This is a genomic window from Acinetobacter sp. TY2 (genome assembly GCF_046269225.1).
Lineage (GTDB): Bacteria > Pseudomonadota > Gammaproteobacteria > Pseudomonadales > Moraxellaceae > Acinetobacter.
Window position 1 is genome coordinate 1 of record NZ_JBJZOR010000014.1, and the last position, 90,204, is coordinate 90,204.

The following is a 90,204-nucleotide window of genomic DNA, read 5'->3' on the forward strand; positions in this document are numbered from 1 at the left end:
CCTTCATTCGTGGTAACACGACCACCTAATGTATTAATCGCATTACTATTGGTGGTAATTTTTCCATCTAATGTGCCGACTTCAGATGTCATTCTTGTATTTAACGTGCCGACTTCTGTTCCTATACGCGTATTCAGCGTTCCCACTTCGGTTGTCACTCGACCATCTAAAGTGCTAATGGCCGTATTCGTTGTATATAACTGTCCGCCTGTTACCGCATCTTTTGAGCTTACTGTTGAAATATCACCATTTTGTAAATTGGTAATTTTCGTACCACTTGTACCTTTCAGCGTAATGACATCTTGTGTCGTAGTATCATATTGCACTGCCAATTGGTTAAGTGTGCCTTGACCCGATTTTAAATTGGCAATATCGCCTTCATTCGTGGTAACACGACCACCTAATGTATTAATCGCATTACTATTGGTGGTAATTTTTCCATCTAATGTGCCAACTTCAGATGTCATTCTTGTATTTAACGTACCGACTTCTGTACCTATACGCGTATTCAGCGTTCCAACTTCTGTCGTTACTCGATTATTGATGATTCCAACCGAATCATCCATTTGCTTTTTATTGACAGCATCTGTGGCTTGTGTTCCTTCTGCAACACTCGTAATTTGACGTAAATTCGTTTCACTCCCGACAGCAAAAGTATTGGCACGGTCTGTAACTGAATTTGCGCCTAAAGCAACACTATTTTTGCCTCTTGCTTTTGCTTGAGAACCCATTGCCACATTATATTCATCATAAGCTAAAGCACCGGTTCCTATTGCAACTCCAGAAATAGATGCAGCTGCACCACCTATAGCAACAGCATTACTTAATGCCCAATTTAAATTACTACAATCACTCCCAATAGATACGGCGTTATCTGCAAAGTCAGCAATTGCACTACTTGGATAACTACCACCTATATATTGCGCACTAGCATTACTGCCATTAATTCGATAAGTAAGTTGTATACCCGGCATAGTATTATTTGAACAAGCAAGACTCTGCACAATATTTCCTGCAAAAACATACGGGCTTAAAAATAGACTACTTATTACAATAAGCGGTTTAATGACTTTTATTTTAGATGCTACTGACTGATTTTTTGTATTTTGCGTTGATTTTGCCTTTCCGTGACTTTTTGCATTTTCAGATACAATCACCATACGTCCAAGTGATTTATTAAAAATAACTTTAAATACTTTATTCATAACATTCCCTACAATGAAAAACTAAAGATATTTTCAATTTGAGCATGTTATAAAGAAATAACTCATCCCTTTGATTGGGTATTTTTCGCCTATATAGTTAAAAAAAATAAAAAGAAATATTAGATAAATTAACAAAAAATAGGACTTTGTTCTTGTTTATCCTAGAATATAATGAAAACTTACCCACTAAAATAGTGTAAAAATAGTCTTGTTTAAATTTCAAATACCCAATATTAGGGATAGTAATTATTTTGGTCACATGCCACAGTATAAAACAATATATTAGAAGTTTTTAATATGCCTAACAATGATTTAAGTTTACCCGTACCCGTCATTATTGTGGAAGATGAACCACTCATACAAATACGTTTAAAAGAAATACTTTATAATTTAGGATATCAATCAGAAGACCTTTATTTTGCTCAAAATATTGCAATTGCACGAGCACTGTTAGAGAAGCATTCTGTATCTTTTGCATTGGTTGATTTAAACTTACCAGATGGTAATGGTATAGAGTTTATAAGTACTTTAAACAAATATGATCCTACCATTCCCATTTTGGTGATCTCTGCATGGAGTACTGAGGATGCTATCTTCAATGCACTAAGTTCTGGTGCAACGGGCTACGTTTTAAAAGAGCGTGATGATTTAGAAATTACATTTTCTATTCGTAGTATTTTGCGTGGCGGAGCTCCAATTGATCCATTTATTGCTCAAAAAATATTAAAACAATTACAATTCAATGAAAATAATATCACCAGTACAGTAGAAAAAAATGCCCTCGCATTAGAAAATGAAGGAATGCTGTCAAAACGTGAGCTGGAAATTCTTGAATTGGTCTCACAAGGTTTAAGCAATAAAGAAATTGCCAACCATTTAAACTTATCACGCTATACAGTTGAGTCCCACATTAAACATATTTATCGAAAACTTGCTGTACGGAATCGCTCCAAAGCTGTGGATACAGCGCGAAATTTAGGATTACTCGATTGATTTCAAGACTCTTTAAATTGTTCTTCATTCTTGTTTGTTTAATTCATAACATTGCGCTTGCTCAGCCTTTAGAAACACATCAACCTTATGATTCAAATAAGCTTTGCGAATTTAAAATCATAAGTACGCAAGTTGCCCAAGCTCCCAATAACTCCATGAAAATTCCACAGCAAGGTTGGGAGAACGTAAAATTACCTGATAATTGGGAGACTCGCTGGAAAAACTACACGGGTACAGCTTGGTATAAAATTATTTGGCAACACCAATGCCAAGATCAGAATCAAGCAATTGCATTTTTAATTGAACGTATTACTTTAGCAGGTGCTGTTTACAGTAATAATCAGCTTTTATGGCAAGATAAATCATTACAAGAACCACTTTCTCGTAGCTGGAATATGCCACGCTATTGGATTTTACCTTCAGCTTTCTTACAACATGAGCAAAATGAAATTTTAGTTCGTGTCACTGGGATAAACTCACAACAATCTGGTTTAGGTCAACTCAAATTTGGTCTCGCTCAAAACATTATCAATGAAACAGAACAATTAATATTTGAACGTAGAACATTAATTTTTATCAATATTATTATCACATTTGTTGTTGGAACTATTAGTTTTATTATTTGGGCATTTCGCCGTCAAGAAAAAGCTTATGGTTGGTTTGCATTAACATCATTATTTTGGGGATGTTTTGCTTATAATTTTATTGCCCTTGAGCCATTTCCTTTTTCTAATAGTCTGCTTACTGCCCGGGTAAATCTTATCTTTTTACTTGCTTATACTGGTTGCCTATGCTTATTTTCATGGCGCTTTGCACATCAGCACTTTAAAAAACTTGAATTTTTACTTTTTTCGATCACTTTTATTCTGACAGTAATTTTACTTATAACACCCACTACCTATTTACAACCAGTATTTGCTTTTAGTTTCTATTTTTCGAGCTTCATATTTATTTTAAATTGTATATTTTTTCAATGGATTGCCTACAAAAACCGCCAAAAGGATGTTTTATGGCTTACGGTGATTTTTATAAGTTTTTTAGTCATCATCCTCCATGACTTAATCATTCTAATTAATCATTCTAATCAGTTACCTTGGACACCCTTCGCGGCACCTATTACCAGTATCGCTTTTTCTTTCATTTTAGCTTATCGAATTTCTCAAGATGTTGTTCGCATAGAAAAATTTAACCAAATACTTGAAGAAACAGTAGAAAAAGTCAGTTTTGATTTAGAACAATCTTTAGATAAAAAATATCAACTTGAAATCGAAAATATGCGTCTACAAGAACGTTTAAATCTTTCACATGAATTACACGACGGTTTAGGCGGATCATTAGTACGTTCAATGATTTTACTCGATCACTCTGAAACCATAGAAAAAAATCAAGTACTTTCTATGTTTAAATTATTGCGAAATGACTTAAGACAAGTTATTGACTCAGGTTCAAGTTTAGGTGTTAAAGTTCCTGAGAGTCCAATAATGTGGATCGCACCTTTAAGGCATCGTTTTGTACAATTATTTGAAGAAATGAATATTGAATCTACTTGGATTTTCTCTAGTTATTGGGTTACTAAACCGCAAGCTTTAAATTGTTTAACGCTATTACGTGTTGCTGAGGAGGCTTTAACCAACATTGTAAAACATAGTCAAGCAACCGATGTTGAAGTCTCTTTAATTGAAGATCAGCAAAAGAAGATTATTTTAGAAATTAAAGATAATGGGCAGGGATTTATCGTTGACCTTGTACAAGAAGGTCTGCATGTGGGACTTCAAAGTATGCAGGTTAGAATCAAACGTCTAGGTGGCGATTTTCAAATCAGTTCAGTAAAAGGACTCACGGTAATAAGAGCAATTCTACCATTAAAGCAGAATAATACTTAAGTACAATATCTTTACATATTATGCATTTAAGATTACGCTCTTAAAAATACTCACACAATAGATCGTAGAAATTTTAGTCAATAATTTAAATGCAACAGTGTTCTAAATTATATACAGATGCTAACTTGCCAATAAAAATTACCATTGCCTTAAATACTTCGACATATTTTATCTGCATATAAAAATCAGCATACCTTTTAAGATACTGATCAATATAATTTATACGTTTAAATAAGGGGAATTTCTTGCGACCTAATCGGCAGAACGATATAAAATTGAGTCTTTTTTATCGTCTCAGTTTTATTTCTTTGTTGTTTCTAGCATTACTCCCAATAAAATCATTTGCACAAGCTGAAACATGCCAAACCAATATTCAATCGATCCAAGCTATAAAATCAAATGCAAAAAACTTAGATCAACTTCCTGCCAATGGTTGGAGTTCTATCAAAACATTGCCCGATTTATGGCGTAAACGCTGGCCTGAATACAGTGGCAGTACATGGTATCAAGTGCAATGGTCATATCAATGCCCAACGGATAAAAAATTACCGATCACACTTGTCATTTCGAATATCAATATGGCTGGCGCTCTTTACAGTAATGGTGATTTTGTCTGGCAAGACCAATCTATACATGAGCCTCTATCGCGAAGTTGGCATCAACCTCGTTATTGGATTTTAAACTCTTCAGGACTACAGCAAGGAAAAAATATATTACTGATTCAAGTCATTGGTACGCCAACACAACAATCCGGTCTTGGACAAATTTGGCTTGGTGAGCATGCCAAAATAATGCCCATTTATAAACACCAACGCCTTGAAAAACAAACACTACCCATCTTTAATATCATGATTAATATGGTAGTAGGATTTCTATGTTTAATGGTTTGGCTATTTATACCGAAAGATACTGCTTTTAAGTGGTTTAGTGCCGTATCATTTTTATGGGTAATTTATAGCGGATTAGTGATTTACAATGAACCTATCTTCAACCTTTCAAGCCTTTCTGTTGATAAATTAATCAACATTATTTTTTGTATGTATACAACAGCAGGCTGTCTTGCCGCATGGCGCTTTGCACAGCGTAAATTCAAATGGATTGAACGCTCATTATTCACATTCAATGTCATCGTGATTATTCTCGTTTGTAGTGCTCCAGACGAAATCATACCTAAACTTCTCCCTGTAACATTCACAATTGCCGTTATTATTTTTTTAATGAAGTGCTTCACATACCCATATATTGCTTATAAATCAAAAATTAAAGAGTCATATGTTTTAGCAGTACAATATTTATTTTTTATCCCAATCGCAATCAATGATGCACATTATATGCTGACTTTAGAGGGTATGATTCTTTCACCTTATACATCGCCCATAAATACACTTTTAATTGGTTTTATTTTAGCCTTACGTCTTGCCAATCATAACAAATACATTCAAGAATTTAATAAAACACTTGAGGACTCTATAATTCAAGCTAAAGAATCTCTAAGTATTTCACTCAATGCTCAACATCAACTTGCGTTAGAAAATGCCCGCTTACAAGAGCGCATTCACCTCTCTCATGACTTACATGATGGCTTAGGTGGCTCAATTGTTCGCTCTATGATTCTGCTTGATCACAATGAAAAAGTTGATAAAAATCAAATGATATCCATTTTAAAATTATTACGTAGTGATTTACGCCAAGTTATCGATTCTGGTTCAAGTGCAAGCGTACAAATCGCCGACGATCCAATCTTATGGGTTGCGCCTATGCGTCATCGTTTTGTACAGCTCTTTGAGGAGTTAAACATTGATTCTAAATGGACTTTTGCCAATACATGGATGTATGCACCATCTGCAATTCAATGTTTAACACTCTCTCGCATTATTGAAGAAGCACTCACCAATGTCATTAAACACAGCCAAGCAACTGAAATTTGCGTTGCATTTATTGAAAATGAACAACAACTCATTCTTGAAATTACAGACAATGGTATTGGGTTTAATCCTGATGCTGTTGAACAAGGCCTACATATCGGCTTACAAAGTATGCTAACTCGTGTACAAAAAATTGGGGGACAATTTAACCTCGAATCTGAAATTGGTAAAACCACTATTCAAGTGATTTTACCAAGAAAAACAACTGATTTAGAACAGCAGAATATTAAAAAACCAGATGATTTTCATATATCTAACTTTCAAATTTAAGGTTTTAAAAATTATCGATATATAACTTCAAAATCAACTTTTACCTTCATAATAGCAACAATCATTTTCCAATAAAATACACTTCAAATATTAAAATAATTGACTTGCACCGCTCAGGTCTTAAAATACCGTTTTCCTTTTTAGATATGCCAGAGTTATGTCGAACGATCAATTAGATTCGCAAGTTGTTGAACTGGACGATTTACACGAGCAACGTGAAATTGTAACGTTTATGCGCCGTTCTTCTCCATTGAACACATCGCAACGCACTGCGCTTGAACAATATGGTCATTTAATTTTGGAATATCCTGTTGGCGATTTACGTCAACATTTTGAACATCCTGAACGCCCACTGACTGTAGAAATCGGTTTTGGTATGGGACGTTCATTGGTGCTTATGGCTAAAGCCAATCCTGAACGTAACTTCGTCGGGATTGAAGTTCATATTCCAGGTATTGCTCAATGCGTCTATGAAGCAAGTGTTGCAGAAGTCACTAACCTTCGTGTATTAGATGCCGATGCCATTCAAGTTCTACGTGAAATGCCTGATAACAGCATCAATGCCGTTCAACTCTATTTCCCTGATCCATGGCAGAAAAAACGCCACTTCAAACGTCGTTTCGTTTCACATGACCGTATGCCACTCATTGAAGAAAAATTAGAGATGGGCGGTACATTCCATGCAGCAACAGACTGGGAACCGTATGCAGAATGGATGCTTGATGTCTTAGATAACCGTCCACGTCTAGAAAATGTGGCAGGTAAAGGCAATAGCTACCCTCGTCCAGATTGGCGTCCACAAACTAAATTTGAGCGTCGTGGTCTTGAATCAGGTCATAAAATCAATGATTTCTACTTTAAGAAAATCAATTAATTTCACTTAAACCTAAGATATAAAAAAGAGCAGTACCATATTGCTCTTTTTTATACCTTAACCTTCGTTTAACAGCTATTTTTTGATTTTCAATAGCTCAATAAACACCATCTTGAGCTCGATGACGCTGTAAAATCTGCTCGCTCAATAATGTATATGCACTTTTCAATTCATCTTGCCGAGCACTTTCAAGCATGCTTTGGTGCATTTGTAAAATATGCTGATCACCACGCATTGCAGGACCTGTCTGCATCCTTCGAGGATCATTTTGTGTTGCTTTGTGCGCAGTTTCTAGGATTAATGGATAGAGCAAGCTAAAATCAACTTGCTGTTCATCGGTGACTTGTTTTGCCATGTCATAACAATAATTACTAAAATTACAGGCAAATACTGCAGCCAAATGCAAACTCAAACGTTGTGCCGAAGAATACAAATACACGCTTTGGCTTAAACTTTGCGCTAAATCATTTAAAATTGCTAAATCTTGCGCTGTACTTGCTTCGACAAAAAGTGGCGTAGTTGACCAATCAACTTCTCGCTCTAAACTAAATGTTTGCAAAGGATAAAATACCCCAGATCGTGTATGAAACTGAGTCAATACGCATAAATCCGTACTTCCTGAGGTATGTACAGTCAATACATTAGGTAAGTATTTTGCAACTTGCTCAATCACCTGTGCAATAGACTGATCACTCACGGCAATAATGAGTAAATCAATATCCGATTGAATATACTCAATTTGATTTACAGCTTGTGCTTTCACTTTTTCTGCGAGCTGCTCAGCATGTGTGTACTGACGACTATAAATTTGGACAATCTGATATGATCGTGCCAAAACTTTTGCTAAATGTGTCGCCACTCGCCCCGAACCAATCAAACTAATACGCATCACTCATCCTTCAAACACTTTACCCCATCCCAATTTTTCAACTTTCAAAAAGAAAGGGGTGGTATGACCCATCCCTTTATCTTACGTTACATCTGCTATTCACTCATTAAAATTATGGAAAAACATCAAAATGTCGCCTACTTCATATCAATTACTGCATAACATCAAATGCAATACGACGGTTTTTAAATTGTCCTTCTTTGGTTGTATTATCTGCAACAGGATTTTCTTGACCAAAACCTTGTACTGTCAATTTTGATCCATCAACACCCTGAGCCACTAAATAATCAGCCACAGCCTGTGCACGTTTTTGTGATAAAACTTTGTTTGAATCTGCATTACCGACCGAATCGGTATAACCATTAATCACAAGCTGAGCGTTCGGTAATGCTTTCATCAACGTTGCTGCTTGATTTAAAACAGCCTTATTCGCTTCGGGAATAACATTTGAGCCACTAGCAAAATTAATAATCTGTAAGTTCAATGCTTTTACAATATCTTGCGGCTGAGCTTGTGCAGGATTAATTGCAGTCATCGCTTGTTGGGCTTGATCAATACTTGAATTTACTGCTGTATTAATATCAAGGGGTTGGTCTAATTGAACATGTGCTGTTTTTAACAAAGGTTGAATTTGTGTGGCTAATTTTTGTAAAATTACCGCATCTGTACCTTTCAAGCTCAGAGTATTCCCCGTCCAAGTCAATGAAACACCTGGTACGCCTTTAATCAGATTCAATACACCAGCAAAAGCTTCTTGATCAACAAGTGCTGAAGTAAAACCTTCTGTACCCGTTACACAACCTGTTGGATGGCTAAACAGTTGTTTAATTTGCTGTTGTAAACTCGCAATGAAGCTTGCATCACCAATATTTGCCTGACAGCTTTGTAGCTGCCCCTTATCATCGGTTGATAATATAAAAATTGAATCATTTTGCGCAGTTATTGCTCCTGATTGATTGGTTTGTACAGGAGTTGTTTGTACATCATTATTTTTACAACTACGTAAACCCCAAAAAGCCAGACACAACAAAATAATTAATGCTACTAAAGCAGACCAGAAGCCGCCATTAGATTTTTTTTGTACCGTTGCAGGAGTGGGTTCAACTGTCGAATGTGCAACTGTTGGCTCAGGGCTTACAGGTACAATCGGCTCCACTACAGATTCATTTGGTATAACCAGAGCTTCATCAACATTTTTAGCAACATTCAGTGTTGGTTGACCTAAACTTGCTACAGTGGCTTGAGCTGTGGTCGCAAGCCCACCTAGTCCAATCGCGCCCAAAATTGCCTGTGCCCACGGCGCAAGACTAGGATGATCACCCTCATGCTTTTGGCTTAAATAATGCTGTATGACCACCGGATCACGAGAACCAGCTTCATCTTCAATTGTATTTAAAACAGGTGGTATAGAACGATTCAATAATAACTCGACATCATTTGGTGATGCGGTTTGACTAATTGCTGCCAAAAATTGATCTTTTAGCTCAGTATGCCCTGAAAAAATATCACTTAAACGTGGATTCAAATTATTTTGAAATATACCAATCCACTCAGGTTTAGCTTTCAATGCTGTCAATAAAAATGGATAAAATTGTTCGAGTGCATATTTTTTTGCATCGATATCCGATGTCTCACTCGTCATTAACATTGGTGTAACACGATCTTTTAAAAGTGCGAGCAGATCCATGTAGTGTTCCTCATATCAAAAATTTTATTTTTTTCGAGATTTAATTCATATATTTGTCTATAACTGCAACATTATGTGCTTAAATTTTTATGAATATTATTAATTTTTGTAATTCAATTCGTTGCTGTTTTCAAAAATAAAAGCCAACCAAAGTTGACTTTCACTCCGAACTAAAAATAATAAATCTAAATGACTTTAAGGTTCCAGATTATAAATTTTTTGTCGTAATTCAGCAGTACGTTGAGTTGTCATATTGGTTTGACAATTCAAATGATAAACTTCGGGATTATCCGTACCACTACTTTCAAGCTTACATTCCAACTCACGTTTTTTTAACCACAATCGTTGCTCATCCAATAATTGACTACGAATATCGGCTGTTGTTGCATTCCAAACGAGATTCAAATTTTCATTCGCTTTGTCTAAATTAGCTTGAGCCTCACTGACTAAAATAGCTTGATATTCTTCGGCATCGGCATTCGCTTGTGCCTCTTCCTTCATTTGCTCCTGATGAGCAACTTCTGCAGCATTTTGTCTTGCAGATTTAAGTAAAGAATCTATAGCAATATCGCGAACAAAAATTGCTAATGCATCTGGATTCTCTAAAGTTACATAAACTTTCTTACCATCATCCGTTGGTTGGACAATATATTCTAGTTCTTTTTTTAATTGGTTCGCTTCAAGTGTCAAATCCGATAAAACCGCTGCTTGAGCAATATTATTCTCATTGTAGACAGCCCTTGCAGCATCAGCATCTTTAATCATTTGTCCTGGGACATTCACAATAAATTGTGTCGCACAGTATTCTTTTTTACTGTTTGGGTCTGATGAGTTGGTTCGAACATCTGTGACATTAAATGTAATTTGTTTCAATGCAGCGCGAAGTTTCCCCATATCAATCGTAATATTTTCTTCAGAGATTAATGCCTTCACTCGCTCAGCGGCAGAATTGCTTACACTTTTACTAAATGTTTCTACAACTAGCTCTTTGGCTGTTTCATTGCTACATGATACTCCACCACCTGTCATGGACTTCACTTGATCACATCCAACAAACATCAAAGTGCTGCACAATAAAGCTAAAATTTTATATTTCATAACGTTTCCACAATATTCAATGATCTTTTAAAGTTTCTTTAAATTTGATTCATATTTTATCAACTAACCATAACGCATCTAATAATTATGGTTTATAATTATTATTCGCCTTCATAATACTCACCACCTTCCGAATATTCAGCTTCATGTGCTTCTGTACGTGATTGAATCATTGCATTTTCTTTTTCAGAATAATTTCTTGAAGATTGATTTATCTGATTTTTTTCAATCTGCGGCTTTAAAAAGGCATACAACAAAGTATCTGAAATAAATTTTCTAATCACATTAGTATCTGTCACAGATGCAATAACCTTATCTCCCTTATCTGTCGGTTGAAGAGTGTATTGCAAATCTTTACTAATTTTACCGGCAATATAATCAATATCCTCTTTTAATGCCTGAGCTTCAACAGTATCAAACCCGACTTTCCTTCTCGCTTCATCCGACTTTTTCACAAGATCCGAAGGTATATTCACCGTTAAATCTAATGAACATGTTGTTTTAGTGCTATCAGGATCAATATGATCTGTTCGGCTATCAACTAATTTGAACTGGACACTTTGAGCAGATAATTTTAGTTTTGCAGGATCTAAATCTTTAATCTCACCACGCTGAATAAAACCTTTTAACTCATTTTCTAATAATTTATTTAAGTCTTCACGTAAAACTTCTTCGACTAATTTTAAACCACTTTCGTCATCACACTTTACATGTTTTGAGAAAATACTATTACACCCAGATAAAACAACAGAAAGTGAAGAAATTATTAAAAATGTTTTTAGTTTCATATATATGCCCTCTTTATTACATTATTTTACATAAATCAAAATAAAATAACAATTAGGTCACAATAAATAAAAAGCCAACCGAAGTTGACTTTAAAGATTAAAATCGCAAAACTAAAAAGCAAATAAAACTCTTAAGCTGTAAATGTTTTAACCACTTTACCGATTACTTGCTGATTGATTAAAGGCGTATTTTTTCCTTGAGAAATAATACTGTCTTTGCTCAAAACCCATTCAGTCGTTGGATCGATCAGTACTAGACCTGCTTCTTGCGCCCATTGTTCGGCCATGTTCGCAACTTGTGCAGGTTTAATGGTCACTTTTTCAACCCATTCTAAAGGTGTGAACAAACCTTCATTGACCAACTGAATCCCAAATGGAATATAACTATCAAATGCAGTAAAGCCTGGTTGAGTTTCTGCAAATGGTGCCATTTTTGCGGAACTACTGAGTGGTTCATGATGAGTACAAATTGCATCAATCACTCCTTCTTTCACACCTTGCCGTAACAATTCTTTATCAGATTCAGAACGTAATGGTGGACGCACATGTGCCAACGAATTAAATCCATCAATCAATTGATCAGTTAAATGTAGTTGATGCATCGCAACATCTGCAGTTACAGGCAACCCTTTAGCTTTCGCAGCTTTAATTAGCTCTACCGACGCACCACATGACAATAAACCAAAGTGTGCACGCACGCCCGTCGCTTCAATCATTAACAAATATTTGGCAATTGCAATGGTTTCTGCCAAAGCAGGAATAGTCGGCAAGCCCTGACGTGAAGCCATAAAGCCTTCATGTACACAGCCATCTTTGGCAATTTGGTGTTCTTCTGCATAAAACACCACGGTCATGTCTAAACCCGCGGCATATTCAAGTGAACGAATCACAACATCATCATTGGCAAAAGCTTCATTGGCATTGGTCACGGCGGTACAACCACCTTTTTTCAAGCCCGCCATATTTGCAGGTTGATTGCCTTTTAAGCCTTGTGTTTGCGCACCAATCACTTGCAAATAGATACCACCATCCAACATGGCTTTTTCAACTAAGCCATGAATCAATGCACCATTATCTTGAACAATTGGCTTTGAATCTGGTGGAGTAATTACATGCAAAATCCCATTTTCACGGGCAGCCTTACCTTCAGATTTGAGCGTTCCATGTTGCTGTTGACCTGGTTCACGTAAACGTGCACACAAATCCACCATGGTTGGCATCAGCCATTTGCCTTGACCATCAATTGTTTCAGCGATGTTTTCATTTGCTTCGACACGGTGACCATTTTCAATATAAACCGTTTCGACTGTATCCGTTTTTTTGATCGGATCAAGGACACGAACATTTTCAATTTTTACAATACTCATGACTTCACCTTATCCCACAATCGCATCTAACAAACCTTTTTCCTGTAACTGCCCTTGCATAGATAGGGCAAGCACTGCCATGCGCACGGCAATACCATTGGTCACCTGATGCAAAATGACCGACTGTGCACCATCAGCGATACTTGAGTCAATTTCTACACCACGGTTCATTGGCCCTGGATGCATCACGATACAATCTGGTTTTGCCAAAGCTAAACGTTCTTTGTTTAAACCATACATTTTGTAAAATTCAGCTTGTGAAGCCAATGCAGGAGAATCGATCCGTTCATTTTGAATACGCAAAGTAATGATCACATCACAATTACGAATACCGTCTTCCATATTATTGAATAAACGAACACCTTCACCATATTCAGTAAAACCATACGGTAGCAAAGTATTTGGCGCAACTACACGAATATCGGTGCAACCCAATGTTTGCAATGCAGCAACATCTGAACGTGCAACACGCGAATGTTTAATATCACCAATAATAGCAACAGAGAGATCTTCAAATTTCTTTTTAGTTTCACGGCGAATGGTCAGCATATCCAACATCGCTTGCGTTGGATGGGCATGTCGACCATCACCTGCATTAATGATTGCAATATCTGGACAGACATCTTTAGCAATAAAATGTGCTGCACCTGAAGATGAATGGCGTACGACAAAAATATCTGCCGCCATTGCTTCAAGATTCCACAAGGTATCACGTAATGTTTCACCTTTAGATGTGCTCGAACGAGCAATATCAATATTCAAAACATTGGCAGATAAGCGTTTTGCAGCGGCTTCAAAAGTGGTACGGGTACGTGTTGAATTTTCAAAGAAAAGGTTCATCACTGTACGACCTTCAAGCAAATTATTGTTAATTAGCTGATTTTGGTCATTAAAAAAGGACTGTGCCGTGTCCAATATTTTTGTCAGTGTTTCTTTAGAAAGACCTTCGATGGTGAGGAAGTGTTTTAAATTTCCATCTTGATTGAGTTGAATCTGACTCGGTGTATGCAATGCCGCCAAGTGCATGAGAGATTCCTTATTGTTAAGTTAATGCATTATACAGAGATTCATTTCCAATAGCAGATGAACTTTTCACCAATCAGGATCAATAAAAATAATGACAATACATTTCAATAAGATAAATTAAATATCATTTTAGTAACATAAATTCAGCTTTTCTTATTTTTGAGTATGCTTAATCATTACACTCAAATAGATATGTACATAAAATTCAAATGAATATAGGTAATATATTAAATACGCTCACACATTATAATCAGCAATATCTATATCATGCACTTCGATATTCCTGTCCAATTGAAGTGCATAAAGAATTCAAATTAACGTAATGCACCAATATAGTGATGAGAAACTTGCGCCTGATATTCTTCATTTGTGACTTCTGACTGTCCTGTTGATTCCGAGAAAGTTTCTAGATTTTCTTTATTTTGAACAGAATCATCTTCATCATGAATCTCAATCTGGCTTTCTTTTAAAATTAAAGCTTGTAAGCGATTAATCAATCGATCTAATTCTTCATCCTGTAAGAGTGCTGCATGTTGAATGATATAACCTGCATAAGTCTTATTTTCCACCAAATACATGACATCAATCATCCGCCCTGCCACACGACGCATACGAGCGTACATTAAAGTTGCTATCGAAAATGCATCTGAATGTGCAATAAATCCTGTATTTGTTACGTCTTGAATTGTATCTTGCATAGAACCCCCAAAGATTTATTTTTAAATTCAAGCAAAATAACTAATAATTCGCTTGATAAAATACGATAAGTATTTAAGCAATTTACGTACCAATATTTTAGAGCATCAACATTAACCAATGAACAATTAAGAATCACAATCACTCAAAACTTCAAATATCATTTACTCATAAAATGTACCCAACACATTTGTAGTGAAATCAGGATTAATACAAAACCCATGACGATATTAAAATTATTGCTCTATTAAAATCATTCAAGCGAACATAAGTGTTCTTTTTTATAAAGATAAAAAAAAGATTTGGACTATGTCTAAATTCCAAGCATATCAATCAACAATGTTCCAAATTTAAAGTAATTTCTTAAAAAATGATCTTTGATCACGCATTCGTCAAGTTTTCATCATCAAAATACGCTAAAATAACCGATTGCTTTTTTCTCCTGGAAATTTTCATGAATTCAAAACCACGTCTTTCTACATATTGGGTTACCTGTGCAGATGGACTAGAAACCTTACTGCAAGAAGAAATTCAAGGTTTAGGGATTCAAAACATTGAAAAATTTCCTGGACGTTTAATCTTTAAAGGCAAGCTTGAAGATGCGTACCGTGTGTGTATGTGGTCACGCCTTGCTTCTCGTGTATTGACGCCTATTCATGTGCATGAGCTTGATTTTACGCATGATGCTCGTGATGTTGCAGAAGAGCTTTACGAAGGCGCAATGAACTTTGATTGGTCACTTATTTTTGCACCACAAAGTACTTTTGCGGTTCGCCTACATATAGAGCGTGAGATTAAAGTAAACTCACAATTTGCTACCTTACGCGTAAAAGACGGTATCGTCGACTCGTTTATGGAAGCTGTGGGTAAACGCCCAAGTATCGACATTAAACAGCCTGAAATTACCATTTATGCTCTTGCAGGTAAAACAGAACACACCTATTGCTTAGATTTATCAGGTGATTCACTGCATAAACGTGGTTATCGCCACTACATGACTGATGCACCAATTAAGGAAAACCTTGCTGCTGCCATCTTGCAAAAAGCAGGCGTAAAAGACCGTAATCCTGACATTATTTTAGATCCAATGTGTGGTTCAGGTACTTTCATTATTGAATCATTGATGATTTTGACAGATCGTGCACCGGGTCTTGTGCGCCGTTTCGGTTTCAATGGTTGGAATGGTCACGACCATGATTTATGGATGTCTGTTAAAAATGAAGCGGCTGAACGTCATCAACATGCCCTTTCTCAACCTCTTCCACAGTTTTATGCTTATGATGCAGACTGGGAAGCGGTAAAAGCGACCAAACAAAATATTATTGCAGCCGGTTTCGAATCTGTACTTGATCAAATTAAAATTGAAGAACGTACTTTAGCCGATTGGCCTGATTTCCAAGCCGAAGGTAAAACGGCAGTGATTGTCACCAATCCACCGTATGGTGAGCGTTTAGGTGAAAAAGCATCTAACCGTGCCTTGTATCTTGGGCTTTCTGCACTCTTACAGAAAAACTTCCCAAATCAATATGCAGCCGTGATTGCAGCTGCAGTTGAACAAGCCGACGTTCTTGCGTTTAACGATCCACAAATTTTACGTTTGATGAATGGTAAACTTCCAATTTACATCCGTTTTGGTACGATCAAACCTGCAACTGTCAGCCGTCCATTTTTAGCTGAATGGCAGCCTCAACAATTTGAAGAAATTGAAGGTGCTGTTGAATTTGCCAATCGTTTGCAAAAAAATATGCAAACTTTGAAAAAATGGGCTGTAAAAGAAAATATTTATTGCTTACGTTTGTATGATGCAGACTTACCTGACTTCAATGTTGCGATTGATTTATATGGTGATCGTCTACATGTTCAAGAATATGCACCACCAAAAACTATTGATCCTGAAAAAGCCAAAAAACGTTTTAATTTAGCATTGCAAGCAATTCGTGCTGTGACGGGCTTAGGTCGTGATGCAATTTTCATCAAAACGCGTGCACGCCAAGAAGGTAAAACACAGTACGCTAAGCAAAGTACTGCATCGAAGCGTTTTATTGTGCAAGAAGGCAAAGCAAAAATCTTAATCAATTTAACTGATTATTTAGACACAGGTTTATTCCTCGATCACCGTCAAATGCGTTTACGTATTGCCGCTGAAGCGAAAGGTAAACACTTCTTAAACTTGTATAGTTATACTTCAACAGCAAGTGTACATGCCGCTTTAGGTGGTGCTGCAAGTACAACAAGTGTCGATTTATCGAATACTTACCTAAACTGGTCTAAAGAAAACTTTGTTTTGAATGGTTTGACGGTAGATCATGTTGACCAACAACATCAATTCTTTGCAAGCGATTGTTTTGAATGGTTAAAAGAAGGTCATGAACAATATGAATTGATCTTTATTGACCCGCCAACATTCTCAAACTCTAAAAAGTTTTACGGTACATTTGACGTACAACGTGATCATAACTCATTGTTAAAACGCGCAATGAATCGTTTAACGACAGACGGTACGTTGTATTTTTCAAATAACTATCGTGGTTTCGAAATGGATGAAGAAGTTCAAGCCATGTTCAATGTTGAAGAAATCAGTAATGAAACCATTGGTCTAGACTTCAAGCGTAATCAAAAAATCCACCGTGCTTGGAAAATTACTCATCATCCTGTGTAATTGTTTCACATAACGCTTACTATAAGTGTGTTAAATACCGATTCAGGCAATATGTCTTGAATCGGTTTTTTTATCTTTACTTAGCGATTAATCAAACCGCCAGCGTCAATTTCATGTCCAGAATACAGCGTTATCGTATCTTTCGTCGTCACCCGAATATCATGACGTTGATTTGGATTTTCACTGATGTCTATAAATCTAAATCCTGTTAGTGGTCGTACATATCGATCGCCAGACTTACTTGAATCTCTATCTTTCTTTTTCCATTCATAATCTGTTAAAACAGTTGAATAAATTTCATCTTTTTTTGCCTCATTAGCTCTTTTATTGGCAATTTGATTATGTACATTATTTTGTTCATCAAGAGGTTGTTGAACATCTTGTTTCACTGAACTAATAATAATAGGCGTGAGTTGTGCCAAACCGCCATATTGTTCTGAAAGGCTTTGATCATCTAATTTATTTGCAAACACTGACGTTGAGCTCCCCATCATCAATACTGCAATAAGTAAGTGAGTGTATTTGAGTTTATTTATCCCTATGACCATCATGATCAACCTTCTACTTTTTATTCTTCCTGTCTAAAAAACTACCAACTTTAGACATATGTTGCAATAACATGATTTAACAACCCGATAACAGGCACTAATATTCTGCATATTACTTATTCTAGACAATAAAAAAAACCTAGCCGAAGCTAGGTTTTTTTATTTACAGCATTGATTTATTGCATATTAAGTTAAACTTAGCTCAATTTAAGCTTAGTGAAAGTTAATTTACCATCTTCGGCACTAATCAAAATAGTATCGCCTGCGGTAAAATCACCTGCTAAGATTTTCTGAGCCAATGTATTTTCAACCTGTTGCTGGATGGCACGTTTCAGTGGGCGCGCACCATACACAGGATCAAAACCAGCATCGATCAGAATATCAAAGGCTTGATCATCTATACGTAAACCAATATCACGTTCAGCTAAACGAGTACGTAAACGCTCTAACTGAATATCTGCGATGCCACGGATTTGTGATTTTTTCAACGAATGGAAAACCACAAGCTCATCAATACGATTAATGAATTCAGGACGGAAATGTTGCGAAACTGCACTCATTACCACCGCACGAACTTCATCCTCACTCGCACCTTCACCTAATTCACGTACATCACTCGAACCTAAGTTAGAAGTCATTACGATAACTGTGTTTTTGAAGTCAATCAAACGACCTTGTGAATCAGTTAAGCGACCATCATCCAACACTTGTAGCAAGATGTTAAACACATCAGGATGCGCTTTTTCAACTTCATCAAATAACACAATACTATATGGTTTACGGCGTACAGCTTCAGTTAAAACACCACCTTCTTCATAACCCACATAACCAGGAGGCGCACCGACTAAGCGACTCACTGAGTGTTTTTCCATAAATTCTGACATATCAATACGAATAATCGCATCATCACTGTCAAATAGGAAATTACCCAACGCTTTAGTTAATTCAGTTTTACCCACACCCGTTGGTCCAAGGAATAAGAATGAACCACTTGGACGATTCGGATCAGATAATCCTGCACGAGAACGGCGTACTGCATTCGACACAGCAACTACAGCTTCATCTTGCCCAACCACACGGTTATGTAAGAAAGACTCCATTTGTAGTAATTTCTCACGCTCACCCTGTAGCATTTTCGATACAGGAATACCCGTTGCCGCACTCACTACTTCCGCAATTTCGTTCTCAGTGACTTTGGTACGAATAAGTTTCGGCTCTTCATTCACTTCCGCCACTTCTTCTTCATTCAAACGTTTTTGCAATTCTGGAATCACACCATATTGCAAACGGCTTGCTTCTGCCAAATCACCTTCACGTTGTGCTTTTTCATACGCTGTACGTGCTTTATCCAACTCTATCTGCGCTTGGTTTGTGCCATCAACTAAACGTTTTTCAGCAATCCATACTTCTTCCAAATCACTGTATTCTTTTTGAACCTCAGCAATTTGTTTTTCAAGATGTTCAACTTCAGCCTTGCTGACCGAATCAGCATCTTTTTTTACCGCTTCTAACTGCATTTTAAGCTGAATCAAACGACGATCTAAACGATCTAATGGCTCAGGCTTAGAGTCAATTTCCATTTTGATCCGTGAAGCAGCTTCATCAATCAGATCAATCGCTTTATCGGGCAACTGACGATCTGTGATGTAACGATGCGACATTTTCGCTGCTGCAATAATCGCAGAATCAAGAATTTGTACACCATGATGCGTCGCATACTTATCTTTTAAACCACGTAAGATCGCAATGGTATCTTCAACACTTGGCTCATCGACCAGTACTTTTTGGAAACGACGTTCTAAAGCTGCATCTTTTTCAATATATTGGCGATATTCATCGAGTGTTGTCGCACCGACACAGCGCAACTCACCACGTGCCAATGCAGGTTTAAGCATATTGCCCGCATCCATTGCACCATCACCTTTACCCGCACCAACGAGTGTATGTAACTCATCAATAAATAAGATGATTTCACCATCATATTTTGACAAGTCTTTGAGCACAGCTTTTAGACGTTCTTCGAACTCACCACGGTATTTTGCACCTGCAAGTAATGAACCTAAGTCAAGTGAGAGTACGCGTTTACCTTTTAGACCTTCAGGTACTTCACCATTGACAATACGCTGTGCCAAACCTTCCACAATCGCAGTTTTACCTACACCAGGTTCACCAATGAGTACAGGGTTATTTTTGGTACGGCGTGACAATACTTGAATGGTACGGCGAATTTCTTCATCACGACCAATCACAGGGTCAAGCTTGCCTGACAATGCACGTTCAGTTAAATCGACTGTATATTTATTTAACGAGTCACGTTGATCTTCATGGTTATTCGCCATAACTTGTTCACCACCTCGAATATTTTCAATTGCTTTGCGTAGTTTTTCTGTTGTAACACCAACTGCGCTCAATAATGTTTTGGTTACACCTGTTTCAGCAAGTGCTAAAATCACCCAATCTGTCGATAAAAACTCATCGCCTGCTTTTTGTGCATAACTGTCTGCTAAATTGAGTGCACGAACAGCTTCAGGATTTAAATTAATATCACCCGTCGGATTACTGAGGGTTGCCGCATCATTTAATGCCTGCTGCAAACGGTTTTTTAATTCAGGTAAGTTTGCACCCGCCTGTTGTAATAGGCTTAGATTTGATGCTTCTTCTAACAATACAGAAAGTATGTGAATACCCTCAATGGCAGTATGATCTTTACCCATTGCCAATGATTGTGCATCTGATAATGCTTGCTGTAGACGGTTTGTAAATTTTTCAAATCTCATTTTTGTTATTCCTCATGACATATTTAGTTCTTAACTCATATATGGGAACATTTGCGGACTTTTCAAGTAAAAATAGCAAATAAATTTAAAAAATATTTTTTACTTTCAATACCTTATAGATAAATTTAAATAGACTTTAACCATAATATGCGTCCTCATTAATGCTTTTTCAAGTCAGATATTTAGAAAAAAACACACAGATAAACCTTAATAATCTATCTTTATCATAATATGCTTTAAAGTATGTAAATGAGGATAAAATAATGTTTAACTTAGGTAAACTTATAGTCGTATTTACATTATCATTGGGGTTACTTGATTATGGCTATATTATTTTTTAGTATATTCATGCAGTAAAATTTAAAAAAAATACATAATGATCAATCATTCATTAAAATAACTTATTTAATAAAATATATTTTTACCATTGAATATAAGTTGATTAAAACAATTAATATCTTAATTAAAATTTAAAGCATATTAAAAAAGTGATTAAAAATAATGTCTAGCTAATTCAAATAAATCATTCGCCATTTACAATTATTCGAATTACTCAAAGTAAATAAATTGAGAATAATATTTTAAATCAGCTTGAATAAGATCAAATCTATAGAAATTAAATTTATATGAAAAATTGGATAACCAAATTGGCAAAGTTGAAGATGAATTCAGGCTTAAATGCACTATTCAAATATTTATTTACCTTTTCAATTTTTTTTTGATTTAAAAAAATATCATCGATAATCTCTATAATTATCATAGATATAATTATTTAACAAAATGTTTTAAATTATAATAAACTGCCTTATCCTCTCTTAAATCATTATCTCGACTATCTAACAGCAAGGGCTCAATCTACCCTGAGCATCCAATCAGTATGTAAATCCTCTTTCGACCATATTTTAAGAGAACAAACTCAAAAATATTCATAATGCTCCCTTAATTTCAGATTTAATCAACACCAAGTCATTAAGACTTTGTCGAACTCATATTTTTATTTTAAAAATACTAAAAATATTTGACACATCAATCGTGACTAAAATAATGTTTCGAGCAATCACTATTTTGATGCTATTCACAAGATGGTTTTTAAGTGAAATCGATATTTTTTAAAGCACTTTTTGAACTTCAACAATCCATCAAATGAATGATTTAAATATTATCCAAGATAAAAATTTTCAATTCTATTTGATTAAATAAAATTTAAACTTAAGCACTAAACTTGAGATTTTGTTGCCGAACTTTGTGAGACCGCGCTATTCGGTGCAACGCTTTTGGTAATCCAGACATTCCCCCCTATAACCGCACCCTCACCGATGGTGATTCGACCTAAAATTGTTGCACCTGCATAAATAACAACATTGTCTTCAACTATGGGATGGCGTGCATATTCTTTTTGCAAATGTCCTTCTTCATCTACTTCAAAACGCTTCGCACCTAATGTCACGGCCTGATAAATCCGCACATTTTTACCAATAATACAGGTTTCACCAATGACGACACCTGTACCATGATCAATGAAAAAACCTTGATCGACCTGAGCACCAGGATGTATATCAATCCCCGTTTTAGAGTGGGCAATTTCAGCAATTAAACGCGCCAATAAAGACAAATCTTGCTTATAAAATTCATGTGCAACCCGATGATAAATAATCGCTAAGATACCTGGATAACACAAGAGAACCTCATCAACACTACGTGCCGCAGGATCACCCTCAAATGCAGCAATGACATCAGTATCTAAAATACGGCGTAGCGCAGGCAATTGCTCTGCAAAGGTTTTAACAATTTCCTGTGCTGTTTGTACACTTTCCTCAAGATTACCAGCATTCTTCCGATATTTATGATCATAAGTCAGATTTAAACTTACTTGTTCGTGTAATGCATACAAAGTTTTTTCAAGCGTATGTGCAATATAATAATTTTCACTTTGTTGACGCAAATCATGTGGTCCTAAACGCATTGGAAATAAAATGCCACATAAATCATTCATGATCTTTTTAATTTCCTCTTTTGATGGTAACTCTCGACCACCAAAATCTTTGAGGCTTTTTTGTTTTGTGCGCCATTCGTTACGTGCTGCCTGTAACTCATTAACAATATTATTAATATTCCATTGACTCATGGTTTTACCTATCGGTTTATGGATTAGTTAAGTTAACAACTGAATCCTACATATTATTCAAGTTCTTCATACAAATACTATTTTATTTGCATAATTTTAGATAACCATTATTAAGCTATACTTATCTAAATTTTAGAATAATGCTGCACTTACAAACCACCAATTATTTTGCAACTTTAAGAATAAGCAAAGCAATTTTTATTCATTTTAAGAATATAAAAAATCATTATATTTAATGTCAATTTCTCAAATATTTTAAAGTACAGCCCTGCTGTAATAAAATCAAAGGTGTTGATATGAACAGTTTAAATGCATTACACACAGCCACTTCGGGGCAAAACCTATTATCAAAACAAGATCTCGATATCATTCTTAACGATGCAAAACAACGTGTTGAAGAACATTACTTAGAATTCACGGGTACAATCCTTCCACAAGAAGCATGGGCTTTATTTCAAACAGCTCAAGTCGTCATTATCGATGTTCGTACCAATGAAGAGCGCAAATTTGTCGGCTATGTTGAAGATACTATACATATTCCATGGGCAACAGGAACTGCACTGAATCGAAATCCTCGCTTTGCTAAAGAGCTTGAAACAAAAGTCGGCAAAGATAAAATTATTTTACTTTTATGTCGTAGTGGTAAGCGTTCTGCTGCCGCTGCCAATGTCGCTTTCAATGCCGGTTTTGAAAATATTTATAATATTGATCAAGGCTTTGAAGGTGATCTTGATGAAAATAATCATCGTGGCTCATTTAACGGTTGGCGTTTTCACGGACTTCCTTGGCGTCAGGAATAAAATGAATCATCGGAATAATATAGTGGGTTGATTTATTATTCGATTATTAAGTTTTATGAATAATTGATGTTGTCTAAAAATGAAACACACCTAAAATTAATGAAATCCAATAAAGATCAATACTTATTAAAATTCATGATTTTTGAAAAATTAATTTTACAACGCATGATCAAACCTATTTTTTATTGGAGAAAATTAGAAAATACGTACAAAAAAGTAATTCTAGCAGTAGTAATAAAAATTAATTTTAAAATATCCGAAGGATTAAAACATGGCTAAAAACCAAGAAGTCTCACGCCAAGCACTCAATGATCAAGCTGCTCGCCAACTTGCCAATGCGACAAAAACAGTTCCTCAACTATCGACTATTACACCGCGTTGGTTGACCCATTTATTGCAATGGACACCTGTTGAAGCAGGTATTTACCGTGTCAACAAAGTCAGTAATACCGATGACATTCAAGTCGCTTGTACACAGCGTGATGAAGCAACTCTGCCACAAACATTTGTGGACTATGAAGTTAATCCTCGTGAAAATTTCTTAAATGGAGTTTCCACTGTTCTCGATATTCATACACGTGTTTCTGACTTATATAGCAGTCCACATGATCAAATTAAAGAACAGTTACGTTTAACTATTGAAACCATCAAAGAACGTCAAGAAAGCGAACTGATCAATAACCCTGAATACGGTTTATTGGCAAGTGTTGCAGATGAGCAACGTATCTCTACCTTAACAGGTGCGCCAACACCTGATGATTTCGATGACCTACTTCGTAAAGTATGGAAAGAGCCAGGTTTTTTCCTTGCACACCCAGACGCAATTGCAGCTTTTGGTCGTGAATGTACACGTCGTGGTGTGCCACCTCCAACAGTAAGCCTTTTCGGTTCGCAGTTTATTACTTGGCGTGGTATTCCACTTATTCCTTCAAACAAAATCCCAGTTGAAGATGGTAAAACTAAGATCATCTTGCTTCGCGTAGGTGAAAAACGTCAAGGTGTTGTTGGTCTATTCCAACCAGGTCTTGCGGGCGAACAAGCACCAGGCTTATCTGTACGTTTCATGGGAATTAATCGTAATGCAATCGCATCTTATTTAATTTCACTGTATTGTTCTCTTGCTGTTTTGACAGATGATGCGCTTGCTGTACTTGAAGATGTGGAGGTAGATAAATACCATGACTATCCAACAACTTACAAGTAACCAACCGACAGCAGATATTGCTTCGGGTGTGCCTGATGCACCGATCAGCGAATCTGTGATTGCACAGTTAGCTGCGGAATTTTTCTCGGCTTTACCTAATCAAAACCCGCAAGGTTTTAACTTTGACTTACCGAGCCATCAACCACAACCTAGAGATCCGATTGCTGCGTTGTCAGGTCGTGTGCCTGCTGTACTTCAACAAACCAGTTTAAATCCTACGTCAACGCAACATTTTGTTGAACCAACAGCTGACCATCCTGAGCGTAGAATTTTATCTTCTTCACCAATTGTCGGTGGTGCGAATACGCCTGATCCATTGGCGGCGACGCATGGTTTAGATTTGTCTTTTGCGCCGAGTTCGTTTTCTCAGCAATCTGCACCTGCCAATGTGCCTGCTGCAACACCAAGCACTGCGTCATCAAATTACTACTTTTTGGATCTATCACAGCCTGAAGCTGTGAGTCCTCAAACTGTAAATAGCAATGCTACGCAAGTCGATGTATTGAAAAACCCGTATGCTTTTGACAATTTTCATGTGACCAATGATCATCAATTACGTGGCGTTTTGCAAGATCGTAATGACAAACCTCCTACAGCGGAGTCTGGTTATTATTTTCTTCAATCCCCAAGTATTGAAACGGCTCGACCACATTCAGATTCGCAAATTCCAACGACAACGCAAAACTATCAACCGTTTGATATTTGGCAAATTCGTAAAGATTTTCCAATTTTGCAAGAACGTGTCAATGGTAAGCAACTCATCTGGTTAGACAATGCAGCGACAACGCATAAGCCTAAAGCTGTGATCGATCGTATTTCATATTTTTATGAACATGAAAATTCGAACATTCACCGTGCGGCACATGAACTTGCAGCACGTGCCAGTGATGCTTATGAGCATGCTCGTGATGTGGTGGCTCGTTTTATTGGCGCGCCCGCATCAAAAAATATTGTTTTTGTACGTGGTACGACTGAAGGCATTAACTTGATTGCCAAATCATGGGGCAAGCAAAATATTCAAGCGGGCGATGAAATCATCGTTTCCCACCTTGAGCATCACGCCAATATCGTTCCGTGGTTCCAGTTGACCAAAGAAATAGGTGCCAAACTGCGTGTGATTCCAGTAGATGATACAGGTCAAATTCAGATTGAGGAGTTTGTAAAACTGCTTAATCCTCGAACTAAACTTGTTTCGATTACTCAGGTATCCAATGCTTTAGGTACGGTGACGCCAACTCAGGAAATCATTGCACTTGCACATGCTGCAGGTGTACGTGTCTTAATTGATGGTGCGCAGTCTGTTTCGCACATGCCAACCAATGTTACAGCTTTAGACGCTGACTTCTTTGTGTTCTCTGGACATAAAGTCTTTGGTCCTACAGGTATTGGTGCTGTTTATGCCAAATCTGAACTACTCGACACCATGCCTGTTTGGGAAGGTGGCGGTAATATGATTCAAAATGTCACTTTTGAAAATGTAATTTATCAACCTGCACCCAATAAGTTTGAAGCAGGTACAGGGAATATCGCAGATGCAGTCGGTCTAGGTTCTGCTTTGGAATATGTAGAAAGCATTGGTATCCATAATATTGCTCGTTATGAACATGACTTGCTTGAATATGGTCAACATGCGTTACAAAGCGTTTCAGGTTTGCGCTTAGTTGGTACTGCATTGAACAAAGCTAGCGTCATGTCATTTACTTTGGCAGGTTATGAAACTGAAGAAGTCGGTAAAGTTTTAAATCAATATGGTATTGCAGTTCGTACAGGGCATCACTGTGCTCAACCGATCTTGCGCCGTTTTGGTGTAGAACGTACAGTACGCCCTTCTCTGGCATTTTATAATACCACTGAGGAAATTGATTTATTGGTTTCAGTATTGCATCAATTACGCCGTGCAAAACCAATTAAGGCTTAATTCAGACTCTATTTGAAAATAAAGTCTACATTGCAAATCAATCACATGTTTAATTTGTTAAGCATGTGATTTTTTATTCATAGGATAATAAGTTTTGTCTTTTATAAAACATGGGTAAATTTCAAATCTAGCTTTTTAACGATATTTCTTGTCGCAGAATTAGAATTTAAATCTTATAAAAAATAGGCTTAATGCTAATATTGCAACACGCACTGCACTCAAACTGGAAGAAAAAAATGTCTAATCAAGTATGGACAACAACTATTATGTTTGATGAAAACTATCGGGTATTTGAATTAACTTTCCCTGAATTATTTGATTTCCCAGCGTTTTATAAACTTAACAAAGTAAATGCAACTACAGAACAAAAAGAAGAAAAAAATAAAATGACTCAAAAAAGTATCGAAATAATCAAACGATACCATAAAGCTGAAAAACTGAATTTAGTAAATATTCCGACTATTTTATATGCTCACGGCTTTAGTAAAACAGTTAATTTACCCAGTTTTTTTCGTACCCAAGATGGCTTTGTTATTCTCACTGAGCCGTGCGCCAATATCTTAAAAAAGTTTCGTTTAGGTGAAAGTGCACTCTACCCTTTATCTTTTTTTGATATTCAGCTCAATGAGTCCGTAAATGATCAAACTTATTATTTTTTCAATATCGCTGAACTACGGAGCTATTTACGTCCTGAATACTGTACGGAAGAACTGCATAAGTATAGAAACACTAAACATAAAGGTTATCAACTTTTTGATTTATACCATGCTGACTACGCAAATCATGCAATCGCAATCACTCAAGAAGCCCTTACATGTGATGTAGACCTGTGGCAAGACCCAGAATTGGATCAGTCAATTTTTATGTCAGCTCAACTTAAAATGGCATTGGATGAAGCTCAATTGAGTGAAGCATGGCAATTATTTTTATGTGAGCTTAAATAAGTCACTAATAACTAAGTTATTAAGCATGCTCCCGCTACACAATAAATAGGCATAATTAATGATAAATTTACTTAGGCTATTTAAAACAACAAGCACAATTTAACAAAGCTACGCTTGAGCAAATCTCTATAAAAGCGTGATACTTTCCAAAACTAGCCTAGATATTTACACTTTATGTTCTCTATCAAAAAAATATTGATGATTTGTGGTCTTATTGCGACGACACAAACTTTTGCTCTACCCCAAGACTCACGCCGTGCTGGCGGTATTGCAGTAATTCCTATTGCTAAAACTGTCACTAACATTACCTATGAAAATAAACCAGTATTAGTCGTTGAAAGCATCAATTCAATGAATCAAATTGTATTTGGTATCCCACTTTCAGCACCCTTAGGAACATTACAATTACAAAGCTCAAATGGCCCAATTAATATTGAGGTGAAGCCGTATAAATATGCCGAACAGCGGTTAAGTGTAAAAAATCAGGATTATGTAAACCCACAACAAGAACAACTCGACCGCTATGCTGTAGAAGCCAAAGAACAAAATGCGATTTATACATCTTTCACACCACAACAATGGAAAGAATTTCCAACATTTATTCGTCCTACTGCTGGGAAATTTAGCAATTCATTTGGACGAAAACGCTTTTTTAATGGCGAAGAACGTGCTCCACATTCAGGACTTGATATTCCTGCACCTGTTGGACAAAAAGTCTTTGCACCCGCAAATGGTACAGTCGTTGCTATAGGCAATTATTTTTTTAATGGAAATACGGTACTTATTGATCACGGACAAGGACTGATCAGTATGTTTTGTCATTTAAGTAAAATTGATGTACAAAAAGGTCAAAAGTTACAACAAGGCGAAGTACTCGGATTGGTCGGTAAAACAGGTCGAGTCACAGGCCCTCATTTACATTGGGGGATGAGTTTAAACAATGCACGTGTCGATCCACAGTTATTTTTGGCTCGATAGAGTTGCATAAAGTATCAATTAAACATTAAGTTTATTTAAATAAAAAAACTTATTATGTAAAAAAAACAATATAGAAACATTTTGTAATAATTTATGCGTATTTTTTAAAATTTCATATTTTTTAAAAAGTTATGAATAAAAGCTAATCATTTGATTCACTTTTACTCATAAAAATCGTATAACTATTGAGCTATTTCAATGATTTCAAAATCATGTGTAATCACAACACCACCATCTGATAACATTTTACTTGCTGAACAATATTTTTCAGCAGACAACTCAACTGCTTTATATACTTGTTTTTCCTTAATATTTTTACCAGTCACCACAAAATGTAAATGAATTTTAGTAAAAACCGCTGGAATTGTATCTGCACGATCAGCCTTAAGTTGACAGACTACATCAGTCACATCTTGACGAGATTTCTTCAAAATGGTCACAATATCAAAGGATGCACAACCACCAAGTCCCATTAATATTAACTCCATGGGACGTGGACCACGGTTTTCACCACCATATTCCGCTGATCCATCCATAACAACTTGGTGACCGCTTTCCGATTTTGCTTCGAAAGCAACATTCTCTAACCAATGTACGCTCGTGTGCATTGCAACTACCTTAAAAAAGCTATAAATTTACAGGATACCTGTACACTAGCATAAAATGAGTTGATACGGAATTTCATCTCTTCTGCGTCTATGTGACGAGTTCAACTTAGATCAGCAGATCTAGTTATTATCCTATTCGGAATTTTTAAGCATGTCATCAAATTTTGCACAACTTAGTACAGATGCTTTGTCACCTGGTCAACTACCTGAGTCAGTCAAAGCATTACTTAAACGAGCTCACATCAATCGCTTTCCTAAGCGTTCAACAATCATTGATGCTGGTTCAGAATCAAAATCTTTGTATTTGATTCTAAAAGGGTCTGTTTCAATTATTTTACGTGAAGATGATGATCGTGAAATTGTTGTTGCTTACTTAAACCCTGGAGATTTCTTTGGTGAAATGGGTCTTTTTGAGCAAAATGCACATCGTACCGCGGAAGTAAGAACCCGTGATGTGTGTGAAATTGCAGAAATTTCTTATGAAAATTTCAATGAAATCAGCACACAACACCCTGACTTAAGCTACGCTGTTTTTGCTCAGCTTGTTCGTCGTTTAAAAAATACAACTCGTAAAGTGACTGACCTTGCATTTATTGATGTCTCAGGTCGTATTGCACGCTGCTTAATTGATCTTTCTTCTCAACCTGAAGCAATGATTTTACCTAATGGCCGTCAAATCCGTATCACTCGTCAAGAGATTGGTCGTATTGTCGGTTGTTCACGTGAAATGGTTGGCCGTGTTTTAAAAACGCTTGAAGAGCAAGGCATGATCGAAACTGATGGTAAAGCCATCCTTATTTTTGATGTATCCCTTGAAGAATCAACTTTCTCCGAAGGTGATGCTGAAGAAGAATGATTTTCTTCTGTATTCAGTAAAAGCAAATCTTCGGATTTGCTTTTTTTTTATAATTTTTTCAAACCATTCAGCCCCTTCTTGTAATGAACACGGTTTTTCTCTTGAACTTTATTTTGATACTCCCTATGTTGTTTAAAGTCGCATCATCATTTATGGAACAGAAATGAAGTTTAAAGCATTAGGACAATCGGGCATTCAAGTCCCTGAAATTTGCCTTGGCACAATGACCTTTGGTGAACAAAACAATCAACAAGAAGCTTTTGAACAACTGAATTATGCTTTAGATCAAGGTTTATATTTTTGGGATACTGCCGAAATGTATCCCGTCCCTCCTAAGCCTGAAACGCAAGGTTCAACTGAGCAAATCATTGGGAATTGGATTGCAAAACACGGGCAACGCGACAAACTATTTCTTGCTTCTAAAATTGCAGGACCTTCACAAGGTGGAAGCCATATTCGTGATGGTCAAACTCGCTTCATTGCTTCAGAGATTCAATCTGCATTAGATGGCTCTCTCAAACGTTTACAGACCGATTATATCGACCTCTATCAACTGCATTGGCCACAACGTCCAACTAACTTCTTTGGCACGCTAGGCTATAATAATGAGCAAGCACATTTTAACCACAATATGACACCTTTGGTCGAAACCTTAGAAGCACTCTCTGCGGAAGTTAAAAAAGGACGGATCCGTCATATTGGCTTATCCAATGAAACGCCATGGGGAACCATGAAATTCCTTCAACTTTCAAAAGAACTGGGCTTAGAAAAAATTGTCAGCGTGCAAAATCCGTATAGCCTGCTCAACCGTACTTATGAAATTGGTATGTCTGAAATTGCTCATCATGAAGGCATTGGGCTACTTGCGTATTCCCCCCTTGCATTTGGTTATTTAACAGGAAAATATCGTCACGGCGCGCGTCCCAAAGCAGGTCGTATTACCAAGTTTTCACGCTTTACCCGTTATAGCAACCCACAAAGCGATTGGGCTACTGAACAATATGCTTTACTCGCTGAAAAGCATGGTCTATCACTAACGCAACTTGCATTAGCCTTTATTAACCATCAATTCTTCGTTACGAGTACAATTATTGGTGCAACCACTATGCAACAGCTCAAAGAAAATATTCAAGCCTTTGATGTCGATTTATCCGAAGAGGTTTTACAAGGTATTGAAGCTATTCACCGTCAACAGCCCAATCCTGCCCCTTAAAAGTAATCTAAACCTGCATCATCTTAAAGTTTGCATAATGCGATCATTTTAATATGATAAAAATAACAAAAGGATGCCGTGGCATCCTTTTGAATAAACAAGATTAATAACTTATTTACGTGCGTTATAAACCGCTTGTGCCGCAGCTAAATTTTTCTTCATTGCATTAATACGTTGGCTATCTGTCGGGTGAGTAGACAATAACGCTGAACCTTGTGCACCACCTTGCTTCGCCATTTTTTCCCACAGCGTAATTGCAGCTTGAGGATCATAGCCTGCTTTTGCCATCAACATTAAGCCACCTTGATCGGCACGGCTTTCCAAATTACGTGAATATGGTAAACCGACGCCGACTTGGCTCCCCAGATCAATTGCAGCATTACCAAATTCACCAAGCTGACTACCCGCATAAGATTTACCAATTCCGACAGCCAGATTAGTCAATGCCTGCGCACCCACTTTCTGTTTCGAGTGTTCTTCTAAGGCATGAACCATTTCATGCCCCATTACAGCAGCCACCTCAGATTCACTCAAGTTTAATTTATTCACAATACCTGTATAAAACACCACTTTACCACCAGGTGCAACATAAGCATTGACTTGATCAGACTTTAGAACTGCCAACTGCCAATCAAATTTTTGACCCGTTTGATTTAACTGATCTGCATAGGGTTTTAAGCGAACAAACGCATTATTAATTTTTTTATATGTTGCAGATGATGTATCTAATACATTTTTTGAACGCGCATCTGTCACAGTTTTATTAAAACCTTGTGTTGCATTATAGTTCAATGTTGCTGAATCAGCCCCGCTCATTTCTGCAATAGTCGTACAACCCGATAGCGCCATTACTGCTACAGCACACATACCTAACATCAAGTTATTTTTCATTATAATAGTCTCCAATTACTCAAGTTTAATCCTAAATTACCACGCATTATAAGAAATCCTGTTACATGTTTGAATCATATATTTCTAATTATTCATATTAATTGTGTAATTAATCTGATTTATAAAAACTGAATACACAACCAATAGACCAAACACAAAATATTTAAGCCCAAATATACATGACAAAGTGGCTGAATTTTTTCTTCCCAAACAGGATCTTTACGTTTAAAAAATAAAACTGAATTTTGAATGAGGATCACAGGAACCAAAATACACGCAATAATGACACTCAGCCCAATCAATGCACTATTGATAATGGCAGGATCATTGGTCTGCGTGGTAATCATCATCATGGCAATTGTCGGTGCACCACCCATTGCAAATAATAAAGAGTAAAACATCGTTCCTGAAATATTTTTATGCATTTGGCATTCCCAATTCACCTTTGTATGATGCAGTATTGATCTGCATAAAATCCTATATCTTATATTACAAATCTACAGCAATGAGCAAATGCAACTTTAGTCCTGAATCAGATCTTTTTATCGTTTGATGATGGCTTTTGATTTGGCATAAAAAACCCCGAATCAATCGGGGTTCTTCAATTCATCAAATCAATGGCTTAAGCATCGAATGGATGACGCATCACAATTGTTTCTTCACGGTCAGGACCAGTTGAAACGATGTCGATTGGGCATTCAATTAACTGCTCAAGGCGTTTCACATAGTTAATTGCCGCTTGTGGCAACTGATCCATTGATTTCGCACCAAAAGTAGACTCAGACCAACCTGGCATAGTTTCGTAGATTGGTTTTAAAGTTTCAAATGCAAGCGCATCAGAAGAACCGACACAACCTGAATCTGCTGCTTCGTAACCGATACAGATTTTTACTTCTTCCAAACCATCAAGAACATCAAGTTTAGTTAAGCAAATACCTGAAAGCGAGTTTACATCTACAGAACGACGTAAAATTTCAGCATCAAACCAACCGCAACGACGTTGACGACCCGTAGAAGCACCAAACTCAGAACCTTTTGTTCCAAGATGTTTACCGATCGCATCACCGACATCATTTGCAGCATCATAAACAAGTTCAGTTGGGAATGGACCTGCACCTACACGTGTTGTGTACGCTTTAGTAATACCCAATACATAGTCAAGGTGCAATGGACCAAGACCAGAACCTGAGCTTACGCCACCCGCAGTCGTGTTTGAAGATGTTACATACGGATATGTACCATGGTCAACATCAAGGAGTGAACCTTGTGCACCTTCAAACATGATGTTTTCACCGTTTTTACGGTAGTTATGCAATTCTGTTGTTACATCAATTACTAATGGTGCAACCACTTCACGCCATTGATCACACAGTGCAAGTACTTCTTCAAGCTGAACCGCTTCTACACCGTAGAATTGAGTCAATTGGAAGTTATGGTATTCAAGAAGCTCTTCAAGTTGAGCTTTAAGATGAGCACCACCACGAACTAAGTCAGCAACACGAATTGCACGGCGCGCAACTTTGTCTTCGTAAGCAGGGCCAATACCACGACCTGTTGTACCAATTTTCGCATTACCACGTTTTTTCTCACGTGCTTGATCAAGTGCGATATGGTTTGGAAGAATTAATGGGCAGTTTGGAGAAATACGTAGACGCTCTTTTACAGGTACGCCTTCTTTCTCAAGAATATCCATTTCTTCGATCAATGCTGCAGGTGAAAGTACAACACCATTACCAATTAAGCACAGTACATTTTCACGCAAAATACCAGATGGAATAAGGTGAAGAACTGTCTTCTTCCCACCCACTACGAGGGTATGACCTGCATTGTGTCCGCCTTGATAACGTACAACCGCAGTTGCTTGATCTGTGAGCAGGTCAACGATTTTACCTTTACCTTCGTCGCCCCATTGAGTACCGAGTACCACAACACTTTTGCCCATAATAGCCTCATTACATCATGCTGTTAAAATTGAAAATCAGGCATCAATGACATGACTATTGATGCCTAACGATTAAATTTGTTCGACTTTCCACTCACCAGCAACAAACACCAACTGATGTGTTGCATTCGGTACAGAGCTTAAATCATCATTACCTAACAATTGAATTACACTTAAACCCTGTTGGCGTACAGAGGCAATCGCTTCAAGCATTGCTTTATCTGTACCTTTGGGCGCAACCACTTGCTCAATGTGTTGATGTTGTCCTGAACTTAGAACATACAAATCACACGAGAAACCTGTTGCAGGACGCGCACGTCCAAAGTGTTCACCAATACCGTCATAACGCCCACCTTTTGCGAGTGGTTCTGCACGGTTTGGTGCATAAACGGCATACATTAAACCCGTATGATAATGATATGAACGCAGCTCAACCACATCGATACCAATATGTAACTCAGGCCAACGTGCTTGAATTTCGGCTTTGGTCGCAACCAAAACATCAAATGCATTTTTAAATGCAGCACCTTCAAAAAGTTCAGCACTTAAATTGGCTTGTAATGCATCTAAGTCACTTGCATAGCGACCCAACACATAAAAATCTGCACCAAAATTTAGATTTTGCGTAAACTCAGCCAACTCAGGCAAAGCTTTACGTTGATATAAATCAGAAAGATGGTTCTCTGTTACTTTTGTTAAACCTGCATGCTTAACCAAACTACGGAATAAACCAACATGCCCTAAATCAAGATGGACACCATCAACTAAACCTGCTGTTTTAATCAGATTCAGCATGACATCAATCATTTCAACATCGGCATCTAAACTGTCTGAACCAAATAACTCTGCACCCAATTGTAATGGCGCACGTGTGGTATTAAAGCCTTGTGGTTTAGTATGAAGTACTGTTCCTGCATAGCAGTAACGAGCAACACCTTGTACTTGATGTACATGTGCATCAATACGTGCCACTTGTGGTGTCATATCGGCACGCACACCCAATAAACGACCTGAAAGTTGATCGATTACTTTAAAAGTGGCTAAGTCTAAATCTTGATTCGATTCTGAAAGAGAAGAAAGAGATTCGATGTATTCAATGAACGGCGTATACACCAATTGATAACCTCGAGTCGCAAGGAAATCTAATGCTTTACGACGCAAATTTTCAATAATTTGCGCCTGCTCTGGTAATACATCAGCTACACCATCAGGTAATAACCATGTCTCTGAAATGGGCATGTTGTAGACCTAAATCCTGTCTGCGCGGAACGAATCCGCATAAAAAAATCGGGAACGCACCCGATTTCTCTTATTTTAGCACGATAGTTAAAGCTGTGCATTAGACTTTTTTATAAAAACACGCTTTCTGCTTATATTGAAAACGACATCGTTCACATGAGTACATAAGTATTGCCATTGCATCGCTCATGTTATTCATTTTTAAACTTAAAAAACCACAAATAACAGAGATAATGAATTGGTCAGTAACTCAATTATAAATATACTTCTTCCATCCACACAGGATAAAACATCATCCTCATGAAACAAAAGTAACCAACGAAGTAAAAGTAAAGCACACTGTCAAACAATCAACAAAATACAAATGAATAGTATTGGGGAAATTCATGGAACTACATAGCAATGTTTACTATAAACATGCCGATATCAATATAATGGTCAAGCTAGACCGTTTATTTAAAGAACACAGAGGGGATCGAGAAAAATTTATCTCATTTGCCGTTGAACTCAACCCTGAGGATGGGCAAGCACTTGCTGAAGATATCACCGATATTGTTGATCAGATCGACTTTGATTTAGGACCTGAATCCATACACTCGACTGCAGGCTATTCTGTTGCTCATTTTGTTCACGGTTCAGCAGGTGATGAGTTTATTGAAGCCATTCTACTTTTTTTAAAAGCACTTGTACCCGAGATACATGCTCAAGCATGGGGCTGCGGTGATGATGATCCTTGGGAGTTTTGGTTCAAATTTGAAGATGACGAGTTAGTTCGTGAAGATGATGAACCTTTTAATGATCCTGATGAAGATGAAGAAATCAAGACCTCTATCTATGCATGGTGGCATGCTGAAATGCCAGAAAAAATTAAAGAAGGCTTTCTAAACCGAGAAGAAGGCTAATCTATTAAAATAGAAAGTATAGTCATTGACCTATACTTTCTATTTCATTTGAAATTAATCCAATGCTTTCATTTATGCCTGTAGACATTTTTATATCATTGATTTTAATTCCAATCAGATAAAACCGAGCTTCATTTGATATAGTTTTATTTATCACTCACACCATTTTTAACATCAACCGCATGTTGAATAGATCGTGTCAAAACACCAACAAGTTCAGCATTCTGAATTTCCACTTGAGTTAAGCGTGCTATGTTCACATCCATTGCTTCTTGTTGAACCTGCATTTTTTTTGCCAAATCTTGCATAATATTCAAAGTCGCTTTGAGATGATCTTCTTGTGCTTTGACCCTATTTTTTAAATCACTCACTTCTATTTGTGATGCAATGAAGTCTTTTTTAATTTTCGTCAGTTGCCAAACCAATAACGCAATTGCTAAATACAGTAACAACATCCCCAGTAAGATTGAATTCATCTACTCATCCCCCTTAAAAATTTTAATGCTTTCAACTTAAGCTTTCGATCTATTATTTTTATGAAAAATAAAAGGATTCTGACAAATCAAGTAACCGATTTGCATAACCCCATTCATTGTCATACCAAGCATAAACTTTTGCTTGACGACCTACCACCATTGTTTGGGTCAAATCGACCACCAACGAATAAGGTGAATGATTAAAATCGCTCGACACCAAATATTCATTGGTCACCGACATTATTTCAGCATAGTCATATTGGGCTGCTGCAATCATTTTGTCATTAATGGCTTGAGTACTAATAGCTGACTGTGCAATAAAGGTTAAATCAATTGCTGCAACATTGATGGTCGGCACACGAATTGAATAACCATCGATGCGATCCTCCATCTTTGGCATGACTTGCTTTAAAGCCCCCAAAGCCGATGACGTTGTTGGAATAATGTTATGCCCTGCTGCACGCGCTCGACGTAAATCACGGTGTGCGTGATCAAGTACGCACTGATCTGCCGTAACTGCATGAATCTCCGTCATCATAGCTGTATCTATACCAAAGGCATCATCAATAATTTTAACCAATGGCACTAAAGCCTGTGTAGTACAAGAAACGCCTGAAATAATCTGATCCGTTGGCTTCACATCATGGTGATTCACACCATACACAATCGCTGCATCTACAGTATCAAAAGGTGCAGCCCCAATAATGACCCGCTTTGCACCCGCAGTAATATGGCGCGTTGCCGCAGCACGTGAGCGAAATAAACCACTACATTCTAGAACCAAGTCAATATTGAGCATTTGCCATGGTAGTTGTTCAGGATCAGCTTGCTGTAAAACTTGAACTTTCAATTTGCACTGACGGGCATCAATACATAAAAAGATATCTTCACCTTCTTGTAAAATATTAACGACACCATCAAAACGTCCATGCGTGGTGTCATATTTAAACAAGTGAACTAAAGTTTCTACATCTGCAACATCATTTATTGCAACAATTTCAAAATGGAACGGTTTTGGATTTTCAAACCACGCACGCAGGACATTCCGTCCGATTCGCCCAAAACCATTAATTGCCACACGTTGCATCTGAGTTCCCTTTTACAGCACAAGCCGTTCAAGGCTATATGTTATAGGATTTGAACAAATTACTGTGATAATTTACACATCAATCAAATAAATAATTCAGCATTTCAATTAGAACTGCTCCATATTCAATAATGACAACACTATCGATATTAGAAACAGTCTCTTTTTAATGCTGACAAAATGACTTCTCAGCATAGCCAAAAATTAAAACTCATCACCATCCAAAACTCTATTTCACATAAAGATAAGGAATAAAATTAAAATAGAAGCATTCATTCTTAGTTATATTTTCATTCACAAATTTAAATTCAATTAAAAAATTTGATCTACCTCTAAAACCATTGCCACGCCAGTACCACCAGTGGCATATGCTGTTGTTGAAGCTCGTACAATCTTCGACTAATGACACGCTCTCCAGTTACACCAAATGGATGACCATACGCTACAGAACCATCATTCGCATTTAAAATAGCGTAATTAACTTCACCGACAGCCTGATTACGATTGAGTACTATGTTCGCATAACTTTCGGAAGCTAAACCTTTAATATTAATATTTGATAAAACCTGACCCGAAAACGCACCATGCATATCAATTAACATCATTTTAGCAAGCATGGTACCTGCACGATCTAATCCAATAGGCTCTACAAGTACAGAATCCGTTATGGTTTACAGGGCATCAACATAAAAGAAAATAAAGCCTTACATGGTTCCCCCCTTAAAACATGTAAAGAACGTGTAAAAAAGCAATAAAAAGCACACGACCGTACTTTATGAACGTTAATGACACACTGTATATTCCCCATAAATCTAATTTTTTATAAAGTGATACCCTCTAAATTTCCCCCCTTCGCTTTTACAGAGAAAAACCTGCGATTCACTTGAAAATCATTGGTACAACTGTGTTTTTCCGTTATACTTTGGCGTTTTAAAAAATTAAGCCCGTGTACAGAATAAGCATACAAATCAGACTTGCCCTGTGCATTTTTAGCCAATATGAAAAATTAAGGAGTGACTTGGTTGTGAGTACTCGTTTTATGACAACTGCTGAAATACGTGAAGCATTTTTGCGCTACTTTGAATCGCAAGGACATACACGTGTCGCGTCAAGTTCACTAGTACCTGCCAATGACCCTACTCTGCTTTTCACCAATGCCGGTATGAATCAGTTTAAAGACTGTTTCTTAGGTCTTGAAAAGCGTGACTATGTTCGTGCAACAAGTTCACAAAAATGTGTTCGTGCAGGCGGAAAACATAACGACTTAGACAATGTCGGTTACACAGCACGTCACCATACATTCTTTGAAATGTTGGGTAACTTTTCATTTGGTGATTATTTCAAGCGTGATGCGATCAAATTTGCTTGGGATTTCCTCACTGGCGAACAATGGTTAGCACTTCCTAAAGATAAACTATATGCCACTGTTTACCATACCGATGACGAAGCCTTTGATATTTGGAACAAAGAAATTGGGCTAGATGCCGACCGTATAATTCGTATTGGTGATAATAAAGGCGGTCAATACGCTTCAGATAACTTCTGGGCAATGGGTGATACAGGTCCTTGTGGTCCTTGTTCTGAAATTTTCTTTGACCATGGCGATCATATTTGGGGTGGCTTACCAGGCACACCTGAAGAAGATGGCGATCGTTTCATTGAAATCTGGAACAACGTCTTCATGCAATTCAACCGTACAGCAGACGGCGTACTTCACGCACTTCCTGCACCATCGGTTGATACAGGTATGGGCTTGGAGCGTATTTCTGCAGTTTTACAACATGTAAATTCAAACTATGAAATCGATCTATTCCAAGACTTATTGAAATCAGCAGCAGAAATCATTGGTTTAGATACGACTGCACTTGAAGCTGAAGCTACTGAGAAAAACACACCTGTACAATATCCTGCATCTCTAAAAGTCGTAGCCGATCATGCGCGTTCTTGCTGTTTCTTAATTGCAGATGGCGTGAATCCTTCAAATGAAGGTCGTGGTTATGTGTTGCGTCGTATTATTCGTCGTGCAGTACGTCACGGCAATAAACTCGGCGCTACAGGCTCATTCTTCCATAAAATGTTACAGCCTTTAATTGCTGTAATGGGTCAAGCTTATCCTGAACTTGAAGCACAAAAAGTACGTATCGAAGCACAATTACTGAAAGAAGAAGAACAATTTGCAAAAACTTTAGAACAAGGTTTGAAATTGCTTGAAGGTGAATTGGCAAATCTAAAAGAAAAAGTGATTCCAGGTGAAGTTGTTTTTAAACTTTACGACACTTACGGCTTCCCTGCTGATTTAACTGCCGATATTGCTCGTGAACGTGATTTAACGATCGATGAAGCTGGCTTTGAAGTTGAAATGGCAGCTCAACGTCAACGTGCACGTGATGCGGGTAAATTCGCAGTCGACTATAACGCCATTGTTAAAGTTGAAGGCGAAACTCAATTTGATGGCTATGATGCAACTCAAGGTCAAGGTCAAATTATTGCCATTTACAAAGATGGTGAGCAAGTTGATGAAGTAGTTGAAGGTGACGAAGCGCTTATTGTACTGAACCAAACCCCTTTCTATGCAGAAAGCGGTGGTCAAGTCGGTGACACAGGTCTATTTAAAAATGATACGGGTATTTTTGAAGTTCAAGATACCAAAAAATCTGGTGGTGCTTTTGTGCACCAAGGGATCGTAACTGTTGGTAGCCTAAAAGCAACTCAATCTGTTGAAGCAATTGTTAAAGCTGATCTTCGAGCTGCAACTGCACGTAACCACTCTGCAACACATTTATTGCATGCAGCACTACGTCAAGTGCTTGGTGAACATGTTCAGCAAAAAGGTTCTTTGGTTGCTTCAGAAATTTTACGTTTCGACTTTGCCAATGACCAACCTGTGTCATTTGAACAATTGCAAGAAATTGAACGTATTGTTAACCGTGAAGTTATTGCCAATACAGCAGTTTCAACTGAAATTTTAGACATCGATGCCGCGAAAGCAAAAGGTGCAATGATGTTGTTCGGTGAAAAGTATGGCGATGAAGTTCGTGTACTGTCTATGGGTACAACACAAGACGAGAAAAACTTCTCAATCGAGCTTTGTGGTGGTATTCACGTAAAACGTACTGGTGATATTGGTCTATTCAAAATTACATCTGAAGGTGGCGTAGCTGCGGGTGTACGTCGTATTGAAGCTGTGACAGGTACGAAAGCGATTGAAACTGTACAAAAAGCTGATCGTGATATTCATAGTATCAATGAACTATTGAAAGCACAAAAAGATCAAACTGTAGAGAAAGTTGAAGCTTTATCTGCAACTGCATCAAGCTTGCAAAAACAAATTGAGCAACTCAATCAAAAATTGGCGAGCTTCCAAGCAGCTGAATTATTGAACCAAGTTCAACAAATTGCAGGACGTACAACATTAATTACAACCGTACAAAACATGGATGCGAAGTCACTTCGTAATCTACATGACGGTGTAAAATCAAAATTAGACAATGCTGTCATTGTCCTTGCAGGTGTGGAAGATGACAAAGTCAGCTTAATCGCATCAGTTGCAAAAGACTTTACAGCGACTCTAAAAGCAGGTGACATCATCAAACACTTAGCCTCTGAGCTTGGTGGTAAAGGTGGTGGTAAACCTGATCTAGCACAAGGTGGCGCGCCACTTAACGAGAAGTTTGCTCCTGTGATGGCTGATCTGTCAGCTTGGCTTGAAGCAAAATAATACTTCACCTTTACCTTTTGTGTAACTGACCCTCGATGATGACATCAGGGTCAAAGCTCTTATGGAACAACTATGGCATTAATCGTTCAAAAGGATTGGTGCTATTGTGACACTCTACGACAAGTTAAGACATGATTAGCCATATAATCCTTTATTATCTTAACTTTAACTGCTTTTAATATAGACACACCAAGACATATTAAGACACAATAAGCCACGTTGATTTTGTACACACTTGTGTACATATCCGTGGCTTTTGTTTGATCTTTAAAATTATGTACACAGGTACTATATGTCTCTCACTGATGCGTGGCTAAAAAATAATAATGGTAAAGTCCGAGATAAAACTGAAGAGGTTGCAGATCGGGACTCTATGAGTGTTCGTATTTCACCTAAGGGCAAAATTGTTTTTCAATTACGTTACCGGTTTGCAGGAAAGGCTGAGAGATTAGATTTAGGTACATACCCTCACCTATCGCTAAAAGATGCCAGAATCAAAGCCAATGAAATGCGTTCACTGCTAGATAAAGGACAAAACCCCAAAATAGAAATTAGAGTACAGCAACAAAAATATATTAATGCCTTTACATTAAAAGAGGTCTTTGATGATTGGTATGAAAGCTATTGTGTAAAAAAGAAATCATCTGCTGCAGATATAAGAACTTCATTTGAATTGCATGTTTTTCCTAAAATTGGTGATTTACCAATTGATCGGATCACCCTACAGCAATGGCTTGCCGTATTAGAAGAATTAGCAGAAGAAAAACCCTCTATTGCTGAGCGTATACTCACCAATGCTAAACAAGTTTTGAAGTGGGCTAAGAAGCGAGAGTTACTTATAGTTAATGCTTTGTCTGATATTTACGCCAAAGAGGATTTAGGAATTGAAAAGAATAGAGTTACTCGAATATTAGATGATGAAGAGATAACAATGGTTTTGATGGCCATTGATGAATCAAAAATATTGCCAAAAAATAAAATATTTTTAAAACTTTGTTTAATGTTCGGCTGTCGAAATGGAGAGCTACGAAAAGCCAAGAAGCAAGATTTTGACCTTAAAAAGAAAGTTTGGATTGTTCCTGTTGAAAACAATAAAGTTGGTAAAAAGACTGGGCGTGAAATAATTCGTCCGATTCTCCCCGAAATGGAGGATTTAATTATTGAAGCAATGGAACACAATAATAGTGAATACTTTCTGACAAATGATAATGCTGATACACCTATGGGTAATGGAGCCTCTATTGCCCTGCCAGCGAATGTTATGGAAAGATTACGCAGACATCACGATTATCATATGAAGCATTGGACTCTACACGACCTTCGAAGAACAGCTAGGACAAATTTTAGTGCATTCACTTCACGAGATGTTGCAGAATTGATGATCGGTCATGTAATGCCTGGTGAACAAGGCACATATGATTATTATGAGTACATACCGCAGCAGACTGAAGCATATACAAAGTGGCTTGATAAGCTGACATGCCTTACAAAGAAACCATGATAGTGCGCTGAACCCTATCATGGTTTCATATAAAATATTGATGCTTATAGATAAAGTTCAAGTATTTCGCACAAGGTGTATTATGTTAATTTTAGAAAATCTAAAAGTATCTTACTTATTAAAATCTTAGGAAATGTAGGCTATTTATGTCATTTGACTTTGTAAAAATCTTTAAAGAAATTGATCTTCATAAAAATGATCCAGATATTGATAATTTCATGACTAGGATCATTAATCATTGCTATGAAATGCAGCCAAACAAAAGTTGGGATCTATTCAAAGAATTAGATTACACAACTGAAGTTAAAAGTTTAACAGCCCATATAATTGACACTTTAAAAAAAGAAACTTCTCCCTTTATTGAGCAAGGGTTTTGGTTTGGTCTTTCTGATAATGGTTATCTATATTTTGCAGTATCAGATCAATATATTGCAGAAGAAGATAATCTAGATTGGATGTCTGAAGCCAAAACATATTACCCTGAGCAAGGAGCTTTTAGCTCTAAAATTTTACGATCTATTGAAGAATTAGCAGATGAAACTGAACTAGATAATTATGCTGAATATCCTTTGTTCTTAGCTTATGCACTTAAGCTAGCACAAGCGTCAATCAATCATTATAAAACCGCTTATCCAGAGAGCAAGATTGGGTATTCTGTTGGATATGATTCAGGAGATTTCATTACAGGCGGATGGATTTAATTCTTCCATTTAACATAATTGGCGTTACACGGACTAAAAAAGCCTAGATTAATATCTAGGTTTTGAAATTATAAAAATTATAAATATTAATACCACAGGGTCAAATTCTTGATTTCGCATAAGTGCATTATGTTAAATGGAGGAAGTTATTTAAGTATTTGTATATTATATTTATAAATTTTAATAGTAGCCCAAGTTCACCTTAATGCGACAGAACCAGATTTTGCCCACTGTAAAACCAAATCATCTTTCTCAGTCAGTGTTAATTTAGTTTGAGAATTATCATACTTACCAGGTACAGCCTCATGTCCAGAACATTCATTATTATTGTGAACCCAAATACCATCCTCGCCCACAAAATAGGTATGATATTCTTCAACTTCCAAATTAAATACCTGAGTACTTAGTGTTGCAACTCCTCCCCGGAAATTCCATAGATACTCAGTTTCCTCTATTGATAAGGTATTATAATCATGTCTGGCATCATATGAACTATCGATATCATAACTACCCACTTTTAAGCCTGTAGCTGAGTCCACAATTACCATATCTAAATCTGGCCACATTTCATTACGAGAACAGAACCCAACTTTACTTAAATCAAATAATGCATTTTTATTAATTTGAATTAAGTGTTTCTCCACTTTAAGGACCGGATAAACAGATACGACTGAAAATTCTTTTTTTGAATCGAAAGAAGAAAGAGTACTTTCATAGTCATCAATGTTGCATACTGGAACCCACTCTTTCCTACTTTCAACCCATATAGGATGATTTTCAGAAACGAATAATGTCTTCACTTTAAGTCTTTCACCATCACTGTATTCTACATCATGATCAACATACAGTAACCGATATATTAAATCCTCCCCTGAACAAAAAGCTCTCGTTACTCGTTTATATTCAGTCGGCGCATTTTTCCCACCCCATTCAGGACGAGATAAAACCATATCACCTAGTTTAATTTCATGAATTTTGATTAAACCCTTATCAGTATTTACAAGAGTTCCAGCAGGAAAACCAGCTCCTGAACCAAGATATGAATTCATAAATGTCTCTCTATATTTTTAATTGATAATTAATCAGTTTTTCTAAAATTAACATAATACACCTTATGCGAAATAGCCCTCTAAAGGGCTTTCTCAAACAACTTTCGCTCTTCAGCACGACGATTCACAAGACCCTGCATTACCTTGCCACCACCTTTATTCCATACATTAAATTGAGCAGATGCACCCTTATAATCTGATTCATTCAATATTTTGAGCAATGTAGATTTCTCAAAAGCTCCTTTACCGATGTTATAAGCAAGCGATACAAGTGCATCAAACTGATTTTGATTGATCGAAACAGTCACAGCACTATTCACAGCAGATTCAAATTTCTTTAAATCATGTGCCATATACGCTTTGGCTTGTGCTTCAGTGCAAGTATCCCCTTTTTTAACCTTGATGCCGTTGGGATAAATTGTGGTACCAAAACCGATGGTCCATACACCAACACCATCGTCATACGCTTTGAGTTTTAAGCCTTCAAAACCACAGATTAAAACCATGCCTGAGTTACTGACTGTCTTTGCTTTTTGTTGAAAGCCCGCAACCAAGTGATTAATTTGATCAACTTGCACTTGCGATAAAGATCCACCCGCTAATTTCCGAAAATTACTAAAAAGATTCGTCAAGTTGTCATCTGTATTCGGAACGGCTGCGAAGCTTTGGATCTGATGTAGTTGTGGCTGATAAATTTTGCGACCGATTAAGGCTAAAATTGGCAGTACCGTACCAATAATAATTGGCTCATACTCTTTCGGTACTAATTCAAAATCTAAAGCCCATTGCAATGCGGGAATAAGCACAAGCAATAAAAAAGCCCCCAACATTGGGAGCTTTACGGATAAGTGCTTGAATGCACTTTCATTGATTAATTTCATTTACTGTCCTCTCTATGACTTTGAATAATTGCCATATCTTGCTTAAGTTGATTAATTGAACTAATGGTCCATGTACCACCCGATATTGCTACACCCAACACAATGCCAAGCCCCCACTTCAGCATGGCAATTGCACCTTGCGCTTTGTGATTCTGCTGTTCCAGTGCCTCCACTTTCACCCGTTGCTGATCAAGTGCCTGGTGATACCCTTTATTAATTGCGTTTGTTTCCACCAACTGCTCAGATACTTTTTGCAGTTTATCAGCGACCTCATTTAACTTTTTCCACAGTGATGCACTTGGCTCATTCACATACGCCCCCTTATTTTTGGCAATAAAAAAACACCTTTCGGTGCATATATATCAATTAAGTTTAGACTTCTATCTGAACCACAGTACCCAACGGTGCAGACCTTTTGATTTCATTATTGGAGATAAAGACCTTATCTCCTATTTTGTAAATAACCTGACTCGTGCACATCACCAAGCCTGAATTATCAGAAACCAATACTTTATAATTCGGATGATTCACAGAAGTAATGGTTCCAACAAATTCAGGGGTTTTAGGCATTAAAGCCATAAGCCTTTTTAGTGCATTACTCATTCACTGTGCGCTCCACTTTGATCTGCTGTTTAACTTCAGCATAAGTAAATGAAACACTCACTGAATCAACAACACCCCACCATTCGGTATTAAATGCTACTGTTTCTCCCGGTGTAAACTCTCCCAATGTAGACTCAATAGGCAAAGTGAAATCATGTGATTCAACACGACCTGATTTTGCTAACTGAGCTTTACCAAAGCCCCCCATACTGACAGCAGTGAATAGAGTATTGCTTACAGGCTCAAGTAGAATATCCCCTGCAGTATCTCGCCTTTTCACTTGTCCAACATTGCCATTTCGAGAGTTTGTTAGCGTAATTGAATTGTAGCTTGATAAATCATCAAAACTTTCAGAGTGCTGTAATACAAGGCTTTCAGGCAGTATTTTGTCATAATCGTCAAACTGCATAGTATCCCAATACGTCTTTTTATAAAGTGGACGAATTGAGATCGTATTGCTATTTTTTTCACTATAAATAAACCCGCCACCTGCTTCAGCTATCATTTTAATTACATCGATTGGTGCGAGGTTCGTATAACTCAAACTTTCTGTCTCAACAATCCAACCAAGCTCATCGAGCAGTTGCCAGTCTAAGAGTGTTCCACTATTCACTCGATCAAGTTCAGCTTGCACAAGTTGCACAGAAGTTCGTTCATTTTCTTGCAAATAAGAGCGTACAGGCGCGTACTTCGATTCAAGCAACGCAGACTGACTTCGACCTGTGAGCGTGTATTTTGTATCTGCAAATTGGCGAGATTTAGAGTGTTCTTCATAGAACATTAAGTGAGTATTTCCATTCACGCTGATTTGAAGCACATCACCAATTTCTAGTTTACTTATTTCAGGTTCGGCAACAGTCAAGCTATAGGACCAACACCATCGACTTCGATCTGTATTGTATGAGCCGTTGTAAACCTTAATTTCTTCACCTGTTCGTGTATTTACAACCGATACATTGTTCACGATATACCACCATTTTTTATTTGCTACGCCTGGTATGCAGTTATCAACTCCAAAATTCAGGATGACATTGTGTGCATCAACTTCTGCACATAAACAATTGAACTCTAAATCTTTGTTTCCAAAATATTCAGGAATTTCAGGCTTTGGCCATGGTTGAATTGGGTGTTTGCGATAGTGAATAGGCTTTGCTACATCCCAAGTCAAATGACTTGTAGTGATTAATTCAAGACCTCGATCCCATTCAAATTGATAAGTCCTTTCGAAGTGTTGAGCAACGTCATACGAGTAAGTAAACTGCTTTCGCTTTTTGACTAACTCAACCCAATCAAATTGCCTCTGAATATTTAGCTTTTTAGATTCTTCCAAAATCAAAGATCGCTCAATTCTGATCCTTTCATTATCCTGCCATACAAAATTAGATCCTATTCCAAGTCCACTTGCTTGCTCATAAACCTTCTGAATCGATTGATTAAGCGCGTTGGCTTTTTCAAACTTAAGATTACTTGCTACTGATAAAACTAATCCTTTGTCGTAAAAAAAAGCACTGTCTAGTGCATTCAGAATTGGTTTTGAAAATTTAAATGCATTTTGCATCGTGATTTGCTGTGCTAATTGATATTGATCCGTTAGTAAGTAAAAAACCCCCAAATTATGATTAATATCAAATCGCGCTGTCAGATCGGGTTTGAATGACGTACTCACAGTTGCTTCGAGCGTACAAAACTGATCAATGCGTACAGCTATTATTTCTGCTGTAAAGCCTGTACTAAGTGTGCTGTTCAGTTTTGATAATTGACCCTGAACCGCATATATCTTAGTAATAAATCCAGTCTGAATATTTGCATCAAGTGTATTTAAGCTGAAGCTTTCCGCAATTAATTCAGCAAAAAATACTGTGTGAATAACAGCATCAAGAGTTGCTGTATGTATTTCATCGATACCGAAATTCAGTACAACATTATGAGCATCGACAACTTGAAGCTCATCTTTAAAGTTCAGATTTACAAAATGTGAGTCTGCTGGCGTATAGTTAGACACATCTACACCCTTTTAAGTTATTGAATCACTGGTCTCAATATGACTGAATTCAGCATGAGTGTTGATCCAGCAACTAGCACTGGATTATTTAATGCGATATGGTCACCAACAACAAAATCCGCAATTGCCGAACCAGATCCACTGTAGAGTCTTACCCAGACTGCGGTGTCATCTTTTAAAACAACAGCTGCATCAGTTTGTTGAAGCTCGATGTTGTCAGGATTTAGCTTTTTAAAAGATGGCTTGGGTAATGTCATTGTGACTAAGCGCTTAGTTTCATCTGCTGCTGTACTTGTATTTGCAGGTTTTGCACCACTATAAAAAGCAAAGGTAGCATTGTTGCTACCTTGATCTATGAAATCTGCAAGTGCCTTTAGTTGCGCAAGCCCTGCATCTAAAGATGGAATCACTGTGCTCATTTGGCTTTCACTCCATCTGCAATAACCGCGTTATAGTTGCGCTGTGGATCGAATGCTGTGATGAAGCACTCAAGACCTACAGCAATATTCCGAAATGCATATGAACCATCAGATTTTGAAGTGGTGGTCCATAAAAGTTGTTTATTGGTTCGCTTAAATACACAGACTTCAACATTCGGGAAAATGGCATTTTTCTTTAGTGTTGTGCCTTTGATTTGACCAAAACCCTGATTAACATTTAAGACCGTGATTATCGAGCGCGGTATCTTTAATATCACATACTTCATTTCTTCTAATTTGTCATAATCCGGCACATATCCACCGAAAAAGGTTCTAAAAAGTTTAATTTTCAATTTTTATCTCCTCCACAGGCACAGCAACCCATAGACGGCCAAGACCGTGCACACAGACATTAGAGCCAAGATCAACATCCTTGGTGGAAATAGGGCTTGTGCTCACGCCGGGTAAATCCGGAATATTTAGCGGTCCTATTGATAAAGTTTGTAACCCACCAAAGACAAACCCAATGAACTGTTTTGTCGAATAATCAAAAAGCTGGATTGGTCTTGAGGCTGTTGCACCAAATGCATCAATGTTTGAGGGCAATAATGAGTCATCTGACTGGGGGTAAAGCAACTCTCCTGGTGTGCTACCAGTTGTTTTAGTAATATTTATAGCGACACGATACTTCCCTAAGTAGGCCAAAAAACCACTTCCAGACTGTGTTGATGGTTTGGTTTTTGATGTTACCCCCTGATTATCCCCAATTACCACTGGATAATTTAGGTTTTCATAATCAAAACAGTGCGTTGGTATAATGGAGAATGAGCACCTTGCGCCCGCTCTAGCATCAACACTAGATGCATTGTAGCTATTTACCATTATTACGAGATGATAGATACTTCCAACAAGTATTCCACGACCAAAAACAGATGCTCCTTGAGAGTATGTATAGTTATTAGGTGTGCTATCTGCAGTATCTGTGAAATCCCATCTTAATTGCGGATCAGCATTATTTGGCAGCATCACACTACCAAGATTACCAGCAATGTTGGAGTCGTTAATAACACCTGTTGATAAAACAAATCCCCTTCCAATGGCGCAAATAAGAGCATTCCGATGATTTAATTCTGTTTGAAAGCAAAATCTCGCATATAGATCAGTATCATCAATATGCTTAAATTTATAAACATGAATATTTGACTGCTCATAAACCAACTGCCACCCGAGGGGTGCAATAAATGTAGTAAACCCACCTAAAACGGTTGATGGAGCATTATCAATTGTCAGTGTCACAGTATTACTTGTCGCACTATCAATAACATACTCACCGTTTAAATTTGGCGCATTAAGCTTTAAAACACGGTCAGCAACATAACCATGGTTCACACCATACGTTAAAACCACCTGTTTACCTGTCACAGCAACACTTGAAACGGTTTGAGTGTTATAACCAAGCGCAAGCATTTTTTTAAAGCGATCAGGAAAAAGGTTTTTTGATCCTGCACAAAAATCCAGACCAACATCTGAGAATTCAAACATTTTTGTTTGCGTCTGCTTCATTGCCATTTTCGAATACCCATTAAAAAGACCGCAATAAGCGGCCATATTTGATTTAAATTTTAAACCACACGATCAATATCACCACGTAGCATGATTTGAAACTGATCTGTAAGTTCTGTTGGTTCTGATTGTTTGACTGTTCGAATCGCCCAAATCGGAAAATTCGACGCTATTGTATTAAAACGCATCACGTTACCATTTGCCCAACCTGAACCCCATCCTTCTTTTTTAATTGTGAAGTATGGCGCATTGGTGATTGGATTCAGTGGAAAGAAATCAATACTCGTACTTCCTGTCCCAACCTCACCCGAATACTCACCAACGCATTTAAATGTTGTGCCACTTGTAAACACAATCGCAAAGCGCTCTTGAATAGCTCCCTGATTGGTCATCGCAATCGGATAGATAGCATCATTGTAGTTTGCTGAAATTCCTCCGCCTGATCCTTCATCAGCCCATACACTTGACCATGTCTGTTGCACAAACTTGTTTGTATATCGCGCTTGCATGTCATCAATGACAAGCGCTGAACCCACAATTGTGTTTTCTGTACTGTAGTTATGTGTAATTTGCTTAGCGAATGTTAATTGACCGTTGATTTGCACATCTGATATCAGAAGCATGTCTTGGTAGCGATATTGAGCTGTAAATGGAGGGGTAAGTGCATTTACAGCAAAATCACCACTTAAAGTAAATTTACCGTAGTCATAATCCACCACATACATATCAAAAGGAACTTTCATGCCTTTGCTATCAATCAATTCACACCAAGAAATACGCGAATCAGGCAATTGATAGGTCTTGCCTGCCACATGGTCTACCATTGAAAAATCTTTGGATGCACTGATAACAGCAATATCCCCGACTCTGAAAATCGGTACCTGCCCGTCTGATGGTAGTCGAGTTGCTGAAATGCCGAGTACTTCAGGATCGAGCGGAATATATGAAAAACTCACAGCGTTATACTTAATTTCATCTGCAGAGAACCAAGATGGCAAGAATACTGTATATAACCCAGCTCCCTCTGCAGAAGAATAGTTTGCTTCACTAAACCAACTATACTTATCAAAATACGCTTGTAATTGAACCTCATTAACCGATTGAATCTGCTCGGTGAAATACAGCTTTACAGTGCCATTTTCATAATTTACAGTGCCTTTGACCTGATTGTGAGTAATATTTCCATTCTGATCAGCTGTTACGTTAATTACTGCAGGTGAACCGATTAGTAGCTGAAAAGATAATGGGCGAATTGGCACAGTTGGGATTTTAAAGACAACAAAAGCCTGCGGCATTGAATCAACCACTTGCGATACAGACTCCCATTGCACTTGATTTCCTGAATTTGCAATCATGCTTGTGAAAGACATTCGCCCAGCACTTGAATCAAATATTCCAGAAGCAATACCCGATCCTGTACTTGTATCCATTGATGTGTAAACGCTTGCGCCCGAAACAAAATATCGTTGATTATTGATTCTCAGCGAAATTGTTTCCTCAGCCAATCCCATTCCCTGATCTTTATCAATAAACAAACAGTATTCAGATGTACGATTCAATTGCGTTGTTATCGCTTCTGATACAGCATCAACGGGCGCACTGTATTTAAAGTCTTGCGAACCACTTTCTTTGGCAAATATCACATTGATTGACTCAACACCTGTGGTCTGAGTCTTATAGTACCCATCTGCTGTTTTAACAGTGCGGCGATAAAGCACACCTGTTGCCCAAGCCGCCATCTTGACCACTTTTGTTGTGTAATTAATCGTACCAACTTTTTGCAGTTTTTTGCTGTATGTGCTATCCGTCAGAAATATTTCACCGCTTATATCTTTGTAATAAAACTCATTACTGAGAATCGCCTCTATAGTTGCATTGGCAGTAGCGAGGTAGCTTTCACTGGAACTCAATACCGCACTGAACTTCATGGCATTTTGCTTTACCGAATCAAGCGTGAATTGATACATCTGATATGTCTTACCCGATATTTCAATTCCCTCACCTGCCAACAGTCCAGGCTTGTTACCTGTGGCTATAGATGCGGAGGTGAAAGCCGTATATTCGAAATTGATTTGTGTTGAAACAGGAATTAATAGGTTTGGCTTTAAGATGACCTTCTGATCAATGACTTGACCTGTTGCATGACCTGAAATTGTGCCATCAAGCGCCACATTAGCTGTGTAGTTATCAGCTCCAATCGCCCACTTTAATACACCTGTTGTGTCTACCGGCTTGGCAATCGAATATTCAAGGCTAAGCTTATTAACCTGACGTGCAGTAATGTCGCTATAAGCAACATCATCGGCCCAATAGAAAATGATATCAGTACCCACATCGGGCAATGCACTGAAAGTAATTGCAACCGTACCATTGATATAATCAACAGTTCCAACGCCAATACCGTTGATACCACCGCTAATCCCTCCCGTGCCATCATCACGCAATGTATACGTCTTTTTTTGAGCCGTATAGTTGATTGCTAGACTACCGCGTGCCGGTGCTGTATCAAGTGTGCGTACATAGTTCAGGCTTTGACTTTCTTTTGTAACCTCAATGAAATCCGTATTTGAAACACGATTTCGAGCAGATGCAGGAGTAAAATTAAAAGTAATGGTTTTACTGCCAGTGCCTGCACCTGCATTCCACTTTATCAGTCCTTTATCATACTCAATCGTGCCTACTGAGATACCTGCAGAGGTTTTTAACTCTCCCGCTTTGTCAGTTACAGCATTAGCATCAAGTTGAAAACTCAAACTACCTGGTAAAATTGGAGAGCCAATAAACGTATTTGTATTGGATCCAATGACTGCTGTAATTTGTCGTGAAATCGGATTTTGACTTGCACCCATCAATGCTGTCGAGGTACCCGAAACATTAAGGTTAATCAACGGCGTTTCAGTTTGAGCCGATGGTACCAACTGTGCAAACATACTTTTGGCCTGAGCCACAGTAGATCCAATTTGAATATCTTCAGTAATCGCAGTTGAGCTAAAGTACTTGCCTGTGTCTGCAACCAAGGTATCACGTAAAATGGTTATTGATTTTTCACCGTTGTACCACTGTTTTGCAGTTAAGCCGACATAGTCAATTTCAAGTGCATCAGACAGCGTATACGTTACGGCTTTGTACTCAACTTCCTTCTGATCAATAATCATTTTTGCAATTCGCGATTCTACTTTTAAAATGCGTGCATATTGCTCATGCATCAAAGCTTTACCTTCGTTTGATATCAGTACAATTGTGGCACCGGGTGACATCTCCTGTTCAGATGGAAACATGGCCACTTGTAGTGTTTTCATTCCAAGCCAATGTGTATCAAGTGGTGTGCCTGCAACTTGAGAGCCTTTTGCTAAGTAGTTTTCAATTCGGTTCTGTGCCGATTTACGCTGATCAGTCCAATTTTTTGTACTGAACAAAAGTGCAGATACATTCGGATCTTTCGGTAATTCAGATACAAATACCGTGGCGCCCATTAATTTATCGGTATCAGCAGTCGTCACGGCGGGAAAAATCTTGCGTAATGAAACACTTCCCATCGTACGATCTAATTCAGAAATATCATCAAATAGGTTGTTACTCCGACCATCAACAATCACTTTGCCGTTGTATTTACCCCCGCCATCGTCGTTATCAGTTAAGCGTTCTGACTCGTAAATCACGAGGTCTTTGGTTTCAATCGGCATCACTTAACTCCAAAAATCGTAATGTCACGTTATATTCTTCATCTTCGGAAACAGATGGGTGATCAAGTACAGGGCGAGCTTCAATTGCTTTCTCTTGATGATTAAAAGCAACATTAAAAGTTCGCTTGTCGTGAAAATACTCAAACTGCAAAGTGAATTGCTCTTGTAGTACCGACCAATCTTTTAGCTTTGAAACTATATGGCGCTTTACCCACGCCATGTTTTTATCAGCCGTGAGTGTGATTAGTCGCCCTGATTTCTTCTTTCCTTCTTGAATAATCAAAGTGCCATCTACAGCTCGTTCCTGAGACTGCTCAATTGGCTGCCAATCAAATTCATCAGACCATAAAAAGCCGTCTGACAATGAGACGGCTTCTGATGTGCTTATGCGTATTAACTTCATCTTTATGTACCCTTTTTGAGCATTTCAAACTCACTCAGCATTTTTTCCATTGCGTCCAAATCAGATGCCGAACCACTTAATGTAGCTGTTTGCGCCCCATTGACTAGCTCTAATCTACGTGTTGATGCAGGTTCACTATTTGTAGGTGTGGAAACAGAAACAGATCCCTTGCCGTTTGCTAAAGCTGCAAGACGTTTTTGAACCTCAATTGAGCCACCTGAAGCGGTTTGTCCTTGAGATAAAAGTTTATCGAATGCAGCATTCAAATAAGCAGCATTACCTGTACCCATGTTTTTCTGCATCGTGTCTTTGTCTTTGGCAAATGCCGCACTCATGATTGAACCCGCAAGCTTTTGAGCCTCCTTGTCGTCATAACCCATGCCTTTTAGCTCAGCTAGTACATCAGCCTTGCTGTATGAGGCAAACGAGCCACCATTAGCCTTACTGCTTTTACTTTCGGCACGTTCTTTCGCCTGAGCTTCTGATCTAGCAGTAAGCGCATCATTCCGAGCATCAGTCGTACTTTTGATTTCTTCTGCAGCATCTCTCGCATCTTGAGCCATACCTCTAAAACCTTGACCTGCTTTACCTGTTGCAGTGCTCAGTCTATTGATGGATTGTTCAGCTTGGCTCATCGATGTAACAACCGCACGCCCCGTATCATCCATTTGAATTTCTAAATTTCGACCGGCACCCACAGCATTTGTTGAGGCTATTACACCTGCATCACCCGAAGTTGCCGCCGCTTGGGCTGCCTTCTCATAAGCCTTTTGAATACCTTCTGCTGTAGCCTGACCACTGTCACGAATTGTGATGTAGTCCATTTGTGCTCGTTGAGCTGCTAACTTTAGATTTTCTTTAGTTTCAATCCCAAGGCGTTTAAATGCTTCTGTAACAGGGTTGATATCATCAGGTAAACCTTGTGCTTGAAGTTTTACAGCAATTAAGCCTTGCTCTACCTGACTTGTCGAAATCTTCCCTTGCTCACCAAACTCGCTTAATTTTTGCTTTGCTAAATCAATTTCAGCTTGGCTTTTTGCCGTTTCAAGCCATTTCAGCCAAGCTTGGTATGTTGCATTTGCAGCTTGCTGACCTGTAGCACCCATTTCTGCTAAGCCAACAACAACAGCACTGACACTTTCCCCCGTTTTTGAAAACCCAGCTGAAACCAAGTTTAAAGCCTGACTAACATCCAGCCCCAATGCTTTGGCTGCTTCAGAAAATGTTGCTTTCTGCTGAACAATTGCCTTGCCTTGCTTGTCATATTCAACAGTTAGACCCTGCGCTTCAAAGTGAAGTTTCTGCTCGGCAGTAATAATGCCGTCTGCGGAGTCAATAATTTGTTGAGCGAGTTTGATTTTTTCTTTGGTAACATCCTCCTTTTTACGTAGCGTTTCAAGATCGCTTTGTGAAACAAGGCTGTCAGCTTGTGTTTGTGATGTTGTTAATTGGTCAATTTGCAACATCGCTTGAGAGTATGCTTCAAAGTCACCACTTTTCTTTGCCTGCGCTGCTATTTGGGATAAGCGAACTTGCTCATCTGAGTGGTTTTTTTGCATTACAAAAGAGGATGCATCCATCTGCTGAATAGCATCATTCGACTGTTGGTGCTGCTCCACTCGTTGTTGACTTGCTTGTGCTTGAGCATTACCGACATCATCCAAACCTAACTTTGCTTGACTATATGCCTCAAAATCACCCGACTTTAATGCGGCATTTGCAGCATCATTCAATCGTACTTTTTCAGATGCAATAAACGCTTCATTTTGAACTATGACATTGCCTGTTTCTTGGGTTGCCACAACTCGATCTTGAACAAGTTTTTTCTCTTCTATTGATAGAGCTTCAAGTTTTGCAAAGCGATCGGCATTTAACTTTGCAGAATCTTCATAGATAGATACTTCTAGTGCGCCTTGATCATTAATTTTAGCAATTACCCCATCACGCAATAATTGCTCTTTGGTTAAATCTCTTAAAACACCTTCATTTAATGCCATTGAAGATTCAGCCAATACTTTGGCTGCTTCAAGTTTATCCTTATTTCGCTGAATACTGGCTTGTGCATTTTTGGATTCAAAACCATCCAACTCTGTGATTTGCGTTAGTATTGCTTTAACGGCTTCTCCATTGCCTGTCTTGCGTGCTTCAGCAAGCTCAACCTCAAGAGCAGCTTTCTTTTGTGCATTTTCAATCAGCTTCCCATTTGCTGCTTCTTCATTGGTAACAATGGTTGCTAACGATTTTTGATTGTCGGCAATCTTTTTCTGGTTTGCTTGCTCTGCATTAAGAACACTGTTATCTAGAGCTTTTTTAGTATCTGATTCAAATTTTAAAGCGCCTTCTCCAGCTTTCGCATAATACTTGTCGCGTTGAGCTGTCAACACCTCATAGTCTTTATCCAGCTTTGCCCTAACATCACCCCATGTAAACATTTTGATGTAATACGTGGTTGCGGCTGCAACATCATAAAAAGCCCCTATTAACAGATTAACCCCAATACCAATTGCTTTCACCCCATCCGACAGGGCGCCCATTACTACCGCTAATCCATTAATAACAACCGCTAAACCATTAACTTTTTCTGATGATCCATCAACTGCACCACCCCAACCAAACAAAATATCAAGACCAGTAAGAAAGACATCATTAACCGCATCACCAACATCAACAATTGTGGAAATTAATGTTTTTAGCGCGTCATAAGCCGTAACAATTGCATTTTTTACAGCTTCAATAGTTGATGGATCTGTTTCACTGAGTCGATCACTAAAATAAGCAGCAACTTGAGCAACATCATTAAATAGTATTTTTAAAACATCTAAATTTTCAGAAAGATAAAGTAGTGTTTGCACAATACCTTTACTCGCGGCATTTGTTGAGTCAATTTCACCAATCAACATTGTGAAATTTGTTTTCACATTCGTCAACGCACCACCAATCGTTGTTGGAATTTTGGTGTACTCTTCAGCAATCACGGCGGATTGTTCTTTAAGGGCTTTAATCACGACTTCGGACGTCAACTGACCTTCGCCTGCCATCGCACGCAATTCACCTTTCGTCACACCTAAACTATCAGCTAATGCGGTGGTTAATCGTGGTGCCTGCTCCATCATAGAGTTGAATTCTTCACCACGAAGAACTCCTGACTGCAAACCTTGAATCAGCTGTGTGATTGCTGCATCAGATGCAGCAGCACTGGCGCCACTAATTTGAATTGACTGGTTAATTGTCTCGGTAATTTGTAGCGCTTGTTTTTGAGTAACACCTAAGTCCTTACCTGCTTGACTGATTCGAGCATATAAATTAGCAGTGGATTCAAGACTTGAAGTTGTGCGAATTGCAACCTGACGAACCCCTTCCAATGAACTATAAAGTTCATCATTGCTTTCAGACACCAAATTTACTTGTGCTGAGATGTTCTGAAAATTGTCAGCAATTTGAGTAAGTTCGTGTACACCAAAACCAATACCGAGTGCAGCCATCGCACCTTGTAGAACATTAACGCTGCGCCCAACTTTATTCATTGCTGAACCAGATCGATCTGCACCTTGTGCCAACTCATTTGTGGCTGTACGTGATGCATTCTCAAAGCCACGTAATGATGTTGTGGCTTGTTCAATACCTGTTTCGAGTTGTCTTACGCGTTGTCTTGCGAGTTCAATATCAGCAGGTGATGCATTTGTTGCAGAAAGTCGATTCACCTCTAAGCGTGCACTTTCAAGTTGTTGCTCATACTGCCGCAATTGTTGTGTTGCATTTTGAGCCATCTGCTCTAATTGTTGACGCGTGTGTGTTGCACTTCGACCATTTTGATCAATGCTATTGCGAGCACCATCCAAGTTCGTAACAAGTTGAGAAATTTGTTGTTGTAGCGGTGAGAGTTCAGAAGTACTCCCCAAATTATCGAGTGCTGTACGTGCTTGCCCAATACCCGTTTCTAACTCACGTACTCGCTGCCTTGCTTGCTCAATATCTTGCGGTGTCGCATTGGTGGCAGATAAGCGGTTAAGCTCAAGCCTTGCTTCGTTTAATTCTTGCTCATAACGCTGAATATCTAATGCTGCACCTTGAGCCATTTGCTCCAATTGCTGACGTGTATGTGTTGAGCTATTACCTGTCGCATCGATACTGCGACGCGCACTATCTAAATTTGTGACAAGAGATGAAACCTCCCCTTGAAACTGACTTGGTACGGGTGGTGTGTTTGAAGCTGCATGCGCTGCATTTTGATAAGCGTTAACAGCAATAGTGGTCTGATGAATACCTCTTTCAAGATTTTGCACTTGATCTTGTGCATTTTGAATATCTTGCGGTGTCGCATTGGTGGCAGATAAGCGATTCAGTTCTAGCCGAGCATCTCGCAATTCATTTTGTAATCGATCAATCGCTTGCTGCCCATACTCGCCCATTTGCCTTAAATTATCAGCACTGAGTTCTGATGCGCCAGAAACACGGTTTAGCTCTTGAGTCACATTATGAAAATTTTGAACTAGCGTGCTGACTTCTTGACTCAGTTGCATTGATTGTCGTAAACGATCTGATTCTTGCTTAATGCGATCAAACATTTTTTTTGCAGCATCAGAACTTCTTTCAAAATTCTGAGTTAAGTTGTTTGTGTCTGCGTTCAGTATTAATTTAAATGTGAGCTCTTTAGCCATTTCAATTTCCTACAGGCATAAAAAAACCGAACTGTGATAGCTCGGCTTAAGGTTAAACATGTTGCAAATGCGTCAGGATTTTCCTTCCTTTTCAGTTTGAGGAAATAAAAATTTATCTTTCAAAAAAGTATAGATGTAAAAAAACCCACTCAATGATGGTTGGGTTTGTAATGGAGGTTGCTTATTTTTCAACTTGTCGATTGATTACATAAAATCTTTTACCATTTTTACAATCCACAAAAGAGGCAATGGTATCTGGAAAATTGTTTTTACCCACAGAATACCCAACATAGATAACTTCATCACATTCGCTTAATTTAGCAATTATATCAGCCGCATTTCGGTCATGTTCTTGGATAGCCTTAAGCCCTGCATCACCTACTTCTTTGTGAAGTTTTGGATATGTACCTTCGGTATATTCACCTAATGCATGTTTATTAATTTTAGACACCATGAACTCCTATTAATAGTATTTTAAAAGCACCCTAGGGTGCTTTTGAATATCATGTACTACTCTTTAAGCTGTATTGGTTTTTACAAGCAGTTGATGATTCTATTGCTTCGGCTAATTTATTGTAATAACTTATTTTTAATTCAGAAATTTTTACATCTGAATTGATACTATTCTGCATAAAATATAAATACATAGAAATCTCATCACCCATAGCATCAAGCAATTTTGCTTTTGCCCCACCTAAACACCCTGAAATATTTAAACTCTTTAATTCATCTTGGATTCTTCTCAACTCAGTCACTGGTGTAGAAACCGCTATACGAGCAGTAGATCCAGCAATATTATCTTGATTTATCCATTTTGAAAGTAGGGATGTGAAAGCACTGTATTCTTGCTGCTCTGATTCAATTTTCTTGGCTTGATCTTGTTGTGCTTTTAATTTGTCTTGTGCAAGTTTCTCCTGTTTGAGTCTTATTTCAATATTTCTAGATTTTTCCCTTTGAGCTGCAACCAACTTCTCCTGCTCTAATTTCTGTTGATGCGTAATCTCCGCCTGTTTCAATCGCTCATGATCTTCCATGTTGTTTTTATTGATGAAATAGCCCATCAAAAGCACCAATACAATAAAAACGCCCACTAAGTACTTCACTCTTAACGCTCCCATGACATATTTGTTATACGCCCTTCAACAACGGTGATCGTATATTTCAGATTACCAATTGTATAGTTGTAATCAATCACAAATAATAGCTTGCCATTTCGATCACGAGTGGTGTATTCATTACTCGCTTCAGGTCGCCCAAGCTTTTGAATCATCGAATTTGGTGAATCACCAATACTTACAACATCAGTTGAAGTGCGAATAGCTCTTGTGTCAGTTGCAGCATAAGTAGCACTTGAAATAGTTAAAGCTAAAGCAATTAATAGTTTTTTCATGTTATCCCCCTCATTATTATTTGAAGAATATACATACAAAATCACATTAGCAACGTGAAAACACTCAAATTTTCATATTCTTAGTAAACTGTTCAAACCCTTTCTTATCAGCATGATATGCAACACGCATTGTGCTCCCGCTGTTTAGTAGTGATGCAGATTCCAACTTCTGCGCGGCTTTTGAATACGCCACAAATGTGCCAAAACTATAATTTAAAATATCGCTGTGCTTGTGTCCGTTGGCAATCAAATACTGAAATGAATCAAACCACGTTGACTCTTTGTCTGATTTTTTACCTTTATTCTTTTTAAAGTAATCCTGATTCGTATTTAAAAGCGCCTCAAATATTTCAAGAAACTTCTCAGGTGCTTCATCCTTTATTTTTAACGCATTATCACCCGTGAGTGTGGTTAATAAGCTGATTAGAATTATCGCTGACAGTTGATTCTTATTGAGGACTTCATGCAGATCAGCAGTAACCCAATTGTCTTTCAATCCTTCGCGTACAGGAAATGCAAACCGCTCTGCTTTATCAATCTCACATACCAGTAATTGGCGAACTTCAATCGAGTAGTCTTCATCAAATTCAACAGACTGGGTTCTATTTTCAGCAAGAAAGAATTCATTCATAGCCAAATCCTCAAAACAGGCACAAAAAAAGACGCTGTTGCGCCATGGTTCTTTATGCCTGTTGTTTTAATTATGCAGCAGCAATTGTCACAACATGCCCATATAAGCCTAGTGTTGCATCAAGACCTTTCGATACATCAGACAAAGACTGACCTGAAATTTCATATTGCCCTAACTCTTCATGAATTAATGGGAACGTGGTTTCAGGTGATTTTTTAGTACGCCATAAACGAACAGCCATGTGTTCACCATTTGCCGTATTGATGCCCTTAAAGAACAATTCATATTCTTTATTGAAATCACTTGCAATGGTTGTATGGCTAACAGCACCTGTGGTGTAGCTTGCTGTTACAGGTTCGGCAACCGCTTCATTGAATTTCACAGTACCAAATACAGCATCAAGCGTGTATTTATCTTTATCCACGGCGGTAGATCCTGCTTTGAATGTGACTTGAGTTAAAGCATAGCCATTCAATTTGATTTCTTGACCAACTTTAACCGTGCCGAGCACTTGATCAGCAACAGTTTTACTTGCTACTTCTGACTTCATACCCGACAAAATGTATTTTAAGTTTTCATCATCCACTTCTTCAAGCTGACCTTTGAAATTCACACCTGTAGTTTTCGTCAAAACCAAATCAGTTGTACGTTGACCCGATGTGCTTTCTTGGTGTTCAACTTGATCTGCCGTAATTTCAAGCTCAAATTCAGGTACGTTACCGATATAGCGCATTTCAGCCGCCACACCATTTTTAATTTCAGATAAGTAGAACTTACCCTGTAGTGAAATATACTTATTCGCCATCTTTTTTAACCTCTTTTGTCAATTTTGTTGGTGCAGATGGCTTCACTTCTTCAGTGATTTTCACTTCTTCAATGATTTTATCTGCTAATAAATGTTTGATCTGGGCATCACTCAGACCACCTACTGTTTCGCCTACTTTGAAGCGCCCCACAGGCTGTAATGCTTTGTGTTGATTAATCATGATTTTCCTTAAACAAAGAATTTAGACTCAAAAACAAGCGTGATATATACACACGTTGTTGAATAATCCTCTTCGACAGCAACCAAATTTAAGGGTCGAATACTCGACTTAGGTTGCCAGCCCGATAATAGTTGTAAAACTTTCATTGTGAGTTGCCCAATACGCTCCAATACGGCTGAGCCATCAAGTAACTGTGATGCAGCATGACGCTCACAAATAGTGACTTCCCACTGTTGGTTCAACATATTTACGGATGACTTTCCAGTATCATCTGTTTTGCGCACGCGGCGATAGTAAACCTGAGCATTTGGAGTTACCTGTGATAACTCTGTCACTTGTGCTGAATTGGCTGGCGTATATATCCTTTTAAAACTCGCAATTTCAGCTAATTTCTCAGAAATTTCACTGCGTACAGCAAAAAAGTTACTTTCTTCTGTCATTTATTAAATGCTCCTCAATTAATTCCAGCACTTCAAGCTCATCACTTTCAGTTAAACCAAGGAATGGGCGACGAGACATATTCACTTTGTATGCTTTACCCATAACATCTTGAGCGAAGTTTGAACGTGCTTTATTCACAAACTTATTGCCAACTAAACCTGTACTCTGATTTTGCTTAAAGTGCACACGGCGCATACGTGCTGCATAACGAATTTCACCACCAAAATGATGAATAGGCCCATACTCAACATTAGTACCAACCTCAACACCATTTGCAGTGACATTATGAGTAATTGAATTCATCAAGCGTGAGGTATCCCTTAATGTTGTACCGCCTTGCCGCTTCACTCGACCCGATATGCGCCATTTACCCTCTAAGCCTTCACCACTTGCCCATCTGCTGCGAATATTGCTTACAATAGAGTGACCAATAGCATCAAATAATTCAGGCTTTTGTTGATCAAAAGCAGCTAAGCGCCCAAGGGTTTGCATTAAAGCAGATTCTGCATCCGCACTAATTGTTATACCAATACCAGACATAAACACCTCACTCGATGCTTGGCATCATGCCCAAAACGGCATCACCAAATACACCGCCTCGATACGTTGTTCCGATCGGCATCGTTGTTGGCGAATTTACAGGCTTTTCTTCAGTCACCTCATTTTGAGCATTAAGAACATTTAGAACAGCCTTTCCATCAGCAACACGCTTTAGAAAATCAATTTCAGCTTTGTAGCGATTTTCAATTTCTTCAGTCGGTTGTTGAAAATAAAGCCGATAACGTGCGATGTTGCACGCTATTCGCCTTAAGGTACTTGGTGTTTCGGGTAAGGGGATGTTGTAACGTACAGCAATGTAGCTATCAATTTCTTCAGAGGCATCTTGTAAAGCCTCCTCAATTGAATTAGCTACTGTTTGCATCGCCTCTAATTGCTGTATCTCCCCTTCCCCGAAACGCGCTTCCAAATCGTTTTTAGTGGCGTACATAGATCACCTATTTTTCAGTTACGGGCTTTGCTGTGGTTTTCTTTTCGGTACCACTGGCTTTCTCAAGATCAGCAACCTTTACCTTCAACTCTGCGACTTCGGCTTCCGCTTTGTCTTTTCCAGCAACAAGGATTTCCTCATTAGCCTTCAGCTCTGCGACTTCGGCTTCAAGTTCAGCCAAACGTGCAGCAGAATCACCCGTTTTGGGTTCCTCAGGCTCTTGATATTCTTCAATTGCACCAGATGCTAAAAGGGCTTGAAGTTGTTTAGACTCAAGCCCTTTGATTTCTTCACCTGGTCGGAAATGACCGATGGATTGTTTTGCAATGTACTTTGGCATTTATTTCCCCTTATACAAACCCACGACCACCAACAAGACCATTCTTATTGTTTGGAACTGCGAGCGGTGATGATTCGGCTAGCATTTGGATGCTAGATGGATTCTTTTCCTGCCATTGGCTCAAATAAAATTCTAACGCTTGGCCAAAAGCTTCTACGTTTTGAAGAGCACAATGTGCAATCCAACCATTTGCATCAGATACAAGACCAAAGAAGTCTTCAGGAATAAAGCGTTCAGATGCACCACCACCAATGCTGTGTTGCACATCATAAGTCCAAATTTCGATGTTATCGACAGTGCCACGGAATTGCGGCTTATCTTTATGATCAAATGTTGGTGTTAATGGGACGCTAATACCGGCATATGGTGCAATGAATTTTTCTTTAAACTCAGGGTCTTTAATCAAGGTGCTATACACCTTTGATGTAGTAAGTGCCATTGTCGGGGATGTACCTGAGTGCTCTACAGATAAATCAATCATTGCTTGCCAATCATCCATCGGCTTAGAACCAACTTGTCCCCACTTGATCAATGGTGCGAAATTACATGCAGGATTACGCTCATAATCCACCTCGTACATCGGGAAGTCTGCTGAAGCAAATGTAGTTTTACCGTAGAGTAATACATCACGCGCAATCAATAACTTTCGATTCTCAATCGATTGACGCAAATACAATGCTTTTTGTGCTTGATCAATTAGGAGTAAATCAGCATCACTTAAACGATTTGATCCTGTTGCAATCACACCAAATTTTCGTAGTTGGCTAATTAAAGCTGTATTTTGTACTTCACTTGGCATTACAGTCATCATTGGTTTTAAGTAAGCCGGTTTAACGAATTTAACGTTACCTGACTCACCCACTTTAATTTGACGACCTGCAGCTGTAGGTGTAACGAATGGTGCAAGTGGCGTAGCTGTATTTAATTCACCAACTGGAACTTCTTTTTTAGTATATGAAACACGCTGAGGAAAGAAACGATCAATCAACCAGGTATCAACCTTCTGAGTTGTATCGGTTAATAATACCAATTGTGGTACATCTAATAATTCAACAGGTGCATTCTGAAACGTAAATGATTGACTCATTATTAATTACCTACCACTTTTCGTAATTCGATTTTATTTTTCAATGCTTGTGCACGCACTGAATCCATTTGCGCTGTAGTTAGAGCAACCCCCTTTACTGTGACTACTGCCACATCGAATGCTCCTTGCACATATAGCGGCATTTCAATGTTATTTGCTGCGTGATATGTTGACTGCTGAATTGAAAAGTCTTGTACTACAATCGCTTCCCAAGCCCCCAAAGCATCACCAGTAAAAGTTGGATGTGTAACTACATTGTTTGCATCTACATGCACCAAATCGCCACGCTTATATGCTACGGCTGTAGTTGGTTTCGCATTTTCCGTACGAACGTTATCGCCAACTACAAGTTGATTGATAACAATGTTTTCTGTAACTGTATTTCCCATGATTATTTCGCCTCTTGTGCTGCGGCAAATTTACCAAATGCTTGGTCAAGTGCTGAGCCTTGGTTGTGACCCGCATTAAATTGATTTTGCTCACCACCCGTAGCTTGATGACTAAACAAATGAGCTAAATGAGGTGGTACTGTATTATTTTGCGGTTGGTTTTGGTTTTCCGATGGCTTTGTTGAGAATTGGCGTAGCTGCTTAGCTGTAAAGCTAAATACAGCATCATCCATATCTGTATATGATTTCGTATCTTCAACGCTAAAAGTTGTATTTAACTCAGCTTGAAGCGCTGCAATATCTTCGGTACGTTTTGTTGCTTTAAACTGTTTAAGCTCAGCCAAAGCATTATCACGCTCTGTTTCAGCCTGTTTCTGTTTTGCTTGCGCTTGTTCTAATTCGGTCACATTTGTGTCCTCTTGCTTGAATTGACTTGTTTTAGATTGATGGCTTGCTGCCACCGCTGATGTGTTGTCATCCGCACCTAAAGCGCAGAAAGACACTTCGCGAATACGACCACCTCGAAAGATGGTGATAGGAGCATTTAGGGTTCGGCCATTTACAACGACTTGACCACGCTCCACCTCTTCAATTGATGATGGGTCAATGTAGACTGACATTTGCCAAGGAAAGCCCTCATCACTATCACTAGCAACCTGTTGACCGTATGCATTGGTTAGCAAATCCCCACTAACCTTTAAGCCCGATGTATTGTCTTTGGTAAACTGTGTCACCACACCCACACGGCGGCCTGTATCATGGTCTAAGAGTGCTGCCAAAGGGGTATCGACCTGCATCGAATCAAGATCAAAAATCACATCACCCCAATAGTAATGCCCTTGAATTGGCTCACCGCTGTATGCAATGCCATTAAATTTACGCAGGTCGCTTGTTTCAGTTTTTACGCTGATTTCAAAAGGATTGGCTTTAAATTGCAGTACCTTTTGCTCTATCTTTTTTTCCTCTGGCATTTTCATGCTCCAATAAAAAACCGCCCTAAGGCGGTCGGAATTCATTTAATTTCAATGCGGGCTAAGTAATGTGTTGCCCAATCAGGAAACCTATTAAGATGCCTACGATCAACCAAAACCATGCTTGATAATAAAATGGTAGAATGTACTCAAATTCACTCTCATTGATTAAAACTAATGCTGGCGGTTCTACATATTCAGGCTTTGACTCTCTATTCATATCCAACCCACTTACTATAAATTTTGTTATTAGCAATAAATAACATCGTAGCAACATCATCCGTATACTTCAAAATAACATCAGTGTTGGTAACACTCACAACTTCAAGATTCATATTTGGCGCAAGCAAAGCACCATCAAGACCATTGATTTTACTCAGATCAATCGCTTTGCCTTTCATATCTAATATTGTGATGTTTTTACCTGCACTTTCAGCGGTTTTGAATAATGTCGGTGTCTGAATCCCAATCACATTACCTTTTTGCAGATTTAAAGCATCAAAGCCTTTCAGATTATTACCTGTCAGCTTGTTTTTAAGATTCTTCGCAAAATTAAGCATTGAGTTAAAAGAATCATTCATCCAATCAAAAATAGACTTAGATTTACGATCCTGACCCTTTTTGATGACAGACTCTTTCAGTAAATCAGTCAGCATTTCATCTTCAGTGGACAGCTCCACTACAAATCGACCATGGGACGGTGCAATATCCCTCCCTTTACTTGCCACATCTTCAAATAAATCATCAAGAATTTTTCGATTTGTATCAGTTAGGGGTTTCAATGCTTCGTGAATACTGTCATTTGCTTGTTGATGTACCACCGCTGTTTCTTTCATATCAAGCAATTCAGCAGTTTGCGTTGCATCCAAAATATTGTCGTTAATTTTTTGATCTAACACTTGATTTAGATTTCTACTGTAAGTCGCAGGACTGAATGACCAGCCGTTATCAACAACATTAGTGGGTAGCTGATCATCAGCTGTAATGCCCGATCTTAATGCCTGTTTTTCAGTAATCGCCAACACTGAGCATCTACACTGATATCCATTAGGTGGATAGTGAGTCTGCCAAAATGGATCATCAATATGACGAATCACCGCATCTAAAGCCAAATGTGTAGGACGTGTCCGACTGTCATTGATCGCTGTATATTTCAGGTATGGACGATGTTCTTTACCCTTGTGTTGCTGTTGCCAACGCCCATGTGCATAGGCGTTCTGCATATTGGTGCGGTACACATTAGCAAGATGATGCTCACTCAGTTCAATGCCTTCCGCTTCGACCTGTTTTTTAAACTCTTGAAATGTACCACCACTTTCAAGCGAATCATCCACCAATCTTAGTACGGTTTTAATTTGCTCCACGGCGGCTAAACGACTGACTGTCCCTGCATATTGACGTGTATTCAGATCAAGAGAATAAAACTCATCGGCTAAAATGATGTTTCGTTCTCTCGCATAGCGCAAAGCATCCACATAATCGACCATGTTTATTTCCTTTGCTGTGCATGCACATAACCCATTACATCTGCCATAAATAGCGCTTTAGACATGACAATTTCAAACTCATCGACATTAGCGCCTTTGGTTGCTGAATAGAGCTTGGTCATTAAGTCATTATGATCTTTAGCATCCTGCACAATCTTTTGCAGCTGCTCATCCGTCATGAGAACTTTAGGCTGATCATGTGCTGTTTGTTCAAGCTCCTGTTGCTCAGGGGTAATCTGCTGTACACCTGCTTTAAAACTAAAAGCCTGCTTAGGTAACGCGCTAAATTGAGGTGCCACCTTGGTGTCACTTACAGGTGTCACTTCAGCTACATCACCATCTTGCAAACCGTATTCGCGCTGAAAATATTCAGGTGTAAGATTTGCACCGGCATTCTTTAAGTGTGAATCACGCTCAGCCTGTTCTTTATTGAGGGGCTTAGCTTTTTCACCGACCAGTACTTTATGCTTAGGCCACTGGTTCAGGGTACATAACGCATTGACCAAAGTTTGTATCGTCGGTGTCACCAAACGAATATCAGATTTAAGCTTATCTTGACGCACGTTCTCATGCACTTGACCTAAGGCATGGCTACCACCACCATCATTGCCACTGGTCAGTGTTTGCCCTAGAACAACCTTTTGGATTTGGCGCATCAATTGATCATTGAATGATTCAAATGAAGAACCTGCTGAGCCATTCCCTGGTGTTGAAAGCAGTTGCACATCATCTTTATTATCAATCGTCAATACACTTTGAGCATGTGCATTTAACAAAGCATTGTTCATAGCCGTTGTGGTGGTATCTCTGCTACCCACCTTGGCAAGTAAAATTGGTGTACCAAACTTTTCAAGAAACTTTGCCCAAAACTTAAAGCCATTCTGTTTAAAGAAAAATAACCAATACAGTGTAGCCAACAAAGCTTTGCCGTAAGGCTGTTCATAAGTTGCTTTACGCCTTGTCAGTAAGAATTTGAATTTTTGGTCTACTTCCTTTTCCATACCATTGCCATCAGCGCGATAAATTAAACGCCCATCAGCTTTAGGCTCAAACCACTGCATCGGCTTTTCACCAACCCATTGCACACCGACATGACCTGATGATTTCTGTTCATAGACGACTTCTTGCACCGAATAACCAAAAAACAAGGCATTTACCGCACCACCCGCAATTTCACAGAACCATTCATTCAATTCTTGGCGAAGTAATTCAGCCTCAGGCGTGTCACTTGGCTCAATACGAAACGGCGTTGCCAATAGCGCATCAATACGTGTTTCGACTGCTTGTGCAACCTCATCATCATCTAACAATATTTTTAGGCGGTGACGTGCAATACCTGCTTTACGTAGTACTTCATCAATATCGGGTTGACGTCCGAAGTTATATATAAACTGCGAGACAGCTTCTTGAGTGTGCAAGTTTCCATAAGACAAAGCCTTTGCCTTGTCTTTCTTTGGCTTTGCCATATTGGTTCCTTATTAATAAATGCGAGAGCCTGCACCTGCAGGTTGAAGACCTTTGCGACCTTGAACACCACTAAAACAAATCATGACACTGTCTGCCCGGTTAGGAGATAAAGCGCCATCAGGTTGCTTATTGACTAGAATTTTTCCTGCACCATTTTTGGTGTAAGTGGGTTGAGATAACTCGGTTGTTAGTGCCTCAAGCTCAGTCTTTGGTAGATCTGCACTTGATAAGGAGATAATCGCATCAGGATCAAACTCCATGCCATTGAGTGCTCGGTGTGTATTTTGGAATCGCATGCGGAGTGACCACCACGCTTGTGCCTTAAGGTTTGCAAAGAAATCGACGTTCTTTCGTGCCTCAACCATTTCTTCATCGGGTTCAAACACAGAACCTGACCCACGGAATGGATCAACATTAACGTTTGGAATGCCTTTATTGTGATTCAGCTCATTAATAACGCGTGCATCACCTCGACATCCAGCTCCCAAACCATCAGCATCGTAAAGGAAGCGATCTAAATTACGGTCTAAACTGATATCAATGGCTTTCTGCGTTGTTCCAAAAATATCATCACCAACGCCTGACCATGTACCCAGGTACTGCAAGACAACGCCGTGACGATCTGCAAATGAGTTCTTATCCCTACCTTCATCTGCAACATCAAGACCACCAATACGCTCACCTGATGGTCGAATCTTAAGCTTAATATGTGCATCAATAGAGGCTTGCACCCAAGCACTTGGAATCAATACACCTTCAACTGATGCTGCATAGTTGATATCTACTTCCTGCGCCAACACTACATCATCAAGTGTGGCCAACTGTTTTTCATACCATGGATGGATCTCTTTACCGTTGTATGAAACTGTCCAATTCTTATCAGGATTAGCTCTCCAAGGCATCGTAAACACGGCGTAACGTCCGCTAAAACGATCACGATAGAATCGATCACCAATACCGTTGGGGGTAGATCCTTTGATATGCACATTGGTGTTTTGCGAAATAGCAGCGTCAACGGCTTCCTGACGTTCTACGAATGCCCATTCATCAAGGAAGTACATTGTGGTACGTCCACCACGACCAATATTGTCCCCTGCTTCACCTGTGATTGTTGCGCCGTTGTCAGGATTAATGATCCGCATATAGTTATCATGCACTTTCTCGACAAAACCCTTAGGCTTCATCCAATCAGGCATTTTAGAGAACATGTCACGGAACTTATGAAATAAAGTTTTAGGATCTCCCTTTTTATCTACCAATTCCTCCTTACGACTTCCTACACCCCCTGCAAAACCTTCCACAAACAGCCAACGATGCAGGAAAAAGCCCAATACAACGTATGACATGCCCTCATCACGGCTTTTCTCAATTAAGCCATGGGTCTGTGTATTTTCACGTTCTAAAAGCCAATCGACTAATTCCACCTGTTTAGGGCGAAGTACGAAAGGAATGTTGGCAGGTAAACCAAAAGACATACCACGCGGATCATAGGTCCATATCCAATGATTAAACCAATGGATTGGATCAGTCTTACATTTGTAAATCTCTGCCTGCCGACTCAAATCATTTTGCTCAATCACAGCCTTGTAGTAATAACGGCGCGTCATTTCAGCCACAACCTCAGGCAAACGCATATTCACTGTCCACTCTTTGATGAGTGGTGCGATTTCCTCTAATGCATACGTCATAACTTACCTGTAATCACTAATCGTGAAAGCTCCTGAGGTGTCATTTTTGCAAGTTCTTCAGGGGTGTGTTTAGGTTGAGATTGTTTTTGTTCATTCTCAGTCTTAATCGCACCGCCGTTAGCACCTGTGATTTCTTGCTTGGTAACACGCCCATCGGTTTCTTGAAAAGCTTGCTTGAGTAGATTTTGTTTTGCTCGCTTATTGCGTCCTGAATCGTCATACATTTTTTGAAGTTCATTAAGGCGAAAGGCTTTATTTGCAATGGCAATGTCTTCGATATTCTCTCGAAATTCTTTACGTGAGCGCTCAAAAAGGTCTTTTAATTTTTTACTTAGATTGCGACCTGCAAACTTTGTTGGATCGTAATTTTCACATTGTCTACGGTCAATTTCGATACCATATCTTTGCATGACAGCATCAGCCACTTGTTGAGGGGTTTCAAAGCAAGCAAGAGACTGAACTATAAACATTTTTACAGGCTCTTTTAGTGCTGCCATAAACTCACCTTTGTCATGCTACGTCATGCAAGCTAGCCAAAAAAAAGAGCCCGTAGGCTCAATTAATCACACACGTTCCACAACACGCTGAAATATTGGTTTCTGATACGAATGGTGCATTCTTCGCAATTTCAATAAGCCGTTTGACTGATTCGTCAGCACCCCATCTTTTGGTCTCACCGAAGAATACTTCCACGTCGTGACCTGCCAAGTAATGCTTAGGTAGGCCTGTGTGGTCACTATAGATCGGCTCACCATCTTCATCACGTTCTACGCCGATGTGATAAAGCTCATGCTCGATGAGTCTGCAAAATTCACGATCAGTCGTATTTTCACAATAACTTGCATCAATCGTAATAAGGTAGACCGGCACAAATCCAAACCAATCGCGCATCTGCTGCTCTTGTCGAGCTTTCTTCCATCCACCTTGGTTGAACATCACCTTTTCACATTGACCTAAGACCATACGCTTTTTGGCCATAGCAGCAGATGAAGCCCAAGCGAATGCAAGAAAGGTTTCATCATCGTGAATTAGCTCAGCAATATGATCATGGTCAGGGTTATGAAGTTCACCGCCAATGGTTAGCCAATTCTTAACCACCCATTCCTTTAGATCCACGGCGGGCGCAAGGCGTATTGTTTCTTCTGCCTCAGCTTGGTCAATCAAGTCTGTCGGTGGGAATGGTCTGATCTGTTCCATATTTCATCCAATAAAAAACCCACCATTAGGTGGGTCATCTTTACTTCTCACTAAAGATATTTCTGTTTTAAAACATCTAAATCATCTAAAAGTTTTTTGCCTAATAATAAACTTGCTTGAGTGCTGACATGGGTTTGCTTGTCTTTAGGATTAAACTGATAATCGGCAAAATGACGTTCTTCTTTTAGCACTTTCAATTCTCGACTAAAACGACTGAGTGTTAAATCCATATTTTTACGTTGAAGTACTAATAAGCAGTTGGTGTATTTTTCATGAGAATTACCCTCAACTTCTTTTATTTCAGCAGAAAAACGCTGGTCTATCCAATCTCGTGTAGCTAAATACACTGCATAATATACACGCCCAACCACAGTGCGATTAGTTGCTTCATCTTTTTCAGTATTTACATCATGTAAATTTTTAGCAACAGTATAAAAGTCTTGAGTATCCATTTAAGCAACAAACTCACTTTCTTTTATTAAAAAAGTGCTGTGTTTGACATAGATCACCACTTTATCTATTTGCTGTCTCTCTTCTTCATTAGCTTCTGCATACCATTCCATAATTCTATCTTGTAAATGGCTGTTAAAATCAAATAATTCTTGAGCATTATCAATGGCTGTATGTACGGTTATGATTAAATCCTGAGCTTCGTAATTAAAGAAAGATTGAGTTTTACCATTATATTGTGCATAAAACTCTTGATAAAATAATGCCATGAGTTTTCTATAAACAGGTAAAGAAATACCCAATTGCTGAGTTTGGTGTATTCTTTCGTACACGCTGTATTTATCAAACTCACTTAATTTTAAATCCAATTGAGCATCACCATATGAATCTGCAACAAGATAGGTGGATACCATATGTTCTAGTAGAGCATCCAATTCTTGAGTATTCTCAAATTTTTGTTTCAATGCCAATCGGTAGGTTGCAATAAAAGCATCGATATCTGCTGTCTCAATATAAAGCTTTAATAACTTTTCCCACGCAATATAAGATTGATTATTCGTCAATTTCAACACATTTTTTAAAATATCAACCGCTATATCATAATGATTATAGTAAGCTTCTACACTCGATTGATCACATTGTGCTTGTATAGGGTCATCTACTGCTAAGCTTCTAACAATATGAATTAATTTTCTTTTATTAAACTCTTCATTTTTTAGATTTTTTTTCCCGCCTTTCCCTATCACATTATATAGATACTTAATATCAGGTGCTGGGTTTGCATGGCTCATGGGATATACCCTAAATGTGAAAAACACTATTAATGATTAATATACCGTATTTTAGGTACCAAATACAATTTACTAAAAACCACCCAAAAATTCACACTTCAAAACAACCAAATTAATTAAAACACATTTTTTCAAACTTCTAAGCCACTGTCTTCTAATCTCTCTAACTGACCTTGAATCCAACGAATCACACTACCAGACTCAATTGCATGTGGCTCAAAACGCTGAATCTTGTAGCCCATTTCCTCGGCCAAATCATATTTATTAAAGGCATTTGCTATCTTCTTACCACCACGCCCAACAGCCCAAGGACTACCTGCTATTTCTATAAGAAGTCTCAACTTCACAATATAAAAATCAAATCGCCAATTCTTGGTTGATTCAAATTGAAACTTGCGTTCATAGCCAATCAGGTGTTCTTCTAATTCTTGAAATAAGGTTTCTTCTGCTTCTAAATATTTTTCTTTGGCTTTAGGTAATGGTTTGGTGCGAGGCTTTGTTTTTAGTGGGCGTTTCTTGGTTTTCCAAAAATAGCTGTCAGCATCCATATATTTCACCCATTAAAAAACCACCCGAAGGTGGTTGCAATAAATTTTCTTATTCCGGTACACAAAAACTCAACCAATCCCTTTTAAGTTCTTCTAAATCTTTAGTATTTAATTCTGTAGATGTGTATAGGTAATAAGTAATATTTGAATTTTTAATTATATTGCGGTAATACACGAGATGGGAGACGTTGATGGTTTCTGGTGTATACCAATTCGGCCAAATTCTTTCATCGAACTGATATTCACCATACTTATCTTTATCGGCAATCCAAATACTCATATTACAAAATCCTTAATTATTAAAACCAAATGCATGATATACCAATAATTACAATACTCGATCACATTAAAAATATAATTTTGGACTTAATTAAATCACGTATTTAGCATATTCCTTAGATTCTTCGACCATTTTTTTAATTGCTTAATCTTCTTGCCAACAAGCATCATATCATTACGTGACATCAATCCACGTGACAATGCCTGCCATTTGGTGATTTAGATTCCGTATCTTTCAATGTTCCATTTTGCTTTGACTATACCCATATTCACCACCAATAAGAAAAGAAAACCCTGTCAACATCTAGAATGCGACGGGGTCTTATGTGCCGTAATACGTTCGGCAAGTTAGTTTATCTCTTTAACTTTCAGACAATCCCGGCAAACTTTTAATTCACCATCCTTACAATGATAAATTTCAGTCACACCATGAAAGCCCAATAAGCATTTTAAAAATTGGAGCATATGGTTTTCCTCAACGATATGGTTTTAATTTGGTGTAATACACCTAATAAGGGGTGGTGACTAAATCACATAATTAGGCTGATCTATGTAAAACATATAGCAGGTTTAAAGGTTTCGAATTCGATAGGTTTAAAATTCAGGCATAAAAAAACCCTCGAAGGAGCTTTAATTATTAGTAATTCTATGGATTTAGATCGCTTCTACTTCTTGCAGACCAATATTTGATACAGCGTGAAGTAAGATGTCAGTACCTGCGGAGTGCTTAGCCAAAAGAAGATGCATAACCTCATATCTATCAATTGCACCATTTTCATCAGTTATCAGACTTGACTTGAAATATGCTGCACAATTAACACCATCTGCAACATAACCAATTAGATGCATGTTTTGCTTACCAAGTGACAAGCCATTATTTACTTTAGTTTGAAATCCCATTGCTTATGCCTTGAATTAATTTTAAAACTAAAATCTATACTATCTCATTTACAATATCAAACAAAAACTCAAACAAGTTGTTGAATAATAATATTTTTATTGTCATTTGTTATTTATTACTTAGATAAATCGATGTAATTCCACTATTTTAAATAGATCCCATTCAGGCAATAATGGCGCGCCATACAGGACTTGAACCTGTGGCCATCCACTTAGAAGGCGGATGCTCTATCCAACTGAGCTAATGGCGCATTAAAAAAAGGATGTGGTGATCTGCCACATCCTTGCCTTAGATTACGATATTGATCAGCTCGGCAACTGATCTACCGCTACTCAACACAATAAACTTCTCAAAGTTAGCTATTGATCTGCTTTGTGTCTTTCATCTTTTTTTGGTCGGGAGTCACCACAATTTATGGCTCTGAGGCTAACTCAATGTGTGACGAAATCACATTGGATTCAAACCGATTTATACGGCTGGTTTCTGCATCCCACCGTTTGCGCTTTAGCTGATATACCAAACTCGTATAGCAGCGTCACAAATCAAAATTGCCAAAGTTCTAGCTATTTCATAATCATTTCCTTTTTTTAGTTTTAAGAAAATTCAGACATTAAAAAAGCCCTACATTTCTGTGGGGCTTCCCCCTTATTCATTTGCGCTGATTAAGGATTATTGTTTTGCTATTTTTTTAAAATAACCCTTAAATTTTTACTAAACAATGTGACTCAAGTCAAACTTATTTACTAAAAGTCGCCTTTTCGATGAGCAAAAAAATACCCACAACAGAGAGCTTGTGGGTATGGAAACTTTAAAACTGTGTGGTCAAACCGTAATACGACCAGTATAGAAAAATATACCCTTTATTTTGGGACTATGCAATTATAAATCGTACTCTTCTGCAACCTTAAAAAAATAGCCACGTAAATGTGAATCAAGATCAACACGCCAATCTGCTAGTTTATCGATAGCAAACTTTTCATATTGTTCATATGTTTTTAAATACGCTTTTCGATCAATGCTCATTCCTGAAATCCGATATCGTTCAGATTGGTTATACGAGTTCTCTTTTTTGCCTTCGCATTTACTACACTCAACATGCTTTAGCTCAGACTTGATGTAAACAAAGCCTTTCCCGTTACACTTAGTGCAAATCCCACGTTTAAATAAAAATTGGATTAATGCTGAACGTGCCACCCCTTTTGCTGCTTCCTTCGTTGTTATTTGTTTTGTTTTAAACCCATCATCTTGAAACTTTAACCGGACTTCACTTGTAAGCAGGTTATGCAATAAAGCGAAATGACGATCTCCTGGAGTAATTGATCGTACTAATGCCCAAAGCACTGCATACTCCTCTGTAGTCATATCTCGCATCATCAAAGCTGCACTATTGACTTTGCTTCCACATATAGATGGTCCACCGACATTATCTTTAAATCCATCCATTGTTTTTTGTGCAAGATCGAGAAGGGTAAAATCCACTTTTGATGTACTTGGCATAAATAACAAACGACGCAAGTCTTGGCTGATTGTTATCTCTCTATATTTTTCAAAATTTGCTGTTGCTATCATTATAAATCCCCTAATAACTTCTCAATCTGCTGAATCGCCAAACCACTCTTAACCTGCTCAGTGCTATATCGATACACTGAATAACCCAACGCTGTTGCCGAGTTATATTTCTCCATATCCCCTAAATATCCCTTACCCCGTGTATGCCTACCTCCACTCCAAATCCCACCCTCAACCTCAATCAAAATCATTTTGCCTACAAGGTGAAAATCAGCCCGCCATTTCCGATCCTGACAAAACTTAAATTCTCTCTCAAATGCGATTTTTAGCGCCTTAAGTTGCAAACTGAGCAATGACTCCCCCTCACTCTCAACTTTGCCACCACGCTTCGGACGTTTCGTTTTAGCGCCAGTCTTACGACCACCGCCAAACTGCTTTCTGTATTCCTCAACGCTTATTGACGACATTAGCTCCAATAACTCCGATCCATGGCGTACATGCAGAAGCCAATCAGACCAATCATGCAGAGTGCGAATTTATTCAAGATTCACCCACTCGATCAATTACTGTTTTGATGGCTTTCAGCGTCATATCCTGATCACTGCAATCACGTAAAAGATCAGCAATCATTGAAACTTTGAATTTGTACTTCTCAGCAGTCTTTTCCGCAGATTTCTGCTTGCAATCAATTTCTGTATTGAATGCAATCAATTCATTGAGTTCTTGTTTGATCTGGATATAACACTGCTCCATGTTGTTCAGTTGAGCTTTCAGATCATTGATAGTGGTTTCTTGATGTTGCCATGCCCCCCAGCCTGCCTGCACAACTGTGTACTTGTAATCCCCGCTTCTTTCGCAAAAACTTAAAGGGTCAGATACCTTGCTACTAATCACCTCATAAGCATATGTATGCTTAAATCCCTCTTCAAATTGCTCTCTCATCGATCAATCTCCACTGACCAATCCTCTCCACTCGCTATATCCCATACAATTGCTCTTGGACTAATGTGGTTGCGAATGTCGGTGCAACAATCCAAAATGCTAATCTCAGATGAATCCTTTTCAGAACAATTATTTATTTCACTTTGCAGCTGCTGTTGTATTACTGTGAAATTCCCCACCAATACAGCACCACCTTGTATTTTTTCTTGCCTTAAAATTGCATACTGCTCAAGCTCTTTTTCCTCACTTTGTCCGTACCAGTGGTTATCGTAATCTGCAATTTCGGTGCGGATGTCTTTAAGCGAAATAAACCGATTTTCAGCCACAAACAGCTCAAAGTTTTTATATGAGCTAACACTCCAATGAGATTCATCACCATCATCAATCCATAGCCCTGCTGGGGATGCACCATCATCCGATGAAAGTAAGTAAAATATTGACAATCCAAATGAAAGCTTAAAGTGTGTGCCGTCCTCAGGCGCACCATCAACAATCGCCCGGCACTTCTCAATGCCTAATTTTTCAATTAAATTCATGCACTCGCTCCCATAACGTCCATATCAAGCAACTCAACTTTCAGATCAATCAGCAATACACACTCACCAAGTGATTCAGAAGCATCTTGGCAATTCAGGTATTGATTAGATTCTTCATCAAAGAAATAAACCTGATGCCCTTCTGCGTCCGCATATCCGTAAACTTTCTTGTCAGGAAAGTAGCAGTTTGGGAAACATGCATTTGTCATGACTTGGCTTACAATAATTTCAGCCATTCCGTGACCGCCAACTTGCTCGATTAAATTCATGCCTTTACCCCACAACGAACACATTGGCCATCTTTTGTTTTAAATTGACTTATTCCGTGTGAATCACACCAATAAGCGAAAGTTTTGCGCTTGAATTGCTTTGCCAATGCTTGAAGCTCAGATTTAGATTTATCAAAACAAGGACTACGGAAAGTCATGCATTGTCCACGCTCCAAGGTTTTAGGCTCACCACCATTTGCTAAGAACTTCTCCATTTCTGTTTCTAGTTCTTCACGTAAATTTCGCTTAGCAACGATCTGAGCATGCGTGATGTCTTTACCCGCTCTGACTGCTTGAATACGTTGATTTAGGATTTCGTTCATGCTGCCACCCCGTCCAAAGTTCCGTTGTATCCAACCTGTTTTAAATACGATTCCCATTTTTTCGCTTGAGTGGGATTTTCAAGTTTTACCGCAATTCGTGCTGCAAGTTTTTCGTAAGACTCCCCTGGTTCAGAGAACTTGCCTGAGAACTCAGGATGGTGAGCAAGTTTCAATGCGAAAGCGTGAATCTGTTTTTCAGAAAGTTGTTGAGATTTAGATCCTGTACCTGCAGGTTTTCCAGAAGTTGAATTCTGATTATTCGAGTACTTGGTTCGGTAAGCGTTGATCAGCCAATCCGTGAAGTGATAAATCATCAGATCATCGCTCATGGTTTTTTCAGCGTTATAATTTTCAAAGGCACGTACTTCGCGTTCAAGCCATGTTGAATTCAAGATGGCTTCAAAATCAATTCCGTCATCGGTCAAATTAATTTCTTCACGAAGTTTTTTAGAACAAAACCATATTTTTTTATTTTTAGATTCTAATGATAGATTCTTTGAAAGATTCCGTGTCCCAACGTTGGGACTGTTTAACGGAATTGTTGGGACTCTTTCATGGAATTGTTGGGACTGTTCCGTTGTTGGAACTGTTCCACTGTTGGGACTGTTTAAATCATCATTTTCGGCATCAAACAGTACCGTTATTGGGACTGTTTCTCGCCCATTTACACCCATTAATTTGTAAACTTTGACTTGTTTTGTACGTCCTTTTCGCTCACCTGTATCCATAATTAAGCCATCGTCAATCAGCTCATCGATAATTTTTAAGACTGTTTTACGATCCATATCGGTATCTTCAACCAATCTTGCGACACTTGGATAGGCACAATGATCCTCACTTGCACGGTCGGCAAGTGAGAGCAAAACAAGCTTTTTAAGGGGTTTTAGACTGCCACCTTTCTTCTGCTTCTGGCGAACTTTCCAAGCCCAAATCGTTGCATCTAAGCTCATACCTCACCTACCTTTTCATTCACTTGAATGAACCGTCCAAACATTAATATTTTCTCAGCACGTAAAAGACTCGAAATAAGCTCTCCTGCCTGATACACCGTCATTCGGTGCTCATTGGTCAGAATCTCAATCAACTCATCGCGTGTGACTGCAGCATTAGATTCATCACGTTTGATCTTGCGTAAATTCTCACGACGAACCTTCAATATTCCATCAAGTGATTTCAATGCAGGTTCATACCAAGATTGAGTCCATTGGATCTGTTTATGTCCAGGTGCTTTGTGGAAGTGTTGGTTTGTAGTCATGAAACCTCCGCTAAAGCTTGTTCAGCTTCGGTTAGACGACGGTTCGCATTAAGCTCTGTGATTGACGCAGGGCGAATCCATGACTCATATACACATTGACCACATTCAAGCCAATAATGATCATTTGGCTGATATGCATCCACAACCTTTAAATCATTAAATTCAATGTGATTCGCATAAACCACCACATCGCCTTTAATGAATTTTTGGTTTTCAGAAATTTGAATTAAACAGGTATTACACTGCTCTTCTTTAAAATTGGTGCACTTGTTAGCGCATGGATGTTTTGGTATATTTGATTTCATATTCAATGCCCTCTGAAGTTTTGAATTACTAAAAGCCTGATCTCATCCATCAGGCTTTTTCCATTTCAGATCCTGACGTATATTTTTTCATTTGCTTAAGAGCTGCTTGATCAACTGCGGTTGCTAATTCAATTAGATGCAAAGTCAATTGATGAATTTCTTCATATTCTTGTGGTGTAACAACACCATCTTCATACGCCTCATAAACAACCTTGTTCGCTTTTCCTGACTTAATGTTGTGTTGCATCATTGCCTCAAAGATCGACAATTCATGATGCTTACTACGGTCACAAGTCACAGGTACCAAAGCAAAGCCAAGTTCATGCGCCCAAATTTTTAATAGCGCAGGGTTCTGTGTGTAATACAGGATAGCTTCGAGCTTTTTTAAACTTGGCAGATGGTTAGGCATATTGATATTTGCGTAATTGCAAATCGTGTTATGTGAATCCCCGACGACTTGAGCAATATCCTTTGGTGTAAAACCCGGTGTCTTGCTGATCATTTGCCAAATTGCATTTTGTGCTTCACGGCTTAAATTAATTTCCATTTGTGAAATCCTTGTTTTCTTTCACGTTTATTTAAAACATTGACCGAGTGATAATTCGATTAAGGGATTTAGGCGGTTAATTGCTCAAAAATTCCTTTTAAAGATGGGCAGAGTTCGACTGCTTTGAATTCACCCTTTGTGGCAACTTGTGCACGAATAGCTACACGCTCAGACATTTTTTTAGTGCCACAAACCCAACCAGATACTGCGGGTTGTTTCACATCAAGAGCTTTGGCGGTGTTTTCTTGTCCACCAAAGTGGGCTACAAGCATTTGGAATTTATTATCTATAGATTCAGGCATGGTTATATTCCTATAAAATATAACCAATATTATAACTGTAGTTATCAATAGTCAATAGCTATAGTTATTTGATTACTTATAACTAAGGTTATATATTTACTTAAAGAAATTTGGTGTTTGTCATGACTCTTAAAGACCGTTTAAAAGAATCTCGGAAGAAAGCTGGTAAGACGCAAGCTGAAGTTGCTGAAGCCGTCAAAATATCTCAGCCTGCATATCAAGCGCTCGAATCAGGCAGAAACCAAAAATCAGCATTTCTCCCAATGATTGCTCAGTTCCTCGGTGTTGATCCATATTGGCTTACCACAGGTGGGGATGATGATAGCTTTGGAGAAAATGACTTACTCAAACCAACCATTGTTGAACATGGGTCTGACAATGAATTTGTTTGGATAGATGTTGTTGAGGCTAATTTTTCTTGTGGTGTTGGTGAATCCATAGAATTTCACTTCGATGCTATAAATGGAAAAATACCCTTCCCACCTTCGTTTTTAAAAGCAAAAAATGTCACTGAAAATTCAATGAAAATTATTAAAGCTAAAGGCGACAGCATGGCTGACTTCATTAAAGACGGTGACTTGGTGGGAATTAATTTAGCCCAAACAGATATTATAGATGGCGAGATTTATGCTGTGTATTTAGCTGGTGAAGGCATGATTAAGCAAATATTTAAAGAAGCTGATGGTTCTTTAATACTCCATAGCCTTAATGAGAAATATAGAGATAAGTTGGTTACAGAAGAAAATGGTAAAAATTTCAAAGTAATAGGACGTCAAATTTGGCGAGCTGGGTAATTAAACTTTCCTAAAAAGAGAACATTATGATTGGAACTCTCAATAAATCTAAAACTGCGCTAACAATTAATCGTCAAGAATTTAAACAGGCATTAGAAAAAATTGGCGCAGGAATTGATAAGCAGATAACGTCACTTAAAAAAGCCAAGCAGAGCTATGACGCTGCTGAAATGGCACAGGAAGTTATTAACGAAGCCAATATCTTTGAAGCCATTATTGAGGGCTTTAACGAAGCAGAAGAAACCAATCTAAAGCTGGCTGACATTACCAATCTTGAGTTGGCACAAGGATGGATAGATGAGTTTTTAGAAAAGTATTCTGAGGCATAAATGGACCTGATCAATTTTGCTGGCTAGATTAAATAACTGCGAACCTGAAGCAGATTTAATGCTAGAAATTATTTTATTGCATACAAAAGTGAATAACATGTTTGATCGTACCGTACTAAATAAACTTCATGTAAATCAGTTCAGAAGTTTAGAAAATATTGAAATTAATTTGGGTAACAGTATTTCTGTTATTTGTGGTAAAAATGGGACTGCAAAATCTACAATTTTAGGACTAATTGCTCAAATATTTAGCTTTGAAACAAATTATGCTAATGGTGAAAAACTTCAATACAAAAATGAAGAAAATGAATTAGTAGATTATAGAACGATAATTGGAAAACTTTTTACATCTCAATTCCGCGAGCATTTCAGATTATCAAAGCAATTTGATCTACCAGGCCAATTGGACTGTAATTATTCCCTTTATGACGCACTAATAGGTAAACAAATTGACAGCTTATCTCTTACAATGACAAATACTGCTGGCAGGGATTTTCGGACAGTTGTAAGAGGAAATTTAACTACTGACTTTACAACCAATACTAGTAGAAATGTTACTCATCCAGTCATATACCTAAGCTTAAAAAGATTAATCCCTCTTCCCGAAAGATCAAAGTATGATCCTAAGTCAATTGAATATCTTGATAAAAATCAAAAAGAATTTATTAAATTAAGTAACACAATTCTCGGTAAAAGAAGTAATAACAACTTAACAGCAACATCGGGGACTTTGGAGTCAGCTGTAGCTCACAATGATAAGTATGATCATGAATCTGTTTCAGTTGGAGAAGATAATTGCGGGCAAATTGTATTAGCTCTCATGTCATTTAAGAAACTTTCTGAAGAGTTAGGTGACACATATAAAGGGGGTATTCTTTTAATTGATGAGGTTGATGCAGGACTGTTCCCTGCAGCACAAAAAAATTTGATTGATGTTATCAAATCATATTCAGAAAAGTATAAAATTCAGGTAGTAATGACATCTCATTCACCATTAATTATTGAAGAAGTTAAAAATTTATCAAATTTCCCTAAACAAAAAAGTAAGTTCAAAGTTCTATACTTAACAAATACATATGGAAAAATAAGAATTGATGAGAATATAGGATGGGAACAAATTCTAGCAGATTTAAAAATTGAAACTCTAATTGATGTTGCATCAAATAAGCTTCCTTCTGTAAATGTATATTTTGAAGATAAAGAGGCAAGTGATTTTTTTGCATCCCTAGTCACAAGTAGGCAGTATAAATTTCTAAATAAATTTGATGATGTTAACAATGGTTCTGAATTCTACAAATCATTGATGAATAAAAACATCCCTGAATTTTGTATAAAAAGCTTAGTTGTCTTTGATGCAGATGTAGCTCAAATAAGCAAACATAAAAATGCTTTAAAACTGCCTGGGGAGCTCCCACCAGACCAGCTCTTATTTGACTTCTTATATAAATTACCGCCTGATGACGACTTTTGGCATAATGAAATCCAATACACCAAAGAAGTCTTTATAAGAGCTACGGCAGATATTTTTGACCGCTTAGATTTAAGTGAAACTCCAGATAAGGATTACGACCTTCCTGCTTTATTAAAACAGGATATTGCAAATGGACATAAGCGAATTCGCGATTTGTTTAAAAGCTTCTATAAGACCGCAGATCTACAAAGAATGCTAAAGAAGGTGAATACAAATCCTTTTAGATACTACTTATCATGCAATCCATCAATTAAGCAAAAATTCATTTCTGATTTAAATACTAGACTAGAATTTATTCTCATTAACGGTTATCAGATAGAAGTTTCCTATGTTAAAGTTGCTTTGGGTAATGATTAGCTTTTACGGGATTATTGAGAAGTTTTATATAAATGAATAAATTTCATACGCCCTTACGCTATCCTGGTGGAAAAGGTAAGTTTGCTCCGTTTGTTAAAGACTTAATGGAGGCTAATAATCTTACAGGTGACTATCTCGAACCATATGCGGGAGGATCTGGTGTAGCTCTTGATTTGCTTTTCAATGGACATTGTAAAAACATTCACATAAATGACTTTGATGTGGCTGTATTCAATTTTTGGAAATCTGTCACTGCAAATACTGAATGCTTTCTTAAGCTAGTAAACGATACAGAAATTACTATTGATGAATGGCATAAGCAAAAAGCTATATTAGCGAAACCTGAAGATTATAGTCAACTTGAACATGGGTTTGCTACTTTTTTCTTAAATAGAACTAATCGGTCTGGAATTTTAAAAGGTGGTGTTATTGGTGGTAAGCATCAAGACGGCAACTATAAATTAGATGCTAGATATCATAAAGAGAATTTGTCAAAACGGATTGAAAAAATTGGTGAATATAAAGATCGTATTAACGTCTATAATTATGATGCTCTTAAACTTTTAAGCCAAGTTGACTCTATCCTGCCACAGGATTCATTAATCTATTTAGACCCCCCTTATTATGTTAAGGGGCAAGGTTTATATCGAAATTTCTACTTCCATGACGATCATGTCCAAATTAGGAATGCATTGGATGAGGTAAAAACAAAATGGATTGTTTCTTATGATAACTGTCCTGAAATTAAAGAAATATATACTGGTTATCGACAAGTTGATTATGCTTTAAATTATAGTGCTTACTACAAAGTTAAGGGTTCGGAGGTTATGATTTATTGTGATTCGATTAAGCCTGTAAGAATTCCAACAGCCAATAAACAACCGAAATTAGATTTTAATATTGAATCAATATATTAAGTTATCTTGACCCACCCCGTGTGGGTTTTCTTTTATATAAAACAAACAATAAGGGTGTATATAAAACATACCTTACCAACTATAATTTAAGCTCAAATCCCACACACTCTGAATTATGATCACACTCGTATCTCTATTGCTTATCGATGTCACGGCAATGATTGCAACAGTAGTATTCGTCAACATGAAGAAATAAAAATCTTTGAATCCAAACCCACCTAGCGTGGGTTTTCTTTTTAATAAATCCATATTTTCCCTGATATTATGAGCTTAAGACTTTGTGCCAACATTGATCTTAAATAACTATTAATACTGGAGAAAATATGAAACCTAAACTTATAGAAGCCCTAGCGTTAGAACTTACAAAATCAAAACTTGCCAATAAGGACACTACTGCATCTGATTGGGTTAAAGCCTATAAAGAATCACACGCAGAAATTGAAGAAGTGTGTGATGAGGGGCGTGTGTATCACAAACCAGTTGCTGGAGGTTCGCGCGTGTTTTAACAACTAGCCTTAGAAATCACTAAGCAACCACTCTTTTGTGAAAATTCTAAAAGAGTGGTTTTTAGCTCATCCATAACCTTCAGTGGGCATTCAATCACTACCGTACCAATGTGATTCCCAAAAATAAGTGTCTGTGCGGCACGTACCTGCTTCTCTATATCTTCAGGCTTCACGCCATTCAGTAATAGTTTTTCAACAAATTGCTTACGCCACTCAAATATTTCATTCGAAAGCTGCATACTCATTTCTATCACCTTTGATAGTGGGTTTTCTTTTGCCTATTAAAACATAAAACAACAATTACAGTTATTAAAATTATAATCAAAGTAATATTTTTATAACTTCACCCTTGACTATTAAAATAACTATAGTTATATTTACCTCACAGACAAACAAAAGCCCCAAACGATCTTGCAGGACGCGGGGCTAATTGAACTAACGAGGCAATTATGAATCTAAAACCAACATCAATCAACCCTACTGTTACACATCGTGTACAGCGATTCGGGTTTATCAAAATCGTTGCTCTCAGCGGTTTATTCGCTACAGGTGCACTCGCACTTGCTTACGATCCACAAGTAACTGAGTACAAGTTAGCGACTCCTTTACATGCTCCTGCTCAAAATGCTGTAGCAGCTATGGCACTCCAAGAAAATACAGGTACTGCGGTTGTTCGTTTAGATGGCTTCACACTTGATGTGAATTTTAAATACAACCCTGTGGAAGAAAACTACGGTGTACCAGGTAGTGATTTCATGAATGCTGAAATCCTAGACCTTGCGGTAGATCAGGCTTATGACAATTCAGGTAATGAGATTTCTGACTTCACCGACTTCAATGACCATTTGACTATCAATGCAATGTTGGTAGCTCACATCCTTCAAAACCGTATGTTGGAGGGCGTTTAAATGACTACAAATATTCCAAAACAAGAAGTTATGCCCTTTGGCAAACATAAAGGCACGGCGTTAAAAGACCTAAAAGTTAGCTATGTAGTTTGGTTGTTATCACTTGAAACTCTGAATAAAAACTTGCGTAAAAGCTTGGAGTTATTACCGGGTATTCCTGAATTTAAGAGACGCCAAGCCGACGCAATCATGTTTAGTAAGCCGTGCTTTCAGCGTGACAACCACTACAGCAAAAACCAACGCATTGCTTATAACAATGCTAAATATAATTAAGGGGAATCACATGTCATTAAATATTATCCCTGCTGACCAAGCTCTAAATATCAGCGCAATTATTACCTATATCTACGCAGATCCAGGTTTGGGTAAAACATCACTTGGCTTTACTGCTGACAATGCTATCTCTTTTGACTTTGACCGTGGTGCACATCGCACAGGTGAACTACGTCGTGGTGCAGTAGTTCCTGTTCAGCAATGGTCTGATATTGAAAATATCAAAGAACAAGACCTTGCCCCATATAACACAGTAGTTATTGATACTGTTGGTGCAATGCTTGAAGCCATTAAAACCCATCTACTTAAAACTTCTACAAATCGTCAACAAGATCAAACGCTAAAACTCAAAGCACAAGGCCTTGCGAATATGAAGTTTAAACAGTACATCAGCACGCTTTTAAGCTATGGCAAAGATGTTGTTTTTATTGCTCATGCCTCGGAAGACCATAACGGTGATCAAGTTATCTATCGACCTGAGCTGGGTGGTAAAAATCGTAATGAGCTTTATCGTATTGCAGACATCATGGGCTATATGACTACTGTGACGACAGGTGAAGGTAAAAATGCTCGTGTGATCAATTTCAATCCATCTCCTACCCATCATGCGAAAAACTCAGGTGCTTTAGGCGGTAAGACCGGTGAGGTGTGGGTTCCAGATCTTAAAGTTAATCCTGCATTTTTGGCTGATTTAATCAGAGATGCAAAAGCACACATTAATACCCTTACACCTGCTCAACTTGCAAATGCAAAAGCTCTTGAGGATTTTGAAAATTGGAAGCAAAGCTGTGAAGAGGCAATGCATGCAGGTGATCTAAATCAACTTACTGAAACGCTGAAATTAGATAAAGAGCATATTTATTACCAAAACATGCGCCAAGTTATGGTCGCACGCTCCAAATTCTTAAAGTGTACTTTCGACACTCAACGTGATTCTTGGATTAGCCCGCCTGAATTCAATGGTCTGACAGATCAACAGCGCGACGATCTACAAGCTTTCATCGATGAGCGTGGTCTCGATGTGAAAACTATATGCGAGCATTTTGGTGTAGATGCTTTAACTCAAATCGAATCAAGTCAGTTAAATGCGGTTAAAGCTGAAATTGATAAGTTAGCAAAAGAAGGAACTCCGGCATGAATATTCTAAATGGTAATGAAGCTTTTTCTGCATTAATGGCCGGCAAAAAGATCATGTGTCGTGCTGTAGATCAATTGGCTGATTTTGATGACTTGGATCAATTCCCTGCCACTATTTTTGCAATGCCTGGTTATGAGTTCTCTATCAAAATTGATTCTATTGAATTAGCAGGCATTACATTCCTAAAGCCCTTTTCTCTCGATGAATTAGTAGATGGTCAAGAGGTTTGTATTGTAGAAAACTTCAACCGAGTTACTTTAACTCAGTTCTATAGTAGCAATACTCAACTCGTAGAAAATGTTAAAGCCGGATTTGCACAACGAGATCGTGAGAATGCAAGTAAACAGCTCGAGGCGATCCAAAAGGTTTTAGGTTTTGAAAATACGATCTATCTTCAAAAAGGTTATGCGGTAGAAAAAGACAGTGATCAACCTGTTGAAACAAAAAAACGTCAATCACGGAAAAAGACTACTGATACCTCTGTGACCATTGCTGACGTTGAGCCTTCAGGTGTAGAAAGCGAAGATACGCCTTGGGAGGCTGATGCAGTATCTACTGAGGTGGTGGTAATAGATACTGTTGATGATCTCTATGCCTCGTTTGAACATCAAATCAGCCAAGCAACCACAACTGAAAATTTGATACAAATCCGTGCACAATTCTCCGCTAATGGCACTTTGAGTGATGATCAGCATAATGATCTTAATACATATTTTAATGAAAAATTAGCCGAACTAAATCCAGAGCAATATACACCTAAGATTGAGATTATCTCTCAAGAAAATGTCACTACTTCTGAAGACAGTTTGATAAATGAAACTGTTGAGCAAGGCGAGCCTACCCCTGAACATCAAGAGCATTTAGACGCAATCCTTGTCGCAGTAGCTAATGCTCAAACACCAATCGAAGTTAATGCACAAATTCGCTATACAAAATCTTGGACTGAGGAACAGCGAAAACCTGTCATTCAAGCTATGAATAAGCGATTGATCGAACTGAATGATCAAAAAGAAGTAGATATAGAGCAACCACCTTCGTTAATGGTGCGAATTCAGAATGCTCAAAATGAACGTGAGTTAAATGAGTTATTACCTGAAATTTGTTCTCGTCACGTTGATATTCAACCAAAGCTGATGGACCTTGTTAAGAAGCGTCGCTTTGAATTGGAAAATCAAGGTTCGCAGGTGGCTTCATGAAAAGAATCCCTAAATCTCACTTCACCCTCTTCACTGTGTTTATCACAGTGTTGGGGTACAAAGCGAAGCAAAACAGCGATGGCTCAATGGTTTGCATCAATCCGAAGATGTGCAAAGAACGCAGAAAAATCGTGCTTTGGATAAATGGAAAGATGAACAAGGCGTGTCAGATTTTGTGGAACGATTATTTAAATCATTGGTTAGTGATTGGTAAAGAATTTATTGAAGAGCTGAAAAAAGCAAATCAAAGGATGGTGGCATGATGGATATTCAGAAAAATTTAACTCTTCAAGAAAAGCAAAAGTTTTGGGCTGAACAATTGCCAAACTTTGAATCTAAATACTGGTTGCCAAGTCATTTTGAATTTTTGGCTTTTGATATGGATCAAGGCAACTACACCATTAAAGATGATTTAGATCCAAGCTCTGAAGATGACGCTACAGAAATTTGGCACCGTGTAAATACAGGTTGGGCGATGTGGAAAAAAGCTATTAATTTTTCCAAACCTCATGAAGGTTTTGTTTTGGTGCCGAAACTTTCAGCTAATTACTTATTTAATAAAGTGCCTGAGCTTGGCTTTAAACATCAAGATGAAAAAGACACTGTTCTCTACCACTTAAATTATATGGCTTCTGAGTTTAAAGAATCTGCTAAAAATTTTGTTGTTCTTGATCATGAAAAACAGAAGCGTTTTGTTGACGAAAGTGGTCGAGAAGCATACCGCTCAGACTTTGAAATCGTTAAGCAGACTTTAGAGCTAGTTAATCTTTTAGCATCTTCAATTAATGTTTTTCAGCGAGATCCGAGAAGTACAGTTTACCCTTTTGAATCTAAAAATCCGCGTGTGATGGAGTGGTGGCGTACAGCTTGTAAAATTCAAGAGCTACTTACAGATACTGATCCTGAAAATTGTGATTTTGAGGAATACAAAGCCATGATCGAAGCACAGGAGCAAAGTCATGAGTAGAACCGCAAAACAAATTGTTGACCAGACTCATGCACTTGCTGAGGCTTTTTATCTGCACCTTGGTTATGAGCATGTTGGAGATCGCCACGGCAATCTTTACGAATCAAGCCATCCAATGGAACAAAGCATGTGGCATATGGCTTGTTTAGCGCAGATTGAATTAACAGCAACTGATCCAAACGATGCTTTAAGTGAATTAGATGAGGAGCAAAGTCATGATTGAGAAAATTAATCAATTATTGCCGGTTGAAGTTGAGCGCAATAATCATGGTGAATGGAT

General features: G+C 38.1%; 94 protein-coding genes and 1 tRNA gene. 28 read left to right on the plus strand and 67 right to left on the minus strand.

Annotated elements, in window-relative coordinates; translation table 11 throughout:
* Positions 1–1,205: ESPR-type extended signal peptide-containing protein (locus ACK1JC_RS10200; RefSeq protein ID WP_409511762.1), on the minus strand; the 1,205-nt coding region annotated here is incomplete at its 3' end.
* A gap of 297 nt (positions 1,206–1,502) precedes the next feature.
* On the opposite strand from ACK1JC_RS10200, the gene ACK1JC_RS10205 reads away from it, so the two are divergent.
* The 4 genes from ACK1JC_RS10205 to trmB all read left to right on the plus strand — a co-directional run bounded on the left by ACK1JC_RS10205 (position 1,503) and on the right by trmB (position 7,150).
* Entirely contained in the window at positions 1,503–2,198 is a 696-nt protein-coding gene (locus ACK1JC_RS10205; protein WP_409511763.1) for a LuxR C-terminal-related transcriptional regulator, read from the plus strand.
* Entirely contained in the window at positions 2,195–4,081 is a 1,887-nt protein-coding gene (locus ACK1JC_RS10210; protein WP_409511764.1) for an ATP-binding protein, read from the plus strand. Before ACK1JC_RS10205 ends, ACK1JC_RS10210 begins: the two co-directional genes overlap by 4 nt.
* Positions 4,082–4,356: 275 nt before the next feature.
* On the plus strand, positions 4,357–6,276 hold the full coding sequence (locus ACK1JC_RS10215; RefSeq protein ID WP_409511765.1) for a sensor histidine kinase: 1,920 nt from the start codon (positions 4,357–4,359) through the stop codon (positions 6,274–6,276).
* Between the two features lie 157 nt (positions 6,277–6,433).
* Positions 6,434–7,150, plus strand: a complete 717-nt coding sequence (gene trmB, locus ACK1JC_RS10220; RefSeq protein WP_409511766.1) for a tRNA (guanosine(46)-N7)-methyltransferase TrmB — start codon at positions 6,434–6,436, stop codon at positions 7,148–7,150.
* A 97-nt stretch (positions 7,151–7,247) separates the two neighbouring features.
* Here the strand turns inward: trmB and ACK1JC_RS10225 are convergent, their stop codons facing one another.
* The 7 genes from ACK1JC_RS10225 to ACK1JC_RS10255 form a co-directional block, all read right to left on the minus strand.
* On the minus strand, positions 7,248–8,039 hold the full coding sequence (locus tag ACK1JC_RS10225; protein WP_409511767.1) for a Rossmann-like and DUF2520 domain-containing protein: 792 nt from the start codon (positions 8,037–8,039) through the stop codon (positions 7,248–7,250).
* Between the two features lie 151 nt (positions 8,040–8,190).
* Positions 8,191–9,726: an OmpA family protein gene (locus ACK1JC_RS10230; protein WP_409511768.1), complete on the minus strand. Its 1,536-nt coding sequence runs from the start codon at positions 9,724–9,726 to the stop codon at positions 8,191–8,193.
* Between the two features lie 195 nt (positions 9,727–9,921).
* Positions 9,922–10,824: a lysozyme inhibitor LprI family protein gene (locus tag ACK1JC_RS10235; protein WP_409511769.1), complete on the minus strand. Its 903-nt coding sequence runs from the start codon at positions 10,822–10,824 to the stop codon at positions 9,922–9,924.
* Between the two features lie 101 nt (positions 10,825–10,925).
* On the minus strand, positions 10,926–11,612 hold the full coding sequence (locus tag ACK1JC_RS10240; protein ID WP_409511770.1) for a hypothetical protein: 687 nt from the start codon (positions 11,610–11,612) through the stop codon (positions 10,926–10,928).
* A 131-nt stretch (positions 11,613–11,743) separates the two neighbouring features.
* A complete protein-coding gene (locus ACK1JC_RS10245) occupies positions 11,744–12,979 on the minus strand; it encodes an aspartate carbamoyltransferase (protein WP_409511771.1) in 1,236 nt (411 codons plus the stop codon).
* Between the two features lie 9 nt (positions 12,980–12,988).
* Positions 12,989–14,005 (minus strand): aspartate carbamoyltransferase catalytic subunit, encoded by a 1,017-nt coding sequence (locus ACK1JC_RS10250; RefSeq protein ID WP_409511772.1) that lies wholly within the window; start codon positions 14,003–14,005, stop codon positions 12,989–12,991.
* Between the two features lie 314 nt (positions 14,006–14,319).
* Complete coding sequence (locus ACK1JC_RS10255) at positions 14,320–14,703, minus strand: hypothetical protein (protein WP_409511773.1); 384 nt, start codon at positions 14,701–14,703, stop codon at positions 14,320–14,322.
* Positions 14,704–15,155: 452 nt separating this feature from the next.
* Between ACK1JC_RS10255 and rlmKL the strand changes: the two genes are divergently transcribed.
* A complete protein-coding gene (rlmKL, locus tag ACK1JC_RS10260) occupies positions 15,156–17,360 on the plus strand; it encodes a bifunctional 23S rRNA (guanine(2069)-N(7))-methyltransferase RlmK/23S rRNA (guanine(2445)-N(2))-methyltransferase RlmL (protein WP_409511774.1) in 2,205 nt (734 codons plus the stop codon).
* An 80-nt stretch (positions 17,361–17,440) separates the two neighbouring features.
* Here rlmKL and ACK1JC_RS10265 read toward each other — a convergent pair whose 3' ends face one another.
* From ACK1JC_RS10265 to epsC, 3 genes are all read right to left on the minus strand, one after another.
* Positions 17,441–17,911, minus strand: a complete 471-nt coding sequence (locus ACK1JC_RS10265) for a hypothetical protein (RefSeq protein ID WP_409511775.1) — start codon at positions 17,909–17,911, stop codon at positions 17,441–17,443.
* A 194-nt stretch (positions 17,912–18,105) separates the two neighbouring features.
* Positions 18,106–20,685 (minus strand): ATP-dependent chaperone ClpB, encoded by a 2,580-nt coding sequence (clpB, locus tag ACK1JC_RS10270; RefSeq protein ID WP_409511776.1) that lies wholly within the window; start codon positions 20,683–20,685, stop codon positions 18,106–18,108.
* A 1,216-nt stretch (positions 20,686–21,901) separates the two neighbouring features.
* Entirely contained in the window at positions 21,902–22,810 is a 909-nt protein-coding gene (epsC, locus tag ACK1JC_RS10275) for a serine O-acetyltransferase EpsC (RefSeq protein ID WP_409511777.1), read from the minus strand.
* Positions 22,811–23,106: 296 nt separating this feature from the next.
* On the opposite strand from epsC, the gene ACK1JC_RS10280 reads away from it, so the two are divergent.
* From ACK1JC_RS10280 to ACK1JC_RS10300, 5 genes are all read left to right on the plus strand, one after another.
* Positions 23,107–23,610 (plus strand): rhodanese-like domain-containing protein, encoded by a 504-nt coding sequence (locus ACK1JC_RS10280; protein ID WP_409511778.1) that lies wholly within the window; start codon positions 23,107–23,109, stop codon positions 23,608–23,610.
* Between the two features lie 271 nt (positions 23,611–23,881).
* Complete coding sequence (locus tag ACK1JC_RS10285) at positions 23,882–24,814, plus strand: family 2A encapsulin nanocompartment shell protein (protein ID WP_409511779.1); 933 nt, start codon at positions 23,882–23,884, stop codon at positions 24,812–24,814.
* Entirely contained in the window at positions 24,789–26,732 is a 1,944-nt protein-coding gene (locus ACK1JC_RS10290) for a family 2A encapsulin nanocompartment cargo protein cysteine desulfurase (RefSeq protein WP_409511780.1), read from the plus strand. The genes ACK1JC_RS10285 and ACK1JC_RS10290 overlap by 26 nt, the downstream gene beginning before the upstream one ends.
* A 236-nt stretch (positions 26,733–26,968) precedes the next feature.
* The gene (locus ACK1JC_RS10295; protein ID WP_409511781.1) at positions 26,969–27,676 is read left to right on the plus strand and encodes a hypothetical protein; all 708 of its coding nucleotides are present in this window, start codon (positions 26,969–26,971) and stop codon (positions 27,674–27,676) included.
* A 174-nt stretch (positions 27,677–27,850) separates the two neighbouring features.
* Positions 27,851–28,654, plus strand: a complete 804-nt coding sequence (locus ACK1JC_RS10300; RefSeq protein ID WP_409511782.1) for a peptidoglycan DD-metalloendopeptidase family protein — start codon at positions 27,851–27,853, stop codon at positions 28,652–28,654.
* A 182-nt stretch (positions 28,655–28,836) separates the two neighbouring features.
* Here the strand turns inward: ACK1JC_RS10300 and ACK1JC_RS10305 are convergent, their stop codons facing one another.
* Complete coding sequence (locus ACK1JC_RS10305; protein ID WP_409511783.1) at positions 28,837–29,262, minus strand: OsmC family protein; 426 nt, start codon at positions 29,260–29,262, stop codon at positions 28,837–28,839.
* Between the two features lie 151 nt (positions 29,263–29,413).
* On the opposite strand from ACK1JC_RS10305, the gene crp reads away from it, so the two are divergent.
* Together crp and ACK1JC_RS10315 are read left to right on the plus strand one after the other, a co-directional pair.
* Complete coding sequence (gene crp, locus ACK1JC_RS10310) at positions 29,414–30,118, plus strand: cAMP-activated global transcriptional regulator CRP (RefSeq protein ID WP_409511784.1); 705 nt, start codon at positions 29,414–29,416, stop codon at positions 30,116–30,118.
* Positions 30,119–30,281: 163 nt separating this feature from the next.
* Positions 30,282–31,331, plus strand: a complete 1,050-nt coding sequence (locus ACK1JC_RS10315) for an NADP(H)-dependent aldo-keto reductase (RefSeq protein WP_409511785.1) — start codon at positions 30,282–30,284, stop codon at positions 31,329–31,331.
* A 111-nt stretch (positions 31,332–31,442) separates the two neighbouring features.
* Here ACK1JC_RS10315 and ACK1JC_RS10320 read toward each other — a convergent pair whose 3' ends face one another.
* From ACK1JC_RS10320 to ACK1JC_RS10335, 4 genes are all read right to left on the minus strand, one after another.
* Positions 31,443–32,222 carry a M48 family metallopeptidase gene (locus ACK1JC_RS10320; protein WP_409511786.1) on the minus strand — a complete coding sequence of 260 codons (780 nt, stop codon included), beginning with the start codon at positions 32,220–32,222 and terminating at the stop codon, positions 31,443–31,445.
* A 119-nt stretch (positions 32,223–32,341) separates the two neighbouring features.
* Complete coding sequence (locus ACK1JC_RS10325; RefSeq protein WP_409511787.1) at positions 32,342–32,647, minus strand: hypothetical protein; 306 nt, start codon at positions 32,645–32,647, stop codon at positions 32,342–32,344.
* A gap of 197 nt (positions 32,648–32,844) precedes the next feature.
* A complete protein-coding gene (locus tag ACK1JC_RS10330; protein WP_409511788.1) occupies positions 32,845–34,164 on the minus strand; it encodes an adenylosuccinate synthase in 1,320 nt (439 codons plus the stop codon).
* Positions 34,165–34,236: 72 nt separating this feature from the next.
* Entirely contained in the window at positions 34,237–35,403 is a 1,167-nt protein-coding gene (locus tag ACK1JC_RS10335) for an ATP phosphoribosyltransferase regulatory subunit (RefSeq protein ID WP_409511789.1), read from the minus strand.
* A 386-nt stretch (positions 35,404–35,789) separates the two neighbouring features.
* Between ACK1JC_RS10335 and ACK1JC_RS10340 the strand changes: the two genes are divergently transcribed.
* Positions 35,790–36,305 (plus strand): hypothetical protein, encoded by a 516-nt coding sequence (locus ACK1JC_RS10340; RefSeq protein ID WP_409511790.1) that lies wholly within the window; start codon positions 35,790–35,792, stop codon positions 36,303–36,305.
* Positions 36,306–36,451: 146 nt separating this feature from the next.
* Here ACK1JC_RS10340 and ACK1JC_RS10345 read toward each other — a convergent pair whose 3' ends face one another.
* The 3 genes from ACK1JC_RS10345 to ACK1JC_RS10355 all read right to left on the minus strand — a co-directional run bounded on the left by ACK1JC_RS10345 (position 36,452) and on the right by ACK1JC_RS10355 (position 38,536).
* Positions 36,452–36,781, minus strand: coding sequence for a hypothetical protein (locus ACK1JC_RS10345; RefSeq protein ID WP_409511791.1), 330 nt, complete (start codon positions 36,779–36,781; stop codon positions 36,452–36,454).
* Positions 36,782–36,839: 58 nt separating this feature from the next.
* Entirely contained in the window at positions 36,840–37,868 is a 1,029-nt protein-coding gene (locus ACK1JC_RS10350) for a type I glyceraldehyde-3-phosphate dehydrogenase (RefSeq protein ID WP_409511792.1), read from the minus strand.
* A 332-nt stretch (positions 37,869–38,200) separates the two neighbouring features.
* Complete coding sequence (locus ACK1JC_RS10355) at positions 38,201–38,536, minus strand: hypothetical protein (protein ID WP_409511851.1); 336 nt, start codon at positions 38,534–38,536, stop codon at positions 38,201–38,203.
* A gap of 356 nt (positions 38,537–38,892) precedes the next feature.
* Between ACK1JC_RS10355 and alaS the strand changes: the two genes are divergently transcribed.
* The 3 genes from alaS (at position 38,893) to ACK1JC_RS10370 (ending at position 43,788) form a co-directional block, all read left to right on the plus strand.
* Positions 38,893–41,586: an alanine--tRNA ligase gene (gene alaS / locus ACK1JC_RS10360; RefSeq protein ID WP_409511793.1), complete on the plus strand. Its 2,694-nt coding sequence runs from the start codon at positions 38,893–38,895 to the stop codon at positions 41,584–41,586.
* Between the two features lie 292 nt (positions 41,587–41,878).
* Positions 41,879–43,087: a tyrosine-type recombinase/integrase gene (locus ACK1JC_RS10365; RefSeq protein ID WP_409511794.1), complete on the plus strand. Its 1,209-nt coding sequence runs from the start codon at positions 41,879–41,881 to the stop codon at positions 43,085–43,087.
* A 146-nt stretch (positions 43,088–43,233) separates the two neighbouring features.
* Positions 43,234–43,788, plus strand: coding sequence for a hypothetical protein (locus tag ACK1JC_RS10370; protein WP_409511795.1), 555 nt, complete (start codon positions 43,234–43,236; stop codon positions 43,786–43,788).
* A 197-nt stretch (positions 43,789–43,985) separates the two neighbouring features.
* On the opposite strand, the gene ACK1JC_RS10375 is transcribed toward ACK1JC_RS10370, so the two are convergent.
* The 47 genes from ACK1JC_RS10375 to ACK1JC_RS10605 all read right to left on the minus strand — a co-directional run bounded on the left by ACK1JC_RS10375 (position 43,986) and on the right by ACK1JC_RS10605 (position 81,068).
* Positions 43,986–44,837 carry a hypothetical protein gene (locus ACK1JC_RS10375; protein ID WP_409511796.1) on the minus strand — a complete coding sequence of 284 codons (852 nt, stop codon included), beginning with the start codon at positions 44,835–44,837 and terminating at the stop codon, positions 43,986–43,988.
* An 80-nt stretch (positions 44,838–44,917) separates the two neighbouring features.
* Positions 44,918–45,469: a lysozyme gene (locus ACK1JC_RS10380; RefSeq protein ID WP_409511852.1), complete on the minus strand. Its 552-nt coding sequence runs from the start codon at positions 45,467–45,469 to the stop codon at positions 44,918–44,920.
* A gap of 245 nt (positions 45,470–45,714) precedes the next feature.
* Positions 45,715–46,029, minus strand: coding sequence for a hypothetical protein (locus ACK1JC_RS10385; RefSeq protein WP_409510512.1), 315 nt, complete (start codon positions 46,027–46,029; stop codon positions 45,715–45,717).
* 61 nt (positions 46,030–46,090) lie between these two features.
* Positions 46,091–46,321 carry a hypothetical protein gene (locus tag ACK1JC_RS10390; RefSeq protein WP_409511797.1) on the minus strand — a complete coding sequence of 77 codons (231 nt, stop codon included), beginning with the start codon at positions 46,319–46,321 and terminating at the stop codon, positions 46,091–46,093.
* On the minus strand, positions 46,314–48,323 hold the full coding sequence (locus ACK1JC_RS10395) for a hypothetical protein (protein WP_409511798.1): 2,010 nt from the start codon (positions 48,321–48,323) through the stop codon (positions 46,314–46,316). Before ACK1JC_RS10395 ends, ACK1JC_RS10390 begins: the two co-directional genes overlap by 8 nt.
* A gap of 17 nt (positions 48,324–48,340) precedes the next feature.
* Positions 48,341–48,742, minus strand: a complete 402-nt coding sequence (locus ACK1JC_RS10400; protein ID WP_409511799.1) for a hypothetical protein — start codon at positions 48,740–48,742, stop codon at positions 48,341–48,343.
* Positions 48,739–49,095, minus strand: coding sequence for a carboxypeptidase regulatory-like domain-containing protein (locus tag ACK1JC_RS10405; protein ID WP_409511800.1), 357 nt, complete (start codon positions 49,093–49,095; stop codon positions 48,739–48,741). The genes ACK1JC_RS10400 and ACK1JC_RS10405 overlap by 4 nt, the downstream gene beginning before the upstream one ends.
* Complete coding sequence (locus ACK1JC_RS10410; protein WP_409511801.1) at positions 49,085–50,311, minus strand: hypothetical protein; 1,227 nt, start codon at positions 50,309–50,311, stop codon at positions 49,085–49,087. The genes ACK1JC_RS10405 and ACK1JC_RS10410 overlap by 11 nt, the downstream gene beginning before the upstream one ends.
* A gap of 53 nt (positions 50,312–50,364) precedes the next feature.
* The gene (locus ACK1JC_RS10415) at positions 50,365–52,044 is read right to left on the minus strand and encodes a hypothetical protein (RefSeq protein WP_409511853.1); all 1,680 of its coding nucleotides are present in this window, start codon (positions 52,042–52,044) and stop codon (positions 50,365–50,367) included.
* Between the two features lie 1,933 nt (positions 52,045–53,977).
* Positions 53,978–54,391, minus strand: a complete 414-nt coding sequence (locus ACK1JC_RS10420) for a hypothetical protein (protein ID WP_409511802.1) — start codon at positions 54,389–54,391, stop codon at positions 53,978–53,980.
* 2 nt (positions 54,392–54,393) lie between these two features.
* Positions 54,394–59,049 carry a tape measure protein gene (locus ACK1JC_RS10425; RefSeq protein ID WP_409511803.1) on the minus strand — a complete coding sequence of 1,552 codons (4,656 nt, stop codon included), beginning with the start codon at positions 59,047–59,049 and terminating at the stop codon, positions 54,394–54,396.
* 181 nt (positions 59,050–59,230) lie between these two features.
* Positions 59,231–59,500: a hypothetical protein gene (locus ACK1JC_RS10430; protein ID WP_409511804.1), complete on the minus strand. Its 270-nt coding sequence runs from the start codon at positions 59,498–59,500 to the stop codon at positions 59,231–59,233.
* Between the two features lie 52 nt (positions 59,501–59,552).
* Entirely contained in the window at positions 59,553–60,152 is a 600-nt protein-coding gene (locus ACK1JC_RS10435; RefSeq protein WP_409511805.1) for a hypothetical protein, read from the minus strand.
* 2 nt (positions 60,153–60,154) lie between these two features.
* Positions 60,155–60,439 (minus strand): hypothetical protein, encoded by a 285-nt coding sequence (locus tag ACK1JC_RS10440; protein WP_409511806.1) that lies wholly within the window; start codon positions 60,437–60,439, stop codon positions 60,155–60,157.
* A 64-nt stretch (positions 60,440–60,503) separates the two neighbouring features.
* Positions 60,504–61,070, minus strand: a complete 567-nt coding sequence (locus ACK1JC_RS10445; protein ID WP_409511854.1) for a hypothetical protein — start codon at positions 61,068–61,070, stop codon at positions 60,504–60,506.
* 70 nt (positions 61,071–61,140) lie between these two features.
* Positions 61,141–61,875 carry a hypothetical protein gene (locus ACK1JC_RS10450; protein WP_409511807.1) on the minus strand — a complete coding sequence of 245 codons (735 nt, stop codon included), beginning with the start codon at positions 61,873–61,875 and terminating at the stop codon, positions 61,141–61,143.
* On the minus strand, positions 61,865–62,056 hold the full coding sequence (locus ACK1JC_RS10455) for a hypothetical protein (protein ID WP_409511808.1): 192 nt from the start codon (positions 62,054–62,056) through the stop codon (positions 61,865–61,867). The genes ACK1JC_RS10450 and ACK1JC_RS10455 overlap by 11 nt, the downstream gene beginning before the upstream one ends.
* An 8-nt stretch (positions 62,057–62,064) precedes the next feature.
* Entirely contained in the window at positions 62,065–62,496 is a 432-nt protein-coding gene (locus ACK1JC_RS10460) for a hypothetical protein (protein WP_409511809.1), read from the minus strand.
* Positions 62,480–63,037, minus strand: coding sequence for a phage virion morphogenesis protein (locus tag ACK1JC_RS10465; protein ID WP_409511810.1), 558 nt, complete (start codon positions 63,035–63,037; stop codon positions 62,480–62,482). Before ACK1JC_RS10465 ends, ACK1JC_RS10460 begins: the two co-directional genes overlap by 17 nt.
* 7 nt (positions 63,038–63,044) lie before the next feature.
* Positions 63,045–63,485: a gp436 family protein gene (locus tag ACK1JC_RS10470; protein WP_409511811.1), complete on the minus strand. Its 441-nt coding sequence runs from the start codon at positions 63,483–63,485 to the stop codon at positions 63,045–63,047.
* 7 nt (positions 63,486–63,492) lie between these two features.
* Positions 63,493–63,825: a hypothetical protein gene (locus ACK1JC_RS10475; RefSeq protein ID WP_409511812.1), complete on the minus strand. Its 333-nt coding sequence runs from the start codon at positions 63,823–63,825 to the stop codon at positions 63,493–63,495.
* Positions 63,826–63,835: 10 nt separating this feature from the next.
* On the minus strand, positions 63,836–64,912 hold the full coding sequence (locus ACK1JC_RS10480) for a major capsid protein (protein ID WP_409511813.1): 1,077 nt from the start codon (positions 64,910–64,912) through the stop codon (positions 63,836–63,838).
* Between the two features lie 2 nt (positions 64,913–64,914).
* On the minus strand, positions 64,915–65,301 hold the full coding sequence (locus ACK1JC_RS10485) for a hypothetical protein (RefSeq protein ID WP_409511814.1): 387 nt from the start codon (positions 65,299–65,301) through the stop codon (positions 64,915–64,917).
* A gap of 2 nt (positions 65,302–65,303) precedes the next feature.
* Complete coding sequence (locus ACK1JC_RS10490) at positions 65,304–66,272, minus strand: hypothetical protein (RefSeq protein WP_409511815.1); 969 nt, start codon at positions 66,270–66,272, stop codon at positions 65,304–65,306.
* A gap of 61 nt (positions 66,273–66,333) precedes the next feature.
* Positions 66,334–66,492, minus strand: coding sequence for a hypothetical protein (locus ACK1JC_RS10495; protein ID WP_409511816.1), 159 nt, complete (start codon positions 66,490–66,492; stop codon positions 66,334–66,336).
* Positions 66,485–67,759, minus strand: a complete 1,275-nt coding sequence (locus ACK1JC_RS10500) for a phage minor head protein (protein WP_409511817.1) — start codon at positions 67,757–67,759, stop codon at positions 66,485–66,487. Before ACK1JC_RS10500 ends, ACK1JC_RS10495 begins: the two co-directional genes overlap by 8 nt.
* 2 nt (positions 67,760–67,761) lie before the next feature.
* Entirely contained in the window at positions 67,762–69,225 is a 1,464-nt protein-coding gene (locus tag ACK1JC_RS10505) for a DUF935 family protein (RefSeq protein ID WP_409511818.1), read from the minus strand.
* A 12-nt stretch (positions 69,226–69,237) separates the two neighbouring features.
* Positions 69,238–70,914, minus strand: coding sequence for a terminase (locus ACK1JC_RS10510; RefSeq protein ID WP_409511819.1), 1,677 nt, complete (start codon positions 70,912–70,914; stop codon positions 69,238–69,240).
* Positions 70,911–71,411, minus strand: a complete 501-nt coding sequence (locus tag ACK1JC_RS10515) for a DUF2280 domain-containing protein (RefSeq protein ID WP_409511820.1) — start codon at positions 71,409–71,411, stop codon at positions 70,911–70,913. The genes ACK1JC_RS10510 and ACK1JC_RS10515 overlap by 4 nt, the downstream gene beginning before the upstream one ends.
* 58 nt (positions 71,412–71,469) lie before the next feature.
* Entirely contained in the window at positions 71,470–72,111 is a 642-nt protein-coding gene (locus ACK1JC_RS10520; protein ID WP_409511821.1) for a putative metallopeptidase, read from the minus strand.
* 50 nt (positions 72,112–72,161) lie between these two features.
* Positions 72,162–72,563 carry a hypothetical protein gene (locus ACK1JC_RS10525; protein WP_409511822.1) on the minus strand — a complete coding sequence of 134 codons (402 nt, stop codon included), beginning with the start codon at positions 72,561–72,563 and terminating at the stop codon, positions 72,162–72,164.
* A complete protein-coding gene (locus ACK1JC_RS10530; RefSeq protein WP_409511823.1) occupies positions 72,564–73,352 on the minus strand; it encodes a hypothetical protein in 789 nt (262 codons plus the stop codon).
* Between the two features lie 131 nt (positions 73,353–73,483).
* Positions 73,484–73,900 carry a hypothetical protein gene (locus tag ACK1JC_RS10535; RefSeq protein WP_409511824.1) on the minus strand — a complete coding sequence of 139 codons (417 nt, stop codon included), beginning with the start codon at positions 73,898–73,900 and terminating at the stop codon, positions 73,484–73,486.
* A 49-nt stretch (positions 73,901–73,949) separates the two neighbouring features.
* A complete protein-coding gene (locus ACK1JC_RS10540; RefSeq protein ID WP_409511825.1) occupies positions 73,950–74,180 on the minus strand; it encodes a hypothetical protein in 231 nt (76 codons plus the stop codon).
* 653 nt (positions 74,181–74,833) lie between these two features.
* Entirely contained in the window at positions 74,834–75,079 is a 246-nt protein-coding gene (locus tag ACK1JC_RS10545; protein ID WP_409511826.1) for a hypothetical protein, read from the minus strand.
* 174 nt (positions 75,080–75,253) lie between these two features.
* Positions 75,254–75,330: transfer RNA gene (locus tag ACK1JC_RS10550), tRNA-Arg, on the minus strand.
* A gap of 629 nt (positions 75,331–75,959) precedes the next feature.
* Positions 75,960–76,649, minus strand: coding sequence for a hypothetical protein (locus tag ACK1JC_RS10555; RefSeq protein WP_409511827.1), 690 nt, complete (start codon positions 76,647–76,649; stop codon positions 75,960–75,962).
* Positions 76,649–77,056 carry a hypothetical protein gene (locus ACK1JC_RS10560; protein WP_409511828.1) on the minus strand — a complete coding sequence of 136 codons (408 nt, stop codon included), beginning with the start codon at positions 77,054–77,056 and terminating at the stop codon, positions 76,649–76,651. Before ACK1JC_RS10560 ends, ACK1JC_RS10555 begins: the two co-directional genes overlap by 1 nt.
* Before the next feature lie 73 nt (positions 77,057–77,129).
* Positions 77,130–77,531 carry a hypothetical protein gene (locus ACK1JC_RS10565; protein ID WP_409511829.1) on the minus strand — a complete coding sequence of 134 codons (402 nt, stop codon included), beginning with the start codon at positions 77,529–77,531 and terminating at the stop codon, positions 77,130–77,132.
* Entirely contained in the window at positions 77,528–78,067 is a 540-nt protein-coding gene (locus tag ACK1JC_RS10570; protein WP_409511830.1) for a hypothetical protein, read from the minus strand. Before ACK1JC_RS10570 ends, ACK1JC_RS10565 begins: the two co-directional genes overlap by 4 nt.
* A complete protein-coding gene (locus ACK1JC_RS10575) occupies positions 78,064–78,336 on the minus strand; it encodes a hypothetical protein (RefSeq protein ID WP_409511831.1) in 273 nt (90 codons plus the stop codon). The genes ACK1JC_RS10570 and ACK1JC_RS10575 overlap by 4 nt, the downstream gene beginning before the upstream one ends.
* Positions 78,333–78,659: a hypothetical protein gene (locus tag ACK1JC_RS10580; protein WP_409511832.1), complete on the minus strand. Its 327-nt coding sequence runs from the start codon at positions 78,657–78,659 to the stop codon at positions 78,333–78,335. Before ACK1JC_RS10580 ends, ACK1JC_RS10575 begins: the two co-directional genes overlap by 4 nt.
* Positions 78,656–79,609, minus strand: coding sequence for a helix-turn-helix domain-containing protein (locus tag ACK1JC_RS10585; protein ID WP_409511833.1), 954 nt, complete (start codon positions 79,607–79,609; stop codon positions 78,656–78,658). Before ACK1JC_RS10585 ends, ACK1JC_RS10580 begins: the two co-directional genes overlap by 4 nt.
* Complete coding sequence (locus tag ACK1JC_RS10590) at positions 79,606–79,914, minus strand: hypothetical protein (RefSeq protein WP_409511834.1); 309 nt, start codon at positions 79,912–79,914, stop codon at positions 79,606–79,608. The genes ACK1JC_RS10585 and ACK1JC_RS10590 overlap by 4 nt, the downstream gene beginning before the upstream one ends.
* The gene (locus ACK1JC_RS10595; RefSeq protein WP_409511835.1) at positions 79,911–80,219 is read right to left on the minus strand and encodes a hypothetical protein; all 309 of its coding nucleotides are present in this window, start codon (positions 80,217–80,219) and stop codon (positions 79,911–79,913) included. Before ACK1JC_RS10595 ends, ACK1JC_RS10590 begins: the two co-directional genes overlap by 4 nt.
* A 49-nt stretch (positions 80,220–80,268) precedes the next feature.
* Positions 80,269–80,766: a phage regulatory CII family protein gene (locus tag ACK1JC_RS10600; RefSeq protein WP_409511836.1), complete on the minus strand. Its 498-nt coding sequence runs from the start codon at positions 80,764–80,766 to the stop codon at positions 80,269–80,271.
* Positions 80,767–80,834: 68 nt separating this feature from the next.
* Positions 80,835–81,068, minus strand: coding sequence for a Cro/CI family transcriptional regulator (locus ACK1JC_RS10605; RefSeq protein WP_409511837.1), 234 nt, complete (start codon positions 81,066–81,068; stop codon positions 80,835–80,837).
* Between the two features lie 122 nt (positions 81,069–81,190).
* Here ACK1JC_RS10605 and ACK1JC_RS10610 point away from each other — a divergent pair, with 122 nt between their 5' ends.
* The 5 genes from ACK1JC_RS10610 (at position 81,191) to ACK1JC_RS10630 (ending at position 85,442) form a co-directional block, all read left to right on the plus strand.
* Positions 81,191–81,862, plus strand: coding sequence for an XRE family transcriptional regulator (locus tag ACK1JC_RS10610; RefSeq protein ID WP_409511838.1), 672 nt, complete (start codon positions 81,191–81,193; stop codon positions 81,860–81,862).
* Positions 81,863–81,888: 26 nt separating this feature from the next.
* Positions 81,889–82,191, plus strand: coding sequence for a hypothetical protein (locus ACK1JC_RS10615; protein ID WP_409511839.1), 303 nt, complete (start codon positions 81,889–81,891; stop codon positions 82,189–82,191).
* Positions 82,192–82,288: 97 nt separating this feature from the next.
* The gene (locus tag ACK1JC_RS10620) at positions 82,289–84,019 is read left to right on the plus strand and encodes an AAA family ATPase (protein ID WP_409511840.1); all 1,731 of its coding nucleotides are present in this window, start codon (positions 82,289–82,291) and stop codon (positions 84,017–84,019) included.
* Between the two features lie 32 nt (positions 84,020–84,051).
* Positions 84,052–84,936, plus strand: a complete 885-nt coding sequence (locus ACK1JC_RS10625) for a DNA adenine methylase (protein WP_409511841.1) — start codon at positions 84,052–84,054, stop codon at positions 84,934–84,936.
* Positions 84,937–85,259: 323 nt separating this feature from the next.
* Positions 85,260–85,442, plus strand: coding sequence for a hypothetical protein (locus ACK1JC_RS10630; RefSeq protein WP_409511842.1), 183 nt, complete (start codon positions 85,260–85,262; stop codon positions 85,440–85,442).
* Here ACK1JC_RS10630 and ACK1JC_RS10635 read toward each other — a convergent pair.
* Positions 85,439–85,687, minus strand: a complete 249-nt coding sequence (locus ACK1JC_RS10635; RefSeq protein WP_409511843.1) for a hypothetical protein — start codon at positions 85,685–85,687, stop codon at positions 85,439–85,441. The genes ACK1JC_RS10630 and ACK1JC_RS10635 overlap by 4 nt on opposite strands.
* Before the next feature lie 204 nt (positions 85,688–85,891).
* Between ACK1JC_RS10635 and ACK1JC_RS10640 the strand changes: the two genes are divergently transcribed.
* Genes ACK1JC_RS10640 through ACK1JC_RS10670 form a run of 7 tightly spaced genes read left to right on the plus strand, consistent with a single transcriptional unit; the run spans position 85,892 to position 90,147 of the window.
* A complete protein-coding gene (locus tag ACK1JC_RS10640; RefSeq protein ID WP_409511844.1) occupies positions 85,892–86,350 on the plus strand; it encodes a hypothetical protein in 459 nt (152 codons plus the stop codon).
* Complete coding sequence (locus tag ACK1JC_RS10645) at positions 86,351–86,623, plus strand: putative quorum-sensing-regulated virulence factor (RefSeq protein ID WP_409511845.1); 273 nt, start codon at positions 86,351–86,353, stop codon at positions 86,621–86,623.
* Positions 86,624–86,633: 10 nt separating this feature from the next.
* Positions 86,634–87,761 (plus strand): ATP-binding protein, encoded by a 1,128-nt coding sequence (locus ACK1JC_RS10650; RefSeq protein ID WP_409511846.1) that lies wholly within the window; start codon positions 86,634–86,636, stop codon positions 87,759–87,761.
* Positions 87,758–88,957, plus strand: coding sequence for a hypothetical protein (locus ACK1JC_RS10655; protein WP_409511847.1), 1,200 nt, complete (start codon positions 87,758–87,760; stop codon positions 88,955–88,957). Before ACK1JC_RS10650 ends, ACK1JC_RS10655 begins: the two co-directional genes overlap by 4 nt.
* Entirely contained in the window at positions 88,954–89,220 is a 267-nt protein-coding gene (locus tag ACK1JC_RS10660) for a hypothetical protein (protein WP_409511848.1), read from the plus strand. The genes ACK1JC_RS10655 and ACK1JC_RS10660 overlap by 4 nt, the downstream gene beginning before the upstream one ends.
* Positions 89,217–89,924, plus strand: a complete 708-nt coding sequence (locus tag ACK1JC_RS10665; protein WP_409511849.1) for a hypothetical protein — start codon at positions 89,217–89,219, stop codon at positions 89,922–89,924. Before ACK1JC_RS10660 ends, ACK1JC_RS10665 begins: the two co-directional genes overlap by 4 nt.
* Positions 89,917–90,147: a hypothetical protein gene (locus tag ACK1JC_RS10670; protein WP_409511850.1), complete on the plus strand. Its 231-nt coding sequence runs from the start codon at positions 89,917–89,919 to the stop codon at positions 90,145–90,147. Before ACK1JC_RS10665 ends, ACK1JC_RS10670 begins: the two co-directional genes overlap by 8 nt.
* The last annotated feature ends 57 nt before the right edge of the window (positions 90,148–90,204 follow it).

Coding starts and splice junctions, on each gene's coding strand:
- ACK1JC_RS10205 (WP_409511763.1), top strand. CDS start 1,503: ATGCCTAACAATGATTTAAGTTTACCCGTACCCGTCATTATTGTGGAA.
- trmB (WP_409511766.1), top strand. CDS start 6,434: ATGTCGAACGATCAATTAGATTCGCAAGTTGTTGAACTGGACGATTTA.
- ACK1JC_RS10225 (WP_409511767.1), bottom strand. CDS start 8,039: ATGCGTATTAGTTTGATTGGTTCGGGGCGAGTGGCGACACATTTAGCA.
- ACK1JC_RS10230 (WP_409511768.1), bottom strand. CDS start 9,726: ATGGATCTGCTCGCACTTTTAAAAGATCGTGTTACACCAATGTTAATG.
- ACK1JC_RS10235 (WP_409511769.1), bottom strand. CDS start 10,824: ATGAAATATAAAATTTTAGCTTTATTGTGCAGCACTTTGATGTTTGTT.
- ACK1JC_RS10240 (WP_409511770.1), bottom strand. CDS start 11,612: ATGAAACTAAAAACATTTTTAATAATTTCTTCACTTTCTGTTGTTTTA.
- ACK1JC_RS10245 (WP_409511771.1), bottom strand. CDS start 12,979: ATGAGTATTGTAAAAATTGAAAATGTTCGTGTCCTTGATCCGATCAAA.
- ACK1JC_RS10250 (WP_409511772.1), bottom strand. CDS start 14,005: ATGCACTTGGCGGCATTGCATACACCGAGTCAGATTCAACTCAATCAA.
- ACK1JC_RS10255 (WP_409511773.1), bottom strand. CDS start 14,703: ATGCAAGATACAATTCAAGACGTAACAAATACAGGATTTATTGCACAT.
- rlmKL (WP_409511774.1), top strand. CDS start 15,156: ATGAATTCAAAACCACGTCTTTCTACATATTGGGTTACCTGTGCAGAT.
- ACK1JC_RS10265 (WP_409511775.1), bottom strand. CDS start 17,911: ATGATGGTCATAGGGATAAATAAACTCAAATACACTCACTTACTTATT.
- clpB (WP_409511776.1), bottom strand. CDS start 20,685: ATGAGATTTGAAAAATTTACAAACCGTCTACAGCAAGCATTATCAGAT.
- epsC (WP_409511777.1), bottom strand. CDS start 22,810: ATGAGTCAATGGAATATTAATAATATTGTTAATGAGTTACAGGCAGCA.
- ACK1JC_RS10280 (WP_409511778.1), top strand. CDS start 23,107: ATGAACAGTTTAAATGCATTACACACAGCCACTTCGGGGCAAAACCTA.
- ACK1JC_RS10285 (WP_409511779.1), top strand. CDS start 23,882: ATGGCTAAAAACCAAGAAGTCTCACGCCAAGCACTCAATGATCAAGCT.
- ACK1JC_RS10290 (WP_409511780.1), top strand. CDS start 24,789: ATGACTATCCAACAACTTACAAGTAACCAACCGACAGCAGATATTGCT.
- ACK1JC_RS10295 (WP_409511781.1), top strand. CDS start 26,969: ATGTCTAATCAAGTATGGACAACAACTATTATGTTTGATGAAAACTAT.
- ACK1JC_RS10300 (WP_409511782.1), top strand. CDS start 27,851: ATGTTCTCTATCAAAAAAATATTGATGATTTGTGGTCTTATTGCGACG.
- ACK1JC_RS10305 (WP_409511783.1), bottom strand. CDS start 29,262: ATGCACACGAGCGTACATTGGTTAGAGAATGTTGCTTTCGAAGCAAAA.
- crp (WP_409511784.1), top strand. CDS start 29,414: ATGTCATCAAATTTTGCACAACTTAGTACAGATGCTTTGTCACCTGGT.
- ACK1JC_RS10315 (WP_409511785.1), top strand. CDS start 30,282: ATGAAGTTTAAAGCATTAGGACAATCGGGCATTCAAGTCCCTGAAATT.
- ACK1JC_RS10320 (WP_409511786.1), bottom strand. CDS start 32,222: ATGAAAAATAACTTGATGTTAGGTATGTGTGCTGTAGCAGTAATGGCG.
- ACK1JC_RS10325 (WP_409511787.1), bottom strand. CDS start 32,647: ATGCATAAAAATATTTCAGGAACGATGTTTTACTCTTTATTATTTGCA.
- ACK1JC_RS10330 (WP_409511788.1), bottom strand. CDS start 34,164: ATGGGCAAAAGTGTTGTGGTACTCGGTACTCAATGGGGCGACGAAGGT.
- ACK1JC_RS10335 (WP_409511789.1), bottom strand. CDS start 35,403: ATGCCCATTTCAGAGACATGGTTATTACCTGATGGTGTAGCTGATGTA.
- ACK1JC_RS10340 (WP_409511790.1), top strand. CDS start 35,790: ATGGAACTACATAGCAATGTTTACTATAAACATGCCGATATCAATATA.
- ACK1JC_RS10345 (WP_409511791.1), bottom strand. CDS start 36,781: ATGAATTCAATCTTACTGGGGATGTTGTTACTGTATTTAGCAATTGCG.
- ACK1JC_RS10350 (WP_409511792.1), bottom strand. CDS start 37,868: ATGCAACGTGTGGCAATTAATGGTTTTGGGCGAATCGGACGGAATGTC.
- ACK1JC_RS10365 (WP_409511794.1), top strand. CDS start 41,879: ATGTCTCTCACTGATGCGTGGCTAAAAAATAATAATGGTAAAGTCCGA.
- ACK1JC_RS10370 (WP_409511795.1), top strand. CDS start 43,234: ATGTCATTTGACTTTGTAAAAATCTTTAAAGAAATTGATCTTCATAAA.
- ACK1JC_RS10375 (WP_409511796.1), bottom strand. CDS start 44,837: ATGAATTCATATCTTGGTTCAGGAGCTGGTTTTCCTGCTGGAACTCTT.
- ACK1JC_RS10390 (WP_409511797.1), bottom strand. CDS start 46,321: ATGAGTAATGCACTAAAAAGGCTTATGGCTTTAATGCCTAAAACCCCT.
- ACK1JC_RS10400 (WP_409511799.1), bottom strand. CDS start 48,742: ATGAGCACAGTGATTCCATCTTTAGATGCAGGGCTTGCGCAACTAAAG.
- ACK1JC_RS10410 (WP_409511801.1), bottom strand. CDS start 50,311: ATGGCAATGAAGCAGACGCAAACAAAAATGTTTGAATTCTCAGATGTT.
- ACK1JC_RS10415 (WP_409511853.1), bottom strand. CDS start 52,044: ATGGCGGCTTGGGCAACAGGTGTGCTTTATCGCCGCACTGTTAAAACA.
- ACK1JC_RS10420 (WP_409511802.1), bottom strand. CDS start 54,391: ATGAAGTTAATACGCATAAGCACATCAGAAGCCGTCTCATTGTCAGAC.
- ACK1JC_RS10425 (WP_409511803.1), bottom strand. CDS start 59,049: ATGGCTAAAGAGCTCACATTTAAATTAATACTGAACGCAGACACAAAC.
- ACK1JC_RS10440 (WP_409511806.1), bottom strand. CDS start 60,439: ATGAAAAAACTATTAATTGCTTTAGCTTTAACTATTTCAAGTGCTACT.
- ACK1JC_RS10445 (WP_409511854.1), bottom strand. CDS start 61,070: ATGAATGAATTCTTTCTTGCTGAAAATAGAACCCAGTCTGTTGAATTT.
- ACK1JC_RS10450 (WP_409511807.1), bottom strand. CDS start 61,875: ATGGCGAATAAGTATATTTCACTACAGGGTAAGTTCTACTTATCTGAA.
- ACK1JC_RS10455 (WP_409511808.1), bottom strand. CDS start 62,056: ATGATTAATCAACACAAAGCATTACAGCCTGTGGGGCGCTTCAAAGTA.
- ACK1JC_RS10460 (WP_409511809.1), bottom strand. CDS start 62,496: ATGACAGAAGAAAGTAACTTTTTTGCTGTACGCAGTGAAATTTCTGAG.
- ACK1JC_RS10465 (WP_409511810.1), bottom strand. CDS start 63,037: ATGTCTGGTATTGGTATAACAATTAGTGCGGATGCAGAATCTGCTTTA.
- ACK1JC_RS10470 (WP_409511811.1), bottom strand. CDS start 63,485: ATGTACGCCACTAAAAACGATTTGGAAGCGCGTTTCGGGGAAGGGGAG.
- ACK1JC_RS10475 (WP_409511812.1), bottom strand. CDS start 63,825: ATGCCAAAGTACATTGCAAAACAATCCATCGGTCATTTCCGACCAGGT.
- ACK1JC_RS10480 (WP_409511813.1), bottom strand. CDS start 64,912: ATGAGTCAATCATTTACGTTTCAGAATGCACCTGTTGAATTATTAGAT.
- ACK1JC_RS10485 (WP_409511814.1), bottom strand. CDS start 65,301: ATGGGAAATACAGTTACAGAAAACATTGTTATCAATCAACTTGTAGTT.
- ACK1JC_RS10490 (WP_409511815.1), bottom strand. CDS start 66,272: ATGCCAGAGGAAAAAAAGATAGAGCAAAAGGTACTGCAATTTAAAGCC.
- ACK1JC_RS10495 (WP_409511816.1), bottom strand. CDS start 66,492: ATGAATAGAGAGTCAAAGCCTGAATATGTAGAACCGCCAGCATTAGTT.
- ACK1JC_RS10500 (WP_409511817.1), bottom strand. CDS start 67,759: ATGGTCGATTATGTGGATGCTTTGCGCTATGCGAGAGAACGAAACATC.
- ACK1JC_RS10505 (WP_409511818.1), bottom strand. CDS start 69,225: ATGGCAAAGCCAAAGAAAGACAAGGCAAAGGCTTTGTCTTATGGAAAC.
- ACK1JC_RS10510 (WP_409511819.1), bottom strand. CDS start 70,914: ATGACGTATGCATTAGAGGAAATCGCACCACTCATCAAAGAGTGGACA.
- ACK1JC_RS10515 (WP_409511820.1), bottom strand. CDS start 71,411: ATGGCAGCACTAAAAGAGCCTGTAAAAATGTTTATAGTTCAGTCTCTT.
- ACK1JC_RS10520 (WP_409511821.1), bottom strand. CDS start 72,111: ATGGAACAGATCAGACCATTCCCACCGACAGACTTGATTGACCAAGCT.
- ACK1JC_RS10525 (WP_409511822.1), bottom strand. CDS start 72,563: ATGGATACTCAAGACTTTTATACTGTTGCTAAAAATTTACATGATGTA.
- ACK1JC_RS10530 (WP_409511823.1), bottom strand. CDS start 73,352: ATGAGCCATGCAAACCCAGCACCTGATATTAAGTATCTATATAATGTG.
- ACK1JC_RS10535 (WP_409511824.1), bottom strand. CDS start 73,900: ATGGATGCTGACAGCTATTTTTGGAAAACCAAGAAACGCCCACTAAAA.
- ACK1JC_RS10540 (WP_409511825.1), bottom strand. CDS start 74,180: ATGAGTATTTGGATTGCCGATAAAGATAAGTATGGTGAATATCAGTTC.
- ACK1JC_RS10545 (WP_409511826.1), bottom strand. CDS start 75,079: ATGGGATTTCAAACTAAAGTAAATAATGGCTTGTCACTTGGTAAGCAA.
- ACK1JC_RS10555 (WP_409511827.1), bottom strand. CDS start 76,649: ATGATAGCAACAGCAAATTTTGAAAAATATAGAGAGATAACAATCAGC.
- ACK1JC_RS10560 (WP_409511828.1), bottom strand. CDS start 77,056: ATGTCGTCAATAAGCGTTGAGGAATACAGAAAGCAGTTTGGCGGTGGT.
- ACK1JC_RS10565 (WP_409511829.1), bottom strand. CDS start 77,531: ATGAGAGAGCAATTTGAAGAGGGATTTAAGCATACATATGCTTATGAG.
- ACK1JC_RS10570 (WP_409511830.1), bottom strand. CDS start 78,067: ATGAATTTAATTGAAAAATTAGGCATTGAGAAGTGCCGGGCGATTGTT.
- ACK1JC_RS10575 (WP_409511831.1), bottom strand. CDS start 78,336: ATGAATTTAATCGAGCAAGTTGGCGGTCACGGAATGGCTGAAATTATT.
- ACK1JC_RS10580 (WP_409511832.1), bottom strand. CDS start 78,659: ATGAACGAAATCCTAAATCAACGTATTCAAGCAGTCAGAGCGGGTAAA.
- ACK1JC_RS10585 (WP_409511833.1), bottom strand. CDS start 79,609: ATGAGCTTAGATGCAACGATTTGGGCTTGGAAAGTTCGCCAGAAGCAG.
- ACK1JC_RS10590 (WP_409511834.1), bottom strand. CDS start 79,914: ATGACTACAAACCAACACTTCCACAAAGCACCTGGACATAAACAGATC.
- ACK1JC_RS10595 (WP_409511835.1), bottom strand. CDS start 80,219: ATGAAATCAAATATACCAAAACATCCATGCGCTAACAAGTGCACCAAT.
- ACK1JC_RS10600 (WP_409511836.1), bottom strand. CDS start 80,766: ATGGAAATTAATTTAAGCCGTGAAGCACAAAATGCAATTTGGCAAATG.
- ACK1JC_RS10605 (WP_409511837.1), bottom strand. CDS start 81,068: ATGCCTGAATCTATAGATAATAAATTCCAAATGCTTGTAGCCCACTTT.
- ACK1JC_RS10610 (WP_409511838.1), top strand. CDS start 81,191: ATGACTCTTAAAGACCGTTTAAAAGAATCTCGGAAGAAAGCTGGTAAG.
- ACK1JC_RS10615 (WP_409511839.1), top strand. CDS start 81,889: ATGATTGGAACTCTCAATAAATCTAAAACTGCGCTAACAATTAATCGT.
- ACK1JC_RS10620 (WP_409511840.1), top strand. CDS start 82,289: ATGTTTGATCGTACCGTACTAAATAAACTTCATGTAAATCAGTTCAGA.
- ACK1JC_RS10625 (WP_409511841.1), top strand. CDS start 84,052: ATGAATAAATTTCATACGCCCTTACGCTATCCTGGTGGAAAAGGTAAG.
- ACK1JC_RS10630 (WP_409511842.1), top strand. CDS start 85,260: ATGAAACCTAAACTTATAGAAGCCCTAGCGTTAGAACTTACAAAATCA.
- ACK1JC_RS10635 (WP_409511843.1), bottom strand. CDS start 85,687: ATGAGTATGCAGCTTTCGAATGAAATATTTGAGTGGCGTAAGCAATTT.
- ACK1JC_RS10640 (WP_409511844.1), top strand. CDS start 85,892: ATGAATCTAAAACCAACATCAATCAACCCTACTGTTACACATCGTGTA.
- ACK1JC_RS10645 (WP_409511845.1), top strand. CDS start 86,351: ATGACTACAAATATTCCAAAACAAGAAGTTATGCCCTTTGGCAAACAT.
- ACK1JC_RS10650 (WP_409511846.1), top strand. CDS start 86,634: ATGTCATTAAATATTATCCCTGCTGACCAAGCTCTAAATATCAGCGCA.
- ACK1JC_RS10655 (WP_409511847.1), top strand. CDS start 87,758: ATGAATATTCTAAATGGTAATGAAGCTTTTTCTGCATTAATGGCCGGC.
- ACK1JC_RS10660 (WP_409511848.1), top strand. CDS start 88,954: ATGAAAAGAATCCCTAAATCTCACTTCACCCTCTTCACTGTGTTTATC.
- ACK1JC_RS10665 (WP_409511849.1), top strand. CDS start 89,217: ATGATGGATATTCAGAAAAATTTAACTCTTCAAGAAAAGCAAAAGTTT.
- ACK1JC_RS10670 (WP_409511850.1), top strand. CDS start 89,917: ATGAGTAGAACCGCAAAACAAATTGTTGACCAGACTCATGCACTTGCT.